This window comes from Allobosea sp. NPDC003192 (assembly GCF_050275675.1).
Classification (GTDB): domain Bacteria; phylum Pseudomonadota; class Alphaproteobacteria; order Rhizobiales; family Beijerinckiaceae; genus Allobosea.
In genome coordinates, this window is sequence record NZ_JBNNPK010000019.1 from 56,757 (window position 1) to 143,064 (window position 86,308).

The window sequence follows — 86,308 nt, forward strand, 5'->3', positions numbered from 1 at the left end:
CCACCGCCGCCTCGATCGTCAATCGATGCGTCTACTGTGCTGCGGTCCACGCCTCGCGCTTCAACGCCCTGACCAAGCGCAGCGACGTGATCGATGAGATTTTTGCCAAAGGGCTCGACGCCGAGCTGGAGGAACATCAGCAGGCGATCTTCGATTTTGCCGCGAAGCTGTCGAAGACACCGTCGGAGGCCACGGCCGACGACATCGAAAAGCTCGCAGATCTCGGGCTGTCGAAGGTCGAGATCCTCGACCTCATCCTCTCCGCCGCGATCTTCGGCTGGGCCAACCGGCTGATGCACACGCTCGGCGAGCCGGTCAGAGACTGATCGCCTCAACCCTCGCGCAGCTGGCGGTGCAGCTCCTCCGGCGAGATCCCCGCGAGCCCGAGCACTGGCAAAAGATCGTTCTCGACCCGGAAATCCCGGGCGCAGATCGCGTCGAACAAGGCGATGCCGGCCTTGTGCAGCGGCATATCGATGCCGGCGACAGCCCCGAGCAATTCGAGCGGCACGAGGCCGAAGGGCACGTCCTCGGTGATGAAGCGCGTGTCGAGCGACTTTGGCCCGAGCAGTTCCGGCCGCTTGCGATAGACCTCGGCCGCCATCTCGCCGACCGGGGCAGGCTCGACCCCGAAGGAGAGCCGGTAATGATCCTGCACACTGCGGACCTCGAGCCCGAAGCTGCGCGCCAGCGTCAGGCGCTCGACATCCATGGCGTCGATGATCCGCCCGACGCCCGGCGTGATCGAGCCGTAGTTCGGCCAGTCCTCGCCCTTCTCGGCCCGGGTCAGGTTGCCGAGCATGGTCGCCATATGGGCCGGCGGGTTGAGATTGCTCAGCATGATCGCGAGCAGACCCGGGCGCGGCTCGAAGCGATCCCCAAAAAGAGCGCAGCAGAGCGCAAGCCCGGCCTCGGCATGGCGCCGCGGCAAGGTCGCGACATCGAGCCGGGCGCGAATGCCTGATATATGGACGCTGCGCGGGCCGCTCTTGCGCGCGGTCAGCGCCGTCGTCGCCCAGGCGGCGATCGGCAAATCGAGCCCGCGCGCCGCCAACAGGCGATACAGGTAGAGTGCAGCGAAGGAGCAATGCGCGCTGACGATCACCGCCTGCCCGGCGCGCAGATGCGGAGCCAGAGCGTCGAAGACCGCCCGGAAGCCGTTGGCCTGCACTGCGACGATGACAGCCTCAGCCCCCTCCACCGCCTCGGCGCAGTCGCGGGCGAGCGCGAGCGGGAAAGTCTCCTCAAGCTTGCCGGTGACTGACAATTCCGCCCCATCAGCAAAGTTCTTCAGAGCCACGCCGCTGGGCGACCACAGCACCGGCTGGTGGCCCTGCGAGCTCAGATAGGCGGCATAACCGCGCCCGATGCCACCCGAGCCGATGATCGCGACGCGCATGAAGGATGTCCTGTTCTCGTGATCGCCAAGCTATCGGCCTTCCACGCCAGCGTAGCGAACCGATGGCCGCGGATTTAGTGCGGCTTGCCCCGAGACCGCAAGCCGAACAGGCCTCCGGAAAGGCGCAAGGCAAGCAGCCGGACCCGCTCAAAATTCGCCGGTTGACAGTTTTGCAATCGATTACATAATCACTTTCGAAGTGGCTCCGTAGAATGAGCCACGTTTGGGAGGAGTGCCGATCATGCGTATCAGCATCGTCGATTCACCGGTATTCTTCGACAACGCAACCGCGTTGCGGCTGCGCTGACCGCGGCGCGAAGACCCGGCCATGGTCCAGATCGGCTTCAACCTGCTGACGGTCGGCGGCTTCATCGACGAAGCGCACCTGCCCTTGTGCGAGCGCATCCGCGAGATCGGCTATGACGGGGTCGAAATCCCGGTCTTCGAGGGCGATGTCGGCCATTATGAGAAGCTCGGCCGCCGGCTCGACGCGATCGGCCTCGCGCGCACAATCGTCACCATCGTCGCCGAGGACACTAACCCGCTCTCGCCCGACCAGGCCATCCGCCAGAAGGCACGCGAGCGCCATCGCTGGGCGGTGGACTGTGCCGCGGCACTCGGCGCGACCGTCATTGCCGGTCCCTATCATTCGCCAGTCGGCGTCTTCACCGGCGGAGGCCCGCGCGAGGACGAGCTCGCTTATCTCGCCGAGGCGCTGCATGCCATGGCGAACTGCGCCGCCAAGGCCGGAATCGCGCTCTCGCTGGAGGCGATCAACCGCTTCGAATGCTACGCGCTGAACACGATGGAGGCGGCGAGCGCGCTTAAGGCGAAGGTCGGGCATCCGAACTTCGGGTACATGTACGACACCTTCCACGCCAATATCGAGGAGCGCGATCCCGTCGGCGCCTACAGCCGCTACGCGTCCGAGATCAACCATATCCATCTCTCCGAGAACGATCGCGGCATCGTCGGGCGCGGCCATGTGCCGTGGGCCGAAACATTCCGCGCCATCCACGCTACCGGCTATGATAGCTGGCTGACGGTCGAGGCCTTTGGCCGGGCCCTGCCCTCGCTGGCGGCGGCGACGCGGGTCTGGCGCGACCTGTTTCCCGATCTCGACACGCTCCTCACCGAGAGCCACGATTTCATCCGGCGCGGCTGGACACAGGCGGGGGCGGCATGAGCGCCGCCACGCCGGTCCTGTCGATGCGCGGCATCGGCAAGAGCTTCACCGGCGTGCGGGCGCTCGACGATGTCAGCCTCGACTGCCGGGCCGGCGAGGTCCACGCCATCTGCGGCGAGAACGGCGCTGGCAAGTCGACGCTGATGAAGGTGCTCGGCGGTGTCTATCGTCCCGACGAGGGCGAGATCCTGATCGGCGGGCAGCCCGTCGCCTTCCGGCACCCGGTCGAGGCGCGCCGGGCCGGGATCAGCATCATCCACCAGGAGCTCAGCCTGCTGCCCGAGCGCAGCGTCGCCGACAACATCTTCCTCGGCCTGGAGCCGGTCCGCGGCTTCCTGCTCGACCGCGCCGCGATGCAGGACGGCGCGCGCAGGCTGCTGGACCGCGTCGGCGCCAGGGTTCACCCCGACGCTCTGGTGAAATTATTGTCGATCGCCGAGCAGCAGCTGGTCGAGATCGCCAAGGCGCTGGCGCTCGATGCGCAGATCATCGTCATGGACGAGCCGACCGCGGCGCTCGACGAGCGCGACGCCGGCCGGCTGCTCGAACTGGTCGGGACGCTCAGGCGCGAGGGCGCGGCGATCCTCTACATCTCGCACCGCATGGCCGAGCTGAAGGCGATCGCCGACCGCATCACCGTGCTGAAGGACGGCAAGCTGGTCGCGACACGCCCGGCCGCAGCGCTGACGCCGGCGATGATCGTCAGGCTTATGGTCGGGCGCGACCTCGCCGACTTCTTTCCGCCTCCGGGCGATCCCGCCAAGCTCGGCCCGGTCGTGTTGTCAGTGCAGGGCGGGAGCAATGCCGTCCTCTCCGACATCGCTCTCGACCTGCGTGCCGGCGAGATCGTCGGCGTCGCCGGGCTCGAAGGCTCCGGCAAGGGCGTCCTTGGACGAGCCCTCTTCGGCGACGAGCCCTTCACGCGGGGCCGCATGTCTATCGACGGGCATGATGGGCTGATCGGCACGCCGCGGGCGGCCATCGCAGCAGGGATCGGCTTCCTCTCCGATGATCGCAAGAAGGAAGGTATCGCCCCGCAGCAATCGCTGCGCGACAACGTCCTGATGACCCTGCGTGCCTTTGCGCGGCGCCTGCTGCCGCCGAGCTCCGGAGACATGGCCCGTGCCGCCGCCGACCGGCAGTTGACCAAAGTCGATGTCAGGGCAGCCGGCTTCGCGCAGGAAATTCGCGAGCTCTCCGGCGGCAACCAGCAGAAGGTCGTGATCGGCCGCTGGCTGGCGCGCGACCCCAAGGTGCTGATCTTCCTCGAGCCGACCCGCGGCATCGACGTCGCCGCCAAGGCGGCGATCTACCAGTTGATGCGCGGCCTCGCCGATCGCGGCCGCGCCATCCTCATGATCTCCTCCGATTTGCCGGAGATCATCGGCGTCAGCGACCGCATCCTCGTCATGCATGAGGGCCGCATCGCCGGCGAGCTGGAGCGCGGCGCCAGCGAGGAAGACGTGATGCACCTCGCGCTGGGCACCGGGACGACGGAGGCCGCGGCATGAGCGCCAGCGCCGACATCGCCACCGCTCGCCCGGCGCGCGACCTGCCGGTGGCGCCGCTGCTCTTCGCCGGCTCGCTCGCGCTCTATGTCGTGACCGCGCTCGCGACCGGGCAACATGCCTACCTCACCGGCGAGGGCTTCGTCGGCCTGACCCAGCGCATGGTCGGCCTCGGCATTGTCGCGCTCGGGCAGACGCTGACCATCCTGGTCGGCTCGATCGATCTCTCCGTCGCCAACCTGATCAGCGTCGCCGCCGTGCTCGCCTCCTTCATCATGAAGGGCGAGCCGGCGATGATCGCCCCCGCCGTGCTGGCGGTGCTGGCACTCTCGGCGGCAGTCGGCCTCGTCAACGGGTTGATCATCGCCCGGCTCGACGTCAATCCGCTGATCGCAACGCTCGGCGTCGGGCTGATCCTGCAAGGGCTGCTTTCGGCGAGTTTCAGCAATTTCGCAGGCTCGGTTCCAGCAGCATTCCAGGCCTTCGCCTATGGCCGGATCGGACCGCTGCCATGGTCGGTGCTGCTGCTGTTCGTGCTGGCCTTCGCGATCTGGCAGCTGCTGAGCCGGACGCGCTTCGGCGCGCATCTCTACGCCACCGGCGGCAATCGCGACGGCGCCCGCCTCGCCGGCATCCGCACCGAGCGCGTGATGATCGGCGCGCACATCCTGTGCTCACTGATGGCCGGTTTGACCGGGCTCTATCTCGCCAGCCGCCTGCGCGCCGGCGCGCCCTGGGTCGGCCGCGACGGCGTCTATGACCTTGAATCCATCGCGGTCGTGGTGATCGGCGGCACCTTGCTCGCCGGCGGACGCGGCGGGGTCTGGGGCACGCTCGCCGGTGTCTTCCTGTTCGCCACGCTCGACGCCGTCTTCAACATGACCGGCATCGACGCCTTCCCCAAGCAGGTGCTGCGCGGCGCCATCGTCATCCTCGCCGTTGCCGTCTACGCGGTGCGAAGCCGGGGGCATGTCGCATGAGCGCCGTGGCCAGCCATAACGCCCCCTCGGCGGCCCTGCGCTTCGCGCGCGGTGTCAATGTCGGCCTCGCCGTCTTCCTGGTGCTCTACGGCACGATCGCCGTGCTGCAGCCCGGCTATTTCGAGGTCGAGGGCTTCCTCAATTTCCTGCGCCGGGCGGCGCCATTGATCATCCTCGCCTGCGGCCAGCTCTTCGTCATCGCCGGCGGCGGCTTCGACCTGTCGATGGGCTCGCTGGTGACGCTGACCGTGCTCGGCGGCTCGATGCTGGCCGGCGGCAATCCCGACAACACCTGGTGGACGATCGGCGTGCTCTATCTGATCGGGCTGGGCGTCGGCCTCATCAACGGCCTCGTCGTCACCCTGCTCAAGGTGCCCTCGATTATCGCGACGCTCGGCATGCTGCTTTCGCTCAACGGCGCGGCGCTGATGTGGTCGGGCGGGGCGCCGCGCGGCTATCTGCCCGAGAATTTCCGGGCGCTCGGCCGCCTCGTCTATCGCGACGTACCGCTGACCGGGATCATGCCGCTCTCGGTGCTCATCCTGATCGGCTTCGTCGGGATAGCCGCCTGGCTGCTGCATGCCACCGTCTTCGGCCGGCAGGTGCTGGCGGTCGGCGACAATCCGCGTGCGGCCGAGCTTGCCGGCGTGCCGGTCGGCGCGACGCGGGTGCTGGTCTTCGTCATCTCGGCGCTGTCCGCAGTGACGGCGGGCATACTGCTCGGCGGTTTTGCCGGGGTCTCGACCGCGGTCGGACAGGGGCTCGAACTGCAGGCGATCGCCGCCTGCGTCATAGGCGGGGCGCAATTGCTCGGCGGGCGCGCCAGCGTGACCGGCGCCGTCGCCGGAGCGCTCAGCCTGTTCGCCCTGTTCACGCTGCTCAACCTGATGGGCCTGCCGCAGCCGCTGCGCGAGACCGTGCAGGGCCTGATCCTGATCGCCGCTGTGGCGTCGAGCGCCTGGCGCATGCGGCGCGCCTGAGACTTCAGAGTTTTCGGAGGCGTGATCCCACGTTCTCCGCCAGAGGCCGCCGGCAAGGCGGCGCGACAGAGGGAGGTGACAATGAAGACGCAGATCGGTTTGACGGCGCTGCTGGCGGCACTGTCGACGGGCGCCATCGCCCAGAACTTCAACGATCCCGCCGAGTTCGAGCGGCAGAAGGCTCTGCTGACGGTCGCCGCGCAGGGACCGGACGGCAAGCCCTGGGAGCAGAACCTCGGCGGCGAGAAGGTCGACACCGCCAAGTACAAGAAGCCCGGCCCCTACAAGCTCTGCTTCTCCAATGCCGGCGTGAACAATCCCTGGCGCGTCGTCGGCTTCACCAACATGCAGGCTGAGGTCGACGCCAACAAGGCCGACATCGCCTCGTTCACCCATGCCGACGCCGAGGGCAAGGACGACAAGCAGATCTCGGACATCAACGCCTTCGTCAACAGCGGCCAGTGCGACGCGCTGATCGTCTCGCCCAACACCACCGCGGCGCTGACCCCGGCGGTCGAGGCCGCCGCCAAGAAGCTGCCGGTCGTGGTCTTCGACCGCGGCGTCGACAGCAAGGCGCCGGTCACCTTCATCAATCCGATCGGCGGCTACGGCTTCGGCATCCAGGGCGCGAGCTTCATCGCCGAGAAGATCCCGGCCGGCGGCTCGGTGCTGGCGCTGCGCATCCTGCCGGGCGTCGACGTGCTGGAGAACCGCTGGGCCGCGGCCGAGCGCATCTTCAAGGAGAAGGGCATCAAGGTCGTCGGCGCCGAATTCACCAATGGCGACAACGCCAAGACCAAGGCGATCGTCGAGGACTACCTCAACCGCTTCGGCAAGATCGACGGCGTCTGGATGGACGCCGGGGCGACCGCGGTCGCCGCGCTCGAGGCCTTCGAGGATGCCGGCAAGCCCTATCCGGTGATCAACGGCGAGGACCAGCAGGACTTCCTGCAGAAGTGGAAGAAGAACAAGCTCACCGCGATCGCACCGACCTATCCGACCTATCAGTGGCGCACCCCGGTGATCGCAGCGATCCGCATCCTCAAGGGCGAGCCGGTCGTGGGCCCGACCTGGAAGCTGCCGCAGCCGGCGATCACGGCCGAGAACCTCGACAAGTTCGTCAACGACAAGATGCCGCCGCTGCACTACGCACTCTGCGGCTGCGAGCAGATGGCGAATTATCCGGCCCGCTGGGGCGGCAAGTAACGCAACAAGTAACGACGCCGGTGGGCACCCGCATGGTACGGGCGCCCACCCCTGCCCTACTGGCAGCGATTGCGCCATGATGGGCGTCCTGCCTCCTCCTGCCGATTCGCTGCCGCTTTTCCAGAACACCTGCCTTGCAAGACGCAACCCCAGCCGCACCGACCATTGCCGAAGTCGCGCGCCTCGCCGGTGTCTCGACGGCGACGGTGTCGCGCGCGCTGGCACAGCCGGAGAAGGTCAAGGCCCGGACCCGCGAGCGGGTGCTGGAGGCGGTCGCGGCGACCGGCTTCATCCCCAACGCCCAGGCCCGCAACCTGCGCCTGCAGGCGACGCGCACCGTGATCCTTTTGGTGCGCGAAATCAGCAACCCGTTCTATCTCGAGATCTACAAAGGTGTCGAAGAGGCAGCGATCGATGCCGGCTACAAGGTGCTGATGGGCGATGCCCGCGATGATGACGAGCGTATCCTGCGCTATGTCGACATGGTCCGGGAACGCCACGCCGACGGACTGATCCTCATGGTCGGCCGCTTTCCGGAGGCGCTCGCCGCCCGCGGCCGGCTGCCGCCGATCGTGGTCGCGCTGGAGATGCTGCCGGGGCTCAACCTGCCGACGGTCAAGGTCGACAATTACGCCGCGGCGCGCGCCGCGGTCGCTCATCTCGCAAGGCTCGGCCATCGCCGCATCGCCCATATCGCGGGGCCGATGCCAGACCCGATGAGCCTCGACCGTCGCGACGGCTATCTCGCCGGCCTCGCCGATGCCGGCATTCCGGCCGATCCTGGTCTCGTCGTCGAGGGCGATTTCGGCCTCGCCGCCGGCCGCGCCGCGATCCGCACGCTCGATGCGAGGGGCGCCAGCTACACCGCCGTCTTCGCCGCCAGCGACCAGATGGCGGTCGGCGCCATGGGCGAATTGCGTGCCCGCGGCCGAAACGTGCCCGACGAGGTCTCGGTCGTCGGCTTCGACGACATCGTGCTGGCCGAGGCGGTCGAGCCGCAGCTCACCACGGTACACCAGCCACGCCGCGAGATCGGCCAAGCGGCGATGGCGCTGCTGATCGAACAGCTGTCGGGGCGCGGCGGTCACCGCGACCTCGTGCTGCCGACGCGGCTGGTCGAGCGCGCCTCGGCGGCCGCGCCGCCCAAGCGAACTGATCGGCCCGAATAAGCTCAGGCCGCAGCGGCCGTCGCGCGCCGTGCCATGGCGGCGCAAACCGCCTTTTCCAGATCAGCCTGCCAGAATGGCTTGTTCAGGCGCAGGACGCCCGGCCTGGCACCGGCCGGCAGGTCAGCATAGCCGGTGGCAAGTATCACCGGCAGGGCCGGCCAGCGCTCGCCGACCTCCGCGATCAGCTGGGCGCCGGTCATCTGCGGCATGGCGTGGTCGGTGATCAGCAGGTCGATGGTTTCGCCACCTTCCAGAGCCGCCAGCGCCTCCTGACCCGAGCTAGCCTCGATGACCCTGTGGCCGAGATCCTCGAGCAGAGCCGTGGTGTTCATCAGCACGAGCGCATCGTCGTCGACCGCCAGAACGGTGAGCGGTCGCGGCGCCATGTCGGCCTCGGTCCTTGGCTCGACTGGCCTTGGCGCAGGTTCGGCTGCAATGGCTGCCGTCGCCGCCGGCAGCCAGATCTCCACCGTGGTCCCTTGGCCGAGGCGGCTGTCGAGCTGCAAGCGGCCGCCGAGCTGTTCGGCCATGCCGTGCACCATCGAGAGACCGAGACCTGTTCCCTTCCCGATCCCTTTGGTGGTGAAGAAGGGTTCGGTCGCCTGCGCGAGCGTTTTGGCATCCATGCCGCTGCCGGTGTCGGCAACCGACAGGCGAATGTAGTCCCCCGCCGGCAAGCCGGTACGGTGCCCGCGGCCGACAGCTTCGTTGCCGGCCCGGATGCGCAAGGTTCCGCCATCGGGCATGGCGTCGCGAGCATTGACGGCAAGATTGAGCACCGCGGTTTCGAGCTGGTTGGGGTCGGCTGCTGCCATGGCGAGATCGGCAGGGAAATCCGTCGCGATCCGGATCAGCGGCCCCAGCGAGCGCTGCAGCAGATCGCCCATCTCGGCGACGAGCACGTCGACCGCCACGGGCTGCAATGCGAGATCCTGCTTGCGGGCGAAGGAGAGCATGCGCTGCGTCAGCGAGATGCCCCGGCTCGCCCCCTTGATCGCATTGTCGATGAGGTTGAGCTGGCGCTCGTCGCCGATCTGGCGCCGCACCAGTTCGAGGCTGCCCAGGACAGCCGTGAGCAGGTTGTTGAAGTCATGCGCCACGCCACCGGTGAGCTGGCCGAGCGCCTCGATCTTCTGCGCCTGGAACAGCGCCTCGCGGGCCGCGTCCAGCTCGGCCTGGACCTTCTGGCGCTCGGTCAGGTCGCGCGTGACCTTGGCGAAGCCGATGATCTCGCCGGCATCGCCGAGAATCGGATCGATGACGATGCTCGCCCAGAAGATCTCGCCATTCTTGCGGACGCGCCATCCCTCCTTCTCAAGGCTGCCATTCTCGATCGCGGCCTGGAGCGCCTTTTGCGGTTCGCCGCTCTCGCGATCCTCGGGCGTATAGAACAGCGAGAAGTGCCGGCCGATGATCTCCTCCGGTGCATAGCCCTTGATCCGCTCTGCACCGACATTCCAGTTGGTGACGATGCCATCGGCATCGAGCATGTAGATCGCGTAGTCCGTCACGCCCTGCACCAGCAGGCGGAACTTCTCCTCAGAGCGCCGCAGCGCCTCATCGGCCTGGCGCCGCTCGGTCAGGTCGCGCGTGACCTTGGCGTAGCCGAGTACCCGGCCGCTCGCCGGATTGAGGATCGGATCGATGACAGCATTGGCCCAGAAGCGCGTCCCGTCCTTGCGGACGCGCCAGCCCTCGCTCTCGAAGCGCCCCATTTCGGCGGCCTGGCTCAAGGCGCGTTCCGGCAAGCCGGCAGCCCGGTCCTCCTCGGTGTAGAAGCGCGAGAAGGACTGCCCGATGATCTCGTGATCCTCGTAGCCCTTGAAGCGGCGCGCGCCCGGGTTCCAGCTGATCACCGTCCCCTGCGGATCGAGCATGTAGATCGCGTAGTCCGTGACGGACTCCACCAGCAATCGATAACGCTCGGCGGTCACCGGACCTTCCGTAGTCTGAAGCACGTTTGGGACCTTGGCATGTGACATGTCGAACGCGCTGAACGCGGCGCTGCGCAAAAGGTTCCCGATGGGACAAAGAAAAATTGACCTTGGGTCAACGAGACGGCTTGGGTGAGACCAGAATCGCGCCCGAGGCGGCGACGACAAGCACCAGTCCAAGCCAATCGCTCGCCGCCGGACGCTCGCCGAGCAGGAGCACCGACCCCAGCGCCCCAACGGCCGGAACCATGAGGGTTCCGAGGCTGGCGATCCCGGCCGGGAGCCTCGCGATCACGGTGAACCAGAGGAAATAGGCGAGCGCCTGCGCGCCGAAGATGTGGAAGGTGAGCGCCGCCGCGACCGGCGACGACAACGCCTTCGGAATCGGCACGCCTTCGAAGATCAGCATGCCGATGCCCGCCGCGCCGCCGCCGATCAGCAATTGCCAGGCGGCGATCGTCAGTGTCGGGGCCGCAACCGGCCAGCGCTTGGTGACGATGGTGCCGAGCGCCCAGCTCAGGCTCGCGAGCAAGGCGAGTGCAAGTCCCGCTGACAGTTGCCCGACCTTGATCAGTGGCAGGCCGAGGCAGAGCAACCCGGCGATGCCGAGCCCCAGACCGATCAGGCGCGGCCGATCGAAGCGCTCGCCCAGAACGGCCCAGGCCATCAGCGTCGCCCAGACCGGCATGGTGAAGGTCAGGATCGCGGCACGCGAGGTCGGCGCCATCAACTGCGCGAAGGCGAGCAGGATGTTGAAGGCGGCGATCGAGAGGATGCCGGCGACGATCAACCTCAGCCAGTGCGCCGCCGGCACCTTGAGGCTGATGCCGCGCGCCAAAGCAACCGCGACCAGAGCGAGGCCGGCGAAGGTCATGCCGCCGGCCCGCAAGGTCCAGGGCGCGATCTCGGTCAGCGAAATCCGGACCGCCGGCCAGTTGAAACCCCAGAGCAGTCCGAGCAGCGGGACGAGCAGGAGCGAGCGGGCGGGCACGGTCGGCATGAGCGGACTATGCGTGAGGGCGAGCCAGTGCCGTCATGTCATTTCGAGGGAGGCTCGATGCACGGCAGGCGCGCATCAAGTCCCCATCAGCCCTCGATCGGCTCCACTCCGCACCATTCGGCGACGAAGAGCGCCATGGTGCCGGTGATGCGCTTCAGCGAGGCCAGGCTGACGCGCTCGTCGAAGGCGTGGATGTTCTGCGAGATCGGCCCGTAGCAGAGCGCCGGCACCTTGTCGTAGAGGGCGTAGACGCGGGTATCGAGATAGCCGGGGGTCATGAAGCTCTTCAGCGCCCTGCCGGTCGAGGCCTTGTGGGCATTGCCGAGCACGGCCTCGGCCTCGCTGCCGGGCTCCAGCACATAGCCCTCCGACCAGAAGCCGTTGAAGACGACCTTGGGCGGGTTGTTGGAGAGGAACGTATCGGAGCGCGCGAAGGCCAGCACCTTGGCCTCGATGCGCTTGCCGAGCTCTTCGGCCGACATGCCGGGATAAAGCCCGATGCGGCAGTCGACCCTGCACCAGCACGGCACCGAGGAGGCCCAGTCACCGCCCTCGATCTTGCCGATGTTCAGGTTGATCGGATGGGCGATGTCCTCGAAATGCTTCCGGCCATGCTTCTCGCGATTGAGCGCGGCTTCGAGCTCGCGCAGCGCCCCGATGACACGGTAGGCCGCGTCGATCGCGTTCGCCCCGGCCGCCATCTCGCGCACATGCATCGGCACGCCGCGGACCTCGAACTGGAACCAGAGCACGCCGGTATTGGCCCGGACCAGCATCTCCTCTTCCGGCTCGGGGATGAGCACGGCATCAGCCTCATAGCCGCGCAAATGCGTCATCAGAGCGCCGTTTCCGGTCGATTCCTCCTCGACCACCGACTGCACATAGACGGTTCCCGCCGGCTGCAGGCCGATGCGCCGGAGCGCATCGAGACAATAGAGATTGGCAGCACCGCCAGCCTTCATGTCGGCGCCGCCGCGGCCATAGAGCCAGTCGCCCTCGATCACGGGATCGAAGGGCGGATGCGTCCAGAGTTCGGCCGGGCCGGTCGGCACCACATCGACATGGGACTGCAGGATCAGCGAGCGCCCCTTCTCCTCGCGCGGATGATGGATGCCGACGACGATCGGCGCCTCGGAATGCGTATCCGAGAACGGCGCGCCGCCGGGATGCCGGCCGATCGCCTCGCGATCCATGGCGAAGCGGTCCATGGTGAAGCCGCGCTGCTTCAGGGCGCGGAAGATGAAATCCTGGATGGTGTGCTCGTCGCCGCGCGTCGAGGGAAAGCGGATCATCTCCTGGGTGAAGGCGATCTGCTCGGCAAAGCCCGCTTCGACGGAGCTAAGGATGCGGTCACGCAGGGCGGGATCGAGCGGCATGGCTGGGGTCTCCGATAAGAAATCTCAGCCCTCATCCTGAGGAGCCAGCGCAGCTGGCGTCTCGAAGGATCGTCCAGGAGGCTCGGGAACCAGCTGGAGCATCCTTCGAGACAGCCCTGCGGGCCTCCTCAGGATGAGGGCTGAGTAAGAGGCATTGGGTTTCACCGCCCGAACCGCTCTCCGCCCGGGACGGCGGCGAGCAATTGGCGGGTGTAGTCGTGCTGGGGAGCGGCGAAGAGCGCGGCGGTCGGGCCGCTCTCGACGATCCTGCCGCGCTGCATCACCGCGATCTTGTCGCAGATCTGGGCAGCGACGCGCAGGTCGTGGGTGACGAACAGGATGGCGAGGCCGAGCCGCTGCTGGATGTCCTTGATCAGCTTGAGGATCTGCGCCTGCACGGAGACGTCGAGCGCCGAGACCGCCTCGTCGGCGACGAGCACGTCAGGTTCGAGCGCGAGCGCGCGGGCGATCCCGATGCGCTGGCGCTGGCCGCCGGAGAACTCGTGCGGATAGCGGTCGATCGCATTGGCGGAGAGGCCGACCAGTTCGAGCAGCTCCTTCGCCCGCGCCAGCGCGTCCTTGCGCGGCACGCCATGCGCGACCGGCCCGTCCGAAATGATCCGCCCGACTGTCTGGCGCGGGTTGAGCGAGGCGAACGGGTCCTGGAAGACCATCTGGATGCGCTTGCGATGCGGGCGCAGCGCTGCGACGCTGAGCTCGCTGATCGCGAGGTCGCCCAGGGTGATGCGGCCTGAATCCGGCTCGATCAGGCGCAGGCAGCAGCGCCCGACCGTCGACTTGCCCGAGCCGGATTCGCCGACGAGCCCGAGCGTTTCGCCCCGCGCCAGGGTGAAGCTGACATCGTCGGCCGCCCTGACTTCGCGGCCTGGACGGAAGAAGGTCCGCTTGCGATAGACCTTGCCGAGCTTTTCGACGGTGAGCACCGGCTTGCTCTCCGGCAATGCCGGCCGCTCCGGCGGCGTCAGCGAGGGCACCGCGGCAAGCAGCTTCTGCGTATAAGGATGGCGTGGCGATCCCAGCACCTGGTCGACGACGCCCTCCTCGACCACGATCCCCTTTTCCAGCACGGCGATGCGGTCGGCGATCTCCGCGACGACACCCATGTCATGCGTGATGAACAGCACGGCGGTGCCATGCTTGTGGCGGAGATTGTCGATCAGCTTGAGGATCTGCGCCTGAGTGGTCACGTCGAGCGCGGTCGTCGGCTCGTCGGCGATCAGGAGCTTGGGTTCGAGGGCCAGCGCCATCGCGATCATCACGCGCTGGCGCTGCCCGCCCGAGAGCTCATGCGGATAGGCGCGCGCCAGCCGCTCCGGCTCAGGCAGGCCGACCTCGGTCAGGAGCGCGACAGCGCGCGCATGGCGCTCCGGCTTGCTGAGCAATCCATGCGCTTCGAAGGTCTCGACGATCTGGTCGGCGACGCGCATGACCGGATTGAGCGAGGTCATCGGCTCCTGGAAGATCATGCCGACCTCGCGGCCGCGCACATCCTGCATCGCGTCTTCGGACAGCGCCAGGAGGTCGCGGCCGGCGAGCTTGATGCTGCCCGCGACCGGTTTGACCGCCTTGGGCAAAAGACCCATCACCGCATGGGCGATCATCGACTTGCCGGAGCCGGATTCGCCGACGACGCAGAGCGTCTCGCCGGGCGCGATCGTCAGCACCGCATCCTCGACCGCATAGGGGCGGTCGGCCATCACAGGCAGAGCGAGCTTGAGGCCTTCGATCGAGAGAACCGGAGCCGCCATCATTCCCTCTCCCGGGCAAGGCGCGGGTTCATCGCGTCGTTCAAACCCTCGCCGGCGAGGTTGAGCGCCAGCACGGTCAGGAAGATCGCGACACCCGGGAAGAAGCTGATCCACCAGGCGTCGAGCAGACGCGTGCGGCCGGCGCCGACCATGTAGCCCCAGCTCATCAGATTGGGGTCGCCGAGCCCGAGGAAGGAGAGCGAGGATTCGAGCAGGATCGCCGAGCCGATCATCAGCGAGCCCATAACGATGATCGGCGCGATCGTATTGGGCAGCACCTGGCTCCAGATGATGCGCGAGGTCGGCTGGCCGATGGTGATCGCCGCCTGGATATATTCGCGGGTCTTCAGCGAGAGCACCTCGCCACGCACCAATCGCGCCACCGGCGGCCAGCTGACCACGCCTATGGCGAGCACGATCGAACCGAGCTTGGGCTGCAGGATCGCGACGAGGACGATGGCGAGCGCAAAGGAGGGGATGGTCTGGAAGAACTCGGTGAAGCGCATCAGCGCATCATCGACGATCCCTCCTGCGTAACCGGCGATGGCGCCAAGCGGCACGCCGATGAGCAATGCTACAATCGTCGAGACCAGCCCGATTGTCAGCGAGACGCGGGCACCATGCGCGAGGCCCGAGGCGATATCGCGCCCGAGCGTATCGGTGCCGAGCGGAAAGCGGTCCATCACGAAGGGGGCGAGGAAGGGCCGCGCCACCGTCCGCCAGGGCGATTGCGGATAGAGCTGCGGTGCGATGATCGCAAAGAGGATCACCACGATGAGGATGGCGAGGCCGATCAGGGCGCCGCGATTACGGGCAAAGCGCTCGAGGAAGCTCATGACACTGCCTCGATGCGCGGATCGGCCAGCCGGTAGACCAGGTCGGTCAGGATGTTGAAGCCAACGACCATGGCCGAGGACATGAAGAAGACGCCGAGCAGCACCGAATAGTCGCGCTGCACCAGCGCATCGAACATCAGGCGGCCGATCCCCGGCCAGGCGAAGACGGTTTCGGTCAAGACCGCGCCGCCGACGAGCTGGCCGGCTTGCAAGCCCGCCAAGGTCACGACCGGCAGGATGGCGTTGCGGGCGACATGGCGGCGCGAGACGAGACCGGGCGCCAGCCCCTTGGCGCGCGCCGTCTTGACGAAATCGGCGCCAGCGACCTCGAGCATCGAGGCCCGCATCATCCGGGCATAGAGCGCCGTGAAGAACAGGCCGAGCGTCAGCGCCGGCAGCACGAGGTGGCTGGCGATGTCGAGCGCGCGGGCGAACCCGGTATAGTTCGCGCCGATGGTCTCGTAGCCGACATTGGGCACGAGGCCGAGCTTCAGCGAGAAGACGATCTGGCTCATCAGCGCGACCCAGAACAAAGGCGTCGCATAGAACACCAGCGCCAGCGTGGTGATGACGCTGTCCTGCCAGCGACCGGCGCGGCGGGCGGCGAGCGCGCCCATAAGCGTGCCCAGTCCGAGCGAGACGATGAAGGCGGCGCCGGTCAGCAGCAGCGTCGCCGGCAGACGGTCGAGGATCAGGCTCAGCACGCTCTGCTGCTGACGATAGCTGAAGCCGAGATCGAAGGTGAGATAGCCCTTGAGATAGACCCAGAGCTGGGTCAGCAACGGCTGGTCGAGGCCGAAGCGCTCGCGCAGCTGGATCAGCAATTGCTCGTCGGCGGCGCCGGCCTCGCCGGCCAGCACCTGCGCCGGGTCGCCAGGGGCGGCCCGGATCAGGAAGAAGTTCAGCACCGCGATGGCGAAGAGGACAACGATCCCCTTCGCGAGCCGGCCGGCGAGGAATTGCGCGAGGTTCATTCAGACCCGTCTTTGCTTGCCGTTGTCGTCCCGAGCGACCGGAGGGAGACCCGGGACCCATTCCGGAACGGTTCAGGCATGGGTCCCGGATCAGCGCCGCTGACGCGGCTTGTCCGGGACGACATTGCCCAAGCGATCAGCTGCCGAATTCACTCCTTCCAGGCGTCGCGGAAGCCGTCGTCGACACCGACGCCGGTGGTGACGAGGTTCTTGACGTTGCAGCGATAGATGGTCGGGAAGTCCATTTCCAAGAGCCAGAGCACCGGCAATTCGTCGGCGAGGAGCTTCTGCACCTTGGTGTAGAGCTCCTGGCGCTCCTTGTCGGTCGGCGCGATCGCGGCGTCGGCGAAGAGCTTGTCGACCTCCGGGTTGGAGTAGCCGCCAACATTGGCGAAGGGATTGCCCTTGGCGATGTTGGAGGTGATGTAGCTGCGCGCCACGCCCATGGCGGGGTCGCCGAGCTGGTAGAGGAAGTTGAAGTTGAGATCGAAGTCCCAGTTGCTGGCCTTCTGGGTCCAGCCGGGCACGTCGGTGTTCTCGACCTGCACCTTGACGCCGACATCCTCGAGGTTCTGCTTGATCGCCTCGGTCCAGCGCGTCCAAGTCTCGCCATAGGGCAGGTTGAGCAGGCGAATCGTCTCGCCCTTGTAGCCGGAGGCCTTGATCAGCTCCTTCGCCTTCTTCGGGTCGAAGGCGTATTTCGGCACGTCGTCCGAATAGAACTTGGTCTTCGACGAGATCGGCCCGGTCGGCAGCTTGCCGAGCCCGCCCCAGACCACCTCGCGGCCGAATTCGCGATCGATCGCGTACATCAGGCCCTGGCGGAACTGCTTGTTGCCGAGAATGCCGTTGCGGACATTCGGCGTCAGCCAGGCATGGGGGGCAAACATCTCCCAGCCCTTGGTGGTCATGCAGGTATTGGGCAGCTTCGAGAGCCGGGCGACGTCGTAGACGTCGACCGAGCCGCCGGTCAGCACGTCGACCTTGCCGGTCTCGTAGGCGACGGCGCGAGCGGCCGCATCGGGGATGATCTGCCAGTAGATCTCGTCGAGATTCGGCTTGCCTTTCAGCCAGTAGTTCTCGTTCTTGACCAGGTGGATATAGGAGCCCTTCTTCCACTCTTTCAGCTTGAACGGGCCAGTGCCGATCGGCGTGTTGTTGGCCGGATTGGCGCGATAGTCGGTGCCATCATAGATGTGCTTGGGGATCATCGGCGCGGAGGCGACCTCCTGCGTCATGATCATCGGGCCGAAGGGCTGCTTCAGCGTGATCCTCACGGTGAGGTCGTCGACTTTCTCGATCTTCTCGACCTGGGCGTTGACGATCGGGCGCCAGCGCGGATGGACCTCGCGCAGGAACTTGTCGAGGGTGAAGACGACGTCGTCGGCGGTGAACGGCTTGCCGTCATGCCAGGTCACGCCCTCCTGCAGCTTGAAGGTGTAGACCTTGGCATCCGGCGAGATCTCCCAGCTCTTGGCCAGCGAAGGCTGCGGCTCGAGCTTCTCGTTATAGCGCAGCAGCGACTCGTAGATGTTGCCGGCGACCATGTTGGTCGGGCCGTTCTGGTTGAGCCCCTGCATCAGCATCGGCGGCTCGGGCTGGACGACGACGTGGACCGTGCCGCCCTTCTTCGGTTCCTGCGCCTGCGCCACGCCGAGCGCCAGGACGGAGGCGGCGAGCGCCAGGCCAAATCTCAATCCGGTCATCGTCGTTCTCCCCCGTTTTGTCGTTCGCGGCCAGCTCAGGCGGATCGCACCCGATCAGGCGCCAGTTGGCAAGCTCGGCGGCTATGAAAGCGAGAGACAAAATCCGTGTCAATGCTTGACATGGCGTGTTATTAGGCGACACGCTCAGCAAACGAACATGGCATAGCCTGACTTGCGATGAACCAGAAAGACGGGGACAGGGCCGCGCAACTGCCGCCGGGCGTGCCGATCGTCCGGGCCGTCGACCGCGCGATCGCCTTGCTCAAGGCCTTCCGCCCGGAACAGCCGCGGCTCGGCCTCAGCGAGCTGGCACGACAGGTCGGGCTCGACAAGGGCACGACGCGGCGCCTTCTGCTGACACTGCAGCTCAACGAACTCGTCGAATATGACGAACATTCGCAGAGCTATGCGTTGGCCGTCGGCCTGATCGAACTCGGCAGCGCGGTGACGACCGGTCGTGAATTGCGCGACATCGCCGGCCCCTATCTGACCGCCATCGCCGAGAAGACCGGCGCCACCGCCTTCCTCTGGGTCCACATCGCCGGGCGCGGCCTCTGCGTCGATCGCGTCCGCGCCTCGCTGCCGCATGTCGATGCGACCTGGTTCGCGGTCGGCGCGCAGGCGCCGTTGAACTGCGGTGGCGGCCCGCGCGTGCTGCTGGCCTATCTCGACGACGAGCAGCGCCGGCAGGCGCTGTCGATCGACCTGCCCAAGCGCGCGCCGGCGAGCCAGACCGATCCGGAACTGCTCTGGCGCGAGGCCGACCGCATCCGCGCCCAGGGCTGGGAGCTGGCTGCCGACGACTTCTTCATCGGCCTGACCGGCGTCGGCGTGCCGATCTTCGACCGCTCAGGCGCGCTGGCCGGGGCGCTCAGCATCTCCTCGCTGACCTCGATCGTTGCGCCGGAAGGGCACCCTGTGCATCTCGACGCGCTGCTCGATGCGGCGGCGCGGATCGGGGCGCGCGTGCTGCCGGCCTGAGCTAGCGCTCGATCCGGGTCGAGAGGATGATCGAGGACATGGTGCGCTCGACGCCTTCGAGCGCGCCGATCCGGTCGATCAGCCCGTCGAGTTCGCCGATCGAGGGCGCCACCACGACCGCGATCATGTCGAACTGGCCGCTGACCGAATGCAGCGTCCTGATCTCGGGGATGCGGCGCAATTCCGCCTCGACCCGGCCTGCGAGCTTGGGCAAGGCGGTGATCAGCACATGCGCCTTGACCTGGCCCTTCTCGTAATCCTCCGACAGCCGCGCGGTGTAGCCGGCGATGACGCCGCGGCGCTCGAGCCGCTCGATCCGGCTCTGCACCGTGGTGCGCGACAGGCCGAGCTTGCGGCCGAGCTCGGCCACCGGCGCGCGGGCGTTCTCGGTGAGCAGGGTCAGGAGATGGCGATCTGTCGGGTCTATCGGCATAGTGACGAAAGCTTACGGCGTTTCGCTGAAAAATCCCATATGAATCGTCGCGTCGCTAGCTTCTATCCGACGAAGTCTTCGGTGAATCTGTCTCCAGAAACAGATTCATCGGGGGAACCATGAAAAACGTGGTCGTCATCGGCGCCGGCAAGATCGGCGCAACCATCGCCGACCTGCTCGGCGCTACCGGGGATTACCGTGTGGTGATCGCCGACCGCTCCAACGAACAGCTCGCCGCCATCAAGACCAGCCCGACGATCTCGACCCGCCGGGTCGACATCACCGACGCCGCCGAGCTCGCCCAGGTGCTGAACGGCGCCTTCGCGGTGCTCTCCGCTGCCCCTTACGATCTGACGACGCGCATCGCCGAGGCCGCCGCGGCACAGGGCGTGCATTATCTCGACCTGACCGAGGACGTCGCCTCGACCCGCCGCGTCAAGGAGCTGGCGCTGACCGCCAAGGCGGCGCTGATCCCGCAATGCGGGCTGGCGCCTGGCTTCATTTCGATCGTCGCCGCCGATCTCGCCCGCGATTTCGACCAGCTGGACAGTCTCAAGCTGCGCGTCGGCGCGCTGCCGCAGTACCCGTCCAATGCGCTGAACTACAACCTGACCTGGAGCACGGACGGGGTCATCAACGAGTATTGCGAGCCCTGCGAAGCTGTCGTGAACGGCGAGCGCGTGCTGGTGCCGGCGATGGAGGAGCGCGAGGAATTCTCGCTCGACGGCGTCACCTACGAGGCCTTCAACACCTCGGGCGGGCTCGGCACGCTCTGCGACACGCTCGCCGGCAAGGTGCGCACGCTGAACTATCGCACGATCCGCTATCCCGGCCATTGCGCGATCATGAAGGCACTGCTGCAGGATCTGCGCCTGTCCGAGCGCCGAGACGTGCTGAAGGACATCTTCGAGAACGCCCTGCCGAGCACGCTGCAGGACGTGGTCGTGATCTTCGTCACCGCCAGCGGCCGGATGAACGGCCGGCTGACCCAACAGACCTATGCCAACAAGGTCTACAGCGCTGTGGTCGGCGGCGTGATGCGGAGCGCCATCCAGATCACCACGGCCTCGGGCATCTGCGCCGTGCTCGACCTGCTGGCGCAGGGCAAGCTGCCGCAGAAGGGCTTCGTCAAGCAGGAGGAGATCGGCTTCGACGCCTTCCTCGCCAACCGCTTCGGCCGCGCCTATGCCCGGCCCGAGGATCTCGGCCACGCCCCCGGCGAGAGCCATGCGGCCCGCGCGGCCTGAGCTCGCGCGAAGCATATTCGCCCCTGCCCGGCAAGCGGGCCAAAGTCAGGGGGCGCATGAACGGGTCCGGGCTGGCAAACACCCGGACCCACGCTACAAAACAAAAAATGGTTCCATAGGGAACGTTTCCGGGGGAACGACCGCACGATGGCCAAACGCGTCCTGATCGCGGAATTCATGCATGAGACGAACACGTTCAGTGTTCAGCTCACCGACGAGGCGGTGTTCCGCCATCACGGCGCCTTCCGAGACAATGAGGTGCCCGCAGCCTTCCAGGGGACGCGAACCTCGATGGGCGCCGCTTTCGAGGCGGCCGAGAAATTCGGCTGGAGCCTCGTCCATCCGCTCGTCACCGGAGCCAACCCCTCGGGCCGCGTCACCGACGCGGCCTTCGACGTCTTCGCCGGCATGATCCTTTCAGCCTGCGAGCGGCTCGATGGCGTGCTGCTGCATCTGCACGGCGCGATGGCGACGGAGAGCTCCGATGACGGCGAGGGCGAATTGCTCAGGCGCATCCGCGCCAAGGTCGGCGAAGGCGTGCCGGTCGTCGCGATCCTCGACCTGCACGCAACGCTCACCCAGCTCATGGCCGACAACGCCAATGCGCTGATCTCCTATCGGACCTATCCGCATATCGACCAGTATGAGCGGACCTGGCAGGGCGCCGAATTGCTGGAGCGGGCGATGAGGGGCGAGATCAGGCCGCGCGTCGCGGTGGCGCGCCGGCCGATCCTTTACGCACTCGATGGCGGGCGCACGACCTCGCCGCCCTTCATGGAGCTGCTGCGCCGCGGCGATGCGCTGGAGGCGGCGGGCGATGCGCTCGTGGTCAGCGTCCAGGCCGGCTTCTCCTCGGCCGATGTGTACGATATCGGTCCGTCCATCGCCGTCACCCATGACGATCGCGGCAAGGCGCAGGCCATCGCCGAGGAGCTGATGGACTATGCCTGGGAGCAGCGGCACTTCTCCTCGATCCACTTCACCCCGCTGAAGGAGGCGATGGCCAGGGCGAAGGCGGGCGAAGGCAGGCTCGGGCCGGAGGCCGGCGGCAAGCCCGTCGTGATCTCCGACTATTCCGACAATCCCGGCTCCGGCGCCTATGGCGATGCGACCAATCTGCTGCGCGCCGTGCTCGATGCCGGCCTCAAGAATGTCGGCTTCCATGCGATCCGCGATCCGGAAGCCGCGCTCGCGGCACAGGCGGCCGGCGTCGGCAACCGCGTCAAGCTCAAGCTCGGCGGCAAGGTCGATCCGAGCACCGGCGGCGGCCCGCTCGAGCTCGACGCCCATGTCGTGGCGCTGACCGACGGGCATTTCATCTGTTACGGGCCGATGGCCGGCGGCGTCTGGCGCAATTACGGGCTCTCGGCGCTGCTGCGGGTCGACGATGTCGAGATCATCGTCATCACCCATAACGGCCAGGCGACCGACCTTGCCCAGTTCACCTCGCTCGGCGTCGACCCCACCCGGAAATCGACCGTCATCGTCAAGTCGATGCAGCATTTCCGCGCCGCCTTCGAACCGATCGCCCGCGAGGTGATCGAGGTCGACACCGGCGCGCTCTCGACCAAGAACTTCAAGGAGCGCCCCTACAAGAAGGTGCGCCGCCCGATCTTCCCGCTCGACGACATCTGAGCGGGATCGAAGACCACGACCGGCCGAAAGCGCCGGCAGCGACAAGACCGGAGGATGCAGGGATGACGGAGCGAAGCGTATGAGCGTCAAGGCCGATATCGTGCTGCGCGGCGGGCCGATCTGGTGCGGGCGCGAAGAGGGCGTAGTCGAGGCGCTGGCGCTCTGGGGCGACAAGGTGCTCGCCGCCGGCAAGGAGGCGGAGATCGCCGATCTCGTCGGGCCCTCGACCAAGGTCATCGACCTCGCCGGCCGGCTGGCGACGCCAGGGCTGAACGATTCCCATCTCCACCTGATCTCGGTCGGTCTGACCATGGATTGGGTCGACGCCCGCCCGGCCAATGCGCCGACGCTGGAGGCGCTGCTTAGCGTAATCGGCGCCCGCGCCGCCAAGGCCAAGCCCGGCGAGTGGGTGCTGGCGCGCGGCTACGACCAGACGAAGCTCGACACCGGCCGCCATCCCTTCCGCGAGGAACTCGACCGCGCCTCCCCGAACAATCCGGTCATGCTGGTCCGAACCTGCGGCCACATCTCGATCTGCAATTCTCTGGCGCTCAAGCTCGGCGGCATCGATGAGACCTCGCCGACCCCGCCGGGCGGGCTGATCGAGCAGCAGAATGGCCGCCTCACCGGGCTGCTCGCGGAAAATGCCCGCGCTCCGGTCAAGGCCGCGATCCCGGAGCCGAGCGAGGAGCAGCTCCTGGCGGCGATCGAGCGCGGCGGCAACTATCTGCTTTCGCTCGGGATCACCAGCTGCATGGATGCGGCGGTCGGAATGGTCACCGGCTTCAACGAGATCGCGGCCTATCACAAGGCCAAGCGCGATGGCCGGTTGCCGGTGCGGACCTGGCTCGCTCTCCTCGGCGACGAGGGCCGCTCGATCGTGCCGCAATGCCATGAAGCGGGGCTGATCTCCGGCACCGGCGACGAGATGCTGATGGTCGGCGCGGTCAAGATCTTCCTCGACGGCTCGGCCGGCGGGCGCACTGCCTGGATGAGCGAGCCCTATCTCGGCGACGACAAGACCACCGGCGTCCAGATGCTCTCGAACGAGGATCTGGAACGGCAGGTGCTCGACGCCCATGCCAAGGGTTACCAGCTCGCCTGCCACGCCATCGGCGACGCGGCGATCGAGCAGTTGATCACTGCCTATGAGAAGGCGCTCAAGGCCTATCCCGATCCCGACCGGCGCCACCGCATCGAGCATTGCGGCTTCTCGACGCCGCAGCAGCACGAGCGCATGGTCAAGGCAGGGATCTATCCCTGCCCGCAGCAGGTCTTCATCCATGATTTCGGCGACGCCTACGTCAAGGTGCTCGGCGAAGAGCGGGCGCTGCCGAGCTACCCGTTCCGGACCTGGTTCGATCTTGGATTGAAGCCGGCGACCGGCAGCGACGCGCCGGTCTGCGATCCCGATCCGTTCCCGAACTTCCACACCATGCTGACGCGGCAGACCTGGCGCGACACGGTGATGGATGAGCGCCAACGCGTCTCAATCGAGGAGGCCTTGCAGGCCTACACCGAATACGGCGCCTTCTCGCAGAAGCAGGAGGCGGTGAAGGGCAAGCTCAAGCCCGGCTTCCTCGCCGACGTCGCCGTGTTCTCGCGCGATCTGCTCACGGCCTCGCCGGGAGAGATCCTGAAGGACACAAGCTGCGATCTCACCATTCGCGGCGGCAAGGTCGTCTACGAGCGCTGAGGCGGCAGCGCCTGAACGCGCTGCACAATGGAAACAAGAAGACAGGGCGTGAAAGCCCGCTATGGTTTCAAATGGAACGAATACCGGCGCCGGCCAACGGCGTCGTCCTTAAAGGGTTTCACGGACAAATTGGGAGGTTTCGACGTGTTGAAAAAGCTTGCCTTCACGACCGCGCTGACATTCGCGGCCGCCTTTACCCTGCAGGCGCAGGCCCAGGAGCCGCGCCGCGGCGGCACGATCCGCTTCACGGCGCCCTATGGCGCATCCTTCGTCAGCAATGACAGCCATGTCTCGAACCAGATCCAGGACGAGATCTACGGCTATGCGCTGCACGGCATGCTCTACAAATGGGATGCCAAGAACGGCAAGCCGGTGCTCGACATCGCCGAGAGCGTCCAGGTCTCGGCCGACGGCAAGACCTATACCTACAAGCTGCGCGACAATGCGCTCTTCCACAATGGCCGCAAGCTGACCTCCGACGACGTCATCTGGTCCTATACCCGCATCATGGACGGGTCGAAGAACTATCCGGGGGCGCGCTACGTCGCCCGCATCGTCGGCGCGACCGATGTCCAGAAGGGCCAGACCAAGGAGATCTCCGGCCTGAAGAAGATCGACGATTCCAGCTTCTCGATGACGCTGACCGACAAGGCCGATCCCGGCTACTTCCTGTTCCAGGCGCAGACCGCGATCCTGCCGGCCAAGGAAGCGCAGGCCGCCGGCTTCTTCGACAAGCCGATCGGCCTCGGGCCGTTCAAGTTCGTCGAACACGTGCCGGGCTCGCGCATGGCCTTCGAGCGCTGGGACAAATACTTCCTCGCCGGCAAGCCCTATGCCGACAAGCTGGTGATCTCGCCGATGGGCGAGGCGGCGGCGCGCGACGTCGCCTTCCGCAACAAGGAGGTCGACGTCTCGATCCTGGGCTCGACCCAGTACGTCGCCTACAAGGCCGATCCGAACCTGTCGAAGGGCATCCTCGAGGTCGCCGAGGTCTTCACCCGCAACATGGGCATGAACCCGACCTTCAAGCCCTTCTCCGACAAGCGGGTGCGCCAGGCGATCAACCACGCCATCGACAGCGAGCTGATCATCAAGCGCCTGGTCCGCGACAAGGCCTATCGCGCCTCGAGCTGGCTGCCGCTGTCCTCGCCGGCCTTCGACAAGGACGCCAAGCCCTACGCCTTCGACCCGGAGAAGGCCAAGAAGCTGCTGGTCGAGGCCGGCTATCCCGACGGCTTCGAGTTCGAATGGACCGCGACGCCGAACGAGAGCTGGGGCGTTCCGATCGTCGAGGCGACGATCCCGATGCTCGCCAAGGTCGGCATCAAGGTGAAGGTCAAGCCGGTCGAGACCTCGGCCCTCGGCGGCGTCGTCGTGGGCGGTGACTTCCAGGCCTATATCTGGTCGAACACCTCGGGTCCGGACACGCTGACGGCGCTGAAGTGCTTCCACTCCTCGACGCCACGCTCGTCCTGCAACTACACCACCTTCAAGAATGCGGCTTATGACAAGCTGATCGACGATGCCTCCGCCGAAGCCGATCCGGCCAAGCAGCTCGACCTCCTCAAGAAGGCCAACGCCCTGCTGCAGGAAGAGGCCCCGGTCTGGTTCTTCAACTACAACAAGGCGGTGATGGCCTATCAGCCCTGGCTGCACGGGCTCCAGCCAAATTCGACCGAACTGGCGCTCCAGCGCTATGAGGAACTCTGGGTCGACACCACCTCGCCTGCGGCGAAGTAACCCCCTCCCGAGCCCCCGCCGTCGCATGGCGGCGGGGGCTTGTCCGCCTCCGCCCGCCGGCCACGACCCGGCGCTCAGGAGCCATTATCATGCTGCCTTATGTCATTCGCCGGCTGCTGCAGGCCATCCCGATCCTGCTCGCAGTCGCCGCGCTGATCTTCGTGCTGTTCAGCGTCATCCCCGGCAATTTCGCCACCAGTCAGATGGCCGATGGCCGCAGCAATATCGACGCTGCGACGATCGCGCGGATGAACGAGCAGTTCGGCCTCAATGACCCGCTGCCGCTGCGCTTCGCCAAATATGTCGGCGGGCTCGCGACCTTCGATCTCGGCGATTCCTTCCGCACCCGCCAACCTGTAACCGCCCTGATCGGCGAGCGGCTCTGGCCGAGCCTCCAGCTCGCGCTCGCCGCCATGGCCTTCGCCATCGTCATCGGCGTGCCGCTAGGCTTCTTCGCCGCGCTGAAGCCGGGCAGCTGGGTCGACATGCTCTCCATGGTCTTCGCAGTCTCGGGGCTATCGCTGCCGATGTTCTGGCTCGGCCTGCTCTTGATGTACGCCTTCGCGCTGACGCTGAACTGGTTCCCGAGCTTCGGCTATGGCGACGGCGATCCGCGCTACATCGTGCTGCCGGCGATCGCCCTCGGCGTCTCGCCCCTGGCGCTGCTTGCCCGCACCGCACGTGCCGCCGTGCTCGAGGTGATGCACGCCGATTTCGTCCGCACCGCCCGCGCCAAGGGCGCGAGTTCCTATCGCGTCATGCGCTGGCACGTCGCGCGCAACGCGCTCGTCATCGTCCTGACCACGCTCGGCCTTCAGTTCGGCTCGGTGCTCGGCCAGGCCGTCGTCGTCGAGAAGCTCTTCGCCTGGCCCGGCCTCGGCTCGCTGTTGGTCGACAGCGTCACCTGGCGCGACATTCCGGCCGTGCAGGGCTGCATCCTGACGATCGTGCTCTTCTTCCTCGTCGTGAACATCGCCGTCGACGTGCTCTGCGCCGTCGTCGATCCGCGCATCAAGTACAGCTAGGCTTCCCGATGAAGTTCCGTGCCAACCTCTGGATCGGCGCCACCTGCTTTGCGCTCGTCGTCGCTGGCGGCGTCTTCGCCCCTTGGCTCGCCCATACCGACCCGGTGATGGACGCCAACCTGATGAACGCAGAGGTGCCGCCCGGCTCCGAATTCTGGTTCGGCACCGACGCGCAAGGCCGCGACATCTACAGCCGCGTGCTGCATGGCGCGCGGATCTCGCTGACGGTCGGCATCGTCTCGCAATTGATCAACACCTGCATCGGCGTCGCGCTCGGCCTCTCCGCCGCCTATTGGGGCGGCTGGTGGGACGATTTCGTCAACGGCCTCACCAACATGATGCTCGCCATCCCCTCGCTGATCTTCGCGCTGGCGATCATGGCCATCCTGCAGCCGGGCCTGACCAGCCTGCTGATAGCGCTCGGCCTGACCAACTGGTCCTTCACCTGCCGGCTGACGCGGGCGGCGACGCTCTCGGTCAAGCAGCTCGGCTATGTCGAGGCGGCAAAATCCCTCGGCTACGGTACCTTCCGGATCATGTTCAGGCAGATCCTGCCGAACATCGCCGGCCCGATCATCGTGATCGGCACGCTCGGCATGGGCGGCGCCGTGCTCGCCGAAGCCTCGCTCTCCTTCCTCGGCCTCGGCATCCGCCCGCCCTTCCCGAGCTGGGGCTCGATGCTCTCCGACGCGCGCGACCAGATCTCGACCGCGCCGTGGATCTCGATCTTCCCGGGCCTCGCCATCTTCCTGACCGTGCTCGGCCTCAACCTGCTCGGCGACGGCTTGCGCGACATCCTTGATCCGCACTCGCAGACCCGCAAGGCCTGAGCTTCCCTTCCGACGAAAGACCTTGCCCGTGACTACCACAGACCTCGACGACGGCCCGCTCGAAACCACCAGCTTCATCGGCCTGAAACCCGGCCCCAAGCTGATCGTGACCGGCGCCGTCCATGGCAACGAGCCTTGCGGGCCGACCGCGATCCGCCGCGTCATCGAGGAGTGCCGGACCGGCCGGATCAAGATCCTGCGCGGCGAAGTTACCTTCCTGCCCGTCACCAACCCCAAGGCCTTCCGCCAGAAGACCCGCGAGGGCGATCGCAACTTCAACCGCGACCTGCGCGAGCGACCTCTGGCCGGCGATTACGAGGACCGGATCGGCAATCCGGTCTGCGCCCTGCTGCGCCGGCACGACGCACTGCTCGACATCCACTCCTTCCGGCAGGAGGGCGAGCCCTTCGTCTTCTTCGGTCCTTCGAACAACCGCGGCGCACTAGAACCCTTCGCCCGCGCGGAAGAAGAGCTGGCGCTCGCCTCCTGCCTCGGCGTCTCCACGGCGATCCATGGCTGGCTCGACAACTACGCCAGGCTGCTCGACATCCGCGCCCGCCTGCCGGTGCCCCGGCTCAACGTCACCGAGGGCTATGGCACCACCGAGTTCATGCGCTTTTGCGGCGGCTATGCGGTGACGTTGGAATGCGGCACGCATGACGATCCCAAGGCCGCCGATATCGGCTATGCCGCGATCCGCAACACGCTGGCGCAGTTGCAGCTCGTCGATGCGCCGCTGCCGAAGCCCGCTTTGCAGGACGTGATCGAGATGGTCGAGGTCCTGCTCTGCGAGAGAGAAGGCGACCGCGCCGAAACCGGCTGGCGCACCGGCGATGCGGTCAAGGCCGGCGCCACCCTCGCCCACCGCGCCGACGGCACGAAAGTGACGGCGCCGCGCGACGGCTACATCATCTTCCCGAACACAGCGCCCAAGCTCGGCGAAGCGATCTGCCATTTCGGCATCGCCAGCAATCGCGCAGTTGAACGCGTCTGACGCGAGGACGCGATCAGCGCCGGTCGGCGGCGACGAATGTGTCGCCGTTCCAGACGAGCCGGCGCTGGCAGCCCATGTGGCCGGAGCGGCCGCAGGCACTGCCATGCAGAGACAGCACCAGCACAGACCTGCCGCCAGCTTGGCCGAGCGACCAGCCCTGGACGTTGCTACCGTAAGCCTGCCGGTAGCCACCACCGCTCGAAATCAGAATGTCGAGCGTGCAGCCGGCCGAACCGCAGAACGGATTGGTCGAGAACCCGCCGACACATTCGGACTGGCCATAATCGAGCAGATAGTCGGGCTGGCCGTCACCGTTGAAATCGGCACTCCGCTGGAAGCCCGGCTTGAACGTCGCGCGACCGCCACAGGTATCCCGAATTTCGGCGCGCACCTTGGCGATCTCGGCTGGAACCGCCGGCTGCGCCAGGGCGCCAGCGCCGAACTGAGCAGCGATGGACAAACCCAAAGCGAGACTGCGCCACGCTCCCATCGTCTCCCCCTCGGCAACGCCGCCATGACGCTGCGGCAGCACTCGCCATGTTGCGTCCGTCCCGGATAAAAGCAACATGCTGCCCGCATCACTTCCGGAGTACCCATGTCCCGCCTCGTCTACGTCCTCAACGGCCCTAACCTGAACCTGCTCGGCAAGCGCCAGCCGCACATCTACGGCTCCGAGACCTTGGCCGATGTCGAGGACGCCTGCCGGACGCTGGGCAAGGAGCTCGATCTCGAGATCCGCTTCCACCAGTCGAACCGCGAATACGAGATCATTGACTGGATCCACGAAGCGCGCGAGCAGGCCGTCGGCATCGTCATCAACCCCGGCGCCTTCACCCACACCTCGGTCGCGATCCTCGACGCGCTCAACGCCTTCGACGGCACGGTGATCGAGTGCCACATCTCGAACGTGCACAAGCGCGAGAGCTTCCGGCACCATTCCTACATGTCGTTGCGCGCCGACGGCGTCATCGCCGGCTTCGGCACGCAGGGCTATCTGCTCTCGCTGCGCCGGGTGGCCAAGCTTGCCGACGAGAAAAAGGCCTGAGTCGGCCACAACGCGCGACAGGGCGCCGGCCTGGCTGGCCGGCGCTAAATTGCTTTAGGTCGAAGCCGCCACACGAATCGTTATTTCTTACACAATGGCCTCTTACTTATAATAATTAAAAACTACACTGCAGCAGATAAGAAGCAACAACACGACTCATCTGCCATGATAACTTGCTTGCATCACTCGAATGCCCTAACCGCATCCCAGCCGCGCCGGCCGGCTGCTGCAACGAGAGCTTCTGACGTGACCAAAGCAAACCTTATTTTCGGGATCGCCCTGCTCGCTGGCTGGATCAGCCTGCCTGTCGCCTCCGCCCTCGCCCAGACCGAAGCGCCCGCGACCGAGCAAGCCGAGGATGCGGAGCCAACTCCGCGCGCACCGGCGGTGCGCCCTGCTCCGGCAGCACGTCCTGCGGCGCGTCCGGCCACGGCGAATCCCCCAGCCCGCCCGACCAGCCCTCCGGCGCGCCCCGCAACGGCGCAGGCTCCAGCCGCTGCACCGAATGTGAGCCAGCCTGCCGCGGCTGCGGCACAGCTTCCGAACGGCGCCTCGGCGGTCAACGAGGTCTATGGCGACTGGACGGTGGATTGCCGCATCACCGACGGTCAGAAGCTCTGCGTGCTGAGCCAATCGCAAGGCGACAGCCGCACCAATCAGCGCGTCTTCGCCATCGAATTGCGGGCACCGAAAGACGGCCGCGCCGAGGGCACGATCCTGATGCCGTTCGGGCTCAAGCTCGAGAACGGCGCCGTGCTCAAGCTCGACCAGAAAGACCTCGGCCAGGGCCTGCGCTTCTCGACCTGCGTGCCGTCGGGCTGCCTGCTGCCGATCTCCTTCCCGACCGTCGCGACCGACGCGATGAAGGGCGGCAAGACGTTGACCGCAGCCGCGCTCAATTTGTCGAACAACGACGTGGTCTCGTTCAACATCGCGTTGAACGGTTTTGGCCCGGCGCTCGACCGGCTGGGGCAGCTGGCGAACTGAGCGCCTGCAAGCCACCGATCCCCGGTGTTGCCGTCTGATGGCCATCCCGCTGCTGCGAGCCGTCACCGCGAGCAGCGCCGGCCCGTCCCCTATTCCGGCCGACGGCGAGCATAGAGCTCGCCGTAATTGTTCGAGCGGCCGTTCATGTCGGTCTCGCTGGTCCAGTTGAGGCGCGTGAACTTCTCGACCGTCGCCGGCGTCTTGCCGATCTTGGCCCAGGTAACGATCGGCCCGTGGACCGCCTCGTCCATCACCGCCTTGCCGACATTGGCGGGTGCCTTCGGCGCCGGGGCGCCGCGCGAGGCGACCTTGCTCTTGATATAGGTGACGCGGCCCGACCCGGCGAAATGGTAATAATAGTAGTTGCCGTCATAGACTTCCCACCAGCCGAGCAGCCAGGCGGGGAGCGCACTCCCACCCGCCGCAGCGCCGTCATTGACCTCCCAGAACCAGTAGGGAAAGGCGCTGGCGCCGCTGGTGAAGCGCGAATCCATGGCTTGCAGCCATTTGTCGCCATCCCACAACTCGACATGGGCGCTGCCCATCACGAGGATGCCGCGCTTGCCCTTGATCGACGACAGATCGCCCTTGGGAACCGCATCCGTCCGGCCGTATTGCCAGTCGAGCCAGTCGTGCAGTTCGTCGACCGACAGGATCATGTACTGGCCCATCAGATAGGTATTCTGGCGCAGTTTGGCGCCATTCTGAGGCACGGTGTCGGCGGTGCTGTTCAGCCCCAGGCTGAGCTGCATCACGCAGGACGTATTCTTGCCCTTGAGCGGTTTCTTGCCCTTGTCAGGGTCGATGCCGGCCGCCCGGTTCTGCTGCTCGATCAGCTCGTTGTTCTTTTTGATCTCGTCGTTGTCTTTCTCGACCTGATCATTCCATGTTTTCAGCTGGTTCTTGATTTCGAGCGGAAAGTCCTCGGCATTATACGTCTTGTAGCCGGCTCTCAACTGGTCCCAGCTCAGCGGAATCTTGGCGTAGGCCATCGCACGCCTCCCGGTAAGGACCGGGTGACAATAGAACATCGCCTGGCGAATTGGCAGAGATTTCGCCGCTCGGCGGCACCGGAAAACCGTCTCGGTGCCGCCGTCTGCGTGTTGGCTGCGGTCAGATCTTGGCGCGCGGATCGTGCTTTGCCAGGCGGCCGAGCAGGTAGTCGACTTCGGCCTTCGCCGCCGCGGTCAGGCCGGGACCCGGCTTGCGCTGCGCGTCGCTGGCGAGGATGCCGCGCTTCATCATCACATATTTGCGCACGGCGAGGCCGACGCCCTGCTGCTGCTCATAGCGCAGCAGCGGCAGGTGCGCGTCGAAGATGTCGTGCGCGTCGTCGCGGCGGCCGGCCTTGCTGGCCTTGACCACGTCGATCAGCAGTTCCGGGAAGGCGTAGCCGGTGTTGGCGCCGTCGGCGCCGCGCTCCATCTCGAAATCGAGGAACAGCCCGCCATTGCCGGTCAGGATCGCAACGCGTCGCAGCGTCCCTTCCGCCTCGAACTTGCGCAGGGTCGAGATCTTCTCGAGGCCCGGCCAGTCCTCATGCTTCAGCATCACGCAGGACGGGTTGTCCTGAATGATCTTGCGGATCACCGCCGGGGTCATCACCACCGAGAGCGTCAGAGGATAGTCCTGGATGACGAAGGGGATATCGGTGCCGATCGCCTCGACCGCCTGCGCGTAATAGCCGGTGATCTGGTCGTCGGTGCGCAAGTTCGTCGGCGGGGCGATCATCACGCCGCCGGCGCCCAATTCCATCACCTGCCGCGCCAGCGAGCGCATCGCCGCAAAGCCCGGAGCGGAGACTCCGACGATGATCGGCTTACCGCCCATCTTGGCGACCGCGCGCTTGACCAGGCCGATCGATTCCTCCGGCTCGAGCTTGGGCGCCTCGCCCATGATGCCGAGCACGGTGACACCGTCCGAACCGATGCCGTGATAGAACTCGAACAGCCGGTCGGCCGAAGTCCAGTCGACGCTGCCGTCCGAATTGAACGGGGTCGGCGCGATCGGGAAGACGCCGGAGGCTTCGGTGGTCAAAGGCATTGCAGTTCTCCTGGAGCCGGGCGCTCAGACGATCTTGGTGCGGACGGTGCCGACACCGGCGATCACGCCTTCGAGCAGATCGCCCTTGACGACGGCGGCGACGCCCTCGGGCGTGCCGGTCATGATCAGGTCGCCCGGCGCCAGCGTGACGAAGCCGGAGAGATAGGAGATCGTCTCCGGCACGTTCCAGATCATTTTGGCGAGATCGGAGCTCTGCCGGACCGTGCCGTTGACCTTGAGCTCGATCAGCCCCTCAGCCGGATGTCCGGCCTTGGCAGCGGGGACGATCTCGCCGATTGGCGCCGAGGAATCGAAGCCCTTGCCCATGTCCCAGGGCTTGCCGGCCTTCTTGGCGGCGCCCTGCAGGTCGCGGCGGGTCATGTCGAAGCCGGCGGCATAGCCGAAGACATGGGAGAGCGCGTCGGACTCGGCGATATCCTTGCCGCCGGTCCCGATCGCGACGACCAGCTCCATCTCGTGGTGCAGGTCGGCGGTCTTGGGCGGATAGGGCATGTCGGCGCCACCGGTCAGCACGGCGTCGGACGGCTTGGTGAAGAAGAACGGCTCCTCGCGATCGGGATCGCCGCCCATCTCGCGGGTGTGCTCGGCGTAGTTGCGGCCGACGCAGAAGATGCGGCGTACAGGGAAGAGCCCGCCGCCGGCCACCGGGATCACGGCGACCTTCGGCTGATCGATGACATAGCTGGACATGGGCACGCCCCGTTCGAGAAATCCGGGAGCGTTCATGCGGGAGCAAGGCGCATTCGGCAAGGGTCTTGCGCCGCTTGATGGGGCTGCGTTGCGGTCATCTGAGCCGACGACAATAGAAGCGCGGGAACCCTCTCCTGTAAGGAGAGGGTAGGGTGAGGTGTAGGCGGTTCGACCAGCTCCGCGATCGCTCACCGCGCGGTCAGGTTCAGGACAACGTTTTCAGTCCGAACACCTCACCCCTGCCCCTCTCCTTCCAGGAGAGGGGTTCCCTGCGCCTGCTTGTCGATCAAGAAGCCTTCGGCAGGTCCGGCACCTTGTAGGCCGTTGTCGCCTTGATCCGTTCCATGGCGAAACGCGAGGTGACGTTCTTGAGCGGGATCGTCTCGATCAGCTTCTTGTAGAAGGTGTCGTAGGCGGCCATGTCGGCGACGACGACGCGCAGCATGTAGTCGACATCGCCGGCCATGCGGTAGAACTCCATCACCTCCGGCATCGCCGCGGCGCTCTGGGCGAACTTCTCCAGCCAGGGGCCGGAATGGTCGGCCGTCTCGATCTGGACGAAGACGGTGAGGCCGAGACCGATCTTTTCCGGCGCGACCAGCGCGACGCGCTTGATGATCACCCCGGTCTGCTCGAGGCGCTGGATGCGTTTCCAGCACGGCGTCTGCGACAGCCCGACCCGATCGGCGAGCTCCGCGATCGAGATATTGGCGTCAGCCTGCAGCACGGTCAGAATCTTGCGGTCGATGGCGTCCATCTCTCGATCCATGGCGATGGAGAAAAAACTCTTTGCCCATGCCAGGCAACAGAGAATTTTCTTCTTTTTGAAGGGCGATACTTGTCTTTAGATAGAAAATCCTTTTATCAGACGTCAATAGGCTAGATATCACACACCGTCTGGGGAATTAGATCATGGACCGCCGCCAGTTCCTGCTTGCCGGCTCGTCGCTCGCCGCAGCGCTGCCCTTTACCGGCGCTCGCGCCCAGGAGGCGGTTCCTGCCCGCATCGGCTACATCCCGATCATCGGCACCGCCCCGATCTTCGTCGCCAATGGCGAGGGCTGGCTGAAACAGGCCGGCATCACGCCGACCTTCACGGTGTTCGAATCCGGTCCCAACATGATCCAGGCGCTCGCCTCGGGCACGATCGACCTCTATGTCGCCGGCGTCGCCCCGCTCGCCGTCGCCCGCTCGCGCGGCGTCGACATTCGCGTCGTCGCCTCGACCGCGACCGGCGAGAACGTCTTCGTCGCCGCCCCGGCCCTGGCGAAATTCTTCACCACCGGCACCAGCGCTGCCGCCGCCTTCAAGGCGCACAAGGCCGCGACCGGCAAGCCGGCGCGCCTAGCCACCCAGCCGGCCGGCTCGGTGCCCAACACCGTGCTGCAATACTGGCTCTGGGAGGTCGCCAAGGCCGACAAGGCCGATGTCGAGATCGTGCCGATGGGCATCGACGCGACGCAGCAGGCCGTGCTCGCCGGCGCCGTCGAGGGCGCGATCGTGCGCGAGCCGGCGCTGACCATCATCCAGACCCGCAATCCCGGCATCAAGCTGATCGCGGGCGGCGAGGATGTCTTCCCGGGCCAGCCCGGCACGGTCGTCGCCGTCTCCGGCGCCTTCGTCACCAAGAACGCCGCCGCCGTTCAGGGGTTGGTGTCCGGCCTGGTCAAGGCCGCCGAGGTGCTGGTGAAGACGCCCGCCAAGGCCGCGCCTCATGTCGGCGCCGCGCTCGGCAAGGGCATCGTCGATCCCGCTCTGATCGAGAAGGCGCTGACCTCGCCCGCGACACGCTTCGAGATCGACCCGCGCAAGATCATCGAGCCGGCCCGCGCCATGCAGGCCTATCAGGTCAAGCTCGGCTCGCTTGAGAAGGAACTTCCGTTCGACGGCCTGTTCGAGACGCAGTATTACGAGCGCGCCATCAAGGGCTGACGGGGCTTAAAGACTTGCGTTCGCTGCGGGCTCCGGCCCTTGCCCTGACGGGCCTCGTCGCCTTCCTCCTGGTCTGGGAGGCGATCCCCTATTTCGGCCTGGTCAACCCGGCCTTCCTGCCGGGACCGAGCGCCCTGCCGGCTGCTTTCCTGCGCGAGGTGAAGTCCGGTGCCTGGCTCTCGGCGATCATGGGCTCGCTCGGCCACTATTTCATCGGCCTCTTCACCGGCGCCGGCCTCGGCATCGCGCTCGGCGTCTTCACCGGTATGTCCAAGATCGCCGAGGAGACGACCGCCTGGGTGGTCAGGCTGCTGCGACCGATCCCCGGCCTTGCCTGGGTGCCGTTCGCGATCATCTGGTTCGGCGTCAATCCGCAGGCGGCGGTGTTCATCATCGCCATCGGCGTGTTCTGGATCGTCTTCTTCGCGGCGCAAGGCGCGATCCGCGGCGTCGACCGCGACCTGATCGAGGTTGCCGACGCCTTCGGCTTCCGCTCGCCGCTCCAGCGCCTGACCAAGATCCTGCTGCCGGCCGCGCTGCCGGGCATCCTCATTGGCGTGCGCACGGCGCTCGGCCAGGCTTGGATGGCGGTGGTCGCGGCCGAGATCTTCGGCGTCGCCGGCGTCGGCCAGCGCATGATGCAGGCCTCCAGCCTGCTCGCGACCGACCTCGTCGTCATCTACATGCTGACCATGGCGGCGCTCTACGGCCTGCTCGACACGCTGTTCGTCGCCTTCCAGGGATGGGTGCTGCGTTGGAAAGCGTGATCGACATCAAGGAGCTGTCGCTCACCTTCACCCGCGACGGCGAAGCGACCGAGGTGCTGCACAAGCTGAACCTCTTCGTCGAACGTGGCGAGTTCCTCGCCATCGTCGGCCCCTCCGGCGTCGGCAAGTCAACGCTGCTGCGCGTCATCGCCGGTCTCGCCAGGCCGAGCGGCGGCGAGGTCGTGATCAATGCGAAGGACAATACCCGCCGGCCGGTCGCGCTGGTCTTCCAGGATTCGCGGCTGCTGCCCTGGCGCAGCGTGATCGCCAATGTCGGCTTCGGCCTCGAAGGCCAGGTGCCGCGCGCTGAACGTCTCGCCAAGGCGCAGGAGATGCTCGATCTCGTCGGCCTCGGACAGCTCGCTCAGCGCTGGCCGCACCAGCTTTCCGGCGGCCAGCGCCAGCGCGTCTCGCTGGCACGGGCACTTGCGGTCGAGCCCGAGATTCTCCTGATGGACGAGCCGTTCTCGGCGCTCGACGCGCTGACGCGCGAGACACTACAGGACGAGCTGATCCGGGTCTGGCAGCGGACCGGCAAGACCGTGCTGTTCGTCACCCACGACATCGACGAGGCCGCCTATCTCGCCGACCGGGTCGTGGTGCTCTCCGGCGCGCCCGGCCAGATCATCGCCGAGCACAGGATCACGGCCCCTCATCCGCGCCGGCGCGGAGCGGAAGCGGAAGTCGAGATCGTGCGGGCCGTGCGCATCGATCTCGGCGCGGACATCGTCAGCGACGGCGCGGCGATCTGAGCAGGCTATCGCCGTCAGCAGCAATTCGACTTAGACGCAAAGACGTTACAACAGGCCGAACCGATTGCCTGTTGCACCACTCGATGACGCGGCTTGCAGAGGGCAGACCGAGCCGCCGAGCGCAGGATGACGCGACCGTCCCGTGCTTGGAGTGCGGCGACATCGAAAACCCGCATCGGCTCGTCCGGCCTACCGATCTCGAAAGTCAGACGCGCCTCCGGTGCAAGGACGATCCGCCCTGCGACCTGATCGAGGATCGCGCGGAACTTGCCGGCGAGCATAGGACCGCGCCCATCCTGCGACGGCATATCCTCGATCTGCACAATGGTCTCCTGCCAGCGATCGGGATTGCCGCCGCAGTCGAGCGTGACGAAGGCGCCGGCCTTGACCTCGGTCACATGATAGCCCGGCTGGATCGTGCGCTCGGTATAGTCGGGCAGCAGCGGCTTGGAGGCGTGAGGCTCCAGCGCATCCAGGAGAGCTCCGAGCAGGGCATCGCCCTGAAAATCGATCGACGCAAGGCTGGCTTCGCGATTCATCTTGCGCTACATTAATTTCAATAATTCTTGAGATATTGAGATAAGAGTGACCGAAGCGCACGCCCTTAAAGCCTTCTCCGCCCTGTCGCAGGAAACCCGGCTGCGCGTCGTCCAACTTCTGGTGACAGCCGGACCGGCCGGTCTTGCGGCCGGCGCGATCGGAGAAGCGGTCGGCGCCTCCTCGTCGCGCCTTTCTTTCCACCTCAACCATCTCGAACAGGCCGGCCTGATCCAGTCCCGTCGGGAGGCGCGCTCGATCATCTACAATGCGGCCTATCCCGCGCTGTCCGCTCTCGTCGCGTTCCTGATGCGCGATTGCTGCCAAGGGCACCCGGAGGTCTGCGCCCCTGCCGTCGCAGCTCTTGCGACGTGCTGCGAGCTGGCGGCGCCGTGACCAGCCCGCTCCCCCAACGGCTTGCAGCCGAAACCGCCGGCGCGGCGTTTCTCGTGGCGACGGTCGTCGGCTCCGGGGTCATGGCGGAGGCGCTCGCCCGCGACGCGGCGCTGGCTTTGCTCGCCAACACACTGGCGACCGGTGCGATGCTTGTCGTCCTCATCACCACGCTGGGGCTGATCTCCGGAGTGCATTTCAATCCGGCGATCAGTTTGATCTTCGCCCTCAGGGGCGACCTGGCGCGCCGGGAGGCGGGATTGTACGCCCTCGGCCAGGTCGCGGGCGCCATCGCCGGCACCGTCCTCGCCCATGCGATGTTCGCGCTGCCGCTGCTTCAGGCCTCCCACAAGATCCGTTTCGGAGAGGTCCAATGGCTCTCGGAAGGAGTGGCGAGTTTCGGCCTCGCCGCGACGATCCTGGCCGGCCTGCGCTTCGAGCGGAAAGCCGTCCCCTGGCTGGTCGGCCTCTACATCTGTGCGGCCTACTGGTTCACGGCCTCGACCTCCTTCGCCAATCCCGCGGTGGCGATCGCACGGTCCTTTACCGACACATTCTCCGGAATCCGCGCGGCCGACCTGCCGGGGTTCATCCTGGCCGAACTCGCTGGCGCGATTTCCGCCTTTGCCGCGATGAGCTGGTTACTACAGGCGCCGGCCGACGCTGCAGCGATCCAGACCGCCGAGGAACTGCCATGACGATCACGATCTTCCACAATCCGGACTGCGGCACCTCCCGTAACACCCTCGCCATGATCCGGCAGAGCGGCGAGGAGCCCGTCATCGTCGAGTATCTCAAGCAGCCGCCAAGCCGTGCTCGGCTCCTCGACCTGATCGCGGCCATGGGAACCAGCGTGCGCGATCTCCTGCGCGAGAAGGGCACGCCCTATGCCGAGCTCGACCTGGGGAATGCGAAATGGTCCGACGATCAGCTCGTCGATGCCATGCTGACCCATCCCATCCTGATCAATCGCCCGATCGTCGAGACGCCCAAGGGGACAAGGCTCTGCCGGCCTTCGGAAGAGGTCCTGAAGATCCTGCCGAACCCGGATATCGGTCCGTTCACCAAGGAGGATGGCGAAGTCGTTATTCCCGCCGAGGCCCTGAACATCTGAGGCTGGACTTCGCCTCTGGGCTATCGAAACGGACTGAGACCTCCGCACTCGTCCGTGAGCTCACTCGGATGGCTGCGTCCCCAATCCCTCCAGCGCCGCCCTGATCGCGCCGATCTGCTCCCCGCGGGCAATCAGCTCGGCGGCGCGGCGGCCATGGCGTGCCAACGCATGATGATTCTTGTCAGCGGCGGACAGCAGGATGTGCTGCGGCTCGAAGCCGGCGGCCTTCAAGCGGCGGACATAGGTCAGTTGGCTCGGATAGGGCACGACCCGGTCCTGAGGATCGGACAGGACGAGAATCCGCGGTTTGGGATCGCGCCGAATGCCACCAAGGTGATCGATCGGATCGTAGAGCGCAGCCCCGTCACTCTGGACTGTGCGCCGCTTGTTCCAATGGTCGGTCACCTCGCGCACGGACAACAGGGCTGACGACAGGACTACTGCCGAGACGTCGCGCCGCCGGTTGAGCAGGGACGCGGCAATGTGCCCGCCGCCCGATTGCCCAACCAGAATGAAGGTCGAGACGCGATGGCGCTGCTTGATCGCGTCGAGCGCGCGCTCCATCAGCATGACCTCGCGCAGTTCGCGACGCTGATTGTGATCGCCCGAGGAGCCGAATAGGCCGGGGCGAGCAGAGAAGATCGCCGGGACACCCGCCCGCTCCGACCAGCGTGCCATGTCGCGCTCGATCAGCTCCGGCGACTGTCGCTCGTAGCCTGCCCCGACGAAGCGGACGCCCTCCTTCGTCTTCAGAAGCACATCGCCGCCAAAATAGACCAAGACCGTCGGATTTTCCGTCGCCCTCAAGCCCTGCGCATAGCTGCGCAGGCAATCGCCCTTGCCGCCGAGCTCGATCCAGAAGCCCCCGGGAACGCCGGCGCAATGCGCGGGCGAACTGAACGAGCCGTGCAACGCTTCATGGGGCGCAAAGCGCTCGCTTGCGCGCGGAATGGCGAGCTCCTTCGGCGCGACCGGCGCAGCCGAGGGCAATTCCAGCCTCTTGGCGGAAGCATGCGGTGCGACGATTGCCAGAAGGGCGACGATCGACCCGCGAAGGAGCAGCTTCATGGCCATGGCTTCAGATAAGCGCTCGAAAGCTCAAACCGAGCACGATGGACAGCACTGTCCCGGCCAGCCAGATCAAGGCGGCCGCGGCGACGATGGCCGTGACCAGATTGATCAGGACCTGATCCCTGAGGCCGAACAGCGAGCACCACCACGAGATGAAGCGCTTCAATCACGGTCTCCCATTCGACCCGTCGGCGGATCGCGGATCAGGGCCTCAGTTGTGCCCGCCTCCAACTACCAATCAAAGGTTGCCAATGCGTTGGGTTCCTCCGTTTCCCGACCGAGAAACGGCTCGGTCTCGCCGGCCGGATCGACAGCGATGATCGCGATCGCCCACAGTTACCGCGCAAAGAACGTGTTGCGGATAGGAACGATCCCATCGAAGGACATCTGCACGCCCGCGCCGGAGCGCTGATCGACCGCGTGGATATGTAGATGCGGTTCCGTGCTGTTGCCGGAGTTGCCGACCTGCCCGATCGCTGCGCCGGCTGCGATCTGTCGGCCGACCTCGACCACAACGCTTCCCTTGCGCAGATGGGCAAGCTCGATTTGCAGCTCGCCGCAAGCGAGGACCACATGATTGCCCGCAGGATTGGCGCGATCCGCAGTCGGCGGCGGCAGGTCGGGCAGGCCGTCGACGGCCGCCGTCGCGGTTCCCGCGCAGGGGCTGACCACGGTCTTGCCGAAGATGGCATAGCGAGCCGGGTCTTCCGGCAAGAGGCCCGCAGCCCGGAACCCCGCCGCGTCGACCGCGGTGATGTCGAGCGCATGGCGCTGCGCCGGATGGCTCGCATGATGGTTCAGGATGCCGATGCCGCCGCCCTGCGCGACCACGAACCATCCACCTTGCAGCGGGAAGGTCAGGGCACGTGGCTCGTGCCGCGCCATGCCTCCCCAGCCCGTCACATAGACCAGCGCAGCGCCGAACAGCGCGAGCGAGGCCAGCGGCAGACCATGACCGCGCCAGACCGATAGAGCATCCTGTTCCCACCATGGCCGCCGCAAATGCCGGAACGCCGAGACGAGGGCCGCGCCGACGAGCAGCGCAGCCAGAGCCATCCGCGTCCATAGGCCGGCGATGTCCCACCGGCCGAGCAACAGGATGAGCCCGACGAGCACTGCGGTTTCGGCCAGCACGATCAGCCAGCCCAAGCGGGTCGGCAGCTCCAGGCGCCATAGACGCCAGGCGAAACCGATCGGGAGGGCGATGCAGATGAACGACAACAGGGCGATAACGGCGATCATCGCGCTGATCTATGTCACGGGGCGAGAAGGACCAAGGTAGCCGGGCAGGTTGTCGGCCGTTCCCTACGCAGAAAATTCGTTCGCCTTTACGAACGCGGGCGACAGTGATATTCCCTTCGTCCGTTATATCGAACGAACCGGACGACATCTCATGGCGAACGACGCGACGGGCACGACAGCGCTGCATCCCGAAACCCTGCTCGTCCACGCCGGCACCATGCGCTCGCAATATGGCGAGACCTCCGAAGCGCTGTTTCTGACGCAAGGCCATGTCTATGACAGCGCCGAGCAGGCCGAGGGCCGCTTCCTCAACACCGATCCCGGCTTCCAGTATGGGCGCCTCTCCAATCCGACCGTCGCCATGCTGGAACAGCGCATGGCCGCCTTCGAGGGCGCTGAGACCTGCCGCGCCACCGCGACCGGCATGGCGGCCGTCACCGCCGCCGTGATGGCGCCGGTCCGGGCCGGCGACCATGTCGTCGCGGCGCGCGCCCTGTTCGGCTCCTGTCGCTACGTCATCGAGGACCACCTGCCGCGCTACGGCGTCGAGTCGACGCTGGTCGACGGCACCGATCCTGCCGCCTGGCGTGCCGCGATCAAGCCGAACACCAAGCTCTTCTTCCTGGAGAGCCCAGCCAATCCGACGCTGGAGGTGATCGACATCGCCGCCGTCGCCGCGATCGCCAAAGAGGCCGGTGTCATCCTCGTCGTCGACAATGTCTTCGCGACCCCACTGTTCCAGCGTCCGCTCGAACTGGGTGCAGATCTCGTCGTCTATTCCGCCACCAAGCACATCGACGGCCAGGGCCGCTGCCTCGGCGGGCTGATCCTCGGCTCGAAGGCGCTGATCGAAGCCGATATCCAGACCTATCTGCGCCAGACCGGTCCGGCGCTGTCCCCCTTCAACGCCTGGGTGATGCTGAAGTCGCTGGAGACGCTGCCCTTGCGCATCCGCCAGCAGGCACAGAACGCGACGGCAGTCGCCGCTTGGCTGAAGGGCCGCAAGGACCTGCCGCATGTCGCCTTCATTGGCGACCCCGACCATCCGCAGGCCGACATCATCGCCAGGCAGATGAGCGGCCCCTCGACGCTGATCGCCTTCGAGGTCGCAGGCGGCAAGGATGCAGCCTACCGCTTTCTCAACAAGCTCAGGCTGATCCGGATTTCCAACAATCTCGGCGACGCCAAGAGCCTGATCGTGCATCCGGCGACGACGACACACCAGCGCTTCACGCCCGAGGTGCGCGCCAGCATGGGCGTCGGCGACGGGCTGGTTCGCCTTTCGATCGGGCTTGAGCATCCCGACGACCTGATCGCCGACCTGAAGCAGGCGCTGGGCAGCTGACCGCGGCCTCAGGCGTCAGCCATCGGAATTGAACCCGGCAGCCGCAGCCGCGTTGAACCTCGGCAACAACCGAGGTTCACATGCTCCGCAAGACCATCTGCACTGCTGCGCTTTTCGCCCTGTTCGCGGCTCCGGCCTGCGCCCAGAACGCCGCACCCACTTCCCCCGCCACCCCGGAAAAGCCGTCTTCGCCCGAGCTCTCCGCCTGCAAGGCGACGGCGATGGCGGCGCTGACGGCGCGTGAGCCCGAGATCAAGGACATCTATATCGATGAGGACGGGCTGACCGTTGCGGTGGCGGAGACCAAGGTCGAGGACACGCCGGTGACGCGCATCATCATGGGCGAGGCCTATCTGAAGACCGACAAATCCGACAAGCCGCGCCGCTTCCTCTGCCTGCTCGGTGAGAAGGGCAAGGTGCTGCTGACCTTCTTCACACAGCGGTGAGGTCCGGCTCAGCCGCCGTCAACGATCCGGGTATTGGGCCGGTCACGGCCATCGGCCAGCTCTTCGTGCCATTCGCCCTTGGCGTCCTGATAGACGATGCCATCGGTGACGCCCGGCCGCTTCTGGCGGGCAGCCGCCTTGTTCGCCGCCTTCAACGCTGCATCATGCGAGCGGAAGGTCTCCGAAAGAGCGTCGCCGACCTTGTAGGCCCAGCCGCCATCGTGCTGGACGATCTCGTATTTCACCGTGACCATGAGCGTCCTCCATGGCTCACTGACCGAACCAATGGCGCACGCCCCAGGTTCCACCAGCCTGAAGGATAGCCCCGCTCGAGGAGCGGCGAAAGAGCCTCGCTCAGTCGCCGTTGCCGGTGTCGGCAGCGCGCAAGCCCTCCAGCACCGGCATCTGGGTGATGTGGTAGCCGGCGTCGATATGGTGGACCTCGCCGGTGACGCCGCCCGAGAGATCGGAAAGATAGTAGAGCGCCGAGCCGCCGATCTCCTCCAGCGTCACCGACTTGCGCAGCGGCGAGTTGGCGCGCTGCCAGGAGTACATGGCGCGCGCGTCCGAGATGCCGGCCCCAGCCAGCGTGCGCACCGGCCCGGGCGAGAGCGCGTTCACCCGGATGCCCTTTGGCCCGTAGTCGGCGGCGAGATAGCGCATGCTCGCCTCCAGCGCCGCCTTGGCGACGCCCATGACGTTGTAGTTCGGCATCACGCGGTTCGAGCCGCTATAGGTCAGCGTGATCATGCTGCCGCCGCTCGGCATGCGCGCGGCAGCGCGCTTGGCGGCTTCGGTGAACGAGAAGCAGGAGATCACCATGGTGCGCGAGAAGTTCTCGCGGCTGGTGTCGGCATAGAGCCCCTTGAGCTCGTTCTTGTCGGAGAAGCCGATGGCGTGGATCAGGAAGTCGAGCGTATTGCGCTCGGGATCGCCGCCCCAGGCCTCGTCGATCGCGGCGAAGGCGGCATCGACGGTTCCGACGTCCTCGACATCGCAGGGGATCACCAGCTTCGAGCCGATGCTCTCGGCCAGCGGCTTGACGCGCTTGCCCAGCGCCTCGCCCTGATAGGTGAAGGCCATCTCGGCGCCATGCGCATGCAGGGTCCGGGCAATGCCCCAGGCGATCGAGTTCTGGTTGGCGACGCCCATGACGAGGCCGCGCTTGTTGTGCATCAGGGGGAGCATGGGAACCACTATTCGTGTTTACGGACCGGAGCGGGCGGAAGGCAGGTCTGTTTGGCTGAAATCCTGCCCCTTGAACAGGATGCGGGCGTCATGGACGACCGTACAGGCATAAGCGAAGCAATCGCCCATGTTCAGAGCAGCCGGGTGGCGCCCCTTGCCGAAACGATCGAAGGCGGACACGGCGATATCGCCTTGGCTCTCGTCGATCGGCGTGACGGCGATCGACATTCGGCTCAAGCTGAGATGGATCTCTTCCCTGGCGAGGGCCGCTGGGATGGCATTGACCCGCGCGATCGCGAGCGACGCCTCATAGATCGCCAAGGCCGAGGTGATTGCGGCATCGCCCTCATCGAGCGCTGCGGCGATGTCAGCTGCATCCGGCTCGCCAAGGATCATGGCGACGATCGCCGAGGCATCGACATAGATCATTCGTCGCCCGACAGCCAATCGTAGAACGCCTTGTCGGCCTGCAAGCCGGTCTTCGGATAAGCGGCGACGCGCTCCTGGATATCCCGGATGCGCTCGAGCATCGGCCGCTTGTCCTCATCGAGCTTCGAAAGCTCGCTTTCGACGGCCTCACGCACGGCCTCGGTCATACTCACGCCTTTGCGGGCTGCAAGCTGCCGCACCGCCTTGTCGGTTCTCGGATCGCGAATGTGGAACGCCATCTGGATATCCCGTCTAGACAAAGCATATAGCCATCTAGACGCCACCTGTCACGTCAGAGGTGCTTCCTCACGGCCTCGGCCGTGTCCTTCGAGCTCGCCAGCGGCACGATCTCGAAGCGGGCGAGGTCGCCCCAGGCCAGCACCCATTCCTGCAGCTTGGTGACGTCGTCGCACTGCATGACCTGGAAGCAGCGGGCGAAATCGGCCGAGATCCAGCTGTCGATATAGGTCAGCCCCTCAGGCATCATCCGGCCATGCTTGTGAAAGCGGGTGTAGATCTCCTTCACCTGCGCTTGGTCGAAATGCTCGATCACCATGAACAGCATGGCGGAGAGACCTTCCAAGAATTCGCCAGCGTGCGTCGGCTGGCGTGGTTGCCGAGAACCGGAGCGGAGCGGACTTTGTCCGTGAGCACCGGAAGCGCAGGCGGCCGTGCCACACGGCCACGCTGGTAGAATTATCGAAGGTCTCTCAGGCTTCGAGGCGCTTCATCACGATGGTGGCGTTGGTGCCGCCGAAGCCGAACGAGTTGGAGAGCACGCAGCCGAGGCCGGCATTGTCGATGCGCTTGCGCACGATCGGCATGTCGGCGAAGGCCGGGTCGAGCTCCTCGATATGGGCGCTCTCGCAGATGAAGTCGTTGTTGAGCATCAGGAGCGAGTAGATCGCCTCCTGCACGCCGGTGGCCCCCAGCGAATGACCGGTCAGCGACTTGGTCGCCGAGATCGGCGGGCTCTTCTCGCCGGCGCCGAAGACCGTACGGATCGCCTCGATCTCCTTGGCATCGCCGACCGGGGTCGAGGTGCCGTGCGGGTTGATGTAGTCGATCTTGGCCTTCACGCCATCAAGCGCCATGCGCATGCAGCGCTCGGCGCCCTCGCCGGACGGGGCGACCATGTCGTAGCCGTCCGACGTCGCGCCATAGCCGACGACCTCGCCATAGATGCGGGCGCCGCGCGCCTTGGCGTGCTCGAGCTCCTCCAGCACGACGACGCCGGCGCCGCCGGCGATGACGAAGCCGTCGCGCTTCGCGTCATAAGCGCGCGAGGCGACCGCGGGCGTCTCGTTGAAGTCGGACGACATCGCGCCCATGCCGTCGAACAACACGGAAAGCGTCCAGTCGAGCTCCTCGCAGCCGCCGGCGAAGATCACATCCTGCTTGCCCCACTGGATCAGCTCGTAGGCGTTGCCGATGCAATGGTTCGAGGTCGCGCAGGCCGAGGAGATCGAATAGTTGACGCCCTTGATCTTGAACCAGGTCGCCAGCGTCGCCGAAGCGGTCGAGGACATGCCCTTGGGCACCGCGAAGGGGCCGACCTTCTTGGACGAGCCGCTCTCGCGCGCCTTGTCATAGGCGTCGATCAGGGCGCGGGTCGAGGGACCGCCGGAACCCATGATGATGCCGGTGCGCTCATGGCTGATCTCTTTGTCTTCCAGCCCGGCGTCGCGGATCGCTTGCTCCATCGCGACCTGGTTCCAGGCCGAGCCGCCGCCATGAAAACGCATGGCGCGGCGGTCGAGCACCGTCGCGGGATCGAGCGAAGGCACGCCGGCGACACGGCTGCGGAAGCCGTGCTCGGCGAAATCAGCCGCATAGGAGATGCCGGACTTGGCCTCGCGCAGCGAGGCCAGCACTTCCTGCGTATTGTTGCCGATGGACGAGACGATGCCCATCCCGGTGACCACAACGCGTCTCATGCTGCTTCTCCGGCTCTTTGGTGACGGGCCGGGAGGCCAACCCCGGACCTATGGTAGATCGCTACCCGCGCACATGGACTGCGCAGGCAGCGAAGGCAAGGCGTCGAGGCTATTTTGCTCAGGCCGCTTCGGGCTTGAACAGGCCGACGCGCATATCGGTCGTCGTATAGATACGCTTCCCGTCAGCTTCGAGCCAGCCATCGGCGATGCCGAGGACCAGCTTGGACTTGAAGACGCGCTTGAAATCGACGCCATAGACGACGTGCTTGACTGAAGGCAGCACCTGGTCGGCGAACTTGACCTCGCCGACGCCGAGCGCCCGGCCGCGGCCGGGCAGGCCGAGCCAGCCGAGGAAGAAGCCGGTGAGCTGCCAGAGCGCATCGAGGCCCAGGCAGCCCGGCATCACCGGATCGCCCTTGAAATGGCAGCCGAAGAACCAGAGGTCGGGGCGCACGTCGAGCTCGGCCCGCACCATGCCCTTGCCGTGCTCGCCACCCTCTTCCGCGATCTGCGTGATACGGTCGAACATCAGCATCGGCGGCAGCGGCAGCTGCGCATTGCCCGGCCCGAAGAGCTCACCGCGCCCGCAAGCGAGGATCTCTTCGTAGCTGAATGACGATTGCCGCTCCATATCCGACTTCACTCCCTTGCGGCCGCCAAGATCCGGCGGCCAACTCCCGATGCACCGTGCCTAACACGGTGTCGCTGCGGAACGAAAGGGCGCAAGGCAGCCTCTGCCGTGGAAGATCAGCCGGCGAGGCTGCGCCAGCCCTCGACGAGCGTGATCACAGCGACGACGATCAGCAGCGCGCCCACGACACGACCGAGAGCGGCCTCGGCCCTGGGATGCCCGGCGAGCGCGCCCCTGCCGCCGTCCGCAGCGATAGCCAGCCCACCATAGACGCCGAACTGTGTCACGGCGATGATCGCCCCGAGGATCACCGCCTGCAGCCAGATTCCGCCGGCCTCCGGCCGCAGGAACTGCGGGAACACCGCGAACATGAAGAGATAGGCCTTCGGGTTGAGCAGGCAGGTCAGCATGCCCTGCCGGAAGGCCGCTGATGCGTCGCGGCTCCGCGCCGCAGGAATGGCACCCAGAGACGCACCGCTACGCAGCAAAGCGAGCCCGATCCAGGCGACATAGGCAGCGCCTGAGAGCAGCAGGACGTTGAACAGCGCCGGAACCAGCTTCAGCAGCGCACCGACGCCGAAGGCGCCGACCAGGACATGCGCCACGCCGCCGGCGACGACACCGGCCGTGGCGCAAAGTCCGAGCCGGCGCCCGCCCGCCAGCGCATTGGCGAGCACGAAGGTCATGTCCATGCCCGGCACGATGATGACGCCCAAGACGAGGGAGAAGAACAGCCAGAGCAGGGCGGTATCGGGCATGTGAGCGCTCCGGAAAGGCGCCCGTTTCCTGCCAACATCCCACGCCCAAGCCTGTCAGCAGCGCCGCTATGCTTGCGGCTAGGTAGCCAAGGCCTTACATCGAATCTAAACGATGATGTCCCGATCATGGGACGGTTCATGGAGACGACGCGCGGCATGGACGGCCAGACGCAGGACCAGGGCTACGGATCGGACGCACGGCAGGGCTGCCCCTTCCACGATGTGCGCCAGAAGCTGCGCCGGGTGGGCCTGCGGCCGACGCGTCAGCGCGTCTCGCTCGGCTGGCTGCTCTTCGCCAAGGGTGACCGTCACATCAGCGCCGAAATGCTCTATGAGGAGGCGATGAAGGCACGCGTGCCGGTTTCGCTCGCGACGGTCTACAATACGCTGCATCAGTTCACGCAAGCTGGCCTGCTGCGCGAGCTCGCCATCGACGGCGCCAAGACCTTCTTCGACACCGACAACAGCGACCATCACCATTTCGTGGTCGACGGCGAGGACAAGGTCATCGACATCCCGGCCTCGGCGGTCGACGTCGCCGCACTGCCTCCTGCGCCCGACGGCTACGAGATCAGCCGGGTCGACGTCGTCGTCAGGCTGCGCAAGATCGGCGCCTGAACGCGGCAGAAGCGCAAACTTTGGCCTTTCGCCTTTTGCCGAGCCGTAGCGCTATTGCACGCTCTCGTTCGGATAGACGCCCCAGAGCCGGTCCTGCTTGATATAGCCGGCGATCTTGCTGACTGTGACGCGGCACCAGGCATTCTGGCAGGACTGCACGTTGGCGATGACGCCGGGCTCCAGCGTCGCGACCACCGGCGCGCTTTCGCTGGTCGTTTCGCGCAGCGAGAAGGTCTCGCTCTTGTTCTTCGACCAGGGCGAGACCAGAACGGTGCGACGCCCTGAGAGCAGGCTGTGCAGCACCCAGCCCTCGGTCCCGTCGGCGTCGCGCACGCGGCGCCAGGTCTCGAATTCGGCGGTGATCTCGACCGGCAGGCCGGCGCGCTGGAACACCCAGCTGGTGCGGTGCTCCTTGGAAGGGCCCTCGCGCAGATTGACCCGGTCCGACTTCAGGCTGACATAGCGCGGCAGTGGCAGGCCGGAGACCGGGCCGTTCGCGACCTCCTGCGCCGTGCCCGACGTCGCCAGCAGGGCAAAGCCCGCCGCCGCAAGCAGAAGGCCGAGCCGACCCCGCATTCCTTTACCCGTCATCCAACCCACTCCTCGCCCTGCCCGTTCGGTGGCGCACTGCGCCCCAAAGGGTCAGGTTGTGTTCCGCCGCAACGCTGCTAGAGAACGAGACGGCCGCCGATCGTCGAAACTGTCCGACTCAATTCCTGATGCGCCTCGGTTAATGGGGGGTTGAGGCGGAATGGCGACAGTGCGGCCACTGGTCGCGCCCAACAAGCGCGGTACCGGCAATATCGGAGCCTGAGGGGTCTTCAAGGAGCTGCCCATGTCGAAGAAGAAGCCCCTGGTCGTGGTCACGCGCAAGCTGCCGGCCGTGGTCGAGACGCGCATGCGCGAGCTCTTCGACGCCAGGCTCAATCTCGACGACGCCCCGATGAGCCAGGCCGCTTTGGTCGAGGCGATGAAGACCGCCGACGTGCTGGTCCCGACCGTGACTGACAAGATCGATGCCGCCCTGATCGCCCAAGCCGGCGACCAATTGCGCCTGATCGCCAATTTCGGCAATGGCGTCGACAATATCGACGTCGCCAGCGCCGTGCAGCGCGGCATCACCGTGACCAACACGCCGGGCGTGCTGACCGACGACACCGCCGACATGACGATGGCGCTGATCCTCGCCGTCGCCCGGCGCATCGCCGAAGGCGCCCGCATCATCACTGACGACGAATGGGCCGGCTGGTCGCCGAACTGGATGCTCGGCCGCCGCATCACCGGCAAGCGTCTCGGCATCGTCGGCATGGGCCGGATCGGCCAGGCGCTGGCGAAGCGCGCCGCCGCCTTCGGCCTGTCGATCCACTATCACAACCGCCGCCGGCTCGATTCGCGCATCGAGGAGGCGCTCGACGCGACCTATTGGGATTCGCTCGACCAGATGCTGGCGCGGATGGATGTCGTCTCGGTCAACTGCCCGCACACGCCGGCGACCTACCATCTGCTCTCTGCTCGCCGCCTCAAGCTGATGAAGCCCGACGCCATCCTGGTGAACACGGCGCGCGGCGAGATCGTCGACGAATCGGCGCTCTCGCGCATGCTGGAAGCCGGCGAGCTCGCCGGTGCCGGGCTCGACGTGTTCGAGCACGAGCCGGCGGTCAATCCGCGCCTGCTCAAGCTCGCCCGCCAGCACCGCGTCGTGGTTTTGCCGCATATGGGCTCGGCCACGCATGAAGGCCGCGCCGATATGGGCGAGAAGGTCATCGTCAACATCAAGACCTTCATGGACGGGCACAAGCCGCCGGACCGCGTCCTGCCCAGCATGCTCTGAGATTTCGCCAGAACGGCTGCGTCTTCGCTCAGGCCGCCTCGGGCCGCGCTCCCGGGCGGTAGCGGCATTCAGACAGCGTATCGAGTTCGCCGAGATCGGCGGCATGGCGGCGCCCCCAGTCGCACAGCGTCGCGATCACCGGGGCAAGACTCTGGCCGAGCGGCGTCGCCGCATAGTCGACGCGCGCCGGCACCTGCGCGACGACCTCGCGGCTGACGAGGCCGTGCTCCTCCATCTCGCGCAATTGCTGGATCAGCACCTTCTGGGTGATCGCGGGAATGCGCTTCTGCAATTCCGACAGGCGCTTGGGCCCATCGAAGAGCTGGTAGAGGATCACGGCCTTCCAGCGGCCGGAGATCACCTTGAGCGCCCGCTCGACCGGCAGCATCGGCAGGCGCTTCATCGGATCGGCCATGCTCACCTCTTGGTCTGCAGCACACAAATCGGTGTGTAGTCATCAGCCGGCATCCTAGCCCAGAACGCCGCCCACGCTCATCCCTTTCGCGTGAGGCCAGCCCATGAAAGCCGTCCAGTACAGCCGCTTCGGTGGCCCCGAAGTGCTCGAGGTCGTCGAGGTCGATACGCCCTCACCCGGCCCCGGCGAGGTGCTGATCAAGGTCGGCGCCGTCGGCGTCAATTTCTTCGAGGTGATGATGCGACAGGACCGTTATGCGGTGACGCCGCCGCTGCCCTTCATCCCCGGTGTCGAGATCGCCGGTGCCATCGCGGCGCTAGGCGAAGGCGTGACCAACCTTTCGGTCGGTGACCGGATCGCCGCCGCGCTCTATGTCGCCGGCGTGCAGAGCGGCGGCTATGCCGAGTACGTCGCGGTCAAAGCCGATGCCGTCGCGCGCCTACCGGATGAGATCTCCTTCGCCGCTGCCGTCGCATTGCAAGTCCAGGGCCTGACCGCGCTGCATCTGCTGCGCAGCCATCCGTCGGCTGGGCGCACTGTCCTGATCAGTGCCGCTGCCGGCGGCGTCGGCAGCCTGCTGATCCAACTGGCGAAGCGCGGCGGCGCAAAGCGGGTCATCGCCATGGCGAGCTCGGCCGAGAAGCTGGCTCTCGCGCAAGAGCTGGGCGCCGATGCCGGTGTCGACTACACGCAAGCCGACTGGTCCGAGCAGGTTCGCGCCGCAACTGGTGGCGCCGGTCCCGATCTGATCTTCGATGCCTCCGGCGGCGACATCCCGGCGCAATGCCTGGCGCTGCTCGCGCCCTTCGGCCGCCTCGTGCTCTACGGTCCGCTCTCGCTCGCCGACTTCCGGCCGGATGCTGAAGCGCTGAAGACGTTGATCTTCGGCAATCGCACGATCACGGGCTTCTCGCTGCTGCCGCATCTGGCGCCCACGCGCCTCGCCAGCGAGCTCGGCGACTTGTTTGCGCTCGCGCTCTCCGGCGAACTCAAGCTGCTGCCCGGCACCAGTTTTCCGCTAGCACAGGCGAGCGCCGCCCATGCGGCGCTGGAAAGCCGGCGCACGGCCGGCAAGCTGGTGCTGGAGCCCTGACGGCGTCAGAGCATTTTCGAGCGAAGCAGATGCCGGCTCGCGTGAAGAAGATTTGATAAAAAACCTCAGCTGGCGCGGGCGGTGGCGAACTGGCCGGCCTTGCGGAAGCGCCAGAGATAGCCGGGCACCTCGGCTTCGTACGAAACGGGGGCGATGCCGAGCCCGTGCAGGGTCCGGCTCTCCTTCTCGGCCGTCGCGGAGACGGTGTTGTCGCTCTCGAGCAGGCTGACCTGGTCGCGCGTCAGGACGAGCTCGTTCGGCATCAGGCCGAGCGTCAGCATGTCCGCGATCTCCAGGACCTGGCCCTGCAGGCGGGCGAGGCCGAACGGCATCGGCGCGATCAGGCGCTTGCGGCCGGTGACCTCGCAGACATAGTCGACGAGTTCGCGCAGCGTCTTCACCTGCGGCCCGCCGAGCTCATAGATCTTGCCGCCTTCGACCTTGCCGTCGACGGCGCGCGCGATCGCCTCGGCGACATCTCCGACGAAGACCGGCTGGAACCTGGTCTCTGCGCCGGCGAGCGGCAGTACCGGCAGCATCCGCACCAGCGAGGCGAAGCGGTTGAAGAAGGTGTCCTCCGGACCGAACATCACCGAAGGGCGCAGCACGATCGCCTGCTTGACCAAGGCATGGACCGCCGCCTCGCCTTCCGCCTTGCTGCGGGCATAGGCCGATTTCGATTCGGCGTTCGCGCCGAGCGCCGAGACCTGGATCAGCCGGTCGACGCCGAACTGCGCACAGGCCTGCGCCACCGAGCGTGTGCCCTGCGCCTGCACCGAGGAGAAGTTCTGCCGGCCCTTCTCCTGCATGATGCCGACGAGGTTGATCACCGCGTCGGCGCCCTTGACGGCGGCCGCGACCGAATCGGGATAACGCAGATTGGCCTGCACCGCGGTGACCTGGCCGACGATGCCGAGCGGCTGCAGGAAGCCGGCGAGATCGGGGCGGCGCACGGCGACGCGCACGCGGTAGCCGCGCCGCGCCAGCGCCCGCACGACATGCCGCCCAAGGAAGCCCGAGCCGCCGAAGACCGTGACGAGTTGCGAAGCGGGAGGCAGGACCGTCATGATGACGCGAAGCTCCGTTTGGAAGCGCTGAAAACTGAAACTATCGTGCCTGTCCTAGTTCATCGCGTCGCGGCTGTGAAGGCGGCGCGGTGCCGCCGATGAGCGGTCCGACACATCGTTGTCAAAAAGCCGGCTTGGCCCGTTGACAGCCGCGTTCGGCCCCCGTAAACGAACCGCCGTTGCCCAGGTGGCGGAATTGGTAGACGCACCAGCTTCAGGTGCTGGCGCTCGCAAGGGCGTGGAGGTTCGAGTCCTCTCCTGGGCACCACTCAGCTACCAGAGTGGTGGTTTGTCAGCACCTTAGCTGACATCAAGGGTCTATGTGACATCCGCTTTCGTATCGCGGTTTCACATCAGGGCCCATTCGATGTTCCGGGCTTTTCGCCGGCACGGCTCTGTTCCCCCCCGACATCGAGATCGCTCCAGGCACCTCGACAGTCAGACGGCCGGATTGTGTGCGGCCTTGGACATCAGCGGCGGCACGGTCCCGTTCCTCAGCCCGAGGGCCGGGACTTACCGGCAGAGCGGGCTGACGCGGTTGCCGATCACCCGCACCAGGCTGAGCGCCGCCATTTCCGACGATTTCGGATTGTCGGCGAGCGGCCGGTTCTCGATGGTGACGCTCAGGCGGCCGAAGGCGCCGCGCGCGCTCAGACGGTGACAGTTTGCGGTGATGCCGGGGTCGGCGACGAGCTCGACGCGTGTCCGCTCGAGACCGATGCCGGCAAGCGCCGAGATCACCGCGACGTTGGCGTTCTGGGGAAAGCACTGGGCCGCCTCGCGGGCCGAGCCCGTGAAGAAGCTGACCGGCTCGGTCAGGTCGTCGAGCGCGACGAGGCTTTCGGCCGGCGTGCCTCGCCAGGCTGCCGGCGGCTTGACGATGCCATGGACGACCTCGTCGAGCGGCAGCGCTGAGGCCGCCGCGAGCGCATCGATGCCGGCGAGCGCGCCGGGCGTGACGACGAGCTGGCTGCCATTGGCATCCGCAACCGCGATGAGGCGGTCGAGCAGCGTCGTGTCGGCGAGGGCGCCGGCCGACGTCACCGCGAATAATCCCGCATGTCGCAAGGCGCTCTCGCCCCACGCCGCGACAGCCGGCTGGCCCGCCGCTTCCGCGACGATGTCGAGGTCGAGCCCGGCAAGCTGCTGCGGATCGGTCAAGAGGGCCGCACCGGCCGGAATGCCCTGTGCGCAGTCCGGCGAGCGCAAGCCGATGGCGGCGATCGCGACGTCCCGGGCGACTGCCGATTGCGACAGCAGCCGGACGACGTGCCGGTTGATCGCGCCCCAGCCGATCAGCGCGATCCGAAGCGGCTTGCGGCGACGAGCCGTCATGGTCTTGCCGTCCGTAAGGCGAGATCGAGCAGCGCGCCGCCATTCAATCCTTCGAGCATGCTGAAGTGATGTCCGGCGCAGGTCAGTGGCTCCTGCGCCTGCCATGCCGCAGCCAGCCTCGCCGATTGCCGCTTGAACGCCTCGCTCTCACCCTTCCCGACAGCAAAGGCGAGGCGTGCATTGCCGGGGCGTGGCCGGCCGAGCGGGCTGAGGCGCACTGCGCGCTCGCCATCGTCGAGGCCGAGCAGGCGCCCGATCGGCAGATGGCCGAGCGGTTTCAGATCGTAGAGGCCGGAGAGCAGCAGCGCCGAGGCAACCGGCGGAGCCGTGGGATCGCACAACGCCATCGCCGCGAGGTGGCCGCCAGCGGAATGGCCGCTGATGTGCAGTTGTGCCGGATCGAGACCGAGGGCGTCGGCTTCGCGCACGAGAAAGTTCAGCGTCGCCACGGTCTGGGCGATGCTCGCTTCGAGCGGCGTATCCGGCGCCAGCCCGTAATTCGGCTGAGCGACGGCGAAACCGGCATCGAGCAACCCCTGCGAGAACTGCGCGTGCTGGAGCTTGTCCGAAGCCTGCCAGTAGCCGCCATGGATGAAGACGAAGATCGGCGCGCGCCGCACGCCGGCCGGGCGATAGAGATCGAGCGTCTCGAAACGGCCAGGGCCATAGGCGAGGTCGAGCCCGGCATGGCCGGCGCGGAAGGCGGCGCCGTCCCTGCTCCATTGCCGGAACAGCGCTGTCATGTCAGCCTGCAGGCGCGGGCTGTACTGCCGGCCGAGCTCACGCAGCGAATAGCCCTCGACCTCGATATCCGGCAGCGGCTGCGGCGTGGCGTGGCGGGCGCGGATCATCAGGCCGGGCTCCGCTCCCAGTCGCAACCGGATCGGCGGGCGGAAGCCGGCGAAGACCTCGCGATAAGCCAGCTCGACCGTATGGCGCGCGAGATGGAAGGCTGCCGGATCCGCGCTCTCCCACTCCATGCCAGTCAGGTGATGCGGGCCGCAGCCGGCCGCGACCAGGCCGGCGAGGATCTCGCTCAGCGTATCGCGCAAGGCCTCGACGGGGTCGCTCGCAAGGCTGCGCGCGACGATCTCGTTGTCAGACGCCGACATAGCGATGCACCAGTTCGGCATTGACCGCGAGGTCGCTGCTGGAGCCCGACCAGACCGTGCGCCCCTTCTCGATGATGTAGTGCCGGTCGGCGAGGCGCTTCAGCACGGCGATGTTCTTGTCGATCAGCAGGATCGACTGGCCCTGCGCCTTCAGCGCCTCGATGCAGCGCCAGATCTCGGCGCGGATCACCGGCGCCAGGCCTTCCGTCGCCTCGTCGAGGATGAGGAGCTTCGGGTTGGTCATCAGCGCCCGGCCGACAGCGAGCATCTGCTGCTCGCCGCCCGAGAGGGTGCGGGCCGACTGGCCGGCACGTTCCTGAAGGCGCGGGAAGAGGGCGTAGACCCGTTCCAGCGTCCAGGGCGAAGAGCGCCCGAGCCGGTTTGCTGCGGTGGCGACGAGGTTCTCGCGCACGGTCAGCGTCGGGAAGACCTGCCGCCCCTCCGGCACGAGGCCGATGCCGCAGCGGGCGATCGCTTCCGGCGTATTGCCCCTGAGCTTGCGGCCGTCGAAGCTGATCTCGCCGCCTTTGGGTGACAACAGCCCCATCAGCGAGCGCACCGTCGTGGTCTTGCCCATGCCGTTGCGGCCGAGCAGGGTGACGACCTCGCCCTCGCCGATATCGAGGCCGACATCGAACAGCACCTGGCTGGCGCCATAGGCCGATTGCAGGTTGCGCACGCTCAGCATCAGGCGTCCCCCTCGCCGAGATAGGCGGTGCGCACATCCGCGTTGTCGCGGATTTCCTGCGCCGTGCCGGTCGCAATGATGCGGCCATAGACCAGCACAGAGATCCGGTCGGCGAGCGCGAAGACCGCGTCCATGTCGTGCTCGACCAGCAGCATGGTGACGCGGCCTTTCAGCCCGGACAGCATCGCGACCATCTGCTCGCTCTCGGCATGGCCGAGGCCCGCCATCGGCTCGTCGAGCAGCAGCAGGCGTGGCTCGCAGGCGAGCGCGATGGCGAATTCGAGCTGCTTCTGCTCGCCATGCGAGAGGTCGGCGACCTTGACCTCGGCGCGGTGGGCGAGGCCGGCGGTGGTCAGGTGCTCGCGGGCGCGTTGGCGCAGGCCCTTGTCGCGGCGGGCATCGGCAAAGAAGCGGAAACTGTGTCCCTGCTGCGCCTGCACCGCGAGCGCGACATTGTCGAGCATGCTGAAATCCGGCAGCAGCTGGTTGATCTGGAAGGTGCGGGCGAGGCCGCGCTGGACACGCTGCGGCGTGGCGAGTGCATCGATCGCCTCGCCCTCCAGCCTGATCTCGCCTTCGTCATGGCTGAGCTCGCCGAAAAGCTGGGTCAGCAGCGTGGTCTTGCCGGCGCCGTTGGGGCCGATCAGAGCGTGGATCTCGCCCTCGATGACATCGAGATCGACATTGTCGGTGGCGATCAGGCCGCCGAAGCGCTTGCGCAGGCCGCGGATACTGAGGAGCGGTTGGCTCATCGCTCGCTCCTGCCGAGGCCGAGGCGGCTGAACAGCCCGTTGAGCCCGCCTTGCGTGAACAGGACGACGAGCAGCAGGATCGGGCCGAGGACGAGCTGCCAATGCTCGGTAAGGGAAGTCAGCACGGTCTCGAGGATGACGAGGGCGGCAGCGCCAAAGAGCGGGCCGAGCAAGGTGCCGACGCCGCCGAGGATGACCATGATCATCAGCTCGCCCGACTTGGTCCAGTGCAGCATGTCGGGGCTGACGAAGCGCAGATAATTCGCCATCAGCGCGCCGGCGAGGCCGGTGCCCATGCCCGAAATCATGAAGGCGGCGAGCTTGTAGCGATAGGGCGCGATGCCGATCGCCGCCATGCGCCGCTCATTCTGGCGGATGCCGGCGAGCACCATGCCGAAGCGCGAGCCGACGATGCGCCAGAGCACGAGAAAGACCAGGGCCGCGACGGCAAGGCAGATGAAATAGAAGGTGATGTCGTCGCGGGTGTTGAGGCCGAACAGCTCGTTGCGACGGCGGATCGTCATGCCGTCATCGCCGCCATAGGCTTTCAGCGAAACGAACAGGAAGAACAGCATCTGCGCGAAGGCGAGCGTGATCATGATGAACTGCACGCCACTGGTACGCAGGCAGAGCGCCCCGATCAGCAGGGCGAGCAGGCCGCCGACCAGGATCGCGGCCGGCAGCGTGATCAGCAGCTGGCTGGTGCCCGGGATCAGGCCGAGGAAAAGGCTGTCGTCGACGTAATTGCGATAGAGGATGCCGACGACATAGCCGCCGACGCCGAAGAAGGCGGCGTGCCCGAACGAAACCATCCCGCCGAAACCGAGCGCGAGGTTGAGGCTGGCGGCGGCGATCGCATAGATCAGCACGCGGGTCGCCAGCGGCACCAGCGCGGGCTGGCCAAGCGCCTGAACCAGGAAGGGCAGTGCGATCAGCCCGAGCGCCAGCGCGAGCAACATCAGCGCGCGGCCGGTGCTCGGCGCGGCGGGTGCGTTATGGGTGATGGCGTCCTCAGACATTGGCGGGGAACAGTCCCTTGGGCCGCACCAGCAGCACCACGGCCATCAGCATGTAGATGCCCATTGACGCCAGGCCGGCGCCGAGCGCATCGGCCTCCGAGCCGGCCATGACTTGGCGCAGCAGGCCGGGCAGGAAGGCGCGCAGCACGGTATCGACGAGTCCGACGAGAAGCGCGCCGAAAAAGGCGCCGCGGATCGAGCCGACGCCGCCGATCACCACCACGACGAAGGTCATGATCAGGATCTGCTCGCCCATGCCGACCTGGACGGCCAGGATCGGCCCGGCCATCAATCCGGCGAGGCCGGCGAGCAGGGCGCCGAGCCCGAAGACGGCGGTGTAGAGCAGGCGGATATCGACACCGAGCGCCCGGACCATCTCGCGATGGGTCGCACCGGCCCGGACCAGCATGCCGATGCGGGTGCGGTTGATCAGCAGATAGAGCCCGAGTGCGACGAGAAGGCCGACCGCGATGATGATCAGCCGGTAGATCGGATAGGTCAGCCCCGGCAGCAGTTCGATCGAGCCGTTGAGCGCCGGTGGCACCGAGACGAAGAGCGGCTGGCGCCCGAACAGCAAGGTCACGCTCTGGTTGAAGATCAGGATCAGGGCGAAGGTCGCCAGTACCTGATCGAGATGGTCGCGGGCATAGAGCCGGCGCAGCACGAACAGTTCCATCGCCATGCCGACCAGCGCAGCAGCCGCAAGGCCGGCCAGGATGGCGATGAGGACCGAGCCGGTCTGGGCCGCGGCAAAGGCGGCCGCATAGGCGCCGACCATGTAGAGCGAGCCATGGGCGAGGTTGATCACGCCCATGATGCCGAAGATCAGGGTCAGCCCGGCGGCGAGCAGGAACAGCATGACGCCGAACTGCAGGCCGTTGAGCAATTGTTCGAGAACGAGCGTCATGGCTGCGGGAACCGGACAGCCCCGGCAAGGGCGCGGGGAACCCTCTCCTGTAAGGAGAGGGCAGGGTGAGGTGTAGGCCGTTTGACCAGTGACGCGAGCGGCGTGATTGGGTTCAGGCTCATGATGTCTCTCCCGAACACCTCACCCCTGCCCCTCTCCTTCCAGGAGAGGGGTTACCCGCGCTATTCGTCTTGATCGGTGCGCAAGACGCGCCGATTCAGAGCTTGCAGTCCTTGGCGTAGGCGTCGCTGTGATTGCTCAGCACCTTGCCCGAGGTCTTCAGCACCGGCGCGCCGTCGGCGCCCTTCTCGACCTTGAGCGCGTACCAGTCCTGGACCGGGTGCTGGTTCGGGCCGAACTTGAAGGCGCCGCGCACCGACTGGAAATCGGCCTTGGCCAGCGCCTTGCGCAGCGCCGGCACATCGGCCTTGCCGCCGGTCGCCTTAAGCGCCGAGGCGATGGCGAGGGCGGTGTCGTAGCCCTGGCTGGCGTAATAGGTCGGCACGCGATTGTAGGCCTTGGTGAAGGCCTCGACGAAGGCCTTGTTCGACGGGTTGTCGAAATCGGTGTTCCAGTGCGCGGTGACGCTGAGGCCGAGCGCGGCATCGCCGACCGCCTTCAGCGTGGTCGCATCGAGCGAGGGCTCGGCCAGCACCATCGGGGTTTTGCCGAGCAGGCCGGCCTGCTGGTACTGGCGCAGGAAGGCGATGCCGAGACCGCCCGGATGGAACTGGAAGACAACATCCGGATTAGCCGAGCGGATCTGCGCCATCTCCGGCGCGAAATCGGTCTGGTCGAGGCGCGTATAGACCTCGCCGACGATTTCGCCCTTGAACAGGCGCTTGAAGCCGGCGAGCGCATCCTTGCCGGCCTGGTAGTTCGGCGCGAGGATGAAGGCCTTCTTGTAGCCGAGATTGGTGGCGTGCTGGCCGGCACTCTCATGCAGGCTGTCATTCTGCCAGGAGACGACGAAATAGTTCTCGTTGCACTCCTTGCCGGCGAAGTTCGACGGCGCGGCATTGGGGCTGACATAAAGCGCGCCGGCATCGACGATATCCGGCACGGTCGCGCCGGCGACGTTGGAGAAGACGATGCCGGTCATGATCTTGATGCCGTCGGTCTTCAGCATCTTCTCGGCGATCTGCTTGCCCTGGCCGGGCTTCAGAGCATCGTCCTCGACCACAAGCTCGACCGGCGCGCCGCCGAGCTTGCCGCCATTCATGTCGATGGCGAGCTTGAAGGCGTCGCGGATGTCCTGGCCGAGATAGCCGCCCGGCCCCGACAATGTCGTGACCATGCCGATCTTGACCGGCGCCTGCTGGGCCAGCGCCGGCATGGCGACGGCGGCGGCCAGCATCATTCCCAAGCATACTGATTTACGGTGCTGCATGGTTCCCCTCCTCCGATCATTCGCGTCGGATTGTCAGAAATTATTTTAAGCTTAAAGCAATTTTCAATTGACACGCAAGAGCCGCGAAGGCGCCGGGCGGACCGGCGCCCTCCCTTATCCCTCAGAGCGCGACCCAGCCGGCCGGCGGCTTCCTGCCGGGGTGGACGGCACCGCACTGCTTGCAGGTGCGGGCCTTCTCGTCGGCGAAGAAGGCTTCGTAGAGCGGCGGCAGATCCTTCACGAGATCCCCGACCTTCAGCTCGATGCGATGCACCAGCCCGTCGCACTCGAAGCAGTACCATTCGAAGCCGTCGACCTGGTCGGCATGGCGCGCCGGCTCGACCACGAGCCCGATCGAGCCCTCCTGCGGTCGCTGCGGCGAGTGGCGCACATGCGGCGGCAGCAGGAAGACGTCGCCCTCGCGGATCGTGACGTCGTAATGCTTCCCGTCGTCGACCAGCTTGAGCATCATGTCGCCCTTGAGCTGGTAGAAGAACTCCTCCACCGGGTCGTCATGGAAATCGGCGCGCTGGTTAGGCCCGCCGACCACCATCACGGTCATCTGGCCATCGGAGAACACCTTCTTGTTGCCGACCGGCGGCTTCAGCAGGTGCTCGTTCTCCGCGATCCACTTCTTGAAGTTGAAGGCCTTCAGCCGTCCTTCGGTCGCCATATCCGTCTCTCCCGGTTGTTCCATCCGAACCGCGTTTCAGCCAGCCTTCGCCAGAGGCCGGCCAGCAAGCTTCAAGCCACAGCTCTCGAAGGCGGCGCGTGTCGCCGCCTTCTCGGCCTCGGTCAGTTCCAGCAGCGGCGCCCGCACGCGCCCGCCGACCTGGCCGAGCAGCTCCTGCCAGTATTTCTGATGCGCATGCGGCTTCTCGGCCGGCCGCGTCGTCCGCAGCGCCTCGCGCACCGGGTTCAGGCTGTCGCGGATGGCATGGGCCTTCTCGACCTCGCCGGCAAAGGCGAGGTCGGTGTAGTCGCGCATGCGCCGGTCGGCGGCGGTCTGGATAAGATAGGGCGGCGAGGAGCAGAGATAGACCTGCCAGCCGAGCTCGACGATGTTGTCGAGCCACTCCTCCTCGGAGGCGGTGCTGACCAGGATGCGGTCGCCGGCGAGCCGGGTCAGCTCGGCATACATGGCGCGCGGCACGCTGTACTTGATCGCGACGACGTTCTCGATGTCGGCGAGGCGGTTACAGAGCTGCGGGCTCATCAGATAGCCGGAGTCCGGGTGGCTCCAGAGGGCGATGCCGATGTCGACCTGTTCGGCGATGGTCCGGTAGTACTCGTAGAGCGTCTCGTCCTGCGCCTTGAAGAAGTGCAGCAGCGGCGCGTGCACGACGATGTAGTCGGCGCCGACCTTCTGGGCGTGCTTGGCGAGATCGATCACGACATCCATGTTCTGGTCGGAGCAGGACATGATCGTCTGGCCGCGTCCGGCGGCGGCCTCGACTGCGAGCTCGAAGCTGCGCTTGCGCTCCTCGACCGACATCGCGAAGAACTCACCCTGCTTGCCGGCGATGAACAGGCCGTCGATGCCGAGATCATCAGTCCAGTGCCTGATGTTCTCGCGGAAACCGTCCTCGTCGATGCCAAGCGACTGGGTGAAGGGCGTCAGCGCGGCCGCCCAGATGCCCCTCATATTGGCGCGGGTGTAAGCCTTCGCGTCCTTCCTGGCGTATTTCATGCGGCTGCCTCCTTGTCGCCCGCCGGTCAGATCGCCATGCGGTGCGAGACGTTCTTGATGATCGTGTAATGCGAGAGCCCCTCGGCACCGCCCTCGCGGCCATAGCCGCTGTCCTTGACCCCGCCGAACGGCACCTCGGCGACCGAAGCCTCCAACGTGTTGATCGAGACGTTGCCGGCCTCGATCTCGTCGGCGAGACGGTCAGCCCGGCTGGCGGAATGGGTGAAGGCATAGGCGGCAAGGCCGAAGGGCAGGCCGTTCGCCTTGGCGATCGCATCGTCCAGCGTCGAGACCGGGTTGATCACGGCGAGCGGCCCGAATGGCTCCTCGCGCATGACCCGGGCATCGTCGGGGACATCGGCCAGCACGGTCACCGGGAAGAAATACCCGCGATTGCCGATGCGCTCGCCACCGGCCAACACCTTGGCGCCCTTGGCCCTGGCGTCAGCGACCAGCGTCTCCATCGCCTCGATGCGGCGGTGGTTGGCGACCGGGCCCATCTGCGTTCCGGCATCGAGGCCATTGCCGATCACGACCGAGCGCGCCTTCTCGGCAAAGGTCCTGGCGAAGGCCTCGTAGATCGGCTCCTGCACGAAGAAGCGCGTCGGCGAGGTGCAGACCTGGCCGGCATTGCGCGACTTGCGGATCGCCGAGGCGGTCGCCGCCGCGACCGGATCGACATCGTCGCAGACGATCACGGGAGCATGGCCGCCGAGCTCCATCAGCACCGGCTTCATATGGTCGGCGGCGATCCGGGTCAGGTGCTTGCCGACGGCGGTCGAGCCGGTGAAGGCGATCAGCCGGGTCTGCTCCTGTGGGATCAGATAAGAGGAGATATCGGCCGGGATGCCGAAGACGAGATTGAACACGCCGGGCGGCAGGCCGGCATCGTGCAAGGCGCGGGCGATATGGAGCGCGCCGGCCGGGGTCTCCTCCGCCGCCTTCAGGATGATCGAGCAGCCCGCCGCGAGTGCTCCCGCGATCTTGCGCGAGGGCTGGCTCATCGGGAAATTCCAGGGCGAGAACGCCGCGACCATGCCGATCGGCTGGTGCATCACGACATATTTGATGCCGGGTTCGCTCGGGATCACCCGTCCATAGGTGCGCTGGCCCTCGGCCGCGTCCCATTCGAAGAACTCGCAGCCGCGGATCACCTCAAGCTGCGCCTGGGCGAAGGGCTTGCCGTGCTCGAGCGTGATCGCATGGGCGATCTCGTCGATGCGGGCCCGCATCAGCGCCGCCGCCTTGAGCATGATCTCGCCGCGAGCGCGCGGCGAGGTCCGGCTCCAGACCTTGAAGCCGTCTTTGGCCGCCGCCAGCGCATCGTCGAGATCGGCGCGCGTCGCCACAGGGACTGCGCCGATCACATTCTCATCGGCCGGGTTGAGCACCGGCAGGCTGTCGGAGGTCTTGCGCCAGGCGCCGCCGATATAGAGCTTCAGATCGGGATAGGCGGTCATGGAAAGCCTCGAACGGAGCGGCCAGCGGCGCGATGTCGAGGCATGATGGCTCCAACCAAAGCCATACGGAATTCAGCTTATTTGTCTGAATTCAGATGATATGCTTATAAATTGGTATGGCAGTCACGCTCCGACAGATCCAGGCCTTTCTCGCCGTCGCCGAGCTCGGCACCTTCACCAAGGCGGCCGAGCGGCTGCACATGGCGCAGCCGGCGCTGTCGCAATTGGTGCGCGAGCTGGAGCATGCGCTCGGCATCCGCCTGTTCGACCGCACCACGCGCCGGGTCGAATTGACCGAGGGCGGCCGCGAGTTCCAGGGCGCATCGGCCAAGATCGTCCACGATCTCGACCTCGCCATCCAGAACGCCAACGACCTCGCCGAACGCCGGCGCGGCCGGATAACCGTTGCCGCCCCGCCTTTGCTGGCGGCGGTGATCCTGCCCGAGGCGATTGCCGAGATGCGCGAGCGCTTCCCGGGCGTGCAGGTTGCGGTGCTCGATGCGCGCACCGACACCATCGTCGAGGCCGTCAGGACGAACCGGGTCGATTGCGGCCTCGGCACCTTCGCCACTGTCGAGGACGGCATCGAGCGCATTCCAATGGGACGCGACAGCCTGATGCTGTTCTGCAGCCCCGGCAGCCGCTTCGCCGGAGCGAGCGTCGATTGGCGGGAATTGCAGGGTGAACAGCTGATCACCTTGACCCGCGACAGCGGCATCCGGCTCCTGGTCGAGGTCGCCTACGAGACCGTCGGCATCCCGCTCGTGCCGGCCTATGAAGTCTCGCAGATCACCACCGCGCTCGCCTTGGTCGAGGCGCGGCTCGGCATCGCCGTGCTGCCGACCTATGCGCGGGCTGCGGCGCCGCATCGCCGGGTCTTTGCCCGGCCGCTCGCGAACCCGGCGATTGCGCGCGACATCGTCATGATCCGGTCGAGCGGCCGCTCGATCTCACCGGCGCTGGCAGCATTCGAAACGATGCTGCGCCGCCATGTCCGCCGCCTCACGCCGGCAGACGTCGACTGAGGGCGGCGTCGTCGAAGCTCTAACTGCTAGGAGATGCTCGCCAATTCGGCCTGGAGGAAAGCCATGAAGGCGGGGTCGTCGGCATAGGCGACGTTGACCCGCATGCCGGCGGCTCGGTCATCGCCTTCGGGCTGGTGCCGCTCGGGCATGAACACGGTGCCGGGCGCGATGAAGATGCCCTGCTCCGAGGCGCGGCGCGCCAGCGCGAGGTCATCGAGCCCCGGCGGCAAGCCGACCCAGAGATAATAGCCGCCGCCCTGGCGCGAGAAGATCGGCAGGCCGAGGCGCTCCAGCCCGCCGAAGGCAATGCGGGTCGCCTTGCCGATCCGCTCCTTCAGGCGCTTGAGATGGTGGCGGTATTGGCCGCTGGCGATCAGGTCGCTGACCAGCCGCTCCAGATAGCCGGAGGAGTTGACCACGGTCAGCATCTTCATGTCGCCGAGCGAGCGGGCGAGCGCCGGGCTCGCCGCGACATAGCCGATGCGCAGACTCGCCGAGAGCGTCTTGGAGAAGGTGCCGAGATAGATCACGCGCTCGAGCTGATCGAGGGCGGCGAGCCGCGGCGCACTCGCCGGCATCACATCGGCGAAGGGATCGTCCTCGACGATGATGAGGTCATGCTGCGCGGCGAGCTGCAGCAGGCGATGGGCTATCGGCAAAGCGATCGAGCCGCCGGTCGGGTTGTGCGCCAGCGACTGGGTGAAGAAGACTTTTGGCCGATGCCGGGCGATCTGCGCGGCGAGGTCGTCGAGGTCCGGCCCGTCCGGCAGCCGCCGGACGCCGGCCATCTCGATGCGGGCGAGCTTCAGCTTGCCGAAGAGCGGATAGTAGCCGGGGCTGTCGACCAGGACGGTGTCGCCCGGCTGCAGCAGCTGGCGGATGATCAGATCGAGCGCGTGGTTGGCACCGAAGGTCAGCAGGATCTGCGCCGGCGAGACCTGGATCGAACGCTCGGCCAGCATCAGCCCGATCTGGGTGCGCAACGGCGCATAGCCGACCGGATCGCCATAGCCATGCTCGATCGGCAGGTCGCCCTTGCCGCTGCGCACGCGCAAATGCCGTCCGAGCTCGGAATCCTCCATCCAGGAGCGCGGCGGGCGGCCGTCGCCGACGCGCACGGGATGAACCTGGCAGAGCTGCTCGCGCAGCAGCGAGACGATGTCGATCGCCTCGGTCATATGCGGCGGCGGCGCCTCGCTCGGCCGCTGCCCGGGCGCGCGGACATAGAAGCCGGCGCCGCGGCGGGCCTCGAGCCGGCCGCTGGCGACGAGGCGGTCATAGACCTCGACCATGGTGTTCTTGGAGACACCATATTCGCCGGCCGCCAGCCGCAGCGAGGCCATGCGCCGGCCGGGCTGCAGCAGCCCTTCGTCGATCATCCGGCTGATCCGGGCGACGATCGCGCCGGTACGGTTGCTGTCGGCCTGCTCGTCCATCAAGCCTCGCATCTGTACCAGTGAATTCACTGGTACAGAGAATGGGACATTGCGGAAATTGTGCCTTGCCGGTCTCCGGCGATTGTCCGAGCTTGTCAACCGAAGAAGCGCCGATGCCGATTGCGTGGCGCATCAAAAACCCCGGCTGGGGAGGAAACGACATGACGACGGCCGAGGCGCGCAGCGCCGCCGGGCGTGAGGTGAACTCGCGCATCGAGAACTACCGCAATCTGAGCTGCGCCGAACGGCTGGAGCAGGCCGTCGCCGCGGCCGGGCTAATCGATGCCGACCGCGCCTTGCTGGCGCAGCCCGGCGCACTGCCGCTCACCCTCGCCAACGGCATGATCGAGAACGTCGTCGGCACCTTCGAGCTGCCGCTGGGTATCGCTACCAACTTCACCGTCAACGGCAAGGATTACCTGATCCCGATGGCGGTCGAGGAGCCCTCCGTCGTCGCAGCCGCCTCCTACATGGCCCGGATCGCCCGCGGCTCCGGCGGTTTCCGCACCTCCAGCGACCGGCCGATCATGCGGGCGCAGGTCCAGCTGCTCGGCATCGGTGATCCCGAGGGCGCCCGCCACAAGCTGCTGGCGGCGCAGGACGATATCGTCGCTGCCGCCAATGCTCGGGACAAGGTGCTGATCTCGCTCGGCGGCGGCTGCCAGGGCATCGAGGTCCATGTCTTCCCGCAGACGCCGCGCGGGCCGATCGTGGTGATGCACCTGCTCGTCGACGTCCGCGACGCGATGGGCGCCAACACCGTCAACACCATGGCCGAGACGGTGGCGCCGATCGTCGAGCGCATCACCGGCGGCACGGTTCGCCTGCGTATTCTCTCCAATCTCGCCGACCTCCGGCTGGCGCGCGCCAGCGTCACCGTCCCCGAGGCGGCGCTGGCGACCAAAGAATTCTCCGGCCGGCGCATGATCGACGGCATGCTCGACGCCTACACCTTCGCCGCGATCGACCCCTACCGCGCCACCACCCACAACAAGGGCATCATGAACGGCATCGACCCTGTGGTGGTCGCGACCGGAAACGACTGGCGCGCCATCGAGGCCGGCGCCCATGCCTATGCCGCCCGCAGCGGGCGCTACACTTCGCTGACCACCTGGGAAGAGGATCGCGACGGCAACCTTGTCGGTTCGATCGAGATGCCGATGGCGCTCGGCCTGGTCGGCGGTGCCACCAAGACCCATCCGCTGGCGCAATGGGCGCTGCGTTTGCTCGGCGTCACCAGCGCACAGGAGCTGGCCGAGGTCACGGTCGCGGTCGGCCTCGCCCAGAACATGGCGGCGCTCAGGGCGCTGGCGACCGAGGGCATCCAGCGCGGCCACATGGCGCTGCACGCCCGCAACATCGCCATCGTCGCCGGGGCCGAGGGCGCCGAGATCGAAGCGATCGCCGCCGAGCTCGCCCGCAGCCACGACGTCCGCGTCGATAGGGCGCGCGAACTGCTCGCCGAGCGGCGGAAGGGCTGACCTTTTTTAACGACTCACCACAGAACCGCAGCAAGCGGACGACAACCGGAGGAACGTTCATGGACAATCGCATCACCCGCCGCACGCTCAGTGCCCTGCTGGTCTCGGCCGGCATGGCGCTGTCGCTGCCGGCTTACGCACAGAACGAGATCAAGGTCGGTTACAATGCCGACCAGTCGGCTTCCGGCGCGGCCGAACTCGGCCTCTCCGGCCTCTACGGCTTCCAGGCGGCGATCGACGATCTCAACGCCCAGGGCGGCGTGCTCGGGCGCAAGGTCGTCGGCGTCATCAGAGACGATGCCGGCGCGCCGCCGAAGTCGATCCAGAACATGAACGAGCTGATCGACAACGAGAAGGTCGCCGCCGTGGTCGGCCCGACCAACTCAGGCAATGCGCTCGCCTGGCTGCACATCCCGCAGCAGAAGAAGGTGCCGGTGATCTCGCATGTCGCGACCGCGACCGACATCACCGCCCGCTACGCCAAGGAGCCGCAGAACTACATCTTCCGGGTGTCGATGGTCGATCGCGAGCAGCTTGCCTTGCTCGCCGCCTATGCGGTCAAGGCGTCCAAGTCCAAGAGCATCGCGATCATCGCCGACACCACCGGCTACGGCCAGGCGGCGACCAAGGACCTGCAGGAGATCCTGACCCTGCACGGCATCAAGCCGGTCGGCATCGAGAAGTTCGGGCCGAAGGACACCGACATGACCTCGCAGCTCGCCAAGCTGAAGGCGGTCGGCGCCGACATGATCATCACCGGCTCGCTCGCCGACGCGACCGCGCAGGTGCTGAAGAGCATGGAGAAGATGGACTATTACCCCGGCCTGCTCTCGACCTGGGGTTCGATCAACACGCCATTGATCAACATCGCCGGGCCCAAGCTCGCCGAGAAGACGATCTTCGCAGCCTCGACCACCGAGGACGCCAGCGACCGCGCCGCAGCGCTGCACAAGCGCCTCGTCGCCAAGCACCCGAACATGCCGGCCTTCGTCTCGGCGGCGCAGGGCTATGATGCGGTGATGCTGATCGCCGCCGCGATCAAGCAGGCTGGCGGCACCGACGGCCCGAAGCTGCAGGCTGCGCTGGAGAATCTCGGCGCGGTGCAGGGCATCATCAAGAAATACGAGAAGCCATTCAGCAAGGAGCAGCACGAGGCGCTCGGCGTCGCCGACTTCCACCTCGCACAGTGGAAGGACGGCCGCGTGGTCAAGCTCGATGACGCCGTGGTCAAGGGCCTGACGGCGGCCGATCTGAAACGCTGACGTCTCCATCGGGCTTCCGCCCGTCATGGTCGGCCTTGTGCCGACCATCCACGTCTTCGCTTGATCGATCGAACGCGGTGTTCAAGACGTGGATGCTCGCCACAAGGGCGAGCATGACGAGGCCGGAGCGGCTTTGGCTGGTCATGGCGGAGAGACGATGACGGCATTCCTTCAGGCTCTGGCCAGCGGTCTGGCGCTGGGCGCGATCTACGGGTTGATCGCGCTCGGCTTCAACATCACCTACGCCACGACCAAGACCTTCAATTTCGGCCAGGGCGCCTTCCTCGTCCCCGGAAGCCTAGTCGGCGTCTCCTTGCTGCTGCTGGCGGCCGGCAAGCCGCATTTCGGCAACCTCAACCAGGCCGAGATGACGATGACGGCCTATGTGCTGGCGACTGTCGCCAGCGTCGTCGTGGTCGGCGCCATCGGCATCGCGCTGTACTACTGCGCGATCAAGCCCTTCGTCGGTGCCGGTGGCCTGAACTGGGTGCTGAGCACGATCGGCTTCGGCATCATCATGCAGAACACGGCGCTGGCGATCTGGGGCCCGGCCTCGATCGCGGTGCCTTCGCCGCTCGGCAGCGATGTCTGGCGCATCGCCGGCGCCGGCATCCGGCCGCAGGAGGTGCTGATCGCGCTCGTCGCGGTCGCCGTCATGGTCGGGCTCGACATCGTCCTGCGCAAGACCCGCTTCGGCAAGGCGCTACGGGCCGTCGCCTTCAACCCGCAGGCGGCGGCGATCGTCGGCATCAATGTCGAGACGATCGTGATCCTCGCCTTCGTCATCTCCTCGGCGCTCGCCGGGCTCGCCGGCATCCTGATCGCGCCGATCACCACGGCCTCCGTCTTCATCGGCCTCGGCATCGCGCTGAAGGCCTTCTCTGCCGCGATCGTCGGCGGCCTGACCAGCCCGCGCGGCTGCATGCTCGGCGGCTTCCTGCTGGGGATCGTCGAGGCGCTGGTCGGGCTCTGGCGCGCCGAGATGCGCGAGATCACCATCTTCCTGCTGATCATCATCGTCCTCGTCCTCCGCCCGAGCGGGCTGATGGGCGCGCGCAGCGTGGAGAAGATCTGATGCCCGCGCTCGCTCACGCCATCGGGCTGGCGGTGCTGGTCGCCGGCCTCGCGCTCGTGCCCCTGTTCGGCCTCAACGATTTCTACCTGCAGATCCTGTTCACGATCGGGGTGAACTATCTCGCCGCCGCGGGCCTCAACGTGCTCGTCGGCTATGCCGGCCAGAAATCGCTGGGCCATGCCGGGCTCTTCGCCGTCGGCGCCTATACGGCGGCGATCGCCAATATCGAATGGGGTCTCTCCCCCTGGCTCTCGCTGCTGCTGGCCTGCGGCTTCGGCGCGATCTTCGGCCTCGTCATCGCCATGCCCTCGGTGCGCGTCTCGGGCCCGAGCCTCGCCATGGTGACGATCGGCTTCGGCATCGTCGTCGAGAAGATCGTCACCGAGTGGACCGACATCTTCAAGGGCCAGGCCGGTTTCTACGGCATCAGCGCGCCATCCATCGCCGGCACGAGCTTCACCAACCTGCACTGGGTCTGGTTCGTCGGCGCGCTCTGCATCGCCACCCATCTGATGCTGCGCTCGCTGCTCGCCGGCCGCTATGGCCGCGCCTTCCTCGCCGTGCAGATGGCAGAGCCGGCGGCGCAGTCGGTCGGCATCTCCGTGGTGCGGGCCAAGACGCTCGCCTTCGTGATCTCGGCCGTGACCTGCGCGCTCGCCGGCGCCGTCGTCGCGCAGCAGAACCAGTATTTCAACTCCGACTTCATCACCTTCAACCTGTCGATCTTCCTCTTGGTGGTGGTGATCTTCGGTGGCTCCGGCTCGCTCTACGGGCCGCTCTTCGGCGCGGTGATCCTGACCCTGCTCGACGCCTGGCTGGCGCGCTGGCCGGCCTTGCAGCATTTCACCTATGGCGCGCTGCTACTGTTCTCGCTCTACCTGATGCCGAACGGTATCGCCGGGGCGGTCTCCGGCCTTGCCGCGAGGTGGCGGCAGGGCAAAGTGGCTCCGCCTGCAGTCCCTGGCCACAGCCCTCTGATAGCGACGTCCGCAGCGGCGGCGGCGAGCGGCGAGATCCTCGTCGTCAAGGATCTCTACAAGGCCTATGGCGGCATCGTGCCGGTGCGCAACGTCTCCTTCGCGATCAGCGCCGGCAAGGTCCATGCGCTGATTGGCCCAAACGGCGCCGGCAAGACGACGCTGCTCAACCTGCTCTCCGGCCATGTCGCGCCGGGCAGCGGCTCGATCAGCTTCGAGGGCCAGGAGATCGCCGGCTGGCCGGCGCATCGCGTCGCCTGCCTCGGCATCGCCCGCACCTTCCAGAACCTCAAGCTGTTCGGCGAACTCTCAGCGCTCGACAATGTCCTGCTCGGCGCCCACCGCCATATCGAAACCGGCTTTGCCGCCTCGCTGCTCGGCTTGCCGTCGAGCCGCCAGGCGGAAGCCACGGCCCGCGCCGACGCGCTGGCTCTGCTCGCCGATCTCGGCCTCGGCGATCGCGCCCATGAGCCGGCAAAGAGCCTGCCCTACGGCCTGCAGCGGCGGCTCGAGATCGCCCGCGCGCTCGCCTCCAAGCCGAAGCTGCTGCTGCTCGACGAGCCGGCAGCGGGTCTCAATCCGCAGGAGACACATGAGCTCGGCGAAGTCATCCGGCGCATCCAGCAGGCCGGCGTCACCGTGCTCCTGATCGAGCACCACATGGACCTGGTCATGGGCATCTCGCAACATGTGCTGGTGCTCGACTATGGCGCGCTGATCGCGGAGGGGCGGCCCGAGGTCATCCGACAGAATCCGAAGGTCATCGCCGCCTATCTCGGCGCCGATGACGACGCCGCCCGGACCGGAGACGCCGCATGACCATGCTCGCGATCGAAGGTCTGAAGGTCCGCTATGGCGCGGTCGAGGCGCTGAAGGGCATCTCGCTGCAGGTCGGACAGGGCGAGGTCGTAACGCTGATCGGCGGCAACGGCGCCGGCAAGTCGACGCTGATGCGGGCGATCGGCGGGCTGGTGAAGGTCGCCGGCGGCTCGATCCGCTTCGAGGGCAAGGACATCACCGGCATCCGCGGGCATGACTGCGTCCGCCTCGGCATCGGACATTCGCCGGAGGGGCGCCTGGTCTTCGGCGACCAGAGCGTGCGCGACAATCTCGTGCTCGGCGCCTATGCGCGCCGCGATGAAGATAGCATCGCCAGCGATATCGAGCGCTATTTCGGCGTCTTCCCGCGTCTCGCCGAGCGGCAGGACCAGCTCGCCGGGACGCTTTCGGGCGGCGAGCAGCAGATGCTGGCGATCGCCCGCGCTTTGATGGCGCGACCGAAGCTGCTCCTGCTCGACGAGCCCTCACTCGGCCTCGCACCACTGATCGTGCGCGAGGTCTTCGCGGTGATCCGGCGGCTGCGCGAGGAAGGCATGACGATCCTGTTGGTCGAGCAGATGGCCAATCAGGCGCTCGCCATCGCCGACCGCGCCTATGTCATCGAGACCGGCACGATCACGCTCGAAGGCACCGGCGCCGAGCTGCTGCGCGACGAGCGCGTGCGCTCGGCCTATCTCGGCGCCTGACGATGTCCGCCGACAGCGTCACCATCGTCGAGGTCGGGCCCCGCGACGGCCTGCAGAACGAGAAGGCCGAGATCGCCACCGCGGACAAGCTGGCACTGATCAACAGGCTCGCCGATGCCGGCCTCTCCTGCATCGAAGCAACGGCCTTCGTCTCGCCGCGCTGGGTGCCGCAAATGGCCGACCATGGGGCGGTGATGCGCGGCGTCGATCGGCGGCCGAGCGTGATCTACTCAGCCCTCGTCCCCAATGAGAAAGGGGCGGAGGCCGCGCTCGCCGCTGGCGCGCAGGCGCTCGCCGTCTTCACCGCGGCCTCCGAAAGCTTCTGCCGGAAGAACACCAATTGCTCGGTCGCCGAGAGCATCGAGCGCTTCCGGCCGGTGATGGCGCTGGCCGCGCGCGCCGGCGTGCCGGTGCGCGGCTATGTCTCCTGCGCGCTCGACTGCCCCTATGAGGGGGAGATCGCGCCCAAGGCGGTCGCGACAGTCGCGGCCGAACTGCTGGCGCTCGGCTGCAACCAGATCGCCCTCTCCGACACGCTCGGCCGAGGCACGCCGGAGCGCACGGGAGCAATGGTCGAGGCGGCGCTGCAGCGGGCGCCGGCCGCGATGCTGGCCGGGCATTTCCACGACACCTCCGGCCAGGCCATCGCCAATGTCGAAGCGGCCTGGGAACTGGGCTTGCGCGTTTTCGACGGCTCGGTCGGAGGCCTTGGCGGCTGCCCCTACGCGCCCGGCGCGGCCGGCAATCTCGCCACCGAGCGGCTGGTCGCGCATTTCGAGGCCAGGGGCATCGCGACCGGGATCGACCGCGCCCACCTTGAGGCAACGGCTGAATGGATCGCCGGCCGCCGGGCAGCCGCCACGCCATAGCAGGGCGGCATGGCGCCGCCCCGCCAGGAGCCCTGATCAGGCGACGAGGAAGCCCGCGTCGACCGGATCGTCGCGGTTGATCGTCCAGCGCGCGGTGCCGAGCAGGCCGGCGGTGCCCTTCACGGTCGGGCGCACCGCGCGGGTGCCGTTCAGGCTGGTCTCGCCGATCAGGCAGCCCTCGAAGGTGCCGGAGCCGAGCAGGCCCTCGGAGCGGATCGGCTGATTCAGCTTCATCAGGCCGCGCGCCTCGTACATCGCCATCATAGCGCTGGTGCCGGTGCCGCCGGGCGAGCGGTCGAGCTGGCCGGCCGAGAAGACGTGGACGTTCTTGTAGAAAGCGCCCTCGATCGTCGGCTCGTGCCAGAAGGTGACGAAGTTGAAGTTGTTGATGTGGGCCGAGGCCGGATGCTGGATCGCGACCTTCTGGCGGAGCTGCTCGCGGGCGATGATGCCGAGGCGCGAGAGCTCGGAGCCGTTCTCCGGCGAGATCCTGAGCGAGGTGCCGCGCAGGTCGATGATGCCAAAGTAGTTGCCGCCCCAGACAATGTCGGCCTTGAGCGAGCCGACGCCCGGCAGGTCGAACGGCACGTCCTGCGCCGCGACATAGGCCGGCACGTTCTCGAAGCGGGTCCAGAGCACGTCAGGGCCGTCATTGGCGACCTCGGCCGTGACCAGCCCGGCAGTGGTCTCGAAGCGGATGGTGGTGCGGCCGTTCGCGCCGCGCCGGACGAGGCCGAGCGCGACCATCGCCATGCCGACCGCGATCGTGCCGTGGCCGCACATATGGGAGTACTGGGTGCCGTCGATATAGATCAGGCCGGCATCGTAGTCCGGGCTCGACGGCGGCGTCAGGAAGACGCCGAACATGTCCTTGTGCCCGCGCGGCTCGCGCATCAGGGCGCAACGCAGCCAGTCATAGTTCTCCTCGAGGAAGCGGCGCTTCTCCAGGATGCTCGATCCGGCCGGATACGGAATCCCGCTATGGATGATGCAGAGGGGCTCACCCTCGGTATGCGTGTAGACGACGTCGAAGACATTCTGCTGGCGCATGGTCCGCTCCTTGGGAAAACAGTCGGTAGACAGGGCTATCGGCGGCGCTCGGAGAGCACGTCGAGACCGATGGTGAGGTCGAGCAGCACGATCACGACGGCGGCGACGATGATCGTCAGGCCGGAGACCGCGGCGATGGTCGGATCGATCGTGTACTGGACGTAGTTGAACAGCTTGACCGGGATCGTGGTCAGCTCGGCCGTCGTATTGAAGATGCTGAGCTCGACATTGATCCAGGAGGCGATGAAGGCGAAGATCGCGCCGCTGACGAGCCCGCTGCGGATCTGCGGCAGCGTAACCAGGAAGAAGGTGGTCAGCGGCCGGGCGCCGAGATCGGCCGAGGCTTCCTCCAGGCTGCGCTGCTCGTCGCTGAGTTGCGGCAGCACCGCCCGCAGCACAAAGGGCATGATGATCACGACATGCCCGACGAGCAGCGCCGGAAAGCTGCGCACCAGCCCGATCGCGCTGCCATATTGCAGCAGCGCTGCGCCGAGCACGACATGCGGCAGGATCAGCGGCGACATCAACGTCTCCGCCAGGAGGCCGCGGCCGGTGAAGCTATAGCGGGCGATTGCGATCGCAGCCGGCACCGCCAGCAGCACGGCGACGATGGTCGCGGCGACCGCGAGCAGCGTGCTGATCAGGAAGGCCGAGACATAGGACGGATCGCCCAGCATCTTGCCGTACCAGGCGAGCGTCAGCCCCTGCGGCGGGAAGGCGAGGAAGCTGGTCGTGGTCAGCGACGCCCCGACGAGGACGACGAGCGGCAGCGCGAGATAGGCCAGCGCGGCGAAGGAGACGATCCGGACGAGAGCTGACACCATCTCAGGCCCTCCGCGGCTCGCCGATGCGCCCGGCGATGGCGACGAGCGCCAGCGTCAGCACCAGCATGGTGATGCTGAGCGCACCGCCATAGTTGAAGTCGAAGACCGAGCTGTATTGCTGGAAGATCAGCATCGAGAAGACGGTGATCCGCCCGCCGCTGAGCAGCGCCGGCGTGACATAGGCGCTGACCGCCAGCATGAAGACCATGACGGCTCCGGCCATCAGCCCGGGCAGGCTGAGCGGGAAGATGATGGTGCGGAAGGTGCCGGCCGGCGTCGCGCCGAGATCGGCCGAGGCGTGCTCCAGGGCAGGGTCGACCTTGGCGAGCGCATTGCCGACGGCGAGCACGATGAAAGGCAGGAGGATATAGACGAGGCCGATCAGGATGCCGAGCTCGGTGCCGAGGAAGCGCATCGGCCGCTCGATCAGGCCGAGCCCGATCAGCCCGTCATTGACCAGGCCGTTGCGGCCGAGCAGCACCATCCAGCCGAAGGAGCGGACGATGTTGCTGGTGAACAGCGGCACCACCAGCAGGATGACGCAGAACCGGCGCCAGGGCCGCCATTTGACGATGCGGACGAGATACCAGGCGAGCGGATAGCCGATCAGCACGCAGACCAGCGTGGTCAGCGCGCCGATCCGGAAGGTCACCCAGAGCACGTCCCAGTGATAGGCGTCGGCGAGGATGCGGACGTAATGCGCGAAGGTCGGCTGGCCCGCCGGCGTCGTCAGGCTCGCGATCAGCACGACCGCCATCGGCGCCAGGAAGAAGGCGACGAAGAAGGCCGCCGGCAAGGCGCAGAGCAGCAGGACCGGGCGCAGCGCTCCGCTCATCACGCATCTCCCGGCACGAGGCTGAGATCCGAGAGGCGGATACTGGCGAAGACGGGCCGCCCCACACTCAGGCCGGCCAGAGCGGATGGGGCGAGCCGGGCGGTCAGCGTGGAGCCCCCGACGGTGAGCGCTACCGAAGCGTGGCTGCCGACATGAACGATCTCGGAGACGACGGCCGGCAAAGCGAGGCGCTCGGCGACCGGCTCCATGGTGACGAGAATGTCCTCCGGCCGCAGCACGCCGGTGAGATTGCCCTGCGGCGCATCCGCGGCCGGCAGGGTGATCGCGCCGCCAAGCAGCGAGAAGCCGCCATCACGCCGCTCGACCGAAAGCAGATTGGCATCGCCGATGAAGTCGGCGGCGAAGCGGGTCGCGGGGCGGGCGTAGATGTCCTGGCCGCGGCCGATCTGCTCGATGCGGCCACGATTCATCAGCACGATCCGGTCGGCCAGCGTCATCGCCTCGTCCTGGTCGTGCGTCACGAACAGGAAGGCGATGCCGAGCCGGTGCTGGATCTGCTTGAGCTCGCTCTGGACTTTCTTGCGCAGCTTCAGGTCGAGCGCGCTCAAGGGCTCGTCGAGCAGCAGCAATTGCGGCCGGTTGACGATGGCCCGCGCCAGCGCGACGCGCTGCTGCTGGCCGCCGGAAAGCTGCGCCGGAAGGCGCTCGCCAAAGCCAGCGAGGCCGACCAGCTCCAGCGCCTCGGCGGCGCGCTTGGCCGCCTCGTCCCTGGCGACGCCCTGCCGACGCGGCCCATAGGCGACATTCTCGGCGACGCTCATATGCGGGAAGAGCGCATAGTTCTGGAACACCGTGTTGAGCGGGCGCCGATAGGGCGGCAAACGTGTCACATCCTCGCCCGCCAGCCGGATCGCCCCGGCCTCCGGCGTCAGGAAGCCGGCGATGCAGCGCAGCAGCGTGGTCTTGCCGCAGCCCGAGGGGCCCAGCAGGGCGATGAACTCGCCCTGCTCGACGGCGAGCTCGATCGCCGTCAGCGCCGGCTGGCCGCCGAAAAGCTTCGACAGCCCGTCTATGGCGAGGACCGGGGTGCTCATGCTGCAGCTCGCGATGCTCGTTGCCATCAGCTCACTTGCGGGCGATCTGGCGGTTCCACTCGTCGACGACGCGCGAACGCAGGCCGTTGATCTCGGCCCAGTTGAACAATTGCAGGTTCTTGACCGAGCCAGTCTCGCCCCAGGGCAGCTTGCGGGCGGTCTCGGGCTTGACCGTAACGTTCTTCACGGACGGGCCGAGATAGAGCTTTTCTGCCAGGCAGCCGGAGGCCTCCGGCGTCAGCGCCTGGTTGATGAACTTGACCGCCGCATCTTTCTTCGGCGTGCCCTTGACCAGATGCAGGCGGGCATCGGTCGCCCAGGCGCCTTCCTTGGGCACGACGAAGCCGATCGGCAGGCCCTTGTCGGCGAGATCCCAGGCGCCGACGTTGAAATGCGCGCCGATGATCGCCTCGCCGCTCTGATAGGCATTGGTTGCGGCGCCCGAGGAATCGAAGAACAGGGCGGCCTTGAGCTCCTTGATCTTCTTGAAGGTCGGGGCGAGGTCGCCGGCCGGATGGCCCCAGATCTTCGACAGGAACATCACGAAGGGCACGCCCGAGGAATTCGCCGGCGAGGGGATGGTGACGGCGTCCTCGAATTCCGGCTTCCAGAGGTCGTTCCAGGAGGTCGGCGCGGCCTTGACCTTCTGGGTGTTGTAGGTGAGCCCGAGCGAATAATAGCCGGTGCCGACCGCATAGGTGGTGGCGCCGCTCTTGTAGATCGCTTCCGGCAGGGTGTTGGCGAGATTGGGGATCACCGCCGGATCGAGGTTGTCGGTGACTTCCGCGGCGAGGGCGAGCTCGCTGATGCCGCCATCCATCCAGGCGACATCGATGGTCGGAGCCGCCTTCTGCTGCTGCAGCTTCGCCAAAGTGACGGTCGAGGTGCCGATCTCGGCATTGACGGCGATGCCGGTCGCCTTGGTGAAGGGCTCGGCGACGCAGGCCTTGAAGGCGTCGCCCCAGTTGCCGCCATACCAGGCGACGGTGATCGAAGAGGGCTGCTGGGCCAAAGCCGGAGCGGTGAGCAGGGTGGTGGCGAGCATGGCCGTGGCCAGCCGGACGGGTCGGGTCATCGTCGTTCTCCTCTGCCGAGCGTCTTTGCGCTTCTGTAGGGACATTGGCGCGCAGGCCGCAAAAGGCACTAGAATGCACCGGCCCAAAATTTGAATAATCACGACATGAGCACCGCCCAGCTCCATCAATCCGCCAGCGACCGGCCGCAGCCTGCTGCAGTGCCCGTCTCGCGGCTGCGGATCGGCTTCCTCTTGCTCGACCAGTTCACGCTCGCCGCCTTCTCCGGGTTGATCGACGTGCTCAGGCTGGCGGCGGACCATGGCGGGCGCAGCCGCCAGCTCCATGCGAGCTGGACGGTGATGAGCCTTGATGGCGAGCCGAGACGTTCGAGCTGCGGCGTCTCGGTCACCCCGAACGCCGGGCTGCTCGACCCCGCTGGCTTCGACTACATCGCCGTCTGCGGTGGCAACGACTATCTCAACGACGCCCTGCCCGAGAGCCTACTCGACTATCTGCGCCGCGCGGCGGCCTCCAATGTGCGGCTGCTCGGCATCTGTACCGGCACCTTCGCCATCGCCCGTGCCGGCCTTGCCGGCCCGCGCCGGGTCTGCGTGCACTGGAACGTGCTCGACGCCTTCAAGGAGCGCTTTCCCAAGGTCTCGGCCGGGGTGGAGCGGCTCTTCATCGACGAGGGCGACCTGATCACCTGCGCCGGCTCGACCGCCGCGATCGATCTCGGCCTCTATCTCGTCGCCCGCCACTGCGGCCGCGACAAGGCCCAGCAGGCGATGCGGCACATGATGCTGCAGGACATGCGCCCGGCCGAGATGCCGCAGGCGCATTTCTATGCCGAGCTGGCGCCCAATCTCGATGTCCGGGTGCAGCAGGCCGCGCAGTTCATCGAGCAGCGGCTCGACAATCCCCCGCCGATCGCTGCCGTCGCGCGCTATGTCGGCGTCAGCCCGCGCCAGCTCGAGCGCCTGTTCGGCGCCTCATTGGGCCAGAGCCCGGCGGCCTTCCAGCGCAAGCTCCGGCTCGACTATGCGAAATGGCTGATCCTGAACAGCAGGCGCTCGCTCACCGACATCGCCATGGGCGCGGGCTTTTCCGACAGCGCCCATCTCTCGCGTGACTTCAAGGCGGCATTCCGCGAAACGCCGCGCGCGCTGCGCCAGAAGGCACAGCATGACTGAGACGGCGGGACAGGCTTCGCTCACTCCGTCGAGTCGTAGTCGTCTTCCTTGGCATTCAGCAAGGCAGCCAGCGTGTGCAGGCCGAGATCGAGCTGTTCCATCGATGGCGTCGCCAGCGCCAGCCTGACGGCGTTCGGCGCATGGCCAGGCGTCACCGCGAAGGTGCTCGACGGCGTCAGCGCGATGTCGCGCCGCGCCGCCGCCGCGACGAAGCTCTGCGAGCGCCAATGCGCCGGCAGCGTCAGCCAGAGATGGTAGCAATTCGAGTTGGCCTGGATCTCGAAGCCGGACAAGCGCTCGGCTGCGAGCGTCTGGCGCGCGCGGGCATCGAGGCGCTTGAGCTTGCCGAGCTCGGCGATGGTGCCGTCGCTCATCATCCGCTGCGCCGCCGCGAAGGCGAACCCCGTCGCCGTCCAGCCGCCCGACCTCACCGAGGCCTTGACGCTCTCGCGCAGGCGCAGCGGCGCCACGACGAAACCCAGGGTGAGGCCCGGCGCCACCTTCTTGGAAAGGCTGTCGATGACGAGGCATGAATCCGGCGCCAGCGCCGCCAGCGGCGGTTCATCCTCGAGGAAGCCATAGACATTGTCCTCGATGATCGGCAGGCCGAGCGCCTCGGCCACTCGGAGCAGATCGGTCCGGCGCGCCAGAGGCATCGTCATGCCCAGCGGATTCTGCACCGCCGGCTGGATGTAAAGGGCCGAGAGATGCGCCTCGCGATGCGCCTTCTGCACCGCGTCGGGCCGCATGCCGTGCTCATCCATCGCCAGCGGCACCAGCGTCACCCCGAGCCTTGCGGCGATCCCCTTGATGAAGGGATAGGTCAGAGCCTCGACACCGCAGCGCCCGCCCGTCGGCACGAGGGCCGCGAGCGCCGCGGCGACGGACTGGCGGCCATTGCCGGTGAAGACCAGTTGCTCGGGCGCAGGCGACCAGCCGCCCTGTGACAGGAACGCCGCGCCAATGCTCCGGATCGCCGGCGTTCCGACGCTGGTCGCCTGCCGCAAGGCGACATCCAGCGCAGCGGCCTCCTCCAGGCCGGCAAGGCTTTTCGCGATGAGGGCGCTCTGCTTGGGCAGGATTGGATAATTGAACTCGAGATCGATCCTTGTACCGGTCGGCTCGCCGGGGGCCGCGGCGCCGCGCCTGGCCTCGCCCGAGACGAAAGTGCCCCGGCCGACTTCACCGACGACGAGCCCGCGACGCAGCAGCTCGGCATAGACCCGGCTCGCCGTCGAGACGGCAATCTTGCGCTCATAGGCGAAGTCGCGCTGCGGCGGCAGACGCTCGCCTGGCTTGAGCCTGCCATCGGCGATCTCGGCGGCGATCATATCGGCCAGCCTCAGATAATCGGATTTCGACATTATTGCACCGAGTACAATGTTTTAATTGATCCGAGAAATGTATCGGATCATTTTGCCTGCATCAACCCAGTCGCACTGGAAACCGTCATGGCTCGGGCGGTCGGCGATCCCCTCCCCGACGCAATGAGGCGCTGTCGCCCCCGCCTGATCCGGTGCACTCACTAGAGGCCCAACATGTCCGCAGTCCTGCCGACTCTCGCCCACCCCGCCGCGAAGCGCTCCGAGGCATTGCTCCACTTGCCGGGCGTGCTGTGGCTGGCGGTCGCGCGCTACCTCGATCGCCGTGCCGCCATTGCCGACCTGCGGGAGTTCGACGAACACGCTTTGCAGGACATCGGCCTCGCGCGAAACCAGATCGAGGCGGCCGTGAACGGCCGCATCCCGCGGCGCCGCCGCGAGACGATTTGAGCGGCCGGCGCGACCAGCCTGTCCTTTACCGTCGACAACCTGCTCAAAGCGCCGCCGTTGCTGCTGCCGGACGGCCAGGTCTGGGCGCCGATGGAATTTTCCTGCTGGTCGTGACCGCCCCGAAGCTGCTCCTGGGCGGTATCTCCGGCTTCCTGAGCCAGGCACCTCGCCTGGGGCAGCCGCGCGATTCCGGTTCCCTGGCCGATAACTCACCTTGGAACTTGCAAGGCCTGCTCAACGGGTTTCGCTGGGCAGACCACCCGGATAGATCATGCTCTTCACCATGCCGACCTCGTTGATGGCATGACGGCGGAACGCATCCGGCCCGTCCGCCAGGGCGAAGCGGTGGCTGACGACCGCCTCGACATCGACCTTGCCTAGCGCCACCAGTTCGATCGCGCGCGGATAGACATGGCCCATGCGCCGCGAGAACTTGATCGTCAGCCCGCGCCGGCGCGCCTCCGCGGCTGGCACGACATAGCTGTCGCCATCGGGAATGCCGACCAGAACGATGCGCCCGCCGATCCTTGCCGCACGCACCGCATCGCGAAAACCTTCCGGTGCATTGGTCGCCTCGATCACGAGGGGAAGCCCTTCGCCCTTCGTCCATTCGGTGATGTCGGCGACGCCAGCGCCGGCCTTGCTGGCGCCGAGCTTCAGCGCCAGTGCCCGCCGATGCGGTTGGGGATCGCAGGCGAGGATCTCGCCGACGCCGACGGCGCGCAGAACCTGCAAGGTCAGCAAACCGATCGGCCCGCAGCCGAGCAGCGCGACACGCTCGAGCAGGCGCGGCTTCGCCAGGTCGACTGCATGGATGGCGACGCCGAGCGGCTCCAGCATCACCGCATCGCTCGGCGTGAACTGCTCGGGTACCGGCACGATCTGGGAGGTCGGAACCCAGATGCGCTCGGTCATCGCGCCGTCATGCGGCGGGGCTCCGATGAAGACGACCTCCGGGCAGAGATTGGGATGCCCGGCGCGGCAATGCTCGCAGGTCCCGCAGGCCTGGTTCGGATCGACCGCGACCAGCGCGCCGCGCGCCAGGCCGAGCGCCGGCAGGTCTTCGGTGAGCCAGCCGCTGAACTCGTGGCCGGGAACGAAGGGAGACGCGATCACGGCCGAGCCGATGCCGCCATCCTTATAGTAGTGAAGGTCGCTGCCGCAGAGCCCGACGGCCGCGACGTCGATCAGCGTCTCTCCCGGCGCCCCCTCGCGCAAATTGAAAGGCGCAACGCGCGCATCGCCCGCAGCATGCAGGAAGACGGCATGGGACATGAGAACGGCGCTCCGCTCGGCTATTTAACAAATGTATTCTCTTGGTTACATTCGTTGCGGTCAAGGCGAAAACCGCATGGCGGCAGCGCGTTTGTATGGGCCGGCCTGCGCGATATAACCCTCGGCAGACAGAAGGATGCGCGATGCCGGAAGACGCCCAGACCCAGGTCAGAGCCGCCTGGCTGTATTACATGGAAGGGCTGACCCAGGCGGAGATCGCCGACCGGCTGAAGATGACGCGGCTGCGGGTCAACCGGCTGCTGGTCGAGGCGCGCAGCAGCGGTCTCGTCAATATCACCATCAATTCTCGCCTCGAAAGCTGCGTCCGGCTCGAGCGCACACTGGTCGAGACCTTCGGGCTGCAGGATGCAGTGGTGGTGCCAACCCCGAACGACTCCGCGCAGGTGCCGGTCCAGATCGGTCGCGCCGCCGGCGAGTTCGTCTCGCGGATCATCGAGGAACGCCCCTCCGGGGTCTTCGGTGTCGGCTGGGGCAGCACGCTGCGCGAGACGATCCGGCATATACGGCCCGGCCAGTTCCGCGATCTCTCGGTCACCTCGATGATGGGCGGGCTGACCTATGGCATCGAGCTCAATACCTTCGAGATCGCCAGCCGGTTCGCCCGGCTCTGGCAGGCCGAGTGTCATTATCTCGCGGCGCCGATCTATGCCGGCACGCCGCAATCGCGCGACACCATCCTGGCGCAGGACGTGTTCGAGGCGGCCTTCGCCCGCATCCATGCCACCGACGTCTCGATCCTCAGCGCCGGCGACATGAGCGAGCGCTCGCTGCTGGTGCGCTACGGCCTGCCGCGCGACCTCGACATCGCCGAATTAACGGCCCAGGGCGCGGTCGGCGACCTGCTCGGCCAGTTCATCGACAAGGACGGCAAGCCGCTCGACCATCCGATCAACCGCCGCGCCATCGCGCTGCCTCTGGAGGCGCTGACGCGCATTCCCACCGCGATCCTCGCTTCCGGCGGCAGCAACAAGGCCGCCATCATCGCCGCCGCCCTGAAGGGCCGGCTCGCCTCGGTGCTGATCACCGACGAGCAGGCCGGCGCGGCCGCGCTCGCTTTGCACGCCGGGTCGTCATGACGCTGACCCTCGGCATCGATCTCGGCACCTCCGGCGTCAAATCGGTGCTGGTCGACGAGCGCGACGCCGTCATCGCCGAGGCGAGCGCACCGCTCACCGTGTCGCGACCGCAGCCGCTCTGGTGCGAGCAGGATCCGGCCGACTGGTGGAACGCCGTATGCGCCACGCTCGACGCGCTCACAGCGAGCGCAGCCGAGCACATGGCCGTGGTCGGCGCGATCGGATTGTCCGGGCAGATGCTCGGCGTCACCTGCCTCGACGCATCCGACCGGCCGCTGCGGCCGGCGCTGCTCTGGAACGACGCCCGCGCCGGTTCGGAATGCACCGAGGTCGAGGCCGCCGCGGCCGATTTCGCTGGGCTGGTCGGTTGCCGGGCCATGGTCGGCTTTCCGGCACCCAAGCTGCGCTGGCTCAGCAAGCACGAGCCGGAGATCCTGAAGCATACGTGCCGCATCCTGCTGCCCAAGGACTATCTCCGTCTGCGCCTGACCGGCATCGCCGCAAGTGACCTGGCCGACGCCAGCGCCACCTTGCTGATGGATACCAGGGCCGGGCAATGGTCCGCTGACCTGCTGGCCGCCTGCAGCGTACGGCAGGAGCAATTGCCGGCGCTCATCGCCTCGCACGAGATCGGCGGCACGCTCCGCGACGAACTCGCCGCGCGCTGGGGCCTGCCACGCCGGACGCCGGTGGTCGGCGGGGCCGGCGACAACATGTGCGGCGGGGTCGGAGCCGGTATCGTGCGCAGCGGCTCCGCCTCGATCAGCCTTGGCACCTCCGGCGTCTACTTCCTCGCCAATGAGGATTTCCGGCCGGCGCGCGGCCAGGGCATGCACACGCATCGCCATGCCGTCAAAGGGCTCTTCGCCCAGAATGGCTGCATCCTCAGTGCCGGGGCCGCACTCGCCTGGGTCGCTGCATTGGTCGGTGCCTCCGATATCCCGACGCTGATCGCCGAGGTCGAGGCAGCCGCCTTGCCGATCGCGGAAGCACCGGTGTTCACGCCCTATCTTTCCGGCGAACGGACGCCGCATGACGATGCCGGCATCAGTGCCGCCTTTTCCGGACTGCGCATGGGCATGGGACGATTGCATCTGGTCCAGGCGGTGCTGGAAGGCGTCGCGCTGGCACTGGCCGATTGCCACCGGGCGCTTCTCTCGACCGGCGCCGCGATCGACGAGGTCTCGCTCGTCGGTGGCGGCGCCAGGAGCGGACTCTGGTCGCGCCTGATCGCCAGTGCGATCGGCCTGCCCTTGCGGCGAGCGGAAGCAGCCGCGGTCGGCCCCGCGCTCGGCGCCGCCCGGCTGGCGCGCCTCGGCATTGGCGGGCCGCTCATCGCCGCGGAAGCCGAACGCGCATCGATCCCGCCCGACCCGGCGATGACCGACGCGCTCGCGGCGAAGCGAGCCGCCTATGAGCGGCATCTCGCCTTGCGTTGAGTGTCGTCAGGCCGCGCGGATCGCCTCGAGCAGCTCCTCGTGGATCAGGCCGTTGCTGACGACCTTCTCCAGATCCTCGTCGCGCGAATTCACGCCGGCGACGGTTGTCACTCTGCCGCCGGCGGCGCGGACCAGCGGCATCGCCGCCGCATGCGAGACGATGTCGGCCTTGAGCCCGATGAAGGCGTCGAGCCGACCGGCCGCGACCAGCGACATCTCCAGACCGCCCGAGACCAGAACGCGCACGCCGCGACACAGGCCGGACAGCCGGCTGATGACGGCGTTGGTCCGCTCCAGATCCTCTGGCGCATAATGCGAAGTCAGGCAGATCGAGACCACGGCATCGGCGAGGCTCGCCGTCGCCGAGACAGCGGCTGGCCGGTCATTGACCGTCGCGACACCGCCTTCGGCATAGTGCGCGACGAGCCCCGCAAGCGGCGCATGCGTCAGGCCGAGCAGCGTGCGGCCTTCCTCCTGATAGGCCATGGTCACCGAGAACCAGGGCAGGCCGCCGGCATAGTTCACCGTGCCGTCGAGCGGATCGATGATCCAGCGCGGCGCCGTCTCCGAGCCGGAGAAACCGGCTTCTTCCGAAAGGATCGCGGCCTCGGGCGTCAGCTCGCGCAAGCCGTCGATGACCAGCCGTTCCGAGGCGAGATCGGCGGCCGTCACCACGTCGCGGAAGTCCTTACGGGCGACGGAAAGATCGCCGTCCTGCATGCGGACCAGCAGCGCGGCCGCCTGCCGTGCGATCGCGGCCGACTGGTCGAGCAAGGCGAGAAAGCGCGACTCAGGCATGGGCAACCTGCGGCTTGCCGGGATAGGCGGGGTCGAGCACGAATGGCCGGCGCGGGCCGTAATCGCCGATCGGCTGGAGGTGGCTGACGACGCCGGTTTCCGGGCGCCAGGCATGCACGGCAAAGGCCGGCGGCTCCATGATGAACCAGTTCTCCGTGCCGGGCCGCAGATCGAGCGCGACCTGATGGGCCGTGCCGGGCGCGACATAGCCGATCGTGCCGGCAAAACGTCGCTGGATCGGCCGGTGATAATGGCCGCAGAGCACGCGCTCGATCTCGGGATGGTCGGCGATCAGCCCGGCAAAGCTCCCGGAGACGCGGCAGGGGATCACGTCCATGCCGTCGACGCCGACCGCGAAAGGTGGGTGGTGCATGAAGATCAGCGTCGGACGACCCTGCCCTTCGCTCAGGCGCTCCGCCAGCCAGGTCTCGCGCTCGGGGCAGATTTCGCCGCCATCCTCGCCGGCGATCACCGTATCGAGCCCGATCAGCCGGATCGGAAAGTCCTCGACCGTGTAATGCATGAAGCCGGTTTTCGGCAGGTAGGCGTAGTCGCCGCCAAACGCCGCCGCGAAACTTTCACGCCGGTCGTGATTACCCGGCAGGACATAGACCGGCATCGGCAGGCGCCGCAGGGCCGCGCGAACGATCGCGTATTCCTCGGCGAGGCCGCAATCGGCGAGATCGCCGGTCACCAGCACGCAATCCGGCGCCGGATCGAGCGCCAGCACGGCGTCGACCGCACTGGTAATCGCGGCATTGGTATCGACCATGCCATAGGCCGAGCGGCCATGCGGCCTGGCGTGGAAATCGCTGAGCTGGGCGATGATCATCGGGAAACCTTCGACGGATCGGAACCTCAGCCCTCATCCTGAGGAGCGCTCGCAGAGCGCGTCTCGAAGGTCTTTGCGCTCAGGCTGGTGCGCGGCGTCAAGAACGGCCCGTCGCCGGAATGGCTGCAGGCAAGGCTGCGCGCCATCGGCCTGCGCCCCATC

General features: G+C 66.8%; 88 protein-coding genes, 1 tRNA gene and 1 pseudogene (1 of these 90 running past the window's edge). 41 read left to right on the forward strand and 49 right to left on the reverse strand.

The annotated features are described in order from the left end of the window. Positions 1-326, forward strand: partial view of a peroxidase-related enzyme gene (locus ACQKLX_RS22630; protein ID WP_427363813.1) — the 3' portion only. It extends 250 nt beyond the left edge of the window; 326 of the gene's 576 nt are visible here — the last part of the coding sequence; its start codon lies beyond the left edge, outside the window; its stop codon occupies positions 324-326. Positions 327-331: 5 nt separating this feature from the next. Here ACQKLX_RS22630 and ACQKLX_RS22635 read toward each other — a convergent pair whose 3' ends face one another. Continuing rightward, complete coding sequence (locus ACQKLX_RS22635; RefSeq protein WP_427363814.1) at positions 332-1,399, reverse strand: NAD/NADP octopine/nopaline dehydrogenase family protein; 1,068 nt, start codon at positions 1,397-1,399, stop codon at positions 332-334. Between the two features lie 328 nt (positions 1,400-1,727). On the opposite strand from ACQKLX_RS22635, the gene ACQKLX_RS22640 reads away from it, so the two are divergent. The 6 genes from ACQKLX_RS22640 (at position 1,728) to ACQKLX_RS22665 (ending at position 8,428) form a co-directional block, all read left to right on the forward strand. Further along, positions 1,728-2,585, forward strand: a complete 858-nt coding sequence (locus ACQKLX_RS22640; protein WP_427363815.1) for a sugar phosphate isomerase/epimerase family protein — start codon at positions 1,728-1,730, stop codon at positions 2,583-2,585. Beyond that, positions 2,582-4,096: a sugar ABC transporter ATP-binding protein gene (locus tag ACQKLX_RS22645; RefSeq protein ID WP_427363816.1), complete on the forward strand. Its 1,515-nt coding sequence runs from the start codon at positions 2,582-2,584 to the stop codon at positions 4,094-4,096. Before ACQKLX_RS22640 ends, ACQKLX_RS22645 begins: the two co-directional genes overlap by 4 nt. Continuing rightward, the gene (locus ACQKLX_RS22650) at positions 4,093-5,073 is read left to right on the forward strand and encodes an ABC transporter permease (protein WP_427363817.1); all 981 of its coding nucleotides are present in this window, start codon (positions 4,093-4,095) and stop codon (positions 5,071-5,073) included. The genes ACQKLX_RS22645 and ACQKLX_RS22650 overlap by 4 nt, the downstream gene beginning before the upstream one ends. Beyond that, on the forward strand, positions 5,070-6,053 hold the full coding sequence (locus ACQKLX_RS22655; protein WP_427363818.1) for an ABC transporter permease: 984 nt from the start codon (positions 5,070-5,072) through the stop codon (positions 6,051-6,053). Before ACQKLX_RS22650 ends, ACQKLX_RS22655 begins: the two co-directional genes overlap by 4 nt. 81 nt (positions 6,054-6,134) lie before the next feature. After that, positions 6,135-7,259, forward strand: coding sequence for a substrate-binding domain-containing protein (locus ACQKLX_RS22660; protein ID WP_427363819.1), 1,125 nt, complete (start codon positions 6,135-6,137; stop codon positions 7,257-7,259). Between the two features lie 134 nt (positions 7,260-7,393). Beyond that, positions 7,394-8,428 carry a LacI family DNA-binding transcriptional regulator gene (locus ACQKLX_RS22665; protein WP_427363820.1) on the forward strand — a complete coding sequence of 345 codons (1,035 nt, stop codon included), beginning with the start codon at positions 7,394-7,396 and terminating at the stop codon, positions 8,426-8,428. A gap of 2 nt (positions 8,429-8,430) precedes the next feature. On the opposite strand, the gene ACQKLX_RS22670 is transcribed toward ACQKLX_RS22665, so the two are convergent. From ACQKLX_RS22670 to ACQKLX_RS22700, 7 genes are all read right to left on the reverse strand, one after another. Further along, entirely contained in the window at positions 8,431-10,410 is a 1,980-nt protein-coding gene (locus ACQKLX_RS22670) for a hybrid sensor histidine kinase/response regulator (RefSeq protein WP_427363821.1), read from the reverse strand. Between the two features lie 67 nt (positions 10,411-10,477). Continuing rightward, positions 10,478-11,362 (reverse strand): DMT family transporter, encoded by an 885-nt coding sequence (locus ACQKLX_RS22675; protein WP_427363822.1) that lies wholly within the window; start codon positions 11,360-11,362, stop codon positions 10,478-10,480. Between the two features lie 86 nt (positions 11,363-11,448). Next, the gene (locus ACQKLX_RS22680) at positions 11,449-12,738 is read right to left on the reverse strand and encodes an ArgE/DapE family deacylase (RefSeq protein ID WP_427363823.1); all 1,290 of its coding nucleotides are present in this window, start codon (positions 12,736-12,738) and stop codon (positions 11,449-11,451) included. 161 nt (positions 12,739-12,899) lie between these two features. Further along, complete coding sequence (locus ACQKLX_RS22685) at positions 12,900-14,507, reverse strand: ABC transporter ATP-binding protein (protein WP_427363824.1); 1,608 nt, start codon at positions 14,505-14,507, stop codon at positions 12,900-12,902. Continuing rightward, on the reverse strand, positions 14,507-15,343 hold the full coding sequence (locus ACQKLX_RS22690; protein ID WP_427363825.1) for an ABC transporter permease: 837 nt from the start codon (positions 15,341-15,343) through the stop codon (positions 14,507-14,509). Before ACQKLX_RS22690 ends, ACQKLX_RS22685 begins: the two co-directional genes overlap by 1 nt. Further along, on the reverse strand, positions 15,340-16,317 hold the full coding sequence (locus ACQKLX_RS22695) for an ABC transporter permease (protein ID WP_427363826.1): 978 nt from the start codon (positions 16,315-16,317) through the stop codon (positions 15,340-15,342). Before ACQKLX_RS22695 ends, ACQKLX_RS22690 begins: the two co-directional genes overlap by 4 nt. A gap of 149 nt (positions 16,318-16,466) precedes the next feature. Beyond that, the gene (locus tag ACQKLX_RS22700) at positions 16,467-18,023 is read right to left on the reverse strand and encodes an ABC transporter substrate-binding protein (protein ID WP_427363827.1); all 1,557 of its coding nucleotides are present in this window, start codon (positions 18,021-18,023) and stop codon (positions 16,467-16,469) included. Between the two features lie 177 nt (positions 18,024-18,200). On the opposite strand from ACQKLX_RS22700, the gene ACQKLX_RS22705 reads away from it, so the two are divergent. Next, complete coding sequence (locus ACQKLX_RS22705; protein ID WP_427363828.1) at positions 18,201-19,004, forward strand: IclR family transcriptional regulator; 804 nt, start codon at positions 18,201-18,203, stop codon at positions 19,002-19,004. A 1-nt stretch (position 19,005) separates the two neighbouring features. Here ACQKLX_RS22705 and ACQKLX_RS22710 read toward each other — a convergent pair whose 3' ends face one another. Then, on the reverse strand, positions 19,006-19,437 hold the full coding sequence (locus ACQKLX_RS22710; protein WP_427363829.1) for an Lrp/AsnC family transcriptional regulator: 432 nt from the start codon (positions 19,435-19,437) through the stop codon (positions 19,006-19,008). Positions 19,438-19,556: 119 nt separating this feature from the next. On the opposite strand from ACQKLX_RS22710, the gene ACQKLX_RS22715 reads away from it, so the two are divergent. The 7 genes from ACQKLX_RS22715 (at position 19,557) to ACQKLX_RS22745 (ending at position 28,604) form a co-directional block, all read left to right on the forward strand. Continuing rightward, positions 19,557-20,684 (forward strand): saccharopine dehydrogenase family protein, encoded by a 1,128-nt coding sequence (locus ACQKLX_RS22715; RefSeq protein WP_427363830.1) that lies wholly within the window; start codon positions 19,557-19,559, stop codon positions 20,682-20,684. A 147-nt stretch (positions 20,685-20,831) separates the two neighbouring features. Continuing rightward, the gene (locus tag ACQKLX_RS22720) at positions 20,832-22,319 is read left to right on the forward strand and encodes a M81 family metallopeptidase (RefSeq protein WP_427363831.1); all 1,488 of its coding nucleotides are present in this window, start codon (positions 20,832-20,834) and stop codon (positions 22,317-22,319) included. Between the two features lie 79 nt (positions 22,320-22,398). Further along, a complete protein-coding gene (locus tag ACQKLX_RS22725; RefSeq protein WP_427363832.1) occupies positions 22,399-24,015 on the forward strand; it encodes an amidohydrolase in 1,617 nt (538 codons plus the stop codon). A 147-nt stretch (positions 24,016-24,162) separates the two neighbouring features. Next, positions 24,163-25,755: an ABC transporter substrate-binding protein gene (locus ACQKLX_RS22730; protein ID WP_427363897.1), complete on the forward strand. Its 1,593-nt coding sequence runs from the start codon at positions 24,163-24,165 to the stop codon at positions 25,753-25,755. 89 nt (positions 25,756-25,844) lie between these two features. Beyond that, on the forward strand, positions 25,845-26,780 hold the full coding sequence (locus tag ACQKLX_RS22735; protein WP_427363833.1) for an ABC transporter permease: 936 nt from the start codon (positions 25,845-25,847) through the stop codon (positions 26,778-26,780). A gap of 8 nt (positions 26,781-26,788) precedes the next feature. Next, positions 26,789-27,610, forward strand: a complete 822-nt coding sequence (locus ACQKLX_RS22740; protein ID WP_427363834.1) for an ABC transporter permease — start codon at positions 26,789-26,791, stop codon at positions 27,608-27,610. Positions 27,611-27,638: 28 nt separating this feature from the next. Further along, on the forward strand, positions 27,639-28,604 hold the full coding sequence (locus ACQKLX_RS22745; RefSeq protein WP_427363835.1) for a succinylglutamate desuccinylase/aspartoacylase family protein: 966 nt from the start codon (positions 27,639-27,641) through the stop codon (positions 28,602-28,604). A 13-nt stretch (positions 28,605-28,617) separates the two neighbouring features. Here the strand turns inward: ACQKLX_RS22745 and ACQKLX_RS22750 are convergent, their stop codons facing one another. Beyond that, the gene (locus tag ACQKLX_RS22750) at positions 28,618-29,136 is read right to left on the reverse strand and encodes a hypothetical protein (RefSeq protein ID WP_427363836.1); all 519 of its coding nucleotides are present in this window, start codon (positions 29,134-29,136) and stop codon (positions 28,618-28,620) included. Positions 29,137-29,199: 63 nt separating this feature from the next. Between ACQKLX_RS22750 and aroQ the strand changes: the two genes are divergently transcribed. Both aroQ and ACQKLX_RS22760 read left to right on the forward strand, forming a co-directional pair. Next, positions 29,200-29,649: a type II 3-dehydroquinate dehydratase gene (gene aroQ, locus ACQKLX_RS22755; RefSeq protein ID WP_427363837.1), complete on the forward strand. Its 450-nt coding sequence runs from the start codon at positions 29,200-29,202 to the stop codon at positions 29,647-29,649. Positions 29,650-29,895: 246 nt separating this feature from the next. Continuing rightward, positions 29,896-30,636, forward strand: a complete 741-nt coding sequence (locus ACQKLX_RS22760; RefSeq protein ID WP_427363838.1) for an invasion associated locus B family protein — start codon at positions 29,896-29,898, stop codon at positions 30,634-30,636. An 89-nt stretch (positions 30,637-30,725) separates the two neighbouring features. Here the strand turns inward: ACQKLX_RS22760 and ACQKLX_RS22765 are convergent, their stop codons facing one another. The 4 genes from ACQKLX_RS22765 to ACQKLX_RS22780 all read right to left on the reverse strand — a co-directional run bounded on the left by ACQKLX_RS22765 (position 30,726) and on the right by ACQKLX_RS22780 (position 34,159). Then, complete coding sequence (locus tag ACQKLX_RS22765; protein ID WP_427363839.1) at positions 30,726-31,628, reverse strand: T6SS effector amidase Tae4 family protein; 903 nt, start codon at positions 31,626-31,628, stop codon at positions 30,726-30,728. A gap of 121 nt (positions 31,629-31,749) precedes the next feature. Continuing rightward, positions 31,750-32,679, reverse strand: a complete 930-nt coding sequence (locus tag ACQKLX_RS22770) for a dihydrodipicolinate synthase family protein (RefSeq protein ID WP_427363840.1) — start codon at positions 32,677-32,679, stop codon at positions 31,750-31,752. Between the two features lie 24 nt (positions 32,680-32,703). Further along, positions 32,704-33,390, reverse strand: coding sequence for a fumarylacetoacetate hydrolase family protein (locus ACQKLX_RS22775; RefSeq protein ID WP_427363841.1), 687 nt, complete (start codon positions 33,388-33,390; stop codon positions 32,704-32,706). 286 nt (positions 33,391-33,676) lie between these two features. After that, the gene (locus tag ACQKLX_RS22780) at positions 33,677-34,159 is read right to left on the reverse strand and encodes an Lrp/AsnC family transcriptional regulator (RefSeq protein ID WP_427363842.1); all 483 of its coding nucleotides are present in this window, start codon (positions 34,157-34,159) and stop codon (positions 33,677-33,679) included. A gap of 143 nt (positions 34,160-34,302) precedes the next feature. Here ACQKLX_RS22780 and ACQKLX_RS22785 point away from each other — a divergent pair, with 143 nt between their 5' ends. Genes ACQKLX_RS22785 through ACQKLX_RS22795 form a run of 3 tightly spaced genes read left to right on the forward strand, consistent with a single transcriptional unit; the run spans position 34,303 to position 36,841 of the window. Next, positions 34,303-35,322 (forward strand): ABC transporter substrate-binding protein, encoded by a 1,020-nt coding sequence (locus tag ACQKLX_RS22785; RefSeq protein WP_427363843.1) that lies wholly within the window; start codon positions 34,303-34,305, stop codon positions 35,320-35,322. A 14-nt stretch (positions 35,323-35,336) separates the two neighbouring features. Then, complete coding sequence (locus ACQKLX_RS22790) at positions 35,337-36,089, forward strand: ABC transporter permease (protein WP_427363844.1); 753 nt, start codon at positions 35,337-35,339, stop codon at positions 36,087-36,089. Continuing rightward, on the forward strand, positions 36,065-36,841 hold the full coding sequence (locus tag ACQKLX_RS22795) for an ABC transporter ATP-binding protein (RefSeq protein ID WP_427363845.1): 777 nt from the start codon (positions 36,065-36,067) through the stop codon (positions 36,839-36,841). Before ACQKLX_RS22790 ends, ACQKLX_RS22795 begins: the two co-directional genes overlap by 25 nt. Before the next feature lie 14 nt (positions 36,842-36,855). Here ACQKLX_RS22795 and ACQKLX_RS22800 read toward each other — a convergent pair whose 3' ends face one another. Further along, positions 36,856-37,380: a DUF6428 family protein gene (locus ACQKLX_RS22800; RefSeq protein ID WP_427363846.1), complete on the reverse strand. Its 525-nt coding sequence runs from the start codon at positions 37,378-37,380 to the stop codon at positions 36,856-36,858. 46 nt (positions 37,381-37,426) lie between these two features. On the opposite strand from ACQKLX_RS22800, the gene ACQKLX_RS22805 reads away from it, so the two are divergent. Genes ACQKLX_RS22805 through arsC form a run of 3 tightly spaced genes read left to right on the forward strand, consistent with a single transcriptional unit; the run spans position 37,427 to position 38,885 of the window. Further along, entirely contained in the window at positions 37,427-37,774 is a 348-nt protein-coding gene (locus tag ACQKLX_RS22805; RefSeq protein ID WP_427363847.1) for an ArsR/SmtB family transcription factor, read from the forward strand. Further along, positions 37,771-38,469 carry an aquaporin gene (locus ACQKLX_RS22810; protein WP_427363848.1) on the forward strand — a complete coding sequence of 233 codons (699 nt, stop codon included), beginning with the start codon at positions 37,771-37,773 and terminating at the stop codon, positions 38,467-38,469. The genes ACQKLX_RS22805 and ACQKLX_RS22810 overlap by 4 nt, the downstream gene beginning before the upstream one ends. Continuing rightward, complete coding sequence (gene arsC, locus ACQKLX_RS22815) at positions 38,466-38,885, forward strand: arsenate reductase (glutaredoxin) (RefSeq protein WP_427363849.1); 420 nt, start codon at positions 38,466-38,468, stop codon at positions 38,883-38,885. Before ACQKLX_RS22810 ends, arsC begins: the two co-directional genes overlap by 4 nt. A 60-nt stretch (positions 38,886-38,945) precedes the next feature. Here arsC and ACQKLX_RS22820 read toward each other — a convergent pair whose 3' ends face one another. The 3 genes from ACQKLX_RS22820 to ACQKLX_RS22830 all read right to left on the reverse strand — a co-directional run bounded on the left by ACQKLX_RS22820 (position 38,946) and on the right by ACQKLX_RS22830 (position 41,198). Continuing rightward, complete coding sequence (locus ACQKLX_RS22820; protein WP_427363850.1) at positions 38,946-39,953, reverse strand: alpha/beta hydrolase family protein; 1,008 nt, start codon at positions 39,951-39,953, stop codon at positions 38,946-38,948. 10 nt (positions 39,954-39,963) lie between these two features. Beyond that, on the reverse strand, positions 39,964-40,122 hold the full coding sequence (locus tag ACQKLX_RS22825; protein ID WP_427363851.1) for a hypothetical protein: 159 nt from the start codon (positions 40,120-40,122) through the stop codon (positions 39,964-39,966). 170 nt (positions 40,123-40,292) lie between these two features. After that, positions 40,293-41,198 (reverse strand): M23 family metallopeptidase, encoded by a 906-nt coding sequence (locus tag ACQKLX_RS22830; protein ID WP_427363852.1) that lies wholly within the window; start codon positions 41,196-41,198, stop codon positions 40,293-40,295. A 151-nt stretch (positions 41,199-41,349) separates the two neighbouring features. On the opposite strand from ACQKLX_RS22830, the gene metZ reads away from it, so the two are divergent. Both metZ and ACQKLX_RS22840 read left to right on the forward strand, forming a co-directional pair. Beyond that, a complete protein-coding gene (gene metZ, locus ACQKLX_RS22835; protein ID WP_427363853.1) occupies positions 41,350-42,543 on the forward strand; it encodes an O-succinylhomoserine sulfhydrylase in 1,194 nt (397 codons plus the stop codon). 80 nt (positions 42,544-42,623) lie between these two features. Next, the gene (locus ACQKLX_RS22840; RefSeq protein ID WP_427363854.1) at positions 42,624-42,989 is read left to right on the forward strand and encodes a hypothetical protein; all 366 of its coding nucleotides are present in this window, start codon (positions 42,624-42,626) and stop codon (positions 42,987-42,989) included. A gap of 8 nt (positions 42,990-42,997) precedes the next feature. Here ACQKLX_RS22840 and ACQKLX_RS22845 read toward each other — a convergent pair whose 3' ends face one another. The 8 genes from ACQKLX_RS22845 to ACQKLX_RS22880 all read right to left on the reverse strand — a co-directional run bounded on the left by ACQKLX_RS22845 (position 42,998) and on the right by ACQKLX_RS22880 (position 47,932). Continuing rightward, positions 42,998-43,243, reverse strand: a complete 246-nt coding sequence (locus ACQKLX_RS22845) for a DUF2188 domain-containing protein (RefSeq protein WP_092155432.1) — start codon at positions 43,241-43,243, stop codon at positions 42,998-43,000. 100 nt (positions 43,244-43,343) lie between these two features. Then, entirely contained in the window at positions 43,344-44,177 is an 834-nt protein-coding gene (fabI, locus tag ACQKLX_RS22850) for an enoyl-ACP reductase FabI (protein WP_427363855.1), read from the reverse strand. An 18-nt stretch (positions 44,178-44,195) separates the two neighbouring features. After that, a complete protein-coding gene (locus ACQKLX_RS22855) occupies positions 44,196-44,606 on the reverse strand; it encodes a type II toxin-antitoxin system VapC family toxin (protein ID WP_427363856.1) in 411 nt (136 codons plus the stop codon). Beyond that, positions 44,603-44,845, reverse strand: a complete 243-nt coding sequence (locus ACQKLX_RS22860) for a type II toxin-antitoxin system VapB family antitoxin (protein WP_427363857.1) — start codon at positions 44,843-44,845, stop codon at positions 44,603-44,605. The genes ACQKLX_RS22855 and ACQKLX_RS22860 overlap by 4 nt, the downstream gene beginning before the upstream one ends. Positions 44,846-44,898: 53 nt before the next feature. Further along, the gene (locus tag ACQKLX_RS22865) at positions 44,899-45,189 is read right to left on the reverse strand and encodes a DUF3303 domain-containing protein (protein ID WP_427363858.1); all 291 of its coding nucleotides are present in this window, start codon (positions 45,187-45,189) and stop codon (positions 44,899-44,901) included. 127 nt (positions 45,190-45,316) lie between these two features. Then, a complete protein-coding gene (fabB, locus tag ACQKLX_RS22870; protein ID WP_427363859.1) occupies positions 45,317-46,543 on the reverse strand; it encodes a beta-ketoacyl-ACP synthase I in 1,227 nt (408 codons plus the stop codon). 118 nt (positions 46,544-46,661) lie between these two features. Beyond that, positions 46,662-47,174, reverse strand: a complete 513-nt coding sequence (gene fabA / locus ACQKLX_RS22875) for a 3-hydroxyacyl-[acyl-carrier-protein] dehydratase FabA (RefSeq protein ID WP_427363860.1) — start codon at positions 47,172-47,174, stop codon at positions 46,662-46,664. A gap of 116 nt (positions 47,175-47,290) precedes the next feature. Beyond that, positions 47,291-47,932, reverse strand: a complete 642-nt coding sequence (locus tag ACQKLX_RS22880) for a LysE family translocator (protein ID WP_427363861.1) — start codon at positions 47,930-47,932, stop codon at positions 47,291-47,293. Positions 47,933-48,070: 138 nt separating this feature from the next. On the opposite strand from ACQKLX_RS22880, the gene irrA reads away from it, so the two are divergent. Beyond that, positions 48,071-48,550 (forward strand): iron response transcriptional regulator IrrA, encoded by a 480-nt coding sequence (irrA, locus tag ACQKLX_RS22885; protein ID WP_427363898.1) that lies wholly within the window; start codon positions 48,071-48,073, stop codon positions 48,548-48,550. Between the two features lie 51 nt (positions 48,551-48,601). On the opposite strand, the gene ACQKLX_RS22890 is transcribed toward irrA, so the two are convergent. Continuing rightward, positions 48,602-49,141, reverse strand: a complete 540-nt coding sequence (locus ACQKLX_RS22890; protein WP_427363862.1) for an SH3 domain-containing protein — start codon at positions 49,139-49,141, stop codon at positions 48,602-48,604. A 244-nt stretch (positions 49,142-49,385) separates the two neighbouring features. Between ACQKLX_RS22890 and ACQKLX_RS22895 the strand changes: the two genes are divergently transcribed. Continuing rightward, complete coding sequence (locus ACQKLX_RS22895; RefSeq protein ID WP_427363863.1) at positions 49,386-50,381, forward strand: 2-hydroxyacid dehydrogenase; 996 nt, start codon at positions 49,386-49,388, stop codon at positions 50,379-50,381. Between the two features lie 28 nt (positions 50,382-50,409). On the opposite strand, the gene ACQKLX_RS22900 is transcribed toward ACQKLX_RS22895, so the two are convergent. Further along, positions 50,410-50,796, reverse strand: coding sequence for a winged helix-turn-helix transcriptional regulator (locus ACQKLX_RS22900; RefSeq protein WP_427363864.1), 387 nt, complete (start codon positions 50,794-50,796; stop codon positions 50,410-50,412). Positions 50,797-50,899: 103 nt separating this feature from the next. Here ACQKLX_RS22900 and ACQKLX_RS22905 point away from each other — a divergent pair, with 103 nt between their 5' ends. After that, a complete protein-coding gene (locus ACQKLX_RS22905) occupies positions 50,900-51,889 on the forward strand; it encodes a quinone oxidoreductase family protein (RefSeq protein WP_427363865.1) in 990 nt (329 codons plus the stop codon). Positions 51,890-51,954: 65 nt separating this feature from the next. Here ACQKLX_RS22905 and ACQKLX_RS22910 read toward each other — a convergent pair whose 3' ends face one another. Continuing rightward, a complete protein-coding gene (locus ACQKLX_RS22910) occupies positions 51,955-52,956 on the reverse strand; it encodes a complex I NDUFA9 subunit family protein (RefSeq protein WP_427363866.1) in 1,002 nt (333 codons plus the stop codon). 181 nt (positions 52,957-53,137) lie between these two features. On the opposite strand from ACQKLX_RS22910, the gene ACQKLX_RS22915 reads away from it, so the two are divergent. Further along, positions 53,138-53,224: transfer RNA gene (locus ACQKLX_RS22915), tRNA-Leu, on the forward strand. A 245-nt stretch (positions 53,225-53,469) separates the two neighbouring features. On the opposite strand, the gene ACQKLX_RS22920 is transcribed toward ACQKLX_RS22915, so the two are convergent. The 10 genes from ACQKLX_RS22920 to ACQKLX_RS22965 form a co-directional block, all read right to left on the reverse strand. Next, complete coding sequence (locus ACQKLX_RS22920) at positions 53,470-54,291, reverse strand: aspartate dehydrogenase (RefSeq protein ID WP_427363867.1); 822 nt, start codon at positions 54,289-54,291, stop codon at positions 53,470-53,472. Next, positions 54,288-55,403, reverse strand: a complete 1,116-nt coding sequence (locus ACQKLX_RS22925; protein WP_427363868.1) for an alpha/beta hydrolase — start codon at positions 55,401-55,403, stop codon at positions 54,288-54,290. The genes ACQKLX_RS22920 and ACQKLX_RS22925 overlap by 4 nt, the downstream gene beginning before the upstream one ends. After that, positions 55,390-56,091 (reverse strand): ABC transporter ATP-binding protein, encoded by a 702-nt coding sequence (locus tag ACQKLX_RS22930; protein WP_427363869.1) that lies wholly within the window; start codon positions 56,089-56,091, stop codon positions 55,390-55,392. The genes ACQKLX_RS22925 and ACQKLX_RS22930 overlap by 14 nt, the downstream gene beginning before the upstream one ends. Then, positions 56,091-56,843, reverse strand: a complete 753-nt coding sequence (locus ACQKLX_RS22935; protein WP_427363870.1) for an ABC transporter ATP-binding protein — start codon at positions 56,841-56,843, stop codon at positions 56,091-56,093. Before ACQKLX_RS22935 ends, ACQKLX_RS22930 begins: the two co-directional genes overlap by 1 nt. Beyond that, a complete protein-coding gene (locus tag ACQKLX_RS22940) occupies positions 56,840-57,862 on the reverse strand; it encodes a branched-chain amino acid ABC transporter permease (RefSeq protein WP_427363871.1) in 1,023 nt (340 codons plus the stop codon). Before ACQKLX_RS22940 ends, ACQKLX_RS22935 begins: the two co-directional genes overlap by 4 nt. Beyond that, entirely contained in the window at positions 57,855-58,769 is a 915-nt protein-coding gene (locus tag ACQKLX_RS22945; RefSeq protein ID WP_427363872.1) for a branched-chain amino acid ABC transporter permease, read from the reverse strand. Before ACQKLX_RS22945 ends, ACQKLX_RS22940 begins: the two co-directional genes overlap by 8 nt. A gap of 217 nt (positions 58,770-58,986) precedes the next feature. Further along, on the reverse strand, positions 58,987-60,126 hold the full coding sequence (locus ACQKLX_RS22950; protein WP_427363873.1) for an ABC transporter substrate-binding protein: 1,140 nt from the start codon (positions 60,124-60,126) through the stop codon (positions 58,987-58,989). A 154-nt stretch (positions 60,127-60,280) separates the two neighbouring features. Further along, positions 60,281-60,832 (reverse strand): 3-hydroxyanthranilate 3,4-dioxygenase, encoded by a 552-nt coding sequence (locus ACQKLX_RS22955; protein ID WP_427363874.1) that lies wholly within the window; start codon positions 60,830-60,832, stop codon positions 60,281-60,283. A 36-nt stretch (positions 60,833-60,868) separates the two neighbouring features. After that, positions 60,869-61,849, reverse strand: coding sequence for a dihydrodipicolinate synthase family protein (locus tag ACQKLX_RS22960; RefSeq protein WP_427363875.1), 981 nt, complete (start codon positions 61,847-61,849; stop codon positions 60,869-60,871). A gap of 26 nt (positions 61,850-61,875) precedes the next feature. Next, positions 61,876-63,309, reverse strand: a complete 1,434-nt coding sequence (locus ACQKLX_RS22965) for an NAD-dependent succinate-semialdehyde dehydrogenase (protein WP_427363876.1) — start codon at positions 63,307-63,309, stop codon at positions 61,876-61,878. Between the two features lie 116 nt (positions 63,310-63,425). Between ACQKLX_RS22965 and ACQKLX_RS22970 the strand changes: the two genes are divergently transcribed. Continuing rightward, complete coding sequence (locus ACQKLX_RS22970; protein WP_427363877.1) at positions 63,426-64,334, forward strand: LysR family transcriptional regulator; 909 nt, start codon at positions 63,426-63,428, stop codon at positions 64,332-64,334. Positions 64,335-64,360: 26 nt separating this feature from the next. Here ACQKLX_RS22970 and ACQKLX_RS22975 read toward each other — a convergent pair whose 3' ends face one another. Then, positions 64,361-65,770 carry an aminotransferase-like domain-containing protein gene (locus ACQKLX_RS22975; RefSeq protein WP_427363878.1) on the reverse strand — a complete coding sequence of 470 codons (1,410 nt, stop codon included), beginning with the start codon at positions 65,768-65,770 and terminating at the stop codon, positions 64,361-64,363. Positions 65,771-65,931: 161 nt separating this feature from the next. On the opposite strand from ACQKLX_RS22975, the gene ACQKLX_RS22980 reads away from it, so the two are divergent. The 6 genes from ACQKLX_RS22980 to ACQKLX_RS23005 all read left to right on the forward strand — a co-directional run bounded on the left by ACQKLX_RS22980 (position 65,932) and on the right by ACQKLX_RS23005 (position 72,960). Then, positions 65,932-67,251 (forward strand): hydroxymethylglutaryl-CoA reductase, degradative, encoded by a 1,320-nt coding sequence (locus ACQKLX_RS22980; RefSeq protein ID WP_427363879.1) that lies wholly within the window; start codon positions 65,932-65,934, stop codon positions 67,249-67,251. 59 nt (positions 67,252-67,310) lie between these two features. After that, complete coding sequence (locus tag ACQKLX_RS22985; RefSeq protein WP_427363880.1) at positions 67,311-68,513, forward strand: ABC transporter substrate-binding protein; 1,203 nt, start codon at positions 67,311-67,313, stop codon at positions 68,511-68,513. Positions 68,514-68,670: 157 nt separating this feature from the next. Continuing rightward, positions 68,671-69,588 (forward strand): branched-chain amino acid ABC transporter permease, encoded by a 918-nt coding sequence (locus ACQKLX_RS22990; protein WP_427363881.1) that lies wholly within the window; start codon positions 68,671-68,673, stop codon positions 69,586-69,588. Next, the gene (locus tag ACQKLX_RS22995; RefSeq protein ID WP_427363882.1) at positions 69,588-71,384 is read left to right on the forward strand and encodes a branched-chain amino acid ABC transporter ATP-binding protein/permease; all 1,797 of its coding nucleotides are present in this window, start codon (positions 69,588-69,590) and stop codon (positions 71,382-71,384) included. Before ACQKLX_RS22990 ends, ACQKLX_RS22995 begins: the two co-directional genes overlap by 1 nt. Positions 71,385-71,386: 2 nt before the next feature. Beyond that, positions 71,387-72,091, forward strand: coding sequence for an ABC transporter ATP-binding protein (locus ACQKLX_RS23000; RefSeq protein WP_427363899.1), 705 nt, complete (start codon positions 71,387-71,389; stop codon positions 72,089-72,091). Next, complete coding sequence (locus ACQKLX_RS23005; protein ID WP_427363900.1) at positions 72,088-72,960, forward strand: hydroxymethylglutaryl-CoA lyase; 873 nt, start codon at positions 72,088-72,090, stop codon at positions 72,958-72,960. The genes ACQKLX_RS23000 and ACQKLX_RS23005 overlap by 4 nt, the downstream gene beginning before the upstream one ends. 36 nt (positions 72,961-72,996) lie before the next feature. Here ACQKLX_RS23005 and ACQKLX_RS23010 read toward each other — a convergent pair whose 3' ends face one another. Genes ACQKLX_RS23010 through ACQKLX_RS23030 form a run of 5 tightly spaced genes read right to left on the reverse strand, consistent with a single transcriptional unit; the run spans position 72,997 to position 77,799 of the window. Further along, the gene (locus tag ACQKLX_RS23010) at positions 72,997-74,010 is read right to left on the reverse strand and encodes a proline racemase family protein (protein WP_427363883.1); all 1,014 of its coding nucleotides are present in this window, start codon (positions 74,008-74,010) and stop codon (positions 72,997-72,999) included. A gap of 35 nt (positions 74,011-74,045) precedes the next feature. Beyond that, positions 74,046-74,834, reverse strand: a complete 789-nt coding sequence (locus ACQKLX_RS23015) for an ABC transporter permease (protein WP_427363884.1) — start codon at positions 74,832-74,834, stop codon at positions 74,046-74,048. A 1-nt stretch (position 74,835) separates the two neighbouring features. Beyond that, the gene (locus tag ACQKLX_RS23020; protein ID WP_427363885.1) at positions 74,836-75,669 is read right to left on the reverse strand and encodes an ABC transporter permease; all 834 of its coding nucleotides are present in this window, start codon (positions 75,667-75,669) and stop codon (positions 74,836-74,838) included. Then, entirely contained in the window at positions 75,669-76,724 is a 1,056-nt protein-coding gene (locus tag ACQKLX_RS23025; RefSeq protein ID WP_427363886.1) for an ABC transporter ATP-binding protein, read from the reverse strand. Before ACQKLX_RS23025 ends, ACQKLX_RS23020 begins: the two co-directional genes overlap by 1 nt. Positions 76,725-76,755: 31 nt before the next feature. Beyond that, complete coding sequence (locus ACQKLX_RS23030) at positions 76,756-77,799, reverse strand: ABC transporter substrate-binding protein (protein ID WP_427363887.1); 1,044 nt, start codon at positions 77,797-77,799, stop codon at positions 76,756-76,758. A 105-nt stretch (positions 77,800-77,904) separates the two neighbouring features. On the opposite strand from ACQKLX_RS23030, the gene ACQKLX_RS23035 reads away from it, so the two are divergent. After that, a complete protein-coding gene (locus ACQKLX_RS23035) occupies positions 77,905-78,933 on the forward strand; it encodes a GlxA family transcriptional regulator (protein ID WP_427363888.1) in 1,029 nt (342 codons plus the stop codon). Positions 78,934-78,953: 20 nt separating this feature from the next. Here ACQKLX_RS23035 and ACQKLX_RS23040 read toward each other — a convergent pair whose 3' ends face one another. Then, a complete protein-coding gene (locus tag ACQKLX_RS23040) occupies positions 78,954-80,297 on the reverse strand; it encodes an aminotransferase-like domain-containing protein (RefSeq protein WP_427363889.1) in 1,344 nt (447 codons plus the stop codon). A 174-nt stretch (positions 80,298-80,471) separates the two neighbouring features. On the opposite strand from ACQKLX_RS23040, the gene ACQKLX_RS23045 reads away from it, so the two are divergent. After that, positions 80,472-80,705 carry a YjiS-like domain-containing protein gene (locus tag ACQKLX_RS23045; RefSeq protein WP_427363890.1) on the forward strand — a complete coding sequence of 78 codons (234 nt, stop codon included), beginning with the start codon at positions 80,472-80,474 and terminating at the stop codon, positions 80,703-80,705. Positions 80,706-80,939: 234 nt separating this feature from the next. Here the strand turns inward: ACQKLX_RS23045 and ACQKLX_RS23050 are convergent, their stop codons facing one another. After that, positions 80,940-81,980: a zinc-dependent alcohol dehydrogenase gene (locus ACQKLX_RS23050; RefSeq protein WP_427363891.1), complete on the reverse strand. Its 1,041-nt coding sequence runs from the start codon at positions 81,978-81,980 to the stop codon at positions 80,940-80,942. A gap of 143 nt (positions 81,981-82,123) precedes the next feature. On the opposite strand from ACQKLX_RS23050, the gene ACQKLX_RS23055 reads away from it, so the two are divergent. Further along, a complete protein-coding gene (locus ACQKLX_RS23055; RefSeq protein ID WP_427363892.1) occupies positions 82,124-83,077 on the forward strand; it encodes a sugar-binding transcriptional regulator in 954 nt (317 codons plus the stop codon). Next, complete coding sequence (gene xylB, locus ACQKLX_RS23060; RefSeq protein WP_427363893.1) at positions 83,074-84,516, forward strand: xylulokinase; 1,443 nt, start codon at positions 83,074-83,076, stop codon at positions 84,514-84,516. Before ACQKLX_RS23055 ends, xylB begins: the two co-directional genes overlap by 4 nt. A 6-nt stretch (positions 84,517-84,522) precedes the next feature. On the opposite strand, the gene ACQKLX_RS23065 is transcribed toward xylB, so the two are convergent. Further along, positions 84,523-85,314, reverse strand: coding sequence for an inositol monophosphatase family protein (locus ACQKLX_RS23065; protein ID WP_427363894.1), 792 nt, complete (start codon positions 85,312-85,314; stop codon positions 84,523-84,525). After that, positions 85,307-86,146 carry a phosphodiesterase gene (locus ACQKLX_RS23070; protein WP_427363895.1) on the reverse strand — a complete coding sequence of 280 codons (840 nt, stop codon included), beginning with the start codon at positions 86,144-86,146 and terminating at the stop codon, positions 85,307-85,309. Before ACQKLX_RS23070 ends, ACQKLX_RS23065 begins: the two co-directional genes overlap by 8 nt. Positions 86,147-86,215: 69 nt before the next feature. Here ACQKLX_RS23070 and ACQKLX_RS23075 point away from each other — a divergent pair. Then, a pseudogene (locus ACQKLX_RS23075) lies at positions 86,216-86,308 on the forward strand (phenylalanine--tRNA ligase beta subunit-related protein); the annotation flags it as partial.

Excerpts from the sequence above, each read along its gene's own strand:
- aroQ (WP_427363837.1), top strand. The coding sequence starts at position 29,200 with ATGTCCCGCCTCGTCTACGTCCTCAACGGCCCTAACCTGAACCTGCTC.
- ACQKLX_RS22950 (WP_427363873.1), bottom strand. The coding sequence starts at position 60,126 with ATGCTGGCCGCCGCCGTCGCCATGCCGGCGCTGGCCCAGCAGGCGCCG.
- ACQKLX_RS22820 (WP_427363850.1), bottom strand. The coding sequence starts at position 39,953 with ATGAAGCTGCTCCTTCGCGGGTCGATCGTCGCCCTTCTGGCAATCGTC.
- ACQKLX_RS22655 (WP_427363818.1), top strand. The coding sequence starts at position 5,070 with ATGAGCGCCGTGGCCAGCCATAACGCCCCCTCGGCGGCCCTGCGCTTC.
- ACQKLX_RS23015 (WP_427363884.1), bottom strand. The coding sequence starts at position 74,834 with ATGGTGTCAGCTCTCGTCCGGATCGTCTCCTTCGCCGCGCTGGCCTAT.
- ACQKLX_RS22920 (WP_427363867.1), bottom strand. The coding sequence starts at position 54,291 with ATGACGGCTCGTCGCCGCAAGCCGCTTCGGATCGCGCTGATCGGCTGG.
- ACQKLX_RS22670 (WP_427363821.1), bottom strand. The coding sequence starts at position 10,410 with ATGTCACATGCCAAGGTCCCAAACGTGCTTCAGACTACGGAAGGTCCG.
- ACQKLX_RS22990 (WP_427363881.1), top strand. The coding sequence starts at position 68,671 with ATGACGGCATTCCTTCAGGCTCTGGCCAGCGGTCTGGCGCTGGGCGCG.
- ACQKLX_RS22855 (WP_427363856.1), bottom strand. The coding sequence starts at position 44,606 with ATGATCTATGTCGATGCCTCGGCGATCGTCGCCATGATCCTTGGCGAG.
- ACQKLX_RS22845 (WP_092155432.1), bottom strand. The coding sequence starts at position 43,243 with ATGGTCACGGTGAAATACGAGATCGTCCAGCACGATGGCGGCTGGGCC.
- ACQKLX_RS22685 (WP_427363824.1), bottom strand. The coding sequence starts at position 14,507 with ATGGCGGCTCCGGTTCTCTCGATCGAAGGCCTCAAGCTCGCTCTGCCT.
- metZ (WP_427363853.1), top strand. The coding sequence starts at position 41,350 with ATGGCGAACGACGCGACGGGCACGACAGCGCTGCATCCCGAAACCCTG.
- ACQKLX_RS22725 (WP_427363832.1), top strand. The coding sequence starts at position 22,399 with ATGAGCGTCAAGGCCGATATCGTGCTGCGCGGCGGGCCGATCTGGTGC.
- ACQKLX_RS22930 (WP_427363869.1), bottom strand. The coding sequence starts at position 56,091 with ATGCTGAGCGTGCGCAACCTGCAATCGGCCTATGGCGCCAGCCAGGTG.
- ACQKLX_RS22880 (WP_427363861.1), bottom strand. The coding sequence starts at position 47,932 with ATGCCCGATACCGCCCTGCTCTGGCTGTTCTTCTCCCTCGTCTTGGGC.
- ACQKLX_RS23045 (WP_427363890.1), top strand. The coding sequence starts at position 80,472 with ATGTCCGCAGTCCTGCCGACTCTCGCCCACCCCGCCGCGAAGCGCTCC.
- ACQKLX_RS22910 (WP_427363866.1), bottom strand. The coding sequence starts at position 52,956 with ATGACGGTCCTGCCTCCCGCTTCGCAACTCGTCACGGTCTTCGGCGGC.
- ACQKLX_RS22960 (WP_427363875.1), bottom strand. The coding sequence starts at position 61,849 with ATGAAATACGCCAGGAAGGACGCGAAGGCTTACACCCGCGCCAATATG.
- ACQKLX_RS22800 (WP_427363846.1), bottom strand. The coding sequence starts at position 37,380 with ATGAATCGCGAAGCCAGCCTTGCGTCGATCGATTTTCAGGGCGATGCC.
- ACQKLX_RS22965 (WP_427363876.1), bottom strand. The coding sequence starts at position 63,309 with ATGACCGCCTATCCCGATCTGAAGCTCTATATCGGCGGCGCCTGGCGC.
- fabB (WP_427363859.1), bottom strand. The coding sequence starts at position 46,543 with ATGAGACGCGTTGTGGTCACCGGGATGGGCATCGTCTCGTCCATCGGC.
- ACQKLX_RS23035 (WP_427363888.1), top strand. The coding sequence starts at position 77,905 with ATGAGCACCGCCCAGCTCCATCAATCCGCCAGCGACCGGCCGCAGCCT.
- ACQKLX_RS22955 (WP_427363874.1), bottom strand. The coding sequence starts at position 60,832 with ATGGCGACCGAAGGACGGCTGAAGGCCTTCAACTTCAAGAAGTGGATC.
- ACQKLX_RS22650 (WP_427363817.1), top strand. The coding sequence starts at position 4,093 with ATGAGCGCCAGCGCCGACATCGCCACCGCTCGCCCGGCGCGCGACCTG.
- ACQKLX_RS23010 (WP_427363883.1), bottom strand. The coding sequence starts at position 74,010 with ATGCGCCAGCAGAATGTCTTCGACGTCGTCTACACGCATACCGAGGGT.
- ACQKLX_RS22970 (WP_427363877.1), top strand. The coding sequence starts at position 63,426 with ATGGCAGTCACGCTCCGACAGATCCAGGCCTTTCTCGCCGTCGCCGAG.
- ACQKLX_RS22995 (WP_427363882.1), top strand. The coding sequence starts at position 69,588 with ATGCCCGCGCTCGCTCACGCCATCGGGCTGGCGGTGCTGGTCGCCGGC.
- ACQKLX_RS22860 (WP_427363857.1), bottom strand. The coding sequence starts at position 44,845 with ATGGCGTTCCACATTCGCGATCCGAGAACCGACAAGGCGGTGCGGCAG.
- ACQKLX_RS23065 (WP_427363894.1), bottom strand. The coding sequence starts at position 85,314 with ATGCCTGAGTCGCGCTTTCTCGCCTTGCTCGACCAGTCGGCCGCGATC.
- ACQKLX_RS23055 (WP_427363892.1), top strand. The coding sequence starts at position 82,124 with ATGCCGGAAGACGCCCAGACCCAGGTCAGAGCCGCCTGGCTGTATTAC.
- ACQKLX_RS22720 (WP_427363831.1), top strand. The coding sequence starts at position 20,832 with ATGGCCAAACGCGTCCTGATCGCGGAATTCATGCATGAGACGAACACG.
- ACQKLX_RS22635 (WP_427363814.1), bottom strand. The coding sequence starts at position 1,399 with ATGCGCGTCGCGATCATCGGCTCGGGTGGCATCGGGCGCGGTTATGCC.
- ACQKLX_RS23050 (WP_427363891.1), bottom strand. The coding sequence starts at position 81,980 with ATGTCCCATGCCGTCTTCCTGCATGCTGCGGGCGATGCGCGCGTTGCG.
- ACQKLX_RS22890 (WP_427363862.1), bottom strand. The coding sequence starts at position 49,141 with ATGACGGGTAAAGGAATGCGGGGTCGGCTCGGCCTTCTGCTTGCGGCG.
- fabI (WP_427363855.1), bottom strand. The coding sequence starts at position 44,177 with ATGCTCCCCCTGATGCACAACAAGCGCGGCCTCGTCATGGGCGTCGCC.
- ACQKLX_RS22895 (WP_427363863.1), top strand. The coding sequence starts at position 49,386 with ATGTCGAAGAAGAAGCCCCTGGTCGTGGTCACGCGCAAGCTGCCGGCC.
- ACQKLX_RS22935 (WP_427363870.1), bottom strand. The coding sequence starts at position 56,843 with ATGAGCCAACCGCTCCTCAGTATCCGCGGCCTGCGCAAGCGCTTCGGC.
- ACQKLX_RS22985 (WP_427363880.1), top strand. The coding sequence starts at position 67,311 with ATGGACAATCGCATCACCCGCCGCACGCTCAGTGCCCTGCTGGTCTCG.
- ACQKLX_RS22700 (WP_427363827.1), bottom strand. The coding sequence starts at position 18,023 with ATGACCGGATTGAGATTTGGCCTGGCGCTCGCCGCCTCCGTCCTGGCG.
- ACQKLX_RS22675 (WP_427363822.1), bottom strand. The coding sequence starts at position 11,362 with ATGCCGACCGTGCCCGCCCGCTCGCTCCTGCTCGTCCCGCTGCTCGGA.
- ACQKLX_RS22770 (WP_427363840.1), bottom strand. The coding sequence starts at position 32,679 with ATGCCTTTGACCACCGAAGCCTCCGGCGTCTTCCCGATCGCGCCGACC.
- ACQKLX_RS22740 (WP_427363834.1), top strand. The coding sequence starts at position 26,789 with ATGAAGTTCCGTGCCAACCTCTGGATCGGCGCCACCTGCTTTGCGCTC.
- ACQKLX_RS22660 (WP_427363819.1), top strand. The coding sequence starts at position 6,135 with ATGAAGACGCAGATCGGTTTGACGGCGCTGCTGGCGGCACTGTCGACG.
- ACQKLX_RS22830 (WP_427363852.1), bottom strand. The coding sequence starts at position 41,198 with ATGATCGCCGTTATCGCCCTGTTGTCGTTCATCTGCATCGCCCTCCCG.
- ACQKLX_RS22785 (WP_427363843.1), top strand. The coding sequence starts at position 34,303 with ATGGACCGCCGCCAGTTCCTGCTTGCCGGCTCGTCGCTCGCCGCAGCG.
- arsC (WP_427363849.1), top strand. The coding sequence starts at position 38,466 with ATGACGATCACGATCTTCCACAATCCGGACTGCGGCACCTCCCGTAAC.
- ACQKLX_RS22795 (WP_427363845.1), top strand. The coding sequence starts at position 36,065 with ATGGGTGCTGCGTTGGAAAGCGTGATCGACATCAAGGAGCTGTCGCTC.
- ACQKLX_RS22945 (WP_427363872.1), bottom strand. The coding sequence starts at position 58,769 with ATGACGCTCGTTCTCGAACAATTGCTCAACGGCCTGCAGTTCGGCGTC.
- ACQKLX_RS22840 (WP_427363854.1), top strand. The coding sequence starts at position 42,624 with ATGCTCCGCAAGACCATCTGCACTGCTGCGCTTTTCGCCCTGTTCGCG.
- ACQKLX_RS22735 (WP_427363833.1), top strand. The coding sequence starts at position 25,845 with ATGCTGCCTTATGTCATTCGCCGGCTGCTGCAGGCCATCCCGATCCTG.
- fabA (WP_427363860.1), bottom strand. The coding sequence starts at position 47,174 with ATGGAGCGGCAATCGTCATTCAGCTACGAAGAGATCCTCGCTTGCGGG.
- irrA (WP_427363898.1), top strand. The coding sequence starts at position 48,071 with ATGGAGACGACGCGCGGCATGGACGGCCAGACGCAGGACCAGGGCTAC.
- ACQKLX_RS23030 (WP_427363887.1), bottom strand. The coding sequence starts at position 77,799 with ATGACCCGACCCGTCCGGCTGGCCACGGCCATGCTCGCCACCACCCTG.
- ACQKLX_RS23020 (WP_427363885.1), bottom strand. The coding sequence starts at position 75,669 with ATGAGCGGAGCGCTGCGCCCGGTCCTGCTGCTCTGCGCCTTGCCGGCG.
- ACQKLX_RS22940 (WP_427363871.1), bottom strand. The coding sequence starts at position 57,862 with ATGTCTGAGGACGCCATCACCCATAACGCACCCGCCGCGCCGAGCACC.
- ACQKLX_RS23000 (WP_427363899.1), top strand. The coding sequence starts at position 71,387 with ATGCTCGCGATCGAAGGTCTGAAGGTCCGCTATGGCGCGGTCGAGGCG.
- ACQKLX_RS23040 (WP_427363889.1), bottom strand. The coding sequence starts at position 80,297 with ATGTCGAAATCCGATTATCTGAGGCTGGCCGATATGATCGCCGCCGAG.
- ACQKLX_RS22900 (WP_427363864.1), bottom strand. The coding sequence starts at position 50,796 with ATGGCCGATCCGATGAAGCGCCTGCCGATGCTGCCGGTCGAGCGGGCG.
- ACQKLX_RS22765 (WP_427363839.1), bottom strand. The coding sequence starts at position 31,628 with ATGGCCTACGCCAAGATTCCGCTGAGCTGGGACCAGTTGAGAGCCGGC.
- ACQKLX_RS22640 (WP_427363815.1), top strand. The coding sequence starts at position 1,728 with ATGGTCCAGATCGGCTTCAACCTGCTGACGGTCGGCGGCTTCATCGAC.
- ACQKLX_RS22680 (WP_427363823.1), bottom strand. The coding sequence starts at position 12,738 with ATGCCGCTCGATCCCGCCCTGCGTGACCGCATCCTTAGCTCCGTCGAA.
- xylB (WP_427363893.1), top strand. The coding sequence starts at position 83,074 with ATGACGCTGACCCTCGGCATCGATCTCGGCACCTCCGGCGTCAAATCG.
- ACQKLX_RS23070 (WP_427363895.1), bottom strand. The coding sequence starts at position 86,146 with ATGATCATCGCCCAGCTCAGCGATTTCCACGCCAGGCCGCATGGCCGC.
- ACQKLX_RS22705 (WP_427363828.1), top strand. The coding sequence starts at position 18,201 with ATGAACCAGAAAGACGGGGACAGGGCCGCGCAACTGCCGCCGGGCGTG.
- ACQKLX_RS22780 (WP_427363842.1), bottom strand. The coding sequence starts at position 34,159 with ATGGATCGAGAGATGGACGCCATCGACCGCAAGATTCTGACCGTGCTG.
- ACQKLX_RS22925 (WP_427363868.1), bottom strand. The coding sequence starts at position 55,403 with ATGTCGGCGTCTGACAACGAGATCGTCGCGCGCAGCCTTGCGAGCGAC.
- ACQKLX_RS22645 (WP_427363816.1), top strand. The coding sequence starts at position 2,582 with ATGAGCGCCGCCACGCCGGTCCTGTCGATGCGCGGCATCGGCAAGAGC.
- ACQKLX_RS22710 (WP_427363829.1), bottom strand. The coding sequence starts at position 19,437 with ATGCCGATAGACCCGACAGATCGCCATCTCCTGACCCTGCTCACCGAG.
- ACQKLX_RS22695 (WP_427363826.1), bottom strand. The coding sequence starts at position 16,317 with ATGAACCTCGCGCAATTCCTCGCCGGCCGGCTCGCGAAGGGGATCGTT.
- ACQKLX_RS22905 (WP_427363865.1), top strand. The coding sequence starts at position 50,900 with ATGAAAGCCGTCCAGTACAGCCGCTTCGGTGGCCCCGAAGTGCTCGAG.
- ACQKLX_RS23025 (WP_427363886.1), bottom strand. The coding sequence starts at position 76,724 with ATGAGCACCCCGGTCCTCGCCATAGACGGGCTGTCGAAGCTTTTCGGC.
- ACQKLX_RS22690 (WP_427363825.1), bottom strand. The coding sequence starts at position 15,343 with ATGAGCTTCCTCGAGCGCTTTGCCCGTAATCGCGGCGCCCTGATCGGC.
- ACQKLX_RS22980 (WP_427363879.1), top strand. The coding sequence starts at position 65,932 with ATGACGACGGCCGAGGCGCGCAGCGCCGCCGGGCGTGAGGTGAACTCG.
- ACQKLX_RS22715 (WP_427363830.1), top strand. The coding sequence starts at position 19,557 with ATGAAAAACGTGGTCGTCATCGGCGCCGGCAAGATCGGCGCAACCATC.
- ACQKLX_RS22775 (WP_427363841.1), bottom strand. The coding sequence starts at position 33,390 with ATGTCCAGCTATGTCATCGATCAGCCGAAGGTCGCCGTGATCCCGGTG.
- ACQKLX_RS22975 (WP_427363878.1), bottom strand. The coding sequence starts at position 65,770 with ATGGACGAGCAGGCCGACAGCAACCGTACCGGCGCGATCGTCGCCCGG.